A 95,675-nucleotide genomic window follows, 5' to 3' on the forward strand; every position below is an offset into this window, starting at 1 on the left:
CACCGCATCACTGGGCACACCCCAGCGATCGGGATTGAACAGATTGGTCGAGAGTGAAGTAGCGTCATTCTCTAATCAATGCCACAACTCGCTACAATTGTCCAATTTAGAACGCTTGTCTAATCTGACATTGTCAAAGTAGTTACAATGGAATTTGCTCTGGTTTCGCGGAGGATTTGATGACTGTTCTTGGTCTCCACCATATTACATTGGTTTCGTCCAACGCTCAACGCACAGTTGATTTTTACACGCGTGTGTTGGGACAACGCTTGGTCAAAAGGACCGTCAACTTTGACGATCCCGCCAGTTATCATCTGTACTTTGGCGATGAACTGGGTCGTCCTGGGAGCGCCATTACATTTTTCGAATGGCGCGACGCGCCGCGCGGCTATCCAGGCATCGGCGGCACGCATCACTTGGCGCTCCAGGTCGCGGACAACGCGGGCTTGCTCAAATGGAAACGCCGCCTTACCGATCTCGGCATCGCGGTCGAAGGTCCGCTCGACCGGCACTATTTCCACTCGATCTATTTTCGCGATCCCGACGGCGTGATTCTCGAAATCGCGACGCGCGGTCCGGGCTGGACGATTGACGAAGCGCCGGCTCGGATCGGCGAGGCATATCGCGAGCCGCCGCGCGCGATGATCGTTCGCAATCGCGATGAAGCGCGCATTCGCGCGGAAACGTGGCACGCACCGGTCCCACACATCACACCAGAGATGGCGCTCGCGGCGGGAATGCACCACATCACCGCGATTGGTTCGGACATTCACCGGACACACGCGTTCTATGGCGACTTGCTCGGCATGCGGCGTGTCAAGATGACGTCTAACTTCGACGACCCGACATCGGCGCACTGGTACTGGGGCGCTGGCGATGGCAAACCCGGCACACTCATCACGTACTTTGAACGCGACCCACGCAGCGAACCACATGCGCGACTGGGGACTGGTCAAACGCATCATTTTGCGCTCGCGGTGTCGGACGACAACAGCCAACTCGAATGGCGCGAGAAACTCGTACGCGCGGGACTGGGTGTGTCACCCGTGATGGATCGCGTTTACTTCAAAAGCATTTACACGCGCGATCCCGACGGGCACATCGTCGAATTAGCGACGGCCGGTCCGGGTTTTGCGGTGGATGAGGACGCGAGCGAACTGGGTACGCATCTCCGGCTCCCTCCCTGGCTTGAGGAACATCGCGCCGACATCGAAGCGAATCTGCAACCGCTCGCCGCCGACGCGTTGGAACCGGCATGAGTCCCTCGCTTCATCGAGACGAACCGGTTTTCATCACCGGCGCACCGCTCGACCGCGCGCGCATCGCGATGATTCTCATGCACGGGCGCGGCGCGTCGGCGCAAGACATTCTCACGCTTGGAGACGAATTCGCGCGTGCTGATGTTGCCTATCTCGCGCCGCAAGCGGCAAACCAGACCTGGTATCCGTTTCGCTTTTTCGAACCCATCGAAAAAAACGAACCGTGGCTATCGTCGGCGCTCGCGGTGATCGGAGACCTGTTGGCGCGCATCGCCGCGTCCGGCATTCCCGCCGAACGAACCGTACTCGCCGGATTTTCTCAAGGCGCGTGCCTCGTGGCTGAATTTGCGGCGCGTCACGCGCGGCGATACGGCGGCGTCGTCGCACTTTCCGGTGCGCTGATCGGACCGGATGGCGTCACGCGCCCTACCACCGGCACGCTCGACCAGACCCAGGTTTTCCTGGGATGCGGCGAGGACGATATTCACATTCCTAAAGAACGCGTCCTCGCAACCGAACGCACTTTGCGCGCGCGCGGCGGGAATGTGACCACGCGGTTTTACTCCGACGTGAGACACACGATATACGCCGACGAGATCGAATTCGTCCGTGCAATGTTAGAACAAATCGAGTGACGATTTGACACAGCAGGACTCGAAGTCTAACAACTTTCTTACGGCGATCCAAAACGAATTTGCTATAATCCTGGATGTTCTTACGACACCCAGTTTTTTCGAGACCTTCTGACATCATCTGCCATCGAGCTTTTCAGGCGCAATTGATGCGCACCAAAATAAAACCCAGGAGAGAAGGAGGACAAGAATGAGTAGCCAGACGCCCCCCATTCCCCCCAGTCCCACGACCGGCGGCGACGATAGTTTGCGTAACTATCTCGTGACCGAATTCGTCGAGGACTATCAAGAAGGGCACATCACGCGCCGCGACGCGATTAAAAAACTCGCCGCGATTTTTGGCAGCGCCGCGTTCGCGACGAATTTCCTTGCCGCGTGCGCGCCTGCACCGACTGCGGTGCCACCGACCGCGATGCCGCCGACCGCGATGCCGCCCCCCACGACGGCACCTACCGCGATGCCGCCCACCGCGATGCCACCTCCCACGACAGCACCTACGGCGATGCCACCCACCGCGATGCCGCCTACCGCGACGGCGACTCGCGCCGCGACAAGCGCGGCAACGCCTGCGCCAACCGGAAATCCGGTAACCATCAATCCGAACGACCCAGACATCGAAGCCAGGATGGTCGAGTACGACAGCAAGACGTTCAAGATTGCGGCGTACCTCGCCAAGCCAAAGGGCAACGGACCTTTCCCCATCGTTCTCGTGTGCCACGAAAATCGCGGCTTGCTCGAGCACATCAAAGACGTCGCGCGCCGCTTTGCCAAAGCCGGTTATGCTGCGCTCGCGGTGGATTTGCTTTCGCGTGATGGCGGCACGGAAAAAGTCGGTGCGAATGTGCCAGGCGTGTTGGGCAATGCGCCACCAACCCAGTTCGTCGAAGACTTCCAAGCGGGTCTCAAGTACATGCAAGCGCAAACCTTCGTCGCAAAAGATAAAGTGGGAATGACCGGCTTTTGCTTCGGCGGCGGCATCACATGGCGCTGTGCGACCCAGATGCCGGAATTGCGCGCGGCGGTTCCATACTATGGACCGAACCCGCCGCTCGAAGACATCCCCAACATCAAAGCCGCGGTTCTCGCCATGTATGGCGGCACGGATACGCGCATCAATGCGGGCATCCCAGCCGTCGAGGACGCGTTGAAGAAGGCAAACAAGACGTTCGAGAAGATCATTTACGACGGGGCGGGGCACGCGTTCAACAACGATACCGGCGCAAGTTACAACGCGAACGCCGCTAAAGATGCGTGGGCAAAGATGCTCGCGTGGTTCGACAAGTACGTGAAAGCGTAATCGCGTATGAGAACGCTCCGGCGAGCGTTCCCTACCCAGTCAGTGATCCTACGTAGGGCGCGGACGCCGTTCCGCGCCAATCAAAAGGGGCGACCTGCTCGGTCGCCCCAAATTTTTCAATTCAGACTGAGGAACGGTTTCAATTTCTCCAGGATCGCCGGCTCGTCTCCCGCGCGATAGATGGCGCGTTCTCCGTTGCCACAACTCAGCGCGATCAATTTCGCCAGCTCCCGAAAGCACGAACATGGTTCGAAGCGGCGCGCTTGCGCTTCGGTTTCCCACAGCGTAAATACGCGCACCTCATCCGCCGCGTGATTCACTGCGAACGACGCATCCTTCCAGCCCGGTTGCTCCTGCAATTCCGGTAAAACCGATTCGCGCCACACACGCGTTGCTTCGCCGATCCGATGACTGGACAATCGCAAGTGAATCATACTTACGTACATTCTCGCCTCCCTCGAACGCGGTATCTGAGATCGTGTCGGTCTCTTGCGCATAGTTTACACTCAAACGCGTCGCTTTGCCAGTCCGGAAACTGCTCACTTTTTGTTCACGCGTAGCGACTCGACAGGCGCGTGGCAATCCGCTATAATTCGATCATGCCCATTACGCGATTGTATTTTCTTGGAACGCCGAAACTCGAACTCGATGACGTACCCGCCGACATCACGTCGGTCAAATCCATCGCGCTGCTCGCCTTGCTCGCGATGCAACGCGAGCCGCTCGCGCGCGAGCGCATCCTGGGAATGTTGTGGGCGGAAAGCGCAGACGACGCCGCGCGCAAAAATCTACGTAACGCGTTGTGGAGCATTCGCAAAGCACTCGGCGAGGACGTTATCCGCGCTGACGACGATCACCTCTCGCTCGGTGAATCCGTGTGGGTGGACGCGCGCGAGATGGAGCGGATAGCGGATAGCGAATGGCAAATCGCAGATGGCAAATCGCAGATAGCAGATGTGTCATCTACCATTCGCCTTTCGCCATCCGCTATTGCGCTTTATCGCGGCGAATTTCTCGACGGCATCGCGTTGAGCGACGCGCCGGAATTTGAATTGTGGTTGACTGGCATCCGTGAACGTTTGGCGCAAGCACATTTGCGTTTGCTCGCCGCGCTCGTCGAACAACAACGCGCACGCGCGGATTGGCGCGAGGTCATCACGACTGCGCGCCGCGCGCTCGCCCACGATAATTTACAAGAGCCGATGTATCGCGCGTTGATGCACGCGCACGCGCAACTCGGCGAGCGCGCGGAGGCGCTGCGCGAGTATGACGCGTTGCGAGCCGCGCTCGAACGCGAACTGGGCGTCGCGCCGTTGCCAGAAACCGACGCGCTGCGCGACGCGATTGTTGCCGGGACTATTCGCGCGAGCGAGCCGCCTCAGCCCAGCCCCCGCGCGCGCATATCGCGCGCCGCGCCGTTGCACACTCCACTCGTCGGTCGGCGCGTTGAGATGGACACACTCTCCGATGAATGGAATCTTGTTCAAAGCGGACACACACGCGTCGCAATCATTGTCGGCGAGTTGGGCATTGGCAAATCGCGCTTGTGGCAAGAATGGTCGAGCACCTCCGCGGGCAACGCGCTCGTTCTCGAAACGCGCTGTCTCGATTCGACCCAGTCGCTGCCGTTTGCGCCATTGACGCGCCTGTTTGATCGCGCCGATCTCGCGCGCAGATTGTTCACACCCGCATCGCCCGTCGCGCCGACCTGGCTTGCCGAAGCCGCGCGCTTGTTGCCCGGCATTCGCGCGAACTTGCCATCATTGCCTACGTCCACTCCGCTTTCACCCGAAGAAGAGTGCCTCCGATTGTTCGAAGCACTAGCGCAACTGTTGCTCGCGCTCAAGCAACCGCTCGTGATGTTTGTGGACGACGCGCATTGGGCAGACCGCGCCTCGCTCGACTGGCTTGGCTTTCTCACGCATCGTCTTGCCGATCAACCGCTGTTGCTCGTCATCGCGTATCGTCCCGAGGACGCGCCCGCCGCGCTCTCGCACGTCGTCGCGCGTTGGGCGCGCGAAGGCATTGCGCGCCGGCTCGCGCTCGCGCGTTTGACGCCCGCGGAATGCGCCGCGCTCACCGCGCTGCTCGGCGGCGATCCTGGGTCGATAGAACGCGCGCAAACCCAGAGCGCGGGCAATCCGTACTTTTTGATCGAGCTCTTGCGCGCCGCGCCGAACGATATTCCACCGGCGCTCGGCGAACTGGTGCGCGCGCGGCTCGCCGCATTGCCGGACGCGGCGCAACAAATCGCGCAAGCCGCCGCCGTGCTCGAATCGGATTTCGATCTCGCAATGTTGCGCCGCACGAGCGGTCGCGATGAAGAAGAAACGCTTCAAGCGTTGGATGTGTTGTTGAATGCGAACATTCTCGTCGAGCGACAGAATCAGTACGAGTTCGCGCATCCGCTCGTCGCCGCGATCACACGCGAGGGCATCCACCGCGCGCGCCGTGCGTTTCTACATCGCCGCGCGGCAGAAACGCTCGCCAGTGTGTACGGCGCGCGCGTGCAACCGGTCGCGGGACGCCTCGCCGCGCATTACACCGAAGCGAACGATCCGCCGCGCGCCGCGCGCTTTGCCGAAATCGCGGCGGAGCACGCGCTCGCGCTCGGCGCGCCGGACCAAGCCGCGCAATTTTATCGGCAGGCGCTTGCGAACGAACCGACCCCCGAACGACAGCTAGGACTGGGACGCGTGTTGCAACGCCAGGGCGAACTCGCGGCGGCGCGCGCGTCGTTCGAGGTGGCGAAACGCGAGTACGAACGCGCGGGCAATCTGCGCGGCGCGGCGCGCGCGCAAGTCAATATCGCAGAAACGTATTTTCCAGCCGGACAATTCGCCGAAGGGCAACAGGCGCTCGAACGCGCGCTCAAGTACATGGACACGGACGATGATCCGCTCGCGCACGCGATGGCGCACTTGATGCTCGGCACGGGTCCAACCGGGAATACCTTGCAGACTAACGAAATAGAAAATCATTTGCTCGAAGCCACGCGCCACGCGCAAGAGCACAACCTGCCAGAGATCGCCGCGCGCGGTCAATTTGCCTTGGGTAACCAGCGCGCGGAACGCGGCAACTTGCGCGGCGCGCTCGACGCGTACACGCAATCCATCACGTTTGCGCGCGCGGCGGGAAACGATTATCAAGAAATCCTGGGACACAACAACCTGGCGTACCACGCATTGCTCTTGGGTGAACTCGATACCGCGCGCGAGCACGTCGCGCAAGGATTCGCGCCCGCCGAGGCGCGCGCGTTGCGCGTGGCGTTGCAGTACTTGCACAGCACGCGCGGCGAGATCGCACTCGCGGAAAAAAGATGGCAGGACGCCGAAGATGATTTTCGACGCGGGCTGGTCATCACGGAATCGCTCGGCAATCACGAGCAAGCCGCCAGTTATCGCGCGAATCTCGCGCTCGTCGCGCGCGGGCGCGGCGATTTGGACGCCGCACTGATCGCACTCGAAGAAGCGCGCGATGCGGCAGCGCGGCTCAACGCGCCGCACCTCCAAGCGAAAATCGAACTGTGGCTTGCGGAAGTGTACGCGGAACGCGGCGAACGCGCCGCGTTCGAAGAAGCGCTTGCCCGCGCGGAGGCGCGCCTGAAAGACAGCGGACGCGGCGCGTTGCAGGATTGGGCGCGGCGATTGCGCGAAGACAAAGAGGTTTGGACGCGGACAAACGCAGACAAACGCAGATGAAATATAACTACTCAGCCATCGTGCCATTATCCGCGAATCACGCGAATCTTCGCTAATTTTTTCTTTTCAATCGCGTTATTCGCGTTATTCGCGGATAAATTTGCTCGCTCGTGCGTGCAAGCGATGATGGGCTGAGCAGTACCCATGAAATTCTCATCCGCATGCATCCGCGTTTATCCGCGTCCCAAATTGATTTGTTCGGTTTCAGCACGCGCGATTTAGGATAGAAACCAGACTGAAATTGGACTCGATTTAGACCTGATTCTGATAGGCTTGGTCATGCCGGTTCGATGCCGCGTTGGGCATCCGCCATGACAGTCCCGCTGACGAGTGCCTCCAAAGTGTGTATCGCGCCTTTGGAGGCATTCACGCGTAAAGGACGCTTGATGAAACGATTCAATTTTACGTTCACGCTGATGGCGCGTGTCATCCTGCTCGTTTCGATTGGCTTGCTCTTGATGTTCGGCGGATTTGCGTTTCTGAGTTTGGAAGCCGTGCGCGAAAGTACTGATCGCGCGTTGCAAGAACGGATGCTTCTCGCGCAGATCACCGCCAGCCGCGTGGACGATTTGCTGCAACAAAAAATCACCTCGCTCCAAACCGTGCGGGATGAATCCCCGTTCGACCCCAATCGCGACAATCCAGAAACGCTCGCGCCAATTCTCCATACCTTCGCGCAACACCTCGGCGATTTCGTACAGTACGTCGCGGTAACCGATCGCGAAGGGAATGTGATTCTATCCGAACCGTTGATGCCGGAACTGGTCGGCGCGAATGTGGCTTCGAATCGCTACGCCCAAAAAGTGCTCAAGACCGGTCAGCCGGTCGTGTCCGGTTATTTCGCGCCGGAAAAGGTAGAATCCACCGCGGCGATTTTGGTTTCCACTTCAAAAAACAATGGCACAACGAATGGCGTCATCATCGCCGCGGTCAATCTCAAGCATCCCAGCATCAGTCATCTCCTCGGACCGTTAGGGCTGGGCAAACAGGGCTACGCCGAGATCGTAGATGAAGAAGGTTTTCCGCTCGCCAGCACATCGGAGGAACAATCGTGGCAGAACTGCCGCTATGGTGATCGCTTTGCCAGTTTGATTCGTGATCGCGGCACGGTGGTCGGGCAATGCCACGATTGTCACACCACATCGGCAACTCAGAAAAGACAAAACGGCGTGATGGCGTTTGCCGCGCTCACCACCGCGCCGTGGGGTATCGTCGTCCAACAAGATGAACGCGAGGCGTTCGCGTACACCAAAGAGTTGGAGCATAATCTGTCCTTGTTCGGCGGCGTCGCGTTTTTCATCACCCTCATCGTCGCGTGGCTCTTGACGCGCAGCGTGGTCAAGCCGGTCCAAACGTTGATCGCCGCCTCGCAACACATCGCGGCGGATGACTTGGCGCGACCGATTCCGCGCGTCGGCGGCGGCGAGGTGAGCATCCTGGGAGCGTCGCTGGACACTATGCGCGAGCGGCTGAAAAAATCCCTGGACGAGATCCAGGGATGGAATTCGGAACTCGAACAACGCGTGGAATCGCGCACGCAAGAGTTGGAACAAGCCGAGCAAAGTCGCCGCGAGTTGTTACGCAAACTGGTCGTCGCGCAAGAAGAAGAGCGCCGCGGGTTGGCGCGCGAACTGCATGACGAAACGAGCCAGGCGTTGACCGCGCTCGTCGTCGGATTGGAGACCGCCACGACCGCGCCGGCGGAGTCGGTGGACGTGATGAAAGCGCGGCTGAATCCGATCAAGGCGATGGCGACCGCGATGCTGCGCGAAATTCAGCGCATCATCCACGACTTGCGCCCCGCGATCCTGGACGACCTGGGATTGGTGCAAGCGATAGATTGGTACGCGGAAACGCGCCTCAAAGTGCATGGCATTCAGGTCGGCTTTGAGACCGCGGGCGTCGAAAAACGCTTGCCGTCCGAAGTCGAGACCGTCGTCTTTCGACTCGCGCAAGAAGCCATCAACAATATCGTGCGCCACGCTGGCGCAGAAGCGGTTAGCATCAGTCTGGAATTTGCGGACGATGCCGTTACGCTCGAAGTGGAAGACGACGGTTGTGGTTTCGATCCGGCAACCGCGCTATCCCCCGGAAAAGGGAATGCCACCTTTGGTCTCCTGGGAATGAAAGAACGCGCCGCTCTCTTTGGCGGAATCGTTAGCATCGAATCCAAGATTGAAGAGGGCACGAAAGTGACCGCCAAGATTCCGCTGAAAGGAACGAATGGGAATGGCAAAGATCCGAGTGTTGTTGGTGGACGATCACGCGATGTTGCGAGAAGGACTGAAGGCACTGCTCAGTCTGTGTGAAGATGTTCAGGTGGTCGCCGAAGCATCCGACGGACGCCAGGCGCTCACGGCGGTGCGCGAACATTTACCCGATGTGGTGATCATGGATATGGCAATGCCGGGTATGGACGGCTTGGAAGCGACACGGCGCATCATCAGGGATCGTCCGGAAACCAAGATTCTCGTGTTGAGCCAACACGATAACGAGCGGTACGTGTTGCCAATTCTCCAAGCCGGCGCGATGGGTTATGTGCTCAAGCGTTCGTTCGCCGGTGAGTTGGTCACCGCGATTCGGACGGTTTACCGGGGCGAGTCGTTCGTGCCGCCTTCCATTACCAAGATGTTGTTGGACAATTATCGCCAACACGCCGACAACGGTTCGGAAACGAGCGACGACGTACTGACCGAGCGAGAGAAGGAAGTCCTCAAACTCGTCGCCGAGGGACGCTCTAGTCAGGACATTGCCGAACTACTTGGTCTGAGCAAAAAAACCGTCATGTGCCACCGCGCGAATATCATGACCAAGCTAGGCATTCACAATCGCGCCAGTCTGGTCAAGTACGCCATCAGTCGCGGATTGATCGAGTTGGACGCGTGAAACCCCAGGGAACGCTCGCCGAAGCGTTCCCCATCCACCCCGCGCTACCGACCTCGCACGCAGGGAAAATCTAGGTACTGCCATCTCGAAAACTAGATACTTGTGCCGATTGATGCCACCGCCAGATTGAGTTAAATTAACGGCAGGGAACTTACGTGGCGAAATTGTTGCTGATTGAGCACAACAAGTCGTTAACCGCTTTGATCCAGCACGTATTGCGCGCAGATCAAGGGTTGCAGTTAGTCGGGTGCGCGTCGAATGTTCACCAAGCGTTACAACTCCTCGCGACAACAACTCCGGACTTGATCCTGATAGATGCGCCGCTCCCCGACATTGGTTTTGCCGAGGTGATTCTGCTCGCGCTGGAAAGAGCGCCGACGAGTAAAATCATTCTGCTAGCGGACGATTGGGGCACGCGCTACTTGCGCGCCGCCATACGCTACGGCGTCAGTGGTTGCGTCAGAAAAGACCGGCTCGCCACCGACCTGATCCCGGTTGCCAAACGACTGCTCCACATCTCACTCGCGGAACACCAATACGCTCCCTTCGTCCGCGCCAAAAATAATTGATGCACGTTAACCAACAACCTAAGTTAGTCCAATCTCACTGAGGAGATTTTAACCGCCCAATGTACCAACGAAATCTGCTGAATCCAATATCCTTGATGTTCGTTCTACTGTTCGTGTCATTTGGTGTGATGGCTTGTCAACCCCAGCCCGTTGCCACACCACTCCCGCCGCTCCCCACCGTCCTCGCGACAGAAACCAAACCGGCGCCAGCCCCTACCGTCGCGCCTAAAGTTGAGGCGACCAAACCCGTTGCCAAGCCCGGCGCGATCAAGACAGTCGAAGATATTATGAAGACTGCGCCCGTTTCTCAGTTCATGGATGGCAAACACGTCACGAAAGGGCTGCAGTGCACCGCTTGCCACACAGCGATGCCACCCAAAGGCGCGCCTGAAACCAAGACATGCTTGAGTTGCCACAAGAACACGTACACCGCGATGGCGGAGGTCACGGCGAAGGTAAGCCCAAACCCCCACTCCTCGCACGAAGGTGAAATTCCGTGCGTGGACTGTCACAAAGGGCACGAGCCATTCGTGTATGGATGTGGCAAAGCCGGATGTCACTCCGAGTACTCATCAAACCGTTTCAAGTAACTCTACCCTCGGATCGAAAGGAGTGGTCACAGCACAAGAACCGAACGCAAAACAATCGCCCACCACGCAATGGGCAACATGGCAATCAGGAAATTGAAAAACCAATGGAGGTTATGATGCGGAAATTGATTCTACTCGTTGCAGTTCTAGTTGTGACGATGCTGGTCGTCGCATGCGGCAGTTCCAAGCCTGCCGTGGTCATGGATGAACCAGTCCCTGCCGGCGCTGACGGCGCGCAAATTGTCAATCTGTCTTTCAATACAACCGACATTTCCCCGGCGACCGTGACCGTCAAAGCTGGACAAAAGGTACTCTTTGTCGTCAAGAACACTGATCCAAAAGAGGATCACAACGTCGTCAGCCAAGATTTAGGCATCAAGGAAATTCTCGTCGTTCCCGGACAAACCGCGCGCCGCTTGTGGACGCCGACCGCCAAGCCAGGTGAGTACCCGACCGGTTGCACGATTCACCCCGACATTCGGATGAAGATCGTCGTTCAGTGAACCAGACAGCAGGCGGAGACGGTTCTGGCAAGCCGATTCCCCTAATTGTGGATCATGCGACTTGCCAGCAAATCTCTTCAAAAACCAATGGAGGTTGACATGGCATCGAATTTAACCCGCCGAGAATTTTTGAAAGACCTCGGTTTGCTCGGCGCTGGTGTTACGCTCGCCCCAGCCGCAATTAGCGGCGCCAACATTTTCGATTGGGACAACGAAAAGACGCCCCAGTTGCATCGCCCTAGCTGGGTGAACACATCCAGCTCACCCACGATGGAAATTGACTGGGACAAGATGCAACGCTTTCGCGAGTGGCGCACGACGCGCGGCAGTTTCGCCGAATATGTGGGAAAGGAACGCGACGAGCGGTTGACCAAACTGCAAACCGAAAACTTGGATCGGTTCCTCAGGCAAAACAAACCGGGCTATACGCTCAAGGATCGCGCGCTCGGCGTGGCAACAGGACAAGGCGCGGGCGCACAAGGGTTTCTGCCACCCAAAGACGCGACCACGCCAGACAAACTCGGCGTCGCAAAATGGACCGGCTCGCCGGAAGATGCGGCGATCATGGTGACGGCGGCAATGCGCCACCTGGGCGCGGGCACCGTTGGCTTTGTGGAATTGGATTCGCGCACGACCGAGAAACTAATCTACGCCGAAGACCCGGACAAGAAAGTAATGGAAATCGCGGATGTGGCTCAACCGTCCGAGGACGACAAGAAACGCGTTATTCCGAAAAAAGCGCGCTGGGTGATTGTGTGGACCGTGCCGATGTCGCAAGAGACGATGAAAGCCGCGCCCACCGTGTTGTGCCAGCTCACCACCGGGTTGACCTACACGTTAAATCGCAGCATCCAATTGCGCTTGCAGTACTTTCTCGCCGGGTTGGGTTATCTGGGTCTGGGCGAAGCCAGCACGAACGCGCTCGGCATCTCGCCCGCGCTCGGCACGATGGCGGGCTTGGGTGAAATGTCGCGCTTGAATCGCTTGATCACACCCGAATGGGGTCCCATCACGCGCGTGTTCAAGATGGTCACCGACCTGCCGCTCGCGCCGACCAAACCGATCAACGCCGGCATCATGCAGTTCTGCAAAGTCTGCAAAAAGTGCGCGGATTTTTGCCCGTCCAAGGCGTTGAGTTTCGACACCGAACCGACCTGGCAAACGCGTGGCGGGTGGAACAACCCAGGACACAAGGCGTTCTTTGAAGATTCGACCAAGTGCCGCGCGTATTGGCGGCAGGTCGGCACGAACTGCGGTCTCTGCTTCACCGCGTGTCCGTTCGGCACCAAGAACCAAGCATTCTTCCACGAATTCCGCAACGCACTCGTCTCCGCGACGCCGGTCTTTGACAGCGCGCTCAAGGCGGTGGACGACTGGCTCAACCCAGGTCCCGCGAATCCGGAACTGGGCGATCCCTTCAAGAACCCGGAAGCGTGGTGGAAACGCACCGACTTGCCGATTTACGGCATCAACACGTCTTCGGGTCTCAGTGACATCTAGAGGAGTTACACAATGATGTGGCTTGTTACAGGTGTGATCATTGGCGTCGTGGGTTGGTGGCTCGTCTCCTGGACGCGCGCACACAAAATCGGCGTCACGTGGTACGAATGGTTGCTCGCCGTGCTCGCGCTCGGGCTAGGATTGCTCGCGCTCCAAAACTATTACGCGTTCCTGAGAGAAATGGAACCGAATGCCGCTGTGGTGATGCTGGCGTTGTTGGGAGTGCCGGCGCTGATTCTAGCCGGGCTTGCCGTTTTTCTGGTGTGGTGGCAAGGACGCACAACCAAACCGACCAAAGCATGATCTAACCGATGAAGAAGAAGGTGCGGGCGTAACAACCCGCACCTTCGACTGATTGTACCACACTGGCACTTGATTTTGACTGTTCTTGGACTGCTCACAGACTTCCTCCTCTTATCCTACATCCGAGATATTGAGCGAGGTTGCTTGATAGGACACAACGAGGTGATGCCGCCATGAAGATAAAGCACTGGATCATTGCAATCAGCATTCTGATTCTCATCCTTCTCCCCGCCCCTGCCGTCTCGGTCGCCAAATCAAATTCCAATCGCGTTTTCAATATCCGCGCGCGTTCATTCGAATACACGCCTTCGGTCATTCACGTTCAGCAAGGCGATCGCGTCAAGTTGACGATGACGGCGGATGACGTGACGCACGGATTGATTCTCGATTATTACGATGTCGAACTCGTCGCCGCGCCGCGCCCAGAAAAAGAATCGAGCGTCGAATTTATCGCGGATCGCGCGGGCAAGTTTCGTTTTCGCTGCACCCAGGTGTGCGGTCCGCTCCATCCCTTCATGGTCGGCGAACTCATCGTCGAACCGAACGCGCTGGGCACGCTCTCATTCCCGCTGCTCCTGATTGTCGCCGGTGGCACGCTCGGTTTGTTGTGGGTCGGCAAAAGTCGTCCCGGCATGTTGCCCGAACAACCGTGGCGCTTTGAACTGACCAAGTTTCGCATCGTTCGCTGGTTTGTGGATCAACGCTGGTTTCAGTACTCGTTGATGTTACCGAATTTATTTTTCTTCGTCATCATCATGCTGGCGGCGTTCTTTGGCACGCCGGTCGGCAACGCAAATTTCGCCATCATCTTTGTGTGGATCGTGTGGTGGGCGGCGCTCAAATTGATCCTGATTCCATTGGGCGGTCGCTCGTGGTGCTCAATGTGTCCGATCCCCGCGCCCGGCGAATGGATTGATCACCGCGCGTTCATCAAAAAAGGAAACGAGAAACCGCTCGCCATCGCGCGCAAGAATTGGCCCAAGCAACTCCGCAATCTCTGGACGCAGAACGCGACGTTTCTCGCCGTCGCATTGTTCAGCGCGATCATCCTGACGCGACCCTGGGCAACCGGCGTCGTCTTGCTCGCGTTTTTTATCGGGGCGATCATTCTCTCGTACGTGTACGGTCGGCGCATCTTTTGCCGGTACGTTTGCCCGGTCAGCGGATTCATCGCGCTCTACTCGATGGCAGCGCCGGTCGAAGTCCGCGTCAAAGACCCGGACCTTTGCCGCAAGCACGTCGAAAAAGATTGCGTGTGCGGAAACGAAAGCGGTTATGGTTGTCCGTGGATGGAATATCCCGGCAATCTAAAACGCAATGCGTACTGCGGTCTGTGCACCGAGTGTCTCAAGACCTGCCCGAAAAATAATGTCGGCTTGAACTTGCGTCCCTTTGGCAGCGACTTGTTTATCGCGCAAGGACGCGGCGTGGACGAAGTGTACAACGTCTTTATCATGCTCACCTGCGCGATGGTTTACTCGGCAGTTTATCTCGGCTCGTGGGGCGTGCTCAAGGACTGGGCGAACATCGCGACGATTCCTGGGTTCTTGTTCTACACCGTACTCTTCCTCGCGGCGAACCTCGTCGTCGTGCCGGGCTTGTTCTATCTCGCGGTCTGGCTCGGCAAAGCGTGGGCAGACCAGCGCCTCCCCTCGCGCCAAGAGTCGCTAGCGATTTTGGAACCGCTCGCCCCGGTGCCGGGTCAAATCGCGCAATTCGTGCGCGGATTCGCGCGTCGCAGCAGACCGGCAATCGCTTCGCGCGCGATGGCAATCCAAGCGATGGACGCGCCCGTCCAACGCCCTGTTGCACTGACCCAGGTCGCGGTGGCATCACCGACGGTCGCGACGAAACCCGTCCAACCCAAGCCGGCTCCTGCCAGCGCGTTGCCGCCGCTCAAACAACTCTTTGTGGATTACGGTTATGCGCTCGCGCCGCTCGGCTTGACCGGTTGGATCGCGTTCACAGTGTCGTTCGCGCTGATTGATATTTCGTACGCCATCCCGCTCTTGTCCGATCCGTTCGGCTGGGGGTGGAATTTGTTCGGCACGGCGGGCACACCCTGGATTCGTTTTATTCCGGAATGGGTGCCGTACATCCAAACGCCGATATTGTTGATCGGGATGGCGCTGTCCATCGTGACCGCGTACAAGATCATCGAGCAACGCGTCGCGGATAAAAAGCTCGCGTTCCAGAGCGTTTTGCCGGTCGTCGTCTTTATGGTCGTCGTCATGTTCGTGTTCTTCCAACTGTACGTGTAACATCTGTTCAGCCACACGCTTCGCGTCACGCAGAACCACACGAAAATATTCTGCGTGATTCTGTGCGGTTCTGTGGCGAATAATAGTGCCAGCAAAGCAATCACAATGAAACAAATTTTGTTGATCCTGGGATTCATTTTGCTCGCGTTGGCGGCGTGTGCGCCGGGCAAATTCGCGGTGAGCGAACCCTGGGCGCGTCCCGCATTGGCGAACGGCACCGGCGCGGCGTACTTTGTCATCGAAAATCCGGCGGCACAGCCCGACGCGTTGATCAACGCGACAAGTGATGTCGCCGGGATCGTCGAACTGCACAAGACGGTGATGGCGCAAGGCGACGTGATGCAAATGATGAAAATGGAACGCATCGTCATTCCCGCCAATAGCAAAACCGAATTCAAGCCCGGCGGTTCGCACATCATGCTCATCAACCTCAAACGGGAGCTCAAGACCGGCGATACCTTTGCGCTCACACTTCGATTTGAAAACGCGGGCGAAGTAGTTTTGCAAGTCAAGGTACAAGAAAGATAGTGTATTGCCGAACCCCACCCAGCCCTCCCCTTACCAAGGGGAGGGTAGGGAGGGGTGATTGCTTCGTCGCTGCGCTCCTCCAATAACATCAAGTCCGTGAACAAATGAAACGATTGAGTCTCCCGTATCTCGTCATCCAAAATATCAAACGCCGACCGTATCGCACCGCCGCCATTGTTTTGTCGGTCGCCATCGCGATTGGCACGCTCTTTGCGATCACGCTGACGATGCGCGGCGTGCAGAACAGTTTGCAAGTTGGCTTGGCGCGCCTGGGCGCTGATCTGATCGTCGTGCCGCGCGGGCAACACGTCTCCGCGCAAGAAGCGTTCGTCGTTGGGCAACCCACGACGTTTTACATGAACCAAAGCGTACAAGACCAGGTTGCCAAACTGCCAGGCGTGGAACGCGTCTCGTCCCAGGTTTTCGTCAAGACGTTGACGAACGCGAGTTGTTGCGTCGGCGAATTTTTTCTCGTCAGTTTCGACCCGCGCACTGATTTTACGATCTATCCGTGGCTCACGTCGCATCTCGAAGGACACACTCTGCGTTCCGACGAAATTCTCGTGGGCGACCGCATCCTGTTGTTTCCCGGTGAGACCGCGCTCTTTTACGGCTCTGCTTTCAAAATCGTCGCCGTGTTGGAAGCAACCGGGATGGGCTTGGATCGCACTGTTTTCGTTCCGCTCGACGGCTTGCGCGAGATGATCGCGGCGTCACCCGAACGCGCCGAGCAAGCATTAACCATCGCGCCGAATCAAATCTCGACTGTCTTGGTGCGCGTGGAGCCGGGAACGGATCAGAACAACGTCGCCGAACTGATCGAAAGTAAAATTCCAGATGTCCAAGCGATCACCACATCGCGAATGACCTTCGCCGTCAATCAACAATTTTCCGGTTTACTCCAAATCATCTTCGTCGTCACCGCCAGTTTGTGGATCATGGCGCTCATCGTCATCGCGTTGATTTTCACTCTTAGCGTCAACGAACGCCAACGCGAACTGGGTCTCTTGCGCGCGATGGGCGCGCACAAGCGCTTCGTGCTTCGCCTCATCATCGGCGAAGCGATGCTACTGACCGGACTCGGCGGAGTCATCGGATTGTGTGTGAGCGGCGCGCTCTTGTTAAGTTATCAAGGATTGCTCGAACAGCGTTTGCATATTCCATTTTTGCTTCCTTCCTGGTTCGATGCAACGATGTTGATTAGCGGATTGCTGGGGTTAGCCATCGTGTCGGGCGCAATCGCGTCGTTCCAGCCGGCGTTTCGCATCAGTCGCTTGGAGCCGTATGAAGCAGTTCGCCAGGGCAGTTAAGTGAACAACGTGATTTCACAATCGCAAATCAGTCTACATTCCGTCAGCAAACGTTACCGGCAAGGTGGCGTCATCGTCACCGCGCTCGACAACGTGAATTTGGAAATCCAGTCCGGCGATTTTCTCGTCATTACGGGACGCTCAGGCGTTGGCAAAACAACTCTGCTCAGTGTCATCGGCGGACTGACGTTGCCGACCCAGGGCACGATCATGTTCAACGGCACAAACCTGGGAACGCTCGACGATGTTGCCTTGTCCGCATTCCGCGCGCGCAAGATGGGATTCGTTTTCCAATTCGCCAGTATGTTGCCCACATTGACCGCGCAAGAAAATATCAGCGTTCCACTTTTATTTGCGAATGGAACCGGTAAACCTCAACGCGTTCCAGAACTATTGCGCCTCGTCGGGTTGGAGGATCGCGCGCATCACTATGCGGCGCAATTATCCGGCGGGCAACAGCGGCGCGTCGCGATTGCGCGCGCGTTGATCAATCAGCCGGCGGTCTTGCTCGCCGATGAACCGACCGGCGATTTGGATACGGATACGGAAAAGGAAATTCTTGAGATGTTGCGCGCCTTCAACCAACAAGGGATGACGATCATTCTCGTCACGCACAACCCAGAGTTGAGCGCGTACGGTAATCGGACTGTCCGCATGGAACGCGGTAAACTCATCGAGGCGTCTCAATAATGTGTCGTTCAATTCTCGCAGCTGTTCTGATGTCATTGCGAGGAACGAAGCGACGAAGCAATCTACCTCTCCCAACCCTCCCCTTGCTAAGGGGAGGGCTAGGGTGGGGTTGGGGATTGCTTCAGGCACACCTGCCCTGGCGGGCGGTGCCAGGGAAAACCGCCCTCGCAATGACAGACAGGGTAGAGCGGTTACTAATTCTCATCACGCTTGGTTCGCTCGCCTGGTTCAGCGCGGGTTGCGCGTCCCAGGGACCGGTGTTGTGGACGTTCAAAACCGGACGCGATATTGCCGCCAGTCCTGCGATTGGCGCAAACGGCGCGATTTACTTTGGCTCGCACGATAATTTCTTTTACGCGCTAAATCCGAACGGCACACTCAAATGGAAATTCGCGACGGGCGCATGGGTTCATGGTTCGCCGGCAATCGGCGAGGACGGCACGGTTTACTTTTCATCTTACGACGATTATCTTTACGCGATGACCGGCGACGGTCAACTCAAGTGGCGCGTGCGCTTGGAACGACAAATCGAATCCTCGCCCGCGCTCGGCGCGGATGGCACGATCTACATCGGTGACGACGACAAGCAACTCTACGCGATTACACCGGACGGCAAGATCAAGTGGACATTCAAGACCGGCGATCTCGTCGTCGGATGTCCGTCCATCGGCAAAGATGGCACGATTTATTTTGGCTCCGGCGATAACTGGGTCTATGCGCTCAATCCAGATGGCAGCGTGAAATGGAAATTGGAAACGCGCGGACCGATTTACTCGTCGCCCGCGATTGGAGCGGATGGAGTGATGTACATCGGGTCGAGTGATCGCGGGGTGTACGCGATCAACCCGAACGGGCAAACGCGTTGGCGTTACGAAACCGACGACAAGGTGTACGCGTCACCCGCGCTCGGCGCGGACGGCACGGTCTACGTCGGTTCGCTCGATGGGCATCTGTACGCGCTCAACCCTGATGGGACTCTGCAGTGGAAAACAAATTTCCGCGAATGGATTATCTCGTCGCCCGCGGTCGGGGCGGATGGCACGATTTATTTCGGCGCGTACACGCGCGCGTTGTACGCGGTGAATCCGAAAGGTCAGATGGTTTGGAAGTACGAAGCGGAGCGTTACATTTTTTCTTCACCCACACTTGCCGCCGACGGCACGTTGTACGTTGGCGCGGATGATGGAAAACTGTACGCGCTCAAGACAACGAGTACGGGCTTGGCAGCATCATCGTGGTCCAAGTTTCGCGGTGATGCGCGGAATTCCGGACGGCATTATTAAACCCAGGTCGTCCCAGCAGGAGAATCCTCATGAAAAAAGCAGAACTCATTGGCGCGGTCTTAATCTGGCTCGTTCTTCTTGGAACTCCCGCCGGCGTCTTTGCGTATCAGGCATATCGCGCCAACACGGCGGAATGCCAAACGATCAACATGCGAACGTACGAGAACGGGAATCCCTATCCCAGCCCCATCCGCGTGAAAAAAGGGGAACCGGCGTGCATCAAATTGACAAGCGAGGATGTGACGCACGGGTTTATCATCAGCGATTTCAACGTCAACGCGGGAGAGATTCACGCCGGCAAATGGACGACGATTGTATTCACGCCGACGGAATCGGGCACCTTCAACTATGTCTGCACGATTGTGTGCAGTCCGATGCACTCGCGGGTGCGCGGGCAGATCATCGTGGAGGATTGACTTTGCCTTGCGAAAGTTTGAAGGCGCCAACCCGCGTGAATCGAATTTTGCAACCTTCGCAGGATGGATCGAGTATGTGGAGGACTAATGCTCGCGACGTACGAATATCAATGTGATAAATGCAAATCGCCGTTTCAGGTGCGGCGTGATTGGAATGCCGCCGCGACCGGCGTTCGCTGTCCGGCGTGTCAGAGCGACGCGGCGCATCGCGTTTTCTCGGTGGTAACGACGCTCAGTCGCGGATCGGATGGGGCAATCCGAACGATTGGCGCGAGTCCGTGCAGTACTTGTACCGCATCGCAATGCCGCGGTTGCCAATCGAAATGAGGCAATTGAAATTGTCGCGCGTGCACGTAGGGGCGAAGCATTCGCAGAATGTTGATGCTTGGATAATCGTCCATCGAATGCGATGCGCCTGATTGATGAATCACCGTATGGCGAATGCTTCGCCCCTACACGCCCCTCTCACTGGAGATTGTGTTGTCAAATCATAATCAGCCGCTCAAAATGTCGCGGCGCGATTTTCTCAAATTAGCCGGCGGCGTTGCCGCATTCGGCTTTTCCGCGTTCGTCCTGGTTCCGCAACCGACCTTTCCGCGCGTGTTGCTTCCCGGCGCACTCCTACCCGCCGCGCGCTTTCAAGCCGCGTGTAATCGCTGCGGCAAATGCGCCGCCGTGTGTCCGCACGACGCGATTCGGCAAAGCGCGGATGGACTGCCGTACATTGATGGATTATCCGGTTGGTGCGATTTGTGTATGGATTGCGTCGAGGCGTGCCCGACCGGCGCGTTATTACCCGCCGATCCGCAACAGATCAAACTGGGTGTGGCAGAGATAGACCGCAACCGGTGTATCGCGTGGCTGACGGCTGGATGTCGCCTCTGCTACGAAAAATGTACGAACCTCAAGCAAGCGATTACGATAGACCAAGATTTACGCACGTACGTTGACGAGTCGCGTTGCAATGGATGCGGCGCGTGCGTCAACGTTTGTCCCCAGCCCGACCGCTCAGGCGGAAACATCCGGGCGGGACGCGCCGTCGCCTTGAAAGTGAATCCGAATGATCCCCGAACTTGAGCAACCGATTCAAGCCATCGCGCGTCCAGCAATCAAAAAACGCGCGCAACATGATACCTGGTCGAGATTTCGATTTGTCACAACCGTCAGCGCGATCGTACTCATCGCGCTCGGCGCGGCGACGAATGTTAACATTGGCACGTTCTCGTCATTCAGTCTGGGTCCAGTCACGATTGCGTGTCCGCTCGGCGTCGCGCAAATAATGGCGGCGACGCAATCGTTCATCCCCGCGCTCGCACTCGCCGGACTTGCCGGTGTCTTGCTGACGATTTTGTTCGGGCGCGCGTTTTGCGGTTGGCTGTGTCCGGGACGGTGGCTGTTCAATCACTCGCCGCGCATGGCGAAACAAGGTTGGAAACATCGCGCGTGGGTGCAGAGCGGCGTCATCACCGGCGTGGTCGGTTTGGCATGGGTATTTCACAACCCGGTTTTTTGCATCATCTGCCCGGTCGGTTCGATTTGTCGCGGCGCGGTGGCGCTCGGTGGAGGTGGCAGTATCTTGCCCGCGCTGGGTTGGCTCAGCGCGCTACTCAGCGTCGAGTGGTTCAGCGGACGTTCGTGGTGTCGCGACCTGTGCCCGGTCGGCGCGACACTCAGTCGCATCAGCGCGCTGAATCCGTTCGTCAAAGTAAAAGCGGATTCGGAGAAATGTCGTCCGTGCTTGGCGTGTATGAAGAAATGCCCGGAGAGCGTCAACCTCAGTCAAGCAACCGAGATGTCCACCTGCACAAAATGTTTCGCGTGCCAAGGCGTGTGCCCGCGCGATGCGGTTGAGATCAAACTCATCAACAAGTGAATAATTCACTGCGAAAATCACCCGGTAGAGTGGTGACACATAATTGGTTGCCGCGTATAATTCGCACAGAACAAGGTGCGGGCAATTCCGCCCGCATCTCTTTTATTTTGTAAAGGTCCAGTCGTTGAATGAACTCTAACGGATTTACCCGGCGTGAATTTCTCACGCTCGTCGGCGGCGCAACCGCGTTGAGTATTTCAGGTTTTATCCTGAACACCCAAACCGCGTCCGCCGATGTCCGACCACCCGGCGCACTCGCGCCCTACGAACTTTTTCGCGCGGCATGTGTGCGGTGCGGCAAATGTGTTTCCGCGTGTCCGCATCAATCCATTCGCCAAAACAGCGAACGGCTACCGTATATTGATGGCATAACCGGTTGGTGCGTTTTCTGTATGGACTGTGGCGTCGCGTGTCCGACCGGCGCGTTGCATCCGGTGGACCCGCATACGAGCAAACTAGGAACTGCCGTCATTGATCGGAATCGCTGTCTACCCTGGACTCTATCCGAGTGCCATCAATGTTACGACAAGTGTGTTGGATTGCAGCAAGCGATCAAATTGGATTCGCAAAAACGTCCGTCAGTGGATGCGGCGCGTTGCAATGGCTGCGGCGCATGCGTGACCGCGTGTCCGCAATCGAATCGTGAAGGCAGGGGCAAGGAATTTGGAAAAGCAATTACACTCATCGCCGGTTGATCTCGCGCCTGCCGAACTTGTACGCTCCGTGCCTGCTCAAAAAACAGAGGCGCGAACGCGTTGGAGTTATTGGCGCGCGGGAATGACGATCTTGGCGCTAGCCGTCATCGCGTTCAGCGCGCATTGGAACCTGGGCTTGGGTACATTTTCGGTTTTTGGTTGGGGACCGCTTCGCATTGCTTGTCCACTTGGCGTGGCACAAATCATCGCGGCAACCCAGACTATCGTTCCAACCCTGGCAATCGCCGGACTTGCCACAGTCATTTTGACGATGATCTTTGGTCGCGTGTTTTGTGGGTGGTTTTGTCCGGGACGCTGGCTTTTCAATCACGGACCGCGCACCGCGCAACAACCTTGGGCGGCGCGTGAATGGATTCAGGGCGGCATCATCGCAAGCGTGATCGGTTTATCGTACGTATTTCACAACCCGCTTTTTTGTATCATCTGTCCGGTCGGCTCGATTTGTCGCGGTGCGCTCGCAGTCAGCACAGGCGAAAGTCTGTTGCCTGCCTTCGGATGGCTCAGCGCGTTGGTCAGCGTCGAGTGGTTGAGCGGGCGCGCGTGGTGTCGCGATTTGTGTCCGGTCGGTGCGATGTACAGTCGCATCAGCGCGTTGAATCCGTTTATCAAAGCCAAAGCCAATCCGGAAAAATGTCGTCCCTGTTTGGCGTGTATGAAAAAATGTCCAGAGGGGATGAACCTCAGCCAAACCAGCAACCTGTCCACGTGCACAAAATGTTTCGCGTGCGAATCCGCGTGTCCACGCGACGCCGTAGAAATCAAATTCTAAATCGAACGATGCGACGCCCCCCAGCGTCGCATTTTTTATTGGACGTGACAGAAAGCCGCGCACCGAGTATAATCCAGCTGTCCTCTCTAACTTTGCTTCGACTATTTCGATCAACCAAGGAGTCAGCGATGTCTACCTTTAAGATTGACGAGAACACCCCGATTCTGATCGAGTTCAAGCCCGCGCCGGGCGTAGTGCGAACGGCGGCACCCAGTTCTCCCGGCGACCTCGTCGAGAAATCCGAAAAGGCACTGAACAACGCGATGAACACGATCTACGCGATGGCGCGGCGCATCAACGCGACCATCGGCGAAATCAAATTGTCCGAGCGCCCCTCCAGAGTACAAGTGGATTTCGGATTGGTCCTCACCGCCGAGGCGAACGCGCTGGTTGCGCAAGCCAGCACTGAAGCGAGTTTCATCGTGAAACTAACCTGGGAAAGCCAAGAGCCGCGCAAACCATTGCCGGAGATGGATTGATCCACGACGGAACAAAAATCCAGGTTCCCCTCCGTGGAGAAACCTGGTTTTTTGCACTTGACGACTGTCCACTAGCGACTGGCAACCGGCAACCACACCGTAAACGTACTCCCCTTGCCAACTTCGCTCTGCACCTCGATGCGCCCGCCGTGTACTTCCGCGATCCACTTGCAAATCGCGAGACCTAGGCCGGTGCCGCCGCCTGAGCGCGCCGAAGGATCGCGCGAGCGCGCCTTGTCCACGCGATAGAACCGATCAAAGATGCGCGACACGTCTTGCGCGGGAATGCCCACGCCGGTATCCGCAATCGCGACGCGCACCCAGTCTGAATCGCGTTCGAGCGACAATTTCACTTCGCCCCCGCTCGGCGTGTACTTGATCGCGTTATCCACCAAGTTGAGCAACAACTGCTTGAGCCGGTCTGCATCGCCCAGTACCTGCGCCTGGTCTTCATTGCCGAGCGAGACCTTGACGCCCGATTGCGTCAATCGCGCCTGACCGTACACGTCGAGCAAGAGTGTATCGAGTTCGACGACATCCTTGCGAACCTTGACACCCGCATCCGCTTGCGCGAGCAAAAGCAAATCCTGCACCAACCGTTGCATCCGCGCCGATTCGGACTCCATCGCGTCGAGCGCGGTCTGGCGTTCGTCCGGATCTTCCATCGCGCCGCGCTTGAGCAAATCGAGGTTGCCGCGAATCGCAGTCAGCGGCGAACGCAATTCGTGCGACACATCCGCGACGAAACGTTGTTGCACACGAAACAATTCTTCGATGCGCGTGAGCATCTCGTTGAACGTCGCGGCGAGACGACCCAGCTCGTCGCCGGTCGCCTTGTGTTCGATGCGCTGGGTCAGGTCGCCCTTGCGCGCAATATCGCGCGCGGCTTGGGTCATGCGATCAATCGGCGCGAGCGCGCTGTACGCCAGCAATGCGCCGATGACAAACGCGAGGAGCAACGCCCCGCCGATCCCAGCGACAATTACCACGGCGAGCCGGCGCAGCGTCGCGTATGTATCTTGCAACGATTGCGCGACCTCGATCGCGCCAATATTCTGACTGCGGACGGTCAACGGGCGCACGTACACGCGCAAGAGCGCGCCGCCGCTCGTCAACTGCACGTAGACCGACTCGCCTTCCTTGACGCGATCCAACACCGCTTGCGAAACCTGGATCACCTTGTCACCCAGGTTTTCCGACCGACTCACCACGGTGCCGTCAAAGGAGACGACTTGGACGAATACGCCGGGCGTCGCGAACACATCCGCGCCGGGCAACACAAAACGCGTGCGCAACAAACGCAAATCGCTTTGCACTTGCAACGCCGCGTCCGCCGCGGTTTGCACTTCGCCGGCGCGCCGTTCGAGCGTGCGGTCTACTTCGCCGAGCAAACTGAAGGAAAGGATCGCGTACAGCGCGCCGCTAAACGCCACGAGGATCACGGCAAGCACGAGGACGTACCAAAGCGTCAAACGCAATCGAATAGACATGCTCAATCAGATAACCACACGCGGCGCGCGTTCGCGGATTTCGCCGGCGGCTCGACGCGCAAAGGCAAGCGCACCGTAAAGACCGACCCGTGCCCTAACTCGCTCGCGACCTCTAACGCGCCGCCCATCATCGCGCAATAACGTTGGCTCAACGCGAGACTCAAACCGGTCGTGCCCGGTTCGCGCGCCGCCGTTGTATCCGCTTGCGCGAATGGCTCGAACAATTGGCGCAGATGTGCGGGCGCGATGCCGACCCCGGTGTCGCTCACACAAATCGTCACCCACTCCATATCGTTCATGGCTTCGTGTGACAGTTGAACGCAGATACTACCATGGCGCGTAAACTTGCACGCGTTTTCCACGAGCGTGAACAAGACCTGCTGAATCTTGTCCCTGTCGGAATTCATGCCCATCACGCCGTCGGTGCGTAGTTCGAGCGTGTTGCCTTTCTCCTCCGCCAACGGCTGACTCGTCGCGACCACTTCGCGCACCAGACTCGCCAGGTCGAAAATCCTGGGTGTCAGCGGCATCGCGCCCATTTCGATTTTGGTCAATTCGAGCAGATTGTTGACGAGCAACAGCAGTTGCCGGCTCGCCGAGTTGATTTTGTCGAGATAGCCGACGAAACTCGTCAGATCGCGCGCGCGCGCTTCATTCAGCAAGGTCCGACTATACCCGGTAATCATCGCGAGCGGGGTCCGAAGTTCATAGCCCGCCGTGGCGAGAAACGCGCTCTTGGCGCGACCGGCGGCTTCGGCTTGCTCTTTGGCGTGCTCCAATTCTTGTTTGACCGTTTTGTAATCGGTGATGTTACGCAGAATCGCGACGTGACCATTGAGGCGGCGTTGATGATCGAACAAGGGCGTAATCCGCATATCGTACGCGCGCGCTTGTTCGCCAGCGGCGATCACAATTTCAGTCGAGAACGAACCGGGGCGACGCGTCGCGTCGATCAAGCCGCCCCAGGTCGGCAACACGCGCTCCGCCAAATGCCCGACGATTTGCCGCGGCGATAGACCCAGGATGTCTTGCACGGCGGGGTTGATATCCACGATGCGCGCGTGCGCGTCTACGACGATCAACCCATCGCTCATATTTTCGATCGCGAGATCGCGCGCGACCGGGACAATTTCGAGCAGGCGCAATCGAAAGAACGCCCAACCAAACGCGACGCCGCTGACGCCGAACGCGATGGGCGTCAAGTCCAACAACGGAAACGGGCTGAGTCGAAAAACCGAAATGATGTTGCTGATCCACGGCACGAACGCGGCGACGAGCACCGTCCACGCTTGCGATTGAAAAAAGGGCGGCAGGCGAATGATCGCCCAGATAAGCAGGAGCGTTCCCGCCAAGACCAGCGCGTACGAATAAAGCGTATGCACCCACGCCCATACGCCGAACGTGGCTTCGACCATCGGTTGATCGTTGACCATCACTAAACGCGTGCTCGTGTAAATCAAACCATGCGCTTCGTTCGTCCACGCGAGTGCGACCGTGACGAGCGGCTCTAATCCCAAGAGCACGATCACGCGACGCGTGAGCCAACGCGCCTGCCCGGTGTACTCGGCGCTGAGAATCAACCACAAGAGCGGAACTGCCGCGATGCCGATGAACACAAATTTTGCCCACAGCATCTTGGTTGCCAAGTCCGGACTCGCCAAGCCGAGACTGACCCCCAGCGACCACTGCGCGGTGGCAAGCATCAACAACGCGAACGTCCCCGCGCCGAGCGCGGGACGCCGCGACCATCCAAACACGGCGAGCAAGACGGACACGATCACGGCAGAATTGATGAGGGCAAAGACCAGGGTCATGGTGACAACTCGCTCGATGATGATTCGGACTGTGGTGCCCTTCGGCGGCGCGTCCGCGCGGGTGGGCAGACTACCCGCCTCCACATTAGCGCAGATTCCTCATGCGCGTATAGCAGACCTGACAGGTCTAGCGCGGAACGCACACCGTAAACCAAAATGGAAATCGCGCTAGTGGTTATTCCTCGCGCATCGCGTAGCCGACGCCGCGCACGGTTTGCAACAGACGCGGCTCGTTGCCGGCTTCGAGTTTTGTTCTTAGGTAACGAATGTACACTTCGAGAATGTTCGACTCGCCGCCGAAATCGTACCCCCACACGCGGTCGTAGATGATTTCGCGCGTGATGACCTGGCGCGGATGCCGCATGAAAAAGTGCAACAGGTCGAACTCTTTCGTCGTCAAGTCCACCTTGCGCGAGCTGCGCGTCACTTCACGCGTGCTGACGTTGAGCGTGAGATCGGCGAAATGCAAAACTGTTTCGTCCGTCGCGCGCACGCGGCGAAGCAACGCGCGCACGCGCGCGAGCAATTCTTCGAACGCGAACGGCTTGACCAGATAATCGTCCGCGCCGGTGCTCAACCCTTTCACGCGATCCGCGACTGAGTCCTTGGCGGTAAGCATCAAGATCGGCACCGCGCCACCGGCGCGCAAACGCCGGCACACCTCCAAGCCGTCCAGCCCTGGCAACATCCAATCGAGCACGACGAGATCAGGCGGATTGTCGCGCGCGGCTTTGAGACCGGCTTCGCCGTCGGCGCACACCTCGACGCGAAATCCTTCGTACGTCAAACCGCGGCGAAGCAAGTCGCCGATTTTTTGTTCGTCTTCGATGACCAGAATTCGTTCAGACATAGTGGGAACCTAATGCCATACGAATTTCCAGGTCGCGCTGGGCGGCGATAGTGCGAGATCGCCCGGTTCGCGCTTGACCTGGACAAACCATTGAAAGGTATCTTCTTTGGCTTTATGATAAAGCTCAAATCCACCGCCATCATACACGCGCTTCAACGGTAGGAAATTGTCGCGCGTTTTTCCGGCATACGTTTGCGACATCCCAGTTTTGTCCACAAACGAAATGACGACGACGTACCAATCATTCGGACCCAGCTTGCACAGTTCGCAATTCCAACGAAACGTAATCGCCGCGTTGGCTTGCCCTTCGCCGCTGTACACGTTGCCGTTGGGCGGGGCAGTGATTGTCGGCGCGGGCATGAGCGGCGTCGGCGTCACCGTTGGCGCGGGAGTCGGCACGATGATTGGGCGCGTGGTCGTACGCGTCGCGGTCGCGCTCACCGGCGTGCCGGCGAACGGCGGCGGATCGCTGGGTTTCGGCGTGAAGAAGAAAGTTGCCGTAGGAATGGGCGACGGCGTACTCGACGGAAAAAACAACGGCGCGAGCGTCGCGGTTGGTGCGCGCGCGATCGGCGATTCCGGAGTCGGTGCGGCAAGCATACCGACGAGCGCGGTCAAGGTCAAGATGACGACCGCCGCCGCGATCATCAACAAGGCGCGCACCGTTTGATCGCCCGCGCGCTCTTGCTCCAACGAAAACAACGTCGTGCGGGACAAGCGCCGCGCGTCCACCAACAACTTGACGCCGACGATGACGCCGATCAGGCACAACAGAAAAATCCAAAGCCCATAAGTTCGAACAAAGATGACGAACGCAGCCAACGAAGCAACTCCGAACTATTTCCGCTTTTTCTCCGACTTGGCTTGGCACAGTACGCACAGCGTCGCATGGGGCATCGCCTCAAGTCGTTCCGGCGCGATGGGATTGCCGCACGAATCGCAAACGCCGTACTTGCCCGCCGCGAGACGCGCGAGCGCCACATCAATTTGCGCGAGGCGTTGCTTTTGATCGTTCTTGAGCCACAACGATTGCACTTTGGCTTGTGTCATCGCCGCCATATCGGCTTCGTCACCTTTGCCTGGCTCGGGCGCTGGAATCGGACGCGCCAATAATTGGGTGCGTTCTTCTTCCAATTGTTTTCGCACGGCATCAATATCCACAAACACTTCGCTCGGGCGCAAGACAAATCCAGAATTCGTCCTACCGCCAACTAGAAAACGAGCGGAGCAAGGTCGCGCGAAAACGACCGCGCGACAATGGCTCCGCTCCACAGCCGGTTACACGTTAGCTCAATCCGTAGCGCTGCGCCGCCGCTTCGAGGATGCCGTTGATGAGCGCGATATAACTCACGCCGTCGGCTTCGGCTTGCATGACGATATCGCTGATCCCCTCCTGCAAACCGGCGAGCGGATTGATTTCGAGGATGTACGGAACGTTCGTTGCGCGATGAATCCGAAAATCCACGCGCGCAAAGTCAAAACATTCGAGCGCGGCGAACGCGCCCATCGCGAGATTTTGCATCTTGGCGCGCATCGTTTTCGAAATGGGCGCGGGGCACAGGTACGTCGGCACCTCGTACAACTTGCCTTTGATGACCGACGTGTACAACCCGGCTTCCTCCGGCGGACACGGCGACAAGTCCACTTCGAGCGGTGGAAAGACGCGCAAGGTGTTCGATGTCCACTTGCCTTTGCGCGGCGTCAACTCGTCACACGCGAAATTACCGAGCATGCCCAACGTAAACTCGCGTCCTTCGATGAATTCTTCGACGAGCGCCGGTTGCGCGTACGCGGTGATGACGTACCGGATTTGCTCGCGCAGTTCGCGCGCGTTACGCACGACCGATTGCGCGCGCACGCCGATGCCCGACCCTTCGCGGCTGGGTTTCACGAACAAGGGAAACGTGAGCCGCTTGTCCAGCGGCTCGTCGCCGGTGACGAATGTTTGAAACGCCGGCGTCGGCAAGCCATGATACGCGAGGATGCGTTTGGTCATCGGCTTGTCGAGCGCAAGCGCCAGCGTCATCACGCCAGAGCCGGTGTACGGCATCCGCATCGCGTCGAGCAACGCCGGTACCTGGGCTTCGCGCGAGCCGCCGAAAAATCCCTCACACGTATTGAAGGCGATGTCCACGTTGCGTCGCTCGAGTTTCTGCGGCAACGTGACATCGCCCTCCATCGGAATGACCTCATGCCCACCCGCGCGCAACGCGCGCTCGATGCCGGCAACGGTGCGCTCGCTATCGAGTTCGTTCCACTTGTCCCAGGGTTCATCGTTCGACTCGACGTGCGGCGCGTTTTGTTTGAGATTGTACAGCAAAGCAACGGTTAGTTTCTTCATGGGTCTCTGTGATGAAAACTGGAAGTTGGATGTTGGACGTTAGATGTTGGATGTTAGATGTTGGACATTCGATATTGGAGGTTTTGATCCCTAGTTTCAATCTCCAACTTCCAACCTCCAACCTCCAATTTCTAATTTCTACCTTGCCTTACCGTTGCTGTTCCCGTTGCCATTCGCCCGCGGTTTGCGCGGCATGGTCGCTTCGAGCGCCATCAGCGGAAGCAACTCGCTGACGGGCTGAACCGATTTAACCGGCAGTGGGATCGTGGTCTTACGACGAACCTTTTTCTCCGTGTCCATTTTCTTGACGCGGCGCTGTTTACGCCGCAAGCCGTCCGGTTCCAACACCACCGCGTCGCCGGCGAGCAATTTCGCCACGCCTTCCTTCGGCGCGGCGCGACGGCAGTACTCACAATTGTCCGCCGAGTGATGTTCGTAACGATCGGGTTCGCTGTACGTCGCGATCACGCCTTCAAAGTTGCGGACGATGATTTTGCGATCACTCTGCGAGATCAAGTAGTTAGGCATGATCGGAACTTTGCCGCCGCCGCCCGGCGCATCCACGCAGAACGTTGGAATGGCAAACCCGGTCGTATGTCCCCGCAACGCTTCGATGATCCCAAGTCCCACACTGACCGGTGTGCGAAAATGTCCGATACCCTGCGACAGGTCGCATTGATACAGGTAGTACGGGCGAATACGATTCTTGACCAAGTCTTGCACCAACGCCTTCATCGTGCTGGCGCAATCGTTGATCCCTGCCATCAACACGGTTTGCGCGCCGAGCGGAATGCCGGCATCCGCCAGTTTGCCTACCGCTTCGCACACGTCGGGCGTCAACTCTTTCGGATGGTTGATGTGAATGTTCATCCACAAGGGATGATACCGACGCAGAGTTGCCACCATCTTGTCGGTGACGCGTTGCGGCAAGAAAATCGGCACGCGCGTCCCGATTCGCAGAATCTCAACTGACTTGACCGCGCGAAAGCGACCCAGGGTATAGTCCAACAAATCGTCGGAGAGGAACAAGCCGTCTCCGCCGGAGATGAGGACATCGCGCACTTCGGGGTGCGCTTCGAAATACTGCGCAATCGCTTCGATGCGCGTCTTGTGCGCGGGCATCACGCCGGTGCCGACCATACGGCGGCGCGTGCAATGGCGACAATACGCAACGCATTGATCGGTAATTTCAACCAAGACGCGATCGGGATAGCGATGCACGAGACCGGGCACGGGCATGTGCGCGTCTTCGCCAAGCGGGTCCTCGAGATCGGGATCATCGAGCGCAAATTCCGCCATCGTCGGGATGACTTGGCGACGAATCGGACACATGGGATCGCGCGGATCCATCAACGCCGCGAAATGCGGCGTGATTGCCACCCGCAACTCGGGCTTGAGCCGCACCGCCTGCTCTTCATCGGGCGTAAGGCGGACGAGTTGCTGGAGTTGCTCTAGCGTGGTGATGCGATTTTGCATTTGCCAACGCCAGTCGTTCCACTGTTCTGCCGTGACATTTGCCCACAGAGGACTGCGGGCACGAATGCTCTCGACCGCTGAAGGTTCGGCTAGTTCGAATAATGCCAGCGGTGAGAGCACACTACTTGGGGGCTTACCGGGTGGCTCCTTTTCGCTGTATTCAGTTGTTGATTGTTCCATTTTGAATAGGTACCTTCCTTGTGAGTTGAATTTGCGCCAGTCCTGGGCGCGGGTTGGAAATGCCGGTTGAAAATGTGTACGGCTTGAACCTCGTGGTTCGCTTCCCCCTGCGCGGTCACTCGTACGCGTCATTGCGCCAACCTCGACCGCGGGTGATCACACTCCTTTCAGAGAGGCAAATTATTTTTTGCGCGGCGGCAATCCTTCAAAAATCCGCCCGAGCGCGCCTTCGTTCTCAAGCGTCGCGACCGCAATCACTTCGTCACCCTCCGCGAGTTTCGTTTCGCCATACGGCACAATCGCTTTGCCATTCCGAATAACCAGCGGAATGACGCAATCTTCCGGGATCTTCAAGTCGCGCAAGGGTTTGCCAATCACCGGCGAGTCCGCCGGCACTTTGGCTTCGAGGAAGGTCGCGCCGGCTTCGCGCAGTGTGAGCAAGTGGACGAGCGAATGCGCCGGGATTTCGCGTTCGATTTGCGCGAGAATCAAATCCGTGACCGACACGGTCGTATCAATGCCGAGCAGTTTGAAGATTTGCTCGTTCTTGGGATTGTTGATGCGCGAGATGGTTCGATTGACGTTGAACTTGCGTTTTGCCATTTGGCAAATCATCAAATTATCTTCGTCATCGCCGGTGACCGCGACGACCAAGTCTGCGCGCGCCATGCCGGCTTCTTCCATCACCAACGCGTCCGAGCCGTCGCCGCGCATCACAATGCCGCCAAATTCAATTGTGAGCGTATCGTACTTGCGCTTGTCTTTTTCGACAATGAGAATTTCGTGTTCTTGATTGAGGAGCGTCTTGGCAAGATAATAACCGACCTTGCCGCCGCCCACGATAATGATATACATCGCCGCCTCTTACTTTTTCGCGTCGGGTTGCGCGATCAAATCGGCAATCTTGTCCGACGCGAGAATCGTCGGTGAGATCGTTTCCATCAGACCGATCGCGTGATACGTGCCTTCGCGTACGGGATCGTTAAAGCGCGCGATGACGCGCGGCACGTTGAAAACCAGTTTCGCGACTTCGGCTGCCATCGCGTTCGTGTTGTCGCCCGCCGTGACGGCGATGAACACATCCGCGAGTTCGATGCCGGCGCGGCGTAGGATATCGCTATCAATCCCGGTGCCCAGGATTTTTTCGCCGCCGAAATCGGCGCCGAGGCGCGCGAACGCTTCGGTGCTTCGATCTATGATCGTGACGCGTTGTCCCTCGTGATCAAATCGTCGCGCGAGGTGCGCGCCTAATCTCCCGCATCCGACGATGATGATTCTCATTGCATCCTCCCGCAGACTATACCACGAAATTTTTTCGACGTAAAGGGGTTGGCGCAAATTTTAAGCACGACTTGACCGTCCAACCATGCGCCGGTTTGGTTGCCTTGACAAGGTTGAGCCGTCGCGCCGCAATCATTTTTGGTTTGCATTCGCGGCGCCGTTGTCGTCGCGCGCTCGTTCACGGCACAACCACACCGGACATGGCGCGTTCTTGAACACATAATTCGCCGTCGCGCCGAGGTAGAACTCGCCGAGCAATTTGCGGAATGGAATCCCCATCACAATCAAGTCCACCCCGCGATCGGTCGCTTCATTCACCAACGCCGACCCAGCCACCCGCGCCTGCAACAACTCGGATTCGACGTGACTATAATGTGCGCGCGCGATGCGTTCCGCCTCAATGAGCGCCTGTTCGCCGCGCTCTTGCGCTGGCAAATTCTCCGCGTCCACTGGCAAGGTGCGTTGCATCTCGATAACGTGGATGAGCAACACCTTGGCTTTGTCTGGCTTGGCGGTTTGGCAGGCGAGATGAATCGCGGCTTCGTCCGCCGGGATGCCTTCGATTGGCACCAGAATCTTGAATAGTTTTCCCATAACTTTCACCGTTCCAAATGATAAGGCACATCGAGCACCACGGTGTTGCGACGAAACAACAACGCCGCCTTGAGACGCAAGGCGGTCTGATTGTGCAACAAGTGCTGCCACCAATGCGCCGGGATAGACTCGGGCAAGACTAGAATCAAAAACGCTTCGGGGTCTTGAAGATGTAACGCGTCAATATACGCAATCAACGGCTCGGTAAATGAGCGGAACGGCGATTCGAGCAAAACCAGTTGCGTACCGTTGCCCCAGCGCGTCCACTGCTCGCGAAAATTCTCGGCTTCTTCCGTCTCATACGTAATGTGCACGGCAACCGGATCTTTGGCAAGCGAACGCGCAAACGCCAGCGCGCGCAACGTCACGATGTTAATGTCGCCAATCGGCACGACCACAATTTGACGCGGCGTCGCAATCGCGTGGGTGAGGCGCGTTACGCTCACCTGCTCGGCGACGAGATGATAGTGCCGGTAAATCACGTTAAAAATCAAAACGAGGATGGGCGTCAACACGACGACGATCCACGCGCCCAGTTGAAACTTCACTGAGCCGACGATCAACAACACGATGCCAGTCAACACACCACCCGTGGCGTTGATGACGAGACTGCGTTGCCAACCCGCCGCGCGCAGCCGCCACCAATGTCGCACCATCCCGAATTGCGACAAGGTGAACGACAGAAAAACACCGACCGCGTACAACGGGATGAGCGCGTGCGTACTCCCGCCGAAGGCGACGATCAACAGCGCGGCAACCGCGCCTAACACGATGATGCCATACGAAAATGCTAACCGATCTCCGCGAAACAGGAATTGACGCGGCGCAAAGCCATCGCGCGCCAGCACCGAGAACAAACGCGGAAAGCCGTTGAAACTGGTATTCGCCGCGAGCACCAAAATCATCATCGTCGCGGCTTGAAACACGCCGTACATCACGCCATTGCCCAGCACCGCGCGACCCAGTTGCGAGATCACCGTCTCTGTCTCCGTCGGCGCTAGCCCGTACTGGTGCGCGAGAAACGTCACGCCGACAAAAAACACGCCGAGAATCCCTGCCATCCAGGTCAGCGTCGTCGCGGCATTATGTGTCTCTGGCGATTTGAACGCCGGCACACCGTTCGCAATCGCTTCCGTGCCGCTCATCGCGACACTGCCCGCGGCGAACGCGTGTAGAATCAAAAACAATCCCAGCGGCTCGAACTCGGTATGTTCGAAATGCGGCTCGGCGGCGACGACTTCGCCCATCAACACGCGCGCCGCGCCAAGCAGGATAAGACCGGCGAGACTGAAAATAAACAGGTACGTCGGCAACGCAAAAATCGTACCCGATTCGCGAATGCCGCGCAGGTTGATGAGCGTGATAATGCCGATAAACACCACGGAAATTTCGACGCGGTACGGATACAGCGGTTGCGCCGCCGACGTTATCGCGGCAGTGCCCGCGGCAATCGAGACCGCGACCGTGAGTACGTAATCAATGAGCAACGCCGCCGCCGCGACCAAACCCGCTTGTGTTCCCAGGTTCTCGCGCGAGACCGTGTACGAACCACCGCCGTGCGGGTACGCGTGCACCGTTTGCCGGTACGAGAACGACACAATTGCGAGCAAGATAGCAATGCCCAGCGCGATGGGCAAGGCGTACGGCAAACCGAGCGTGCCCGCCGCGACCAGCACCAGCAAAATTTCTTCCGTCGCGTACGCGGACGATGAAATCGCGTCGGATGAAAAAACTGCCAACGCCTTGAGCTTGGTGAGCCGCTCGTCTTTTTCCGCGATGGTTGGCAACGGCTTGCCGACCAGCCATACCTTGACGCGGCGATAAAGCAAGCCAAGCCCTTTGGTTGGGCGCGATACTTGCTCGGATGCGCGTAGATAGCCCGGAGCGACCCGGCGCAATGTATCTGAACGCACCACGCGCACGTACGTATCACCCTGGCGTTTGCCGCGATGCAGTTCGCGCGTCATCAAATCCGGGTGAATCGTGTGATTCGCATCGTCGTGTTCCGACGACGCACTTTGGTTTTCCGACTCAGGTCGAGCCGAATGTTCCACGTCCACTCCAAAATGGCGCAAAGGAAAACGGCTCATCCCGCCGTGCCTCTGGATTCGGATGAGCCGTCTGGTTGGCTTGGAATCGGATGCCCCAGTGAATCAACTTTGCCAAAAAAGATTGGCGCAATAATAGCGCGATGCCGATAACGTGTCAAGTCACATTCGGGCGAGCACGCCCTTGACCAGCGCTCCTAGTTTCGGCACGGCAACCTTACCCGCGGCCAGCACTTCGGCATGGCTGACCTCGTGGTGCGCGTGCGCGAGCGAATTCGAGATGAGACTAACGCCAAGCACGCGCATGCCACTGTGGCGCGCGACGATCACTTCGGACACGGTGGACATGCCAACCGCGTCCGCGCCGATCAGCCGAATAAATCGCACGTCCGCCGGCGATTCAAACGACGGACCCGCGAGCATCAGGTAAACTCCCTCGCACAACGCGAGACCCAGTTCGCCCGCGACATGACGCGCGAGCTCGCACAACACAGGATCGTACGCATTTGTCATGTCCGGAAAACGCGGACCCAGCGTCGCATCGTTCGGACCGCGCAATGGACTGTTGCCCGCCATGCCGACCATGTTGATGTGATCCGTAATCAACATCAAATCGCCGGCGTGAAAGTTCGCGTTGACGCCGCCCGCCGCATTCGTCACGATGAGCGTGTCCGCGCCGAGCGCGCGCATCACGCGAATCGGCAAGGTCACTTGCCCCATCGTGTATCCTTCGTAGTAATGCGCGCGACCGCGCATCGCGATGACCGTTTTACCACCCAACTCGCCGATCACGAGCGCGCCGCTGTGACCCTCCACGGTCGAAACCGGAAACCCAGGCACCTCGTTGAACAGAATTACATCCGCGCGCGTGATTTCGTCCGCCAGCGTGTTCAAGCCCGAACCCAAAACCAGTCCGATCTGCGGTTTGTGTTGTGTGCGCGTCGCGATATAGTGAGCCGCCTGTTCAATATCCGCGCGTGTGATGAAATGCTCCACTCTTCAAAATCCTCTGGTGAGATTATGTTTGCAAAAGAAATGCGTCATGCTCGGCTGACGTGATACCCGTGTGCAATTCACTCAAGACGGCTGCCATGTCGCCTTGGAGCAACGCGTTCACCGCGAGCCATAGACCCGGCAATACGCGACTAGGAATGACACCGCTGTCGTCCGGCGTCAACGCGACGTATTCTTCATCGCGCAGTTCGAACCAGTCCACGCGTACTTCGTGCGTTTGCCAAACGATATATTCTGGCACGCCATTGCGGCGATAGATATTTTTCTTGGCGTGCAAATCTAGTGCCGCACTCGTCGTCGCGATCTCGACAATCAACTCTTGAACGCCCTCGATGTAACCATCCACACCGACACGCGATCGTCCGCTACGTTCCAATCGCAACAACGCATCTGGTTGTACTTCATTATCCGTATCGAGCCGAACCGTCGCGTTGTCCATAACAACGATACCGGGAGTTGCCGCGCTATAAGCAATCAACCACCCGATCACGAACGCATGTGCCTTAGCATGAATCGAACTTACCGGTGACGGCATGTAGACGACTCCTTCGACAAGTTCGGCTTTTTTGATATGAGACATTGCGTTGTAGCGCCGTTCGAATTCCGCGCGCGTCAAGCGGTCGCCGTTTTCGAGTAGCGGCAAACGCATCGCTTGAGATTGCGCCACCATGCGAACAGGCGCTTGGGTCATCGCCATCGGTCCACCTTCACAAGACAAGTTGAAAACTTGCCTACATCTTTGTCAACAGTTCCGCTTTTTTCTGCTGGAACTCGGCGTCGCTCAAAATGCCGCGCCGTCGCAAATCATCCAACTGCGCGATGAGCAGAGGAATCGCCTCAGGTCCATCCAGCGCGGGTAGTGCGGGGGACGCGGGACGACTCAATGCTTCTTTCTGATTTAACATTTCGGTCTTGAACACAATCGGCTCGGCGATATGCACCAACTTGTTGATGCCGGACTCGCTTGCCGTCAAGATTTCGATGTTGCCGTAATTGAAAATGCGTCCGAGCGCGGATTGATCGAGCACCACGTCGTTCACCTTTTCGAGCGACGAATCAATCACGTGCTTGTTGATGACACCCGCCATTTGAATGACGCGCTGATTCGTCACGAGGTACTCTTCGTTCGACCACGCGAGGTAATCGCGCAGAAACAACGCGCCGGGGACAAATAAAAACATCAGCGCCAGAATTCCAATTCCAACAGTCGCCGCAAGCAGCGCAATCGTCACGGCAACGATCACAATTGTAAAAACCAGGTTGCCCACAAAGGATTGCGCCAACACCATCCAATGTTTGCGCGTGCGGACGACGATTTGTTCGTTCTTGCCAAGTAATTCTTCGACGTAACCCATTCATTCCTCCGCTGGTTCAGTCGCGCGCACCGGCACGAGCGCGAGCGCGCGTTGTTCGATGAGTCGTTGATAAACCTGGGTGGTCGCGATACTTGTGTGACCTAACAAGCGTTGCACATTTTGCAAATTGGTTCCGCCGCTCAACAAATGCACCGCGAACGAGTGGCGCAACATGTGCGGCGAAACGGGCGTCGTGATCTGCGCGGTCTTGACGTACTCTTTGATGATGAGCCACAAGCCCTGCCGTGTTAAACGCTCGCCGTGCGGATTCACAAAGAGGGCGCGCTCGTCCAGGTTCGTGGTGAACACCGGGCGCGCACGGCGCAAATACTCGGCGACCGCTTCGAGCGCGCGCGCTTCAACGGGGATGACCCGGCGCTTGACGCCGCTGCCGACGCAGCGCACCACGCCGCCTTCCAAATTCACATCCTCCACGTCGAGCGAAACCAACTCGGTAACGCGCAAGCCGCTCGCGCTCAACAATTCCAAAATCGCGCGATCGCGCAAACCTTTGGGCGTGTTGTTTTGCAATGGCGCGGCGAGTAAGCGTTCGACTTCATCCGGCGCGAGGACATGCGGAATTCGTTTGACTACTTTGGGCGAGTCGAGCGTGGCGGTGGGATTGTCGGCGACCAGATTTTTTTCCTCGAGAAAGTGGAAAAACGTTTTGATGACCGCAACTTTGCGCGAGACGGATGAGGCGGTGTACTGCCGGTCTTTGAGATGAATCAAAAAACTCAACAGCAACGGTTTGTCTACCCGACTCCACTGCGTCAGGTATTGCCGCTCGTTGAGCGCGAAATTCAACAATTGTTGGAGGTCGTTGCGATACGCTTCGATGGTATTGGGCGAGTACCCTTTATCATTTCGCAAGGCAGCTAGAAATTCTTGAATCTGTTCTTCCATTTCGATGTCTCATTCAACTCAGTGCAATGATATTGTAGCACAAAGTACCACGAGTGTCGAATAGGTTCAGGAACAAATCGGGTTTCCCAAAATTCTGAGCATGGCGACTTGATTCGTTCCAAAAAAGCGCGCGGCATTCAACCGCGCGCTTTGCCTATTCACCGTCCCACTACTCCACCGTCACACTCTTCGCCAGATTGCGCGGCTGGTCTACATCGCAGCCGCGCTTGAGCGCAACATAGTACGCGAGCAATTGCAGCGGCGCTGCCGCGACCAGCGGCGTCAACTCTTCCGCCGCATGCGGCAAATACACCACATCGTCCGCGTACCGCGCGATACCGGCGTCGCCTTCGGTCGCAAGCGCGATCACCGGCGCGCGACGCGCGCGCACCTCCAGGATATTGCTCACCACCTTGTCAAACGTCGCGCTCTGCGTTGCGATCGCGACGACCGTGATGTCTGGGTCGAGCATCGCGATCGGACCATGCTTGAGTTCGCCGGCAGGATACCCTTCGGCATGTAGATAACTGATCTCTTTGAGTTTCAACGCGCCTTCGAGCGCGGTCGGATAGCCAAAGCCGCGTCCGAAGAAAAAGCAACTCTTGCGCGTCCAGATTTTTTCCGCGAGCCGTTGCATCGCTTGATCCATGCCGAGCGCGGCTTGGACAAGATCGGGCACGCGCGCGAATTGTTGCGCGAGTTCCGCCACGCGCGTCGCATCGAGCGCGCCGCGTCGTTGCGCCAGGTCGAGCGCAATGAGTTCGAGCAAGAGCACCTGCGCGCTGAACGTCTTGGACGCGACGACGCCGATTTCCGGACCGACGTGCAAGTGCACCGTCGCCGTGACACCACGCGTGATCGAACTACCGACGACGTTCGTCAGCGCGAGCGTTTGCGCGCCCGCCGATTTTGCGAGCCGCATACTCGCAATCGTATCCGCGGTCTCGCCCGATTGAGTGATGAGAATCGCGAGCGTCGTCTCGTCGAGCACCGGCGCGGCGTACCGAAACTCGGACGCGATCAGCGTCTCCGCCGGCACGCGCGCCCATTCTTCGAACACGCGCTTGCCGACCAAGCCCGCGTGGTACGACGATCCGCACGCGAGCAAGACGACGCGTCGGACGCGCGCAAGGTCGAGCGAATCCAATTCATCAAGATGCGCGCCGCGCGCATCCACGCGCCCGCGCAACGCGTTCGCGAGCGCGGACGGTTGCTCGTTGATCTCCTTCAAAAAGAAATGCGGATACCCTTGCTTCTCCGCCGCTTGCGCGTCCCAGGTCACATCGAGCGGCGCGCGTTCGACCGGCGCGCCGTCGAGCGTACATAGACGAACCGCGTCCGGCGTAAGCGCGGCAATCTCGCCATCTTCGATCAGCATCACGCGCCGCGTGTACGGCAACAATGCCGGAATATCAGACGCGATGAAATTTTCGCCCGCGCCCATCCCGATCACGAGCGGCGAAAAGTGTCGCGCGCCGATCAACAATTCGGGATTCTCCAAATCCATCACGCCAATGCCAAACGTCCCGCGCACGCGCTTTAACGCGCGCCGCACCGCATCAACCAACGCGTACCCGCGTGTTCCTTCATTTCCTTTATTTCCCTCCTCTCCCTCCAATTCCTGTTCTACCAGATGCGCGATCACCTCCGTGTCCGTCTCGCTCGCAAACTGGTGTCCGCGCGCGCGTAATTCATCGCGCAGTTCGGCGAAATTTTCGATGATGCCGTTGTGCACGACGGCGATGCGTCTGGCGCAATCGGTGTGCGGATGCGCGTTCGTATCGTTCGGAATGCCGTGCGTCGCCCAACGCGTATGCCCCAAGCCGAGCCGACCGCGCGGCGCGCCGCCATCGAGCGCATCGCGCAATTTCTTGAGTTTACCTTCACTCTTGCGAATATCAATCACATGGTCGGGCGTGAGAATCGCCACACCCGCCGAGTCGTACCCGCGATATTCGAGCCGTTGCAAACCATCGAGCAAAATAGGCGCGGCGTCACGCGCGCCAACGTATCCGACGATGCCACACATGGGAACCCTCCTCTGGGGATTTTGAATTTTTGATTTTCGATTTTCGATTGATGAGTGGCAATCCAAAATCGAAAATCGAAAATCGAAAATAAATTTGCCCTCGCGCGGTTTTTGTCGCGCCGATCGCTCGGCGGCATTGGGCGCGCGTTTGGATTGGCTGGGAGGGGAAGCCGCGCGTCATCGTGGAATGTGACGACGCGCGTGTAAGGACGTGGCTGTCCTTGGAGGCATCCGCTGATCTTTCGATTTTCCCCGACGCGAACACGCCGAGTTAGTTTCGCCGCGCGGCGAAAAACCTCCACCTCGTCATCCCGCGAATTGCGCGGGACCATGCGCTGGGCTTCCCAGGTTCGTTTATGGATTCATCCGGTCGCCTCCTTTCCCATCGGCGCGCGATACAACTCGAGATGATGAATCGGATGAGCGAGCGCGCCGGTATAATAGCCGTGCAATTCCGGCGGCATCAGTTCGGCAATCTTGACCATCAACTCATCCGACATTTTACCCATGCCTTCGCGCGTCGGCTTCGCGCCGGTCACGACGGGCAGAACCGGTTTGCCGATGCGACAGTGCAACGGCGCGCGGCGCAAACGCGACAGACTTGACCAAAACGCTTTGCCGCCCCACACTGCCACCGGCAAAATCGGCGCGCCCGTGCGGAGCGATAACATGATCGCGCCTTCGCGTCCTTTTTGCAAGGCGCCGGTTTCGCTCCGATGACCTTCCGGCGCGATGACGACGACCGCGCCGCCATTCAACACGCGCAACGCCATCTTGAACGCCGCCATATCCGCTTCGCCGCGGCGCACCGCGAACGCGCCGTACCATCGAAGCAACGCACCCAGGATCGGATAATCAAACGCTTCGACCTTTGCCATCGGCACAACATCTTTGCGCGGCGTGAATGCCGCCAACAAAACTGGGTCGAGAAAACTACTGTGGCTGATCGCGACGACGAGTCCGCCTTTTGGCGGCACATTCTCAAATCCATGAATATCCACACGCGTCAACATACGCAACAAGGTTCGCAACAGTGGATTTGCCACGTAATAGAACCATGGGCGCGGTGGCAAACCAGGAGGCATACTCATACTTTAATTATCTCCGCTTGACCGTGAATCAACGCGAGAACTCGCGCGAGCACGTCAGAAATTTCCAAACCGGTTGAATCGAGATAAACCGCGTCGTCCGCGCGTTTGAGCGGCGCGACCGAACGCGACGAATCAATTTGATCGCGACGTTGAATCTCGCGCAACACCGCGTCGAACTCGACTTGCTCGCCGCGTGCAATGCGCTCGCGATAACGCCGTTGCGCGCGTTCGCCTTCGGTCGCATCGAGGTAGATTTTGAGGTCGGCTTCCGGCAAAACGACCGTGCCAATATCGCGTCCGACCATCACCACTTTGCCTTGCAAGCCGATGCGTCGTTGTTGCGCCGACATCGCGGCGCGCACGCCAGGGTATGCCGACACCGGCGACACGTTCGCATCCACCGCGCGCGCACGAATATCCCACGTGATATCTTGACCGTCGGCGAGAACGGTGAATTGTCGTCCGTCCTGAATCGTCGGTGGTTGAAATTCGATCTTGACCTGCTCGGCGAGACGCGTGATCGCGGTATCATCCTCAATCGGTACGCCGCGCGCGAGCGCGACGCTCGTAATCACACGATACATCACGCCGGAATCAAAATAGAGGTAACCCAGTTTTTCCGCGAGCAACGCGCCAATCGTACTCTTGCCCGATGCCGCGGGTCCGTCAATCGCGATGACGGAGATCACCTTGGGGATGGATGGAATCAATTCGCTTCCTCGTGTGATACCTTCGCCAGAATCCAGGTTTCTCGAAGAAACCTGGATTCTATCTCCGCTTGCCGATTGTATTTGGCGAAGGTGTTATCGTAGCTTGCCTTTTCAATTGGCGGATTTCGTGCGCGGTCAACGCGCGCGACTGCCCGACACGCAACGCGCCCAGTTTGACCGGACCGATCCGCACGCGAATCAATCGTTTGACCGGATGCCCGACCGCGCCGCAGAGATGCCGAATCTCGCGTTTTTTACCCTCATGCAAAATGATGCGAAGCCAGTATTCGTTGCGCGCGGTCGCGTGCCAACCATGTTCCCGCGCGTTGGCATCGAGTTCCTTGACGCGCGTGACTGAATCGGCGCGCAATCGCTCGCCTTGATAAAGAACGCCGCTCTGCACACGCGCAAGTGTCTCGTCGGTCGGCGCGCCTTCGACGAGCGCCAGGTATTCTTTCTCGTGCTGAAAACGCGGATGCGTGATGCGATGCGCGAGTTCACCATCGTTCGTCAGCAGAAGCAACCCTTCGCTGTTCGCATCCAAGCGTCCCGCCGGATACAATCTCTCGCGCGATGACACGAGATCCACCGCGAGCGGCTTGCCGCGCGCTTCGTCAATGTCGCTGAGATAACCGCGTGGCTTGTGCAAAACGATGTACGTTTTCGTTTCGACGCGAATCGCTTTGCCGTTGATTTCAACGCGGTCGTGTTCGGGATCCACCTTGGTGCCGAGTTCCGACACGACCGTACCGTTCACGCGCACGCGTCCGGCGACGATCAACTCTTCGCATTTGCGACGCGACGCGATGCCCGCGTGCGCGAGAATTTTTTGCAGGCGTTCCATGTCATTTTATTCTCTCCGACACGTGTTGCGCGGCTGCATTTGCATGTTCGACCGCATCGGCGAGCACTTGCTCGGCGGCTTGTTCGAGCGGCGGCAAATCGTCCACGCCGCGCAAGCCAAAGTTCTGCAAGAACTCGAACGTCGTCGTATAGAGAATCGGACGCCCGGCGGTTTCCTGCCGCCCCGCTTCTTCGATCAAGCCACGCGCAAGCAACGAGTGCAACACGCCGTCGCAATTCACGCCGCGCACCGCTTCGATGGCGGGACGCGTGACCGGCTGGCGATACGCAATGATCGCGAGTGTTTCGAGCGCGGCGGCGGAGAGATGCCCCGACACACTCACACCCAGGAATTTTTCGATGACTGCCGCGCAGTCCGGCGATGTGACCAACTGCACACGCTCGCGCACGCGTTGCAAACGAATTCCGCGCCCCGCGTACAACTCTTTCAGTTGCGTCAGCGCCTCTTCGACTTGGACTGACTCGACGCTCAACGCATTCGCGAGCGAATCAATCGTCACCGGTCCCTCGGCGACAAACAACAAACTTTCGAGCAGAACAGGCAATGGTTTGGCTTGCTCTACCGCGTCCGTCATACTGGCTTCTTTTTCGCGCGAGGTTGTTCGAGCCGTACTTGAATCGCGCCGACGGTCAGACCCAGTTGTTGTTCCAGCACTTGCTTCGCCGCCGTGATTACCTGTTGCGTTTTTTCCGGCACGATCATCTCTGGCGCGGTTTCGAGCTCGAGCAGCACATCCACTCTATTTTTCTGGCGCGGCGTCACGCGTGGTTTGACCTGGGTCACATCCGCGATTTGCAGGATCGCGCGTTCCAAACGTTCCGCAATCAGGTCGCTCGATAATTCGACCTGACCCTCCGCGACCTGGATTCGGAATTGGCGACGGTGACCGCGTTGCAGTTCAAAATACAACAACCCGACGGACACGATAAAGACGAACACCGCGCCACTCACGCACGCGACTTGGGTATACAGCGCGCTCGCGCCGGTGAACAACATACGCGCGGTATTCGTGAGCGTGTCGCCGAGCGGCGCGCGATAGAACAGCACCAGCACCAATGCAATCGGCATCAATGCAATCGCGATGAGTAATTCCGCAATCACCAAAAGACGATTGAATAGATTCATCTTCGCCCCGCCATATTGGCGCGCATTATACACTAAATCGCCGCGACCCAACAAACGCGCCAATCACGATCAATAATGCGATCGCGCTGATTCCCGCGCCCAAGTACAGCGACGATGGACGATACTCAAATTCGATGCGATGCTCGCCGGGCGCAAGACGCACCGCGCGGAAAATGTAATCGGCGCGCTGAATCGGCGTAGGAAATCCATCCACGCGCGCGATCCAACCTGGATACCACGAATCGGTGAGCAAGAGATACGCATCGGTTTCGACGCGCGCGGTGACAACGACGCGCTCAGGTTTATTTTCGACAATTCGCGCCGACTCGTTCGCCGTTTGCGCGCCACCCGCGTCGAGCGGCGCGCCATCGCTTAGGATGAGCGTCTCCCGCGGCTGGAACGTCGCGCGCGACATTTCTTTCAGCGCGGTTTTGTCGTCGGCAACGCGCGCGTGGTGAACGAGAAACGCGCGCGGCAATGCATCGTAATTTTCGTAGATCGCGACATAGTTCGAACGATAAATGAGCGCGTAATCGCTCTGCCCTTGTAAATGGGCGAGCGAAATTTCTCTGCCTTCAGACGTCACCAACAACACGCGCTCGATGCGAATCAACCCGTACGGAATCAAAGGAAACGCATAGATACTCGTCGCATCGCACGCGTTGCCCTCGCGCGTCAAATCGAACTCGGCGAGGAACGTGTGCCCATCATGCGACTCGGTTGGAAACGCGGAACGCGCGGGATAGGTCGTCGCAATCGCCGGGCGCGCGTGCTTGATCACTTTGAGAACGTCGGTACGGTCGTAAGCCCATTCGGCGGTGTGATCGCCGGCGCGCAGCGTAAACGTACGCATCCCGTCCTGGCACATCACTTGCACGCGTGCGACCGGCGTGCCAGTCGGATAGTCCACCGATTGCGCGATGGACGACATCAGTTTGATTTTCGTCGTCGGCACGGCGGGAAACGTCGCGTCGTTCAATACAACCTGGACGCCGAAATCATTGTTGAGATCGTTGCCCTCGGTCTTTGGATCCGTCGGCAACAGTTGCGGCAAAATGTAATAGCGCACGTTCAACAGATTCACCATCGGCGCGCTGATGGATTCGAGATACTCGCCGGTGCGTTGCGGAATCAGCGGCGTGTACGAAATCGCGTTCGGCACATCGTACGTCATCGAAATGTTCGGATACAAACTTTCGCGCATCGTCGAGAACACCGGATAAATCCACAAACTCGTCAGCACGCGACCGTCTTGCCCCAAACCATTCTTGACGATGGACGCCGCCGGCGGCGCGGCGGAAAAATCTTGTACCGATGTCGTCGCGTCGTACGTTTTCGAGTACACCGACGCGAACAAGCCGAGGTCTATCGCGGTGATGCCTAGGGTCAACGCGACGAGCGTCGTGCGCGTGAATAACCCGCGTCGCGCGCCAAGTAGAACCCACACACTGATGAGCGCGAAAATTACCGGCAACCACACCCATGCGCCCAGCCAAGCATCGAGCGGTAATGCCGGCATCAACCCCGCGACAAGCGCGATGCCGAGCGCGGCAATCGTCAGCGCGATCACCTGCCCGCGCGTCACGCGCGCGGTGATTTTCGCGCGGACGAGCAGCGCATCGAACGCGAACGCCGCGAGCATCGCGGCGGCGAAACTGTACCAGAAGAAAAAGCGCGAAGGCACGCGGAAATAATTGAACAACGGCAGATAACGCAAGGCGCGATAAAAAATGTTCTGGTCGCCCAGACCCAGGAACAGCGCGGTCAACGCGATGAGCGCGAAGAAAATCACGCGGCGTTCGCGTCGCAAAACGGGCGCAAGCATCGCGAGTACGACGGGCAGCAACCCGATGTAGCCGATCACTTCGACCGACACGTTGGGGTACGGATTGCCCTGGATGAACGGATGAAACAGCATCGCGTAATGAATCGGACGCAGCGAGAACGCGTTGAAAAACTTCGGGAGCAAGCCGGCAGCGCGGTCGCTAAAGCCGCCCAGCTCGAACGTTGGCATCAACTGCACTGCTGCCATGCCCGCGCCAAGCGAAAACGCGATCACCGCCGGAATCGCGCGCAGCGGATCGAAATAACGCAGGACAGCCCCCACCCCAGCTCTCCCACGCTTTGCGGGGGAGGGAGAGTTATCGCGTTGCCAATTGATGAGCGCGTACAGTCCGACGAGAATCGCGCTGAGAAATGCGAACTGAGGATGTCCGCCGAAAAGTTGAAACCCGCTGAACAATGTCATCAATGCGAGCCACCGCACACGCGCGCCCAGGTTCGGCGCGTGTTCCGCGCGTTCCCAGGTCCACAACAACCACGGCAACCACGATGCGGTCGCGAGCACGCTCATGTGTTGCATCCGCGCGACGAAAAATCCGCCCAGCCCAAACGCCAGTCCGCCGAGAAACGCACTCGGACGTTGCAGGTTCAGCGCGCGCGCGAATAGGTACGTCCCAATCGCGACCCAGCCCAGGTGCAGCAGAATGTCGTAATTCGTCGCGATATCAATCGGCAACAGTCCGTACAAAAGCGGGTGCGTGGGATAGAGCGCGGCGATTTGTCCTTCGGCGAACAGTGGAAACCCCGCGAACATGCGCGGATCCCACAACGGCAAACGTAATTGCTTGAGCGCGTCGGCATACGCCAGGTGCGTAGGTAGAAAAAAAAGCGAAATGTCGCCGAAGAAGAAAACGGCTTGACGCAAAGCGGCGGGCGCAAAAATCGCGAGCGGTAAACCGGCAAGTAGCAAAAATGCCAGCCAATCAGATTTGATTTGGCGAATCATTGGCGCGGTGAAACCACAGTCGGTGTTGTCGTCGTCGTCACGGTCGCAGAGACATTGGGTATCGTCGTGATCACGGTTGGGGGAACACTCGGTGTTGTCATCGTCACGGTTGCGGTGACACTCGGCGGCGTTGTCACGGTTGCGGGAACAGTCAGTGTTGTCGTCGTCGTCACGGCGGCAGCAGCGCGCGGCGTCGAAGTGATCGCCGGCGCGATCAAGGTCATTGTACGCGTCGCGGTAATCGCCGGCGTTTGCGCTGGCAGAGTCAGCGTCGGTGTCACAATCGGAAGAGTCAACGTTGGCGTAATCGTCGGCGTGGCTGGGTCGGTGATCACAACCTGGATCATATCCGGCACGATGCTTTGCACGCGTAACACGTTCGGCAGCGTCGGCACGCGCGGCTTGACCGCGTGCGTGCCCGCCGCGAGTCCCGCCACATCGAGCGCGACTTGGATGTCGTTCGGCGTGAGACTTTGCAAGGTCGTCACCGGTCCCGCCAAGATCACATCCACCGCGTCCGGCGAAATCACCGCGTTCAAGCCGCTGCGTAATCCCTGCAACGACACGCGACGCCGCACGGTTTGTCCGCCAATGATCGGCGTAACCGAAACTTGAACATTAATCCCATCGCTATTCAAGACCGACACCCCGTCGGGCAAAGACAACACCGCGCGCTTGGTCACCTCGGCGGTCGCGCCCTCCACATCAATCGGCAACGTCTCGACGAATCCTTGAATCTTCGCCATCACCTCCGCGTTGCCAACAATCGTCGCCGTCGAAGGAAGGACGAGGATATTGCTGACCCAGTATCCGGGCGCGACATTGCCCTTGAGCACCGTCTTGATCGAAACATCTTTGTAACCGACGCGTTGCTCGACCTGGACTTTGACCTGCACCGACGCGGGCGCCACATTCAACCCCGATACGGTTTTGCCTTGCGCGTCGCGCAACACGACAACGGCATCGCGCTCGATGGGCGCTTTGGAACCGCGCAGAAAAATATCCACAACGCCCTCGGCGATCTGATCTACCAACACCGCGGGTCCATTCACCGTCACCGTCACGGGGTCCATCACCGGCGTGCGAAATGTATAGCCGAGTGGCGGCGCGTCAAGCACATCGGCGTGGACTTCGACCTCGCGCGATTTCAAACTCTCCAAGCGCACGCCCATCTGCGCCGGTTCGACGACGAGCACCGCGACGCGTGGATCCGTTACTTGAATCACGACGGGAACTTGATGCAATCCCGCGGCGAGTCCTTTCAAATCTGCGGACACGCGAAACGAGGCGGGACGCAATTGATCCCAGGATGCCTGGGGCGCGCGCACTTTGACGCGCACCGTTTCCGCGGTGCGTTGATACACCACCAGACCTTCCGCACGATTGACGACCTCGACCGGAAGCGCATCCTGGAAAAATGCGTCGCGGCTAGGATTTTGTTCGCTCGTCGCGACGATCCAAATGACCGCGGCGAACAATAATGCCATGCCAAGCGAAATGACTTGACTAAAAACCGAGCGCATCGTTTATTTTTTCTCCGCGTCGTTGCGTTTGAGCCACCGATGATTGTTCGGCGTTGGATGATACAGGCGGCGCAAAAGTCGTCCCAGCTCGCCTTCGTCGAGCCGGCGCACCAGGCGACCGTTATGCGCGACCGAAATTGCGCCGGTTTCTTCGGACACGACCACCGCAATCGCGTCCGTGCCTTCGGTCACACCCAACGCGGCGCGATGCCGCGTGCCCAATTCGCGGCTGAGTGAATTATTTTCCGACAAGGGTAACATGCACGTCGCCGCGACGATGCGATCATCGCGCACGATCACCGCGCCGTCGTGCAGCGCGGCGTTCTTGAAAAAAATCGAAAGAAGCAAATCGGCGGAAAGTTGCGCGTCGAGCATCACCCCGGTATCCACGAAATCCTGCAAGCCCGTCGTCCCTTCGAGCACGATCAGCGCGCCGCAGCGTTGTTCGGCGAGTTCGCTCGCCGCGCGGGTGATCGTCGTTATCACGTGCGACACGGAAAAATTACGCCGCGTCAGCAACATCCCTGGTCGTCCCAGGCGTTCCAACGCGCGGCGCAATTCCGGTTGAAACACGACCGGAATCGCGACGAGCAACGCGGGAATCGAATTGCGAATGAGCCAATTGAACGCGGTGAGCTGAAAGATGGTGCTCGCGAGCACGGCGAGAAAGACGACGAACAAAATGCCGCGCAAAAGTTGCACCGCGCGCGTGCCTTGAATGAGATAGAACAAACCGTAGATGACTAGCGCGACGAGGAGAATATCGAGCAGACTGGAGAGAGTGAAACGCGAGATCAGTTCGCCGAGCGCGCTCAACACGATGTTTTACTCACTGATTTCTTGCAAGAGATTCCGATAGTCTTCCACACGCGGCGGATTCAGCGCGATGATTTGGCGAATCGTTTCGGCGGCGGCTTGACGTTGCCCGCCGCGCATTTGCGCTTCGCCGAGCGCGTCGAGCGCGGCGACCGCTTGTTCCACCGCCCCCGCCGCGGCATAGTCCTGCGCCAAGCGATGGATCAACTCGGCATCGTTGGCATACGCTTGCGTCAATGCCTCGAGCACGCCGAGCACCTTGGACGACTCGCCGCGCGCCCGGTACCGCTTGAGCAAGTCATCCAAATCGCGCAACGCCGCTTCGGTTTGCCCCTGGCGCAACTGGAGATCAATCACGTAAAAGTGCGCGCGCTCATCGTCGGGCGATTGTTGACGAATTTCCTGGTATGCCGCGAACGCGCCCTTGAAGTCGCCTTGGCGCGCGCGCGTTTCCGCCAACCGATGCCGCAGATTCAACGCGAACGGCGAATTGGTCGCGCCCGCGCGGGCGGCGTAGCGAATTCCTTCGCTGTACCGTTCCAACGCCTTTGCCAATTGTCCATTCCGCGCGTTGACCTCGCCCAAACTTAGGTATTGTTCCAATGCCTCGCCGGTTTTATTTTGTTGCGTCAACAAGTCAATCAAGCGCGTACGATTGCTGACATCGTTCGGTTCGATATTTAACGCGTGACGATAAAACAATTCCGCGCGGACGAGATCGTTGCGGACCATGGACAAATCGGCGAGCGCTTCATACTTGGCGCGCGCGTCTTGGTAACGATCTTGCTTGATGAGAATTTCGGCGACGCGCACGTGCGAGGGCAAATACCCGGGCGCAATTTGAATCGCGCGATAACATTCTTCCATCGCCGCGAACAACTTGCCGCGCCGCAGGTACTCTTGCGACACCGCGAGCGCTTCGAGCATCTTGTCCGAATCGGATAACTGGATGATTTCGGCAAGACTGGCATGACTGCCCTCGGTGCGGAGCGCGTCGAGGTGCGTGCGCGCTTCGCGCAGTTTGTCTTCCCAGCCCTTGTTCGTCAGGAATTGTTCGAGCGCGCCGGCGAACGATTCCATCTTTTCGTGATCGCCCTTTGCCGCGTAACTCTCGGCGATGCCTTCGTAAACCGCGATAAGTTCGTCGGCTTGGTCGCGTCGCACACTGCCCAAGTCCACGATCTTGAGCACTTGCAGATAATGCTCGACCGCTTCGTCCATGCGCCCCTCGGCGCGATAGCATTGTCCCAGCGCATAGTGACTCGCCAGCGCGAGGTTCTTGTCGCTCACCGTATCGCTCAACAACGCGATTGCGTCGTCGTACCGCATCGTCTCAAAGTACAGAAGACCCAGGTTGAACTTGACTTCCGGTCGCGCGACGCCGGCGTTGATCAGCGTACGATACGCCTCCATCGCCTCGCCGACGCGCCGTTGGGTTTGCGCGTCTACTGCGCGCGCGATCAACGCGTCAATGTCCGATTGACTCAATGCCGGGCGGTCATCCGCGCGGCGTTCTTCCGTAATTTCCTTGGGGACGGCGTGTTCTTCGAGCAAGGTCTCCGCCAAACGCGTGAGCGCGGCTTTTTCTGCTTCGCCGACCGGAGAGGTGGCGCTCACCGAAGTGGTCTGCTCGCGCGGTTGCAAGTCATCTAACAGTGCGCGCGCGCGTGTGTTGCGCGGATCGAATTCAAGCGCACGCTGCGCGAGCGCGAGCGCTTTCGTGGTATCGCCGCGGCGTTGGTGGATCCCGGCGAGTGTCACATACTCGTTCGCGGCTTGCGCGCGTCTGCCATCGCGCTCGAACGCGTCGGCGAGATTTTGGTGCACATCCGAGCGATCCGGTTCGAGCCGCGCCGCGTTCTGCCACGCTTCGACCGCGCGGCGCGATTGTTTTTGCGTAAGGTACACTTCGGCAATCGTGACATACATCCCCGCGGCTTCGGCGGAACGCTTGAGTTTTTCCAACATCCCGGCGATACTCGTCAGCGGCGCCGGATCGCTGGGCTGCCGCTGCGCGACCATTTGATACGCGCGCAGTGCGTCCTCCAGTTTGCCCGCCCCTTCGAGCGCGTGAGCCAGACTCAACCGCACCGTGATGTCGTCAGGAAACTCATTGAGCGCGCGCTGATACTCGGTCACGGCTTTTTGCCATTGACCGTCCCACGCGGCATTGTGTCCTTTTTTGATCGCGTCCTGAAAAATCGCCTTGTCGTTTGGCATGGTTTGCGAATGGCGGATGGCGATTGGCGAATGGCTAATCACGCATCACGCATCACGAATTACGAATTACGAATCGCGTTTCACTTTTTACTTTTAGCTTTCGGCTTTTTACTTGCCCCGCCCATCAACAACGCGAGAATCGCTTTTTGCGCGTGCATCCGGTTCTCAGCTTGATCGAACACGACCGAATGCGCGCCGTCCATCACTGCGTCGGTGATTTCGAGACCGCGATGCGCCGGCAAACAGTGCAGCACAATCGCGTGGGGCTTGGCGAGCGCGACCAGTTCTTCGTTGACCTGGAACGGCGGAAAAATTTTTGCGCGCTCCGCGGCTTCGGCTTCTTGCCCCATGCTCGCCCACACATCCGCGTACAACACGTCCGCGCCTTGCGCGGCTTGCCTAGGATCCTGGGTCAACGAAACTTTGCCGCCCAGCGCGCGCGCCTGGTTCACCGAGGCATCGTCGAGCGAGTACCCTTGCGGCGAGGCGCACACAAATTCCGCGCCCCCGAGCGCGCACGCAAACATCAGCGACCGCGCGACGTTGTTGCCGTCGCCAAAGAACACGACCTTCAACCCTTTGAGTGTGCCGAGATGCTCGACGATGGTGAGCGCGTCGGCGAGCGCCTGACACGGATGTTCCCAGTCGCTCAAGCCGTTGATGACCGGCACACTCGCAAACTGCGCCAGTTCGGTGACGTGCGCGTGCGCGAACACACGCGCCATGATTCCGTCCACATAGCGCGACAGGACGCGCGATACGTCCGCAATGCTTTCGCGTTGTCCCAAGCCGATTTCGTTCGGCGAGAGGTACAACGCTTGCCCGCCCAGGTGCAACATGCCCATATCGAACGAGACGCGCGTGCGAAGCGAAGGTTTTTGGAAAACCATCCCCAGCGTTTTGTTTTTGAGAATCGGTTTGTTGCCAGATTTGCGCCACTCGGCTTTGAGTTTTTTAGCCGTGGACAAGTACTGCGCCAGTTCCGCCGACGAGAGATCGGCAATCGCGAGAAAGTGTTTCATGAGTCTCCGTTTTACATCAGACGATTATTATTGATCATCAACGCGAACTGGCAACCCAGGAATTGCGCGGCGCGGCGACACATCAACATGCGGTTGAGAAAAATCTCAAAGTATTCCGACACCGCCGAAATCGTAGTGTCAATTTCCAGTTCGAGTGTGATCGTCTTGGCGTCGCGATCCACGCGCACAAACGAACGTTGCACCGCGTAATTGACGCGGTCGTGAATGTCGAACGTCTTGGGATCGGGATTTTGCACGCGGCTCACATGTACGTCCGCCTTGTCCGCGATGATGACTGCCGCTACAACAGGACTTGCCACCACACCAATCGGCTCTTCGTGATTGCCAATCGCGCCCATCACCAACGCGATTTCGTCGAATGGCATTTTCAAGCGCAGGAGAATTTCACGCGCCAGCAACGCGCCGGCAAGCGTGTGCCCATCGCGGTGAATCAAGTTGCCGGCGTCGTGCAACAACCCCGCCATCGCGGCGAGTTCGGCTTGACGCGGCGGATAGTCGAGGCGCGTGAGAATGTTCTGCGCGATGTGCGCGACCAATCCGGCGTGACGTTCGCCGTGCTCGGTGTACCCGAACGCGTTCATCATCGCGTTCGCCGCGCGCAGGTACGTGACGACTTCGTCGTCGCGGCGCAAATCATTGACGGTGATAGGCAGATCGGACATACGCAACCGTCACAGAGGAACGATGCGCCCTTTGATGGCGAAGGGCGTGATCTCCAAAATGCCAACCGTGCCACGACTGTTGGCGTTCGTGGGACGCGCGACGGAACCGGGATTGAACAACAACACGCCGCCGTGCATTTTGATGTACGGTTCGTGCGTGTGCCCAAAAATAATCGCGTCCACGTTGTCAAACTCGCGCAGCACTCCCGCATAGAGGTCTTGACGTTGCTTTTCGCGATTAAAGCGATAGACCATCCGCCGCACGAAACCGCCGTCGGTCAGCGCGCGATGTCCATGCACGAGACCGACCGCGCGTTCGGAAAACTCCAGGCGTTGTTTTTCTTGGAGATATTTTTTGACTTCGGGGCTATCCTGGTCGCCGGAAACCGCAAACGTCTGCGCGATCGGTTCGAGTTGCTGCAGCACCGTCAAATCGCACACGTCGCCCACGTGCAAAATGATGTCAATGCCGTTGAACAATTCGAGAATTCGCGGCGGCAACGCCGGAAGAATCGTTGGAATATGTGTGTCTGCCAAGACGCCGATTTTCATAGCGCACCCGATTAGAACCAGAGCGAGAATGCCATCACCAACATGGCGACGAGGATATACGACTGCACGTGCTGGACGTAGGCGCGTCCATCCCGGTCCATGCGATAACGAACTTGCCACAATAATTGCGCGATCAAACCTAACGCGACGATGCCCGCGCCGAGCGGCGTGTTGCTCCACACCAACATCAAGATCGCGCCGACCTGCAAAAGATTACTCCACCGCGTCCACTGCCCCTGCCCCAACGCCAGACCGATCATCGCGCGATAGACCAGAGTAAAGAGCAACGCCGCCGCCAGCGCCCAAAACGAAAACGACGCGAACGCGCTTTGCGCGATCAACCACGGAATCGCGACCTCGGTGATCGCGCGCAATCCCGCGCCGCGCGCCGAACCGAGACGTCCTTCGAGCAAGGCAAGCACCATCGCGACAACAGTGAGCGCGAACGGCGCGACGCCCAGCACCGCCGCGAGACTCAAACCGAGCACGCCGGCGAAAAACATCCCAATCGTTTCGGAGTCAATCAGGGGCCAAATCACGCGCCGCAGAAAATCAATCCGCCGTTTGATTTGCCAACGCAGACGCGCCCACCGTCCGCTCGGCGCATCATAGTCTTGCCAGGTTTGCGTGCGCGTCGAGGCGCGCGTCAACGCGGCGCGCAATTCGGAGCCGAACCACAACGCGCGCCACGCGCCGAGCAACGCATCGCACAGCAAGAATGACAAGATGAAAAAGAGCACGGATTGCCCTCGCCAACTCAACCCGCCAGACGCGATCGCGCCGCACAATGCCGCCCACGCGGGACCGAGAATCGTCAACGGGCGAGTGGGTCGAAAGTCGAGAGCCATCCACCGCCCGGCAACGGGGCGGGTGGAAAACGATTCGTCCATACAAACTCATAATAACACAAGGAAAAGAAATTTACAAACGGAGCGCATGTCGCGCGCAAAAAAATCCCCTCGCGCTTGTCGCACGAGGGGAAAACACGTTCAGCGATAGTACCACGGGTACGGTGATCGCCATGTCGAACGTGGGTACCAATTCGGCTGTGTCGGTACACCAGGATTGTTCCAATTCGTCTGCGGAGAAATAGTTGGGCTTGTTGGAACCAAATTCGTGGTTGGCGCACTTGGAGTTTTCGGGCGAGTGCGCTCATCATCTTCACGCTTGCGCTCGTCCTTGGTTTCGTGCGGACCCGCGCCATCGGGAGATTTGTTGCCATGACACACACTACATTTTTTCAGCGTGCCGGCTTCACCTTGCAACGCGATGTTTTGAATATTGTCATTCGGTTGAATCGTCGGCAAGATCGCATGCGGACTGCCATGGCACGCTTCGCAGTACATGCCGCCGTGTCCTTTTGAGTTGCGATAGAGCGTGTTCGGATTCTCCGCGAATTTGCTGCCATGACACGTTTCGCAACGCGGCAGATCAATCCACGGACGCCGCGTCGGACTCGCCACCTGCATCATTCCGCCATGGCACTTGACGCACGTTACGCCTTCTTTGTACATCACATCGCGCAAACACTGGGTCTGCTTGCCGGGGTGACACAAGTAGCAATCCTGGGTCGCGCTTGCGTGTTGGTTGTGCATCGCACGCGAGAGATTGGGCAGCGCGGGATTGCCGGGCATACCGAGCGCGTTCGAGCCGTGACACTTGGCGCAGAGCACCGGACGTTGCGACATCAAATTCGTGCGCTCGTTCAAATCGTGCAACGCGAGAATGTTCGTCTCGACGTTTCCGGTCGCAACTCCTTTCAGCCGGCGATCACCATGACATGTGTCGCAACTCATCTCGGTCGAAACCGGCGCGACCGTCGTCGTTTCCGCAAGCACGCGTCCGGTCGCGTTGTCCTTCGCGACCATCTTGACTTGTTGGTACGGGTACCAGTACTGCGGCGTGAACGCGGGTGCGCTATCGCGATACGGCGTCACCGGCACACCTTCGATCACAAAGTGATCGCCGCTCGGCGCCATCACGCCGGAGAGCCGCGCGCCGGTAAGCCCAACTTCGGGTTGCGATGCCGAAGGACTGCCGGGAAATAATTGTGCGGCGTATTGCCAAAAGTTACTTTTGCACCGTCCGTTCTTGCACGCAGAAAACGTATTGTCCACGATGCTGTACTCGACGCGATAGCCGGTCGTCACGATTTGCGGCTTGGTGTCTTGACGAATCAATTGCGCCCACAAGGTGTTGAATGGCGGCAACACCGCGAGGTTGGCAAAGTTCTCGTTTAAGCAGTGCATACCGAGATCGTTCCAACCGATCAGTTTGAATACGCCATTCGCGATTTGCGCGGGCGCGCCCGCCGCGCGCGACGCATCTGCCGCGCGCGCTTGTTCCGGCTCGGGCGCGATGAACACACACCGCGCGCGTTCAACTTCTGGCGCAAGCACTGCGACCGATGTCGGTGCGAACACAAACCAGACCGCGCCCACGATCAGCGCGACCGACACGAGAGCCATCGCGAATGCGCGCGAGTGCAATCTGCGCTTGGGAATTTTTTCCATTCTGCCTCCCTGGAACGTGTAGAACAAGTTTCTAACTTGTCCCGTTTTGTATGTACAGCAGACCCATGAGACAAGTTAGAAACTTGCCTTACGAATCTCCGCGCGAATGGTTGCATCCACTACGCTCGAATATTAAGGGAATATGAGAGAGCCAAGATTAAATCGGTCTCAAACCCACCTTAAATTTGTGTTAAACAAAAACCAACTTGACCGGCGTATTCGGATTGAGTAGAATGAACGCGATGAAAATCTTCCCACTTGCGCTTGTGCTCACGTCGCTGCTCGTCGCGTGTGCGAATGCAACTCCATCGCCTACGCCGTTCACCGCGCCGACGAACACACTCGCGATTCCCAGCGCGACGCCGCTGGCTACTATCGCGCCGCGCGCGTTCACCGCGTACCAACAATTCGCGTTGCGCGATGTGCCCGGCGCAGGTCGTCATCCCGTCGCGTTGGCAATGGCGAATGGGACGCTCTACGCGCTCAACTGGGTTAGCCGCAACATCGCCGTTTTGCAAAATGATCGCGTCGCGCGATTTATTCCGCTCGACGCCGCACCGAACGCGTTCGTCGCCGACCCCGCGCAAAATCGTTTGTTCATCGCAACCGACGACAAAATGCTGCGCGTGTTCGTCAACGAGCAACCGACCCAGGCACTAAACATCGGGGATACGGCGCGCGCGTTGTTGCTTATAGAAAATCGCTTGTTCGTTGGGTTGGATGCGCGCGGCGAGATTCTCGTCCTCGACCCCGCGACACTCAAAATCGAAACGCGGCTCACCGTTCCAAACTCGTTTACGATCATCCGTCTTGCCGGCGATGCGACGCGCCATCGCGTTTTCGCGAACGCGTACGAAAAAACCGCGGTGATAGACTCGACCAACGTGCGCGTTATCTCGACCATCACCGCCAAAGGCAGTTATCAAACTCTGCTCGCGGATCCGCCGAACGATCAGGCGCTCATTGGTATTTACGATTCGCAAACACAAACGTCGTTTCTGACCGCGTTCGATCCGCAGACCGGCAAATCGTCCGCGCGCGTGCGGCTCGGCGGCGACCCGCGCGAGGCAATTGCGAATCGCGATGGCTCGCGCGTCTACGTCGCCAATTCGTTCACGAACGACGTGAGCGTCATTGATCCGCGCGCCATGTCCAACCTCGCGACGATTGCGGTCGGACTACAACCCTGGTCGCTCGCGCTCGACGAAAACGCGCGTCGGCTTTACGTCGGCAACTATGAGAGCGACAGCATCAGCGTTATCAACACCGATAATAACCAGGTGCTTGCGACGATTCCGCTCGCGATGATGCCGACCGCGCTCGCGGCAAATGAAAGCGCGGGACGCGTTTATCTCGCGAACGCGTCCACCGATTCGGTGTTCGTCATTGAAGTTTCGCGCGTCGCACGTGAAATCGCCGTCGGGCGACATCCCAGCGCGCTCGTGCGCGACGCATCATCGAATCGCATCCTCGTCGCGAACCAAGCCGACCGTACGCTTTCGATCATTGACGAGACGACCTTCGCCGTGCGCGCGACCCAGCCCATCACGCGGTACGTCACGAGCGTCGAAGTGGACGCGCCGCGCGGGCGCGTGTTCGTCAACGATGTGATTCTCGATTACAATTCGCTATCACCCGTCGGCGCGTTGACGGCGCGCGGGTTTACGCTCAATTCGATCATCACGCCAACCGGTGTGCGCGTGAATCCAAATACAGGACACATTTACGCCACCGGCAGCAACGGTGTGCCTGGTTCAAATTCGCGCGTCGTCACGTACAGCATGGACCGCGCGACGCTCGCGCAACGCGGCACGCTGAGTTATTCCGGCAACACCGCGTTTCTCGACCTGGATCCTCTGACAAATCGCGTGTTTCTCGCCGGCACGCATCCGCTCGCGCAAACACACGAACTCGGAGTGTACGACATCAACGATACGAAAATCTTTTCGTTGCCGTTGCCCGCGCGCACAACCGGCATGGTATTCAACCCGCAAACGCGTCATCTCTTTCTCGCGCACGCCGGTTCGACAACCTTCACTTCCACGCGCCAACCGACCGCGGATAACACGATCCAGGTGCTCGACACCGATTCGTTCGGCGAGGTTGCGCGCATCGCGCTCGATGCGCCGGGCATGATGACGCGTCTCGGCAACACGATTTACGTCGCGACGAATCAAGGCACGGTCGCGCTGATTCAAGACACACACGCGCCGATGCCGCCTTCGCCCACACCGACGTTCACCTCCACACCGTACCCAACGCTCCCGCCGCTCACGCCGCGCGCATTAGCGACGCCCAGCATCACGCGCGCACCGGCTGTCACCACGCCCACCTGCGCGCTCGCGCTTGGCACTATCGCGTCGCAGAAATGGTCGCCGCAACTTGCGACCCGGCTCGGCTGCGCGACCGAACTCGAACGCGCGACGAATTTTGCGACCCAGGTTTTCGAACAAGGCGCGATGCTGTGGCGCGAAGATGAAAAACGCATCTATGTTTTGTTCGCGGATAAAACCTGGGCGCAGTTCGACGATGCCTGGAACGCGACGCTCCCGGAAGATTCGTGTCCCAATATCGTCGCGCCAGCGAGCGGCAAGCCCAAGCGCGGTTTCGGAAAAGTGTGGTGCGAGAAAACGAACGCACGCGCGAAACTCGGACTCGCGATCAGCGCCGAGATTGGGTATGCCGTACCGGCGCAACGATTCGAACGCGGTGTCATCTTTGCAAGCAATCCAGCCAATCGCGTTTGGGTTTTGTACGCGAATGGAACCTGGGAATAGAATCGAATGCAAATTGTGGGGCAATTTTCAAAATTGCCTGTTGCAGATATTCTCTAGAGGAGTGTCATGGCGATTCAAGCTGTCATTTTCGATTTAGGTGGAGTGATCTTACGAACCGAGGACCAAACCGCGCGACGCAAGTGGGAAGCGCGGCTCGGTTTGCGGGAAGGCGAACTCGAGCGCGCGGTGTTTGGGTGCGATGCATCTGTCCGCGCCTCCATCGGCAAGGCAGATGACGATGACGTGTGGAATTCGGTCGCCGCGCGGTTTGGATTCAAAGACGGCGACGCGAAACAGTTCCGTCACGATTTCTTCGCGGGCGATCACATAGATGTGACACTCGTGCAATTCATCCGCGATTTGCGTCCGCAGTACAAAACCGGCATTCTCAGCAACGCCTGGCTCAGTGCGCGGCGCACCATCATGGAACGCTTTGGGCTTGACCAGGTCGTAGATACCATCGTGATTTCGGCGGAGGAAGGCATCGCCAAACCGGACGCGCGCATTTATCAACTTGCCGCACAACGGCTAAGCGTCGCGCCGACCGACGCGATTTTTGTTGACGATATGCCGGAGAACGCGGAAGGCGCGCGGCGCGTGGGAATGCGCGGTGTGCAATTCAAAAATACCGCGCAAGCCATCTCAGAGGTAAAGCAGTACCTGGGCGAATGAAATGAAACGCGTCAACGTGATCGGCACGAGTGGTTCGGGCAAGACGACCTTCGCGCGCGACCTCGCGCGACAGCTCGGCTGTCCGCACATCGAACTCGACGCGCTACACTGGGAGCCGAACTGGGTCGAGGCATCGCGCGAAGTGTTTCGCGCGCGCGTCGAATTGGCGACGCGCGGCGAGACGTGGACGCTCGACGGCAACTATAGCAAGGCGCGTGATATCGTGTGGGGGCGCGCCGACACGGTCGTCTGGCTCGATTACACGCTATCAGTCGTCTTGTGGCGCGTGTGGTGGCGGACGATCCACCGCGGAATCAAACGCGAAGAATTGTGGAACGGCAATCGCGAAAATCTACGTATGGCATTTCTCAGCCGCGATTCGATTTTGCTGTGGTCGCTCACGACGTACCATCGCCGCCGCAAAGAATATCCCGCACTCTTCGCGCGACCTGAGCACGCGCATTTGACGATTGTGCGATTACCGTCACCGCGCGAGGCGATGGCGTGGATGGCGCGCGTGAAACGTGAAACGTAAAACGAGAGGAGCCGATTGATAAAATCACTTTGGAGCACCGCGCGGCTCATCATGTTTGCGCGCGTCTATTTTGTTTTTCTTTTCGGTTGGGCGATCCTGCACGCGATTTTTGGAGATCGCTGGTCGTGGTTGTTCTTACTCAACTCGTTCGCGCCGTATCTGTTCGCGCCGGCGCCGCTTGTGTTTGTTATCGCACTTACTGTGCGGCAACGTCACGTGTGGATTGGATTCGGCGCGGCAGTCACACTTGCCATGTGGATGTTCGGCGGATTTTTTCTGCCCAAACTAACTCCTTCGAACTCAAATGGTGCGACACTCGACATGATGACGTACAACATGCTCTACGTGAGCGAGAATACCAGCTCAGTGACTACGATCATTCGCAATGCAAACCCCGATGTTGTCGCAATCCAGGAACTTACTCCGCCTGCCGCGGAGGCGATACGACGCGATTTAGGAAACGCGTATCCATTTCAAATTCTTGACTTGCAAGACGGCAAAAGCGGGATGGGCGTAATCAGTCGTTATCCTCTGCATGATACGGGCGAGTCGCTCCCTGGCGAATGGAGTAATGCTCCACAGGTTCTAACCTTGGAGTGGAACGGAACAAACGTGACGCTTCTCCACATTCATGCCATCTCGCCGAATTTTTTACCGAACAAAATGTGGGCGACGATTCGCGAACGCGAACGACAAGCAAGGACAATCGTTGAATTCAAGGATGTCCGACCGGTTCCCATCGTCGTCCTGGGTGATTTCAATGCCGGCGAGCAAAGTGAAGCATATCACATCCTCTCACAAGGGTTGACGGATTCGTGGCGAGAAGCCGGCTGGGGATTGGGTCATACGTTTCCGGGAATTCTGATTGATTCTTTGCCGCGAGCAATTCACGATGGATTGGCTGTTGCCGGTTGGGAATCGCCAACACTTGCGCGCGTAAACACCGGCATTACAGTACCGCTGTGGCTCATCCGCATTGACTATATTTTTCACTCACATCACTGGCAAGCTGTGTCCGCGCGAATTGGTTCATGGGACGGCTACTCCGATCATCGTCCCGTAATCGCAAAATTAGTTTTGACCCAGGATGCTAAATGATTTCTCTCAATGGCGAACACTTTACGCTCGACGATGTTGTTGCGATTGCACGCGATAACGCACCCGTCGCACTTGCCGATACCGCGCGACCCAGGATTGACGCGAGCCGCGCCTGGGTGGACGACTTGCTCGCGCGCGGCGCGCCGACGGTCTACGGTATCAACACCGGCTTTGGCGTTTTCGCCAACGTGCCGATTCACGCCGATCAATCCGCGCGGCTAATGCGAAACCTGATTCTCAGTCACAGCGCGGGCGTCGGCGATCCGCTCCCCGAACAAGTCGTCCGCGCGACGATGGCGATACGCGCGAACACACTCGCCAAGGGATTCTCCGGCGTGCGCGCAGTTGTGATTGAAACACTAATCGCAATGTTGAATCGCGGCGTCCACCCGATCATTCCGTCGAAAGGGTCCGTCGGCGCGAGCGGCGACCTCGCGCCACTCTCACATCTCGTCCTCGTTCTCTCGCGCGATGCGGACGATCGCGACGAAGAATCGGGCGAAGCGATTTATCGCGGCGAACGCGTGAGTGGCAAACGCGCGATGGAACTCGCCGGGATTCCGCGCATCGAACTGCAAGCGAAAGAGGGACTCGCGCTCAACAATGGCGCGACTGTTTCGGCGGCAATCGCATCGTTCGCGATTGCGGACGCGGAGAATCTCGCGCGGCACGCGGACATCGCGGTAGCGTTGTCGCTCGAAGCGATGGTCGGTCGGTCGTCGCCGTTCGACGAGCGGATTCACCGCGCGGCGGGGCACGCCGGACAAATCGAGACGGCGCGCAACATTCGCGCGTTGATCGAGCAGAGTCAACTGCTCGATTCAACGCGCAAGGTGCAGGACGCGTACTCGTTTCGCTGCGCGCCCCAGGTCATCGGCGCGGCGCGCGATGCCATTGCGTACGCGCACAAAATCATCACCGAAGAAATCAACGCGGCGACGGACAATCCGTTGATCTTTCTCGACATCGCCGACGAGAACAAATCGCGTTCGGGCGGCAACTTTCACGGCGAGGGGATTGCGTTCACGATGAACTTGCTCGCCATGGCAGTTGCGGAGATCGGCAGCATTTCCGAGCGACGCGTGTTTCGCTTGACGAGCGCGCATCTCAGCGATGGCTTGCCGATGATGCTCGTCGAAGGCGGCGGCGCGAACAGCGGCTTGATGATGGCGCAAGTCACTGCCGCCGCACTCGTTTCGGACAACAAAACGCTCGCGCATCCCGACAGCGTGGACTCGATTCCGACGAGCGCGGATCAAGAGGATCACGTTTCGATGTCCACGAACGCGGCGCGTCACGCGCGCGAGATCGTGTGGAACACAACGCGCGTCCTTGCGATTGAATTGATCGCGGCGGCGCAAGGCATTGATCTGCGTTTGAAAAACCTGGGACGCGGGGTCGAGATGCTGGGACGCGGGACGCGCGCGCTTCACGCGCAGATTCGCGCGGCGATTCCGTTCCTGGATCGCGATCGCGTGCTCGCGCCAGATATTGAACGCGTAGTGGAGTTGATCCAAGGCAAAGAATTGATCACTGCTGATCCGCGCGCTCCCACCACATAAACGTCGCGAGCATTCCGGCGAGACTCGTGAGCGCGACGATCACAAAACTGATCGCGCCGAGATTCGCGGTTTGCACGCCAGCCGTTCCGGCGAACAACGCAGGCACCGACCACGGAAAGTACTCGCCCCACCCCATCACCGCGAGGACTTGAGCGAAAAGAATCGCGAGAATCGTGATGCCCATCGGCGGCAAATAGCCGCGTCCCGCGCTCGCGGAAAACACAATCGGTGTCACAAGCGCGATTGTGAGAACCGACGTGATCGCGAGCGTGGCGCCGCCTTGCACCAAGATTTCGATTGGCGCTGGCGCGAGGGCAACCGCGTTGCCCACACCGAGACCGATGATAAAACTCAGCGCGGACAAGGCGAATGTCCACACTGCGACGACGATCAGCTTGCTCATCACAATCACAGAACGCGCGGTCGGCAGCGCGAGCCAATCCTTCACCGTGCGGTCGGCAAACTCGCGCCCGAACACCCAGGTCGCGACAAGTCCGAACAGAACGATGCCCCCAATCGCCTCCGCCTGCGCGAGGAAACCCAGGTACGTTTGCCAATCCGCCGAGCCAGCCGCGATTTGCGCTTTAGCGCTGATGAGTCCGGCGCGTCGCGCGAATTCAGGATCGCGGAGAATAACCATGAACAAGCCGCCCACGAGCGGCGCAATCGAAAATCCGAGCGCGGTCAACAGCGGCATTTTGGAACGACGCACTTTGAGAAACTCAACCCAGAGTGCCTGCGATAAATTGTTCATCCCGTTTCTTTCATAAATTGGACGCGGAGCGGTCCGCGTCCAAATCATCTGTCATCCCGACAAGCCGCAAAAAATAATGTTCGAGATCTTCTTGCTCGACGTTGAGCATCGTCGGCGCATGACCCGCATTCACGAGCCGCGTCGCAATGTCGTCCGGGCATTCGACCGCACGCGCGTCCTTCACTTCGATGAAATCGTCTTGGGTAACTATCGTTGCAAAGCCGGACGCGACGAGCGCGGCGCGCGCGGCGCGATTATCGCGCGTACGAATGACGAGGCGACGGTAACGATTGCGTTCGAGTTCATCCACGTTCAACTCTTGGAGCAAGCGTCCGCGATGAATGATGCCGATGCGTTGCGCGAGCCGCGCCACTTCGCCGAGAATGTGGCTCGACATGAACACGGTGACGCCCTGCTCTTGCGCAAGTTCGCGCAAGAGGTTGCGAATCTCGACAATGCCGGCGGGATCGAGTCCGTTCGCCGGTTCGTCGAGAAGAAGCAACTTGGGCGCGTGCATCAACGCTTTGGCGAGTCCCAGTCGTTGCGCGTTGCCGAGCGATAGCGTGCCGGCGCGGCGATCCGCGTACGCGCTCAACCCCAAACGTTCGATGATGCGCTCGACCGCGCGCGCGTCCGTGCCGGGACGCAGACGCCGGATCGCGTCGAGATTTTCGCGGACGGTGAGTTCGGGGTACGCGTTCGGTGTTTCGACGAGATAGCCAACCGCGTCCCAGGGTGGCTCGTCCCGAGCGCGAAGACGCGTACCGAGCAAAACCGCTTCACCGGCAGTTGGCTTGATCATGCCAAGCAACATGCGGATCGTCGTCGTCTTGCCTGCGCCGTTGAGACCCAGGAATGCGTAGATTTCGCCGGTTGCGACGCGCAGATCCAAGTTATCCACCGCGGTCACATTGCCATAGCGCTTGCCGAGATGATGTGTTTCGATAGCTGGGTTCATTGCTGTTTAGCGTCCAAAATACAACGCGGCAAAATTCACCAATCCAAAAATCAATGCCGCGAGTGAAATGAGCACGAACATTGAACGCAAGCTACTCGTGCCGCGCACTACGGACGACCACGCCACCATCGCCAGCCCTACCGCAAAAATCAACACGACGAATTGATAACGATCGGCTCTCTCGCCGGCTTGCTGTCCTTCTTCAAATTTGGCGACCGCTTTGGAGTACAATTCGTCCGCTTCCTTGTTCATCTCATCGTAATACTTGTCGTCGAACGGACCCTCTGGACGTTTGACGCTCGCTTTGAGCTCGTCTGAAAAATTATCTTGATAGTACTCGGTGAGATCGGCGTTGCTTTTTTGATGGGTAAAATATCCATCATACATCGCGTAATCTTGCAAAATATGTTGGTTCGTGCGCAAGAATTCCGTGTTGGACAACGACAGGACTTTTTGTCCTTCGACGTTCGCGTCCGCCTGCGCCGAACCCGCAAGCGTTCCCTGGTATGCCGACCACGCGGTCATCACGCTGAGAAGCGTGATCAACGTACCCATCACAAACTCGGAAACGAGTATGGCTACCAAACCGTGTGGCTTAGATGATTCACTCATCAAATCCTCCCAGATCAAATATGGACGCAAGCATATCACCAGTCGCGGGGCACGTCAACCGATTTGCTCGGAAAGAGTGTGCGTCAAGTTTTTGGGTGATGAAAAAACCTTGCGAAGGTTGAAGGGCAATCATATTTGATTTGTCGTCAAAACCTTCGCATTTATCGAATTCGTTGAATCACAAAAACCTTGAGCGACAATCGTTCGGTCCTTTCCCGCCTTCTTGGCGACGTAGAGCGCCTTGTCCACCCGTATCAAGAGATCATCCAGATTGGAAATACATGAACAAAATGTAATCACGCCAACGCTCACGGTAACTCCAAATTCGATTTGGTTGAAATCAAAGCGCGCTTGCGCCAAACTTGTACGAATACGTTCGGCAAAGAGCCATGCCTGTGCTTTGTCCGATTGTGGAAGCAAAAAGACGAATTCTTCGCCGCCGTAACGCGCAAACGCGTCAATTCTGCGTGATTGAGACATGCAAATACTACTCAACTGGCAGAGCACTAGATCACCCGCCACATGTCCATATGTATCATTGATGTGCTTGAAATTATCCACATCAAACATGATGACGGAAAAAACTCCAGCATAGCGCCTAGCCCGCGCCAATTCGCATTCCGCAAGTTCGATCCAATGTCGCCGATTGAATGCGCCGGTCAATCCATCGCGAATGGCAATCTCGCGTAACTGGGCTTGGAGGTATTCAAGTTGAAACACCATCCGCAGAAAGAGGTAATTGAAAATTGGAGCGATAATCACCGGGGCGGCAATCGCGAAAAAGATGACCTGATTTGAATTCTCGCCATACCAAAGATGGTTGATGCCGATGGAGATGACGACGGAACAGAGGACTGCCACAATCGTCGTTACCACCGACGCCTTGATGATCCCTAATCGCAGGATGAGTCTTCGTAACACCGATTCCTACCTCATCTGTCATTCGCTGGAAAAATTACTAGTTTTTCTCGGTTCGGTTGTCCGATGCGCGTCAACCAGGAAAATCATTCAACAATGTTGGTTTCTTGAAACACCGCGCGCTGATCTAGCCGTTCGAGGTCAACATAGAGTTTGTTCGCGGATTCGATTTGATCGAGCAACCACCGCGCTGTCGTCGGCTTGCCAACCCGGCGCATGCCGGTAATGACAATCACACGATGATCCGGCAAGGCATCTTTTAGCGCAGGAAAAACTGATTGAGGCAGTGTTTTCATAGTCAGACTGTACGTTTTTTCTAATTTTCTGTTAATCCCAATACCTTCGCCAAATCGTTATCGCCCGTTTTTTTGGCGAAGGTGCTGAATCCATAACTAACATTTTATCGCATAACGCTTCTAAAAGTGCTCTGGCTTCCACCTTCTTCCATCCCTTCATCCCCTCGTGTACCAAATGAGTATCGCGAGCAAGATGAGTAAACCCAGGGCAAGTATCGCGCCAATTTCCGCGAGGATGACCTTGCTCCAGTTGAGCGGTTTCTCGCCAGATACGTTGCCGGTCTGCCCATTGACCAACACCTGGTACCGCTTGCCTTGATAATCATACGTGCCAACCCAGACCGGCAACAGAATCAACTTGAACGTTCGCTGCGCCACGACAATATCGTCATTCAAAAAATTGCTGTAATCTTGAACGACGCCATGCAAGTCGAATGATTGGATCGCTTGGTCGCGCATCTGCTTGTATGCCTGCTGCGCGGCATCGGCTAACGATAACTGATAGACCTCAGCTTGCCAACCAGCGAGAAACCCAGGTTCGTACTCGACGACTTGTTTGAGATCAAAAGGTAAAAGCGCTTGGAGCGATTTCAAAACCGCACTCCGTCCGGCGTACACGAGCACATCGTCGAAATCTTTTTCGTACCACAGTTGACGCGACAAGGAATCGCCATAATTCACCAATCGCTCAGTCGCAGAATAGGTCGTCGGCTCGACGCGATAATGAACCAGGCACCGAATTTGCGTTTGCCCATCGAACGTCCAGAACGGCAAGTAGACACCACGCAATTCGCGCGAACGCGCCAGCCGAACAAGATCATCCGCCATAAACCAACCACCCGCCAACCACCGGTGAATGTGCTGGCGCGCTTTATCATTTTCGAATGCAAAGGGGATGATCGCGTGAGGAAGAACAAGGTCAGGCGTCGGTGGACGCACGAGAACCCTGGCTGAAGCGCAAAACGGACAGATCGTACTACTTTGATTTGCTGGGAGGAGGATGGTCGCGCCGCACGCTTCACAGACAAGTTGTCCTGAAACGAGCGCCCAATTTCCAGATGCCGATTGGCGCAATGCCGTGCCCAGGTCTTGCTCGGTGTCCGCCGCGTTCGGCGCGGCTAATTGTTCAACCCGACCGCAATCAGTACACGTCAGACTGGCGCAATCCGGATCGAAGCGTTGTTGACCCGCACATGTGGGACACTGAAACGCGTATGCCTGGGCAAGCGCGCTCGGCGACGCGAGGTCAACGCGACTCGCGCGTTCGAGGAGAATTTTTGCCGGGAGTGAGGCAGGATCGAGTTCGAGAACCTTCCGCAAGCAATCCCGTCGCTGGTCGGGTGCGTCGCACACCGCCGCGAGCCAAAGCCAGGCACGCGCATTCTTGGGGTAAAAGCGCGCGGCAATATTCAAATAGCGCAACGCGTCCGCCGTATTGCCGGCGCGCGCCGCGATGATGCCTCGCCCCAAGAACTCGTGAATGTCAATCATGATTCCAAATCCTGTCAGCGAATCTGGGACGCGTCAACGTTCAACGCTTCAAGCAACGCGCTTGCCGCCGTACCCTTGCTGACCCTCAGGTCGTACGCGCGCGCGATCAACTCGTTGTGCAGTTCAAACCATCGCTTGCTGAATCTAATGCTTGGAGAAACGTCAATAGACGAGGTTCAGCCCAGCCAGAATGCAAGCGCGATAACAAGACCAATCACACCACCAATCGCCATTACCACCAGTAAACAACCCTTGCTGCCATACTTGTCGTACACATCGGTCAAACTCAGGATCGTGTCAATCAGATCGCTCATGCTTTGCTCCTGTGAATCTTGATGCTTTGGTTATATCCAGAGTTCTACACCGCTACCCGATCAATTCTCACATTGAAGATACAAGCGCGCCGATAGGGCGATACTCGAGATCAAATCCAAAATGCCTGGGTCCCAGTGTCGCGATACCGATCGGGGTACGGAACGCCGGATCGCCCGGCGCGCCGATAACCGCGACGTTCATTCCCTCCGCGAGGTACGTGTTGGTGATCGGCTCGCCCGTGTCCGATGCGACAACGGCGATGAGATCGGGACTCGTCACGAACGGCTGACCATCACGCCAAGTGATGTGATGTTCGTTCTTGAACCAGATGCGAAATAGGTGTCCCGCGAATTCTCCCACGCCGGCAATGTCCGTCGTCCCAATTTGATAACCGCCTTTACTTTCCCATTCGCGTTTGGTGATGCTGCCTTTGAACAATACGACACCCTCCAAGAATTTTGCGGCGGCGCGCACGGGGTCTTGCCGGCGTTCGCGCGCCTCGCGGATGATTTTGCCCACGGCGAACGCGCGACTGAGCGTGCCCTGGATGACCGCGCGTTTCATCTCGGCGACCGGCATCAGGTACGCGGCAACCGCGCAGATCGCGTACGGGTCGGGCATTTTGGTGATGATCGAAATGCCTTTCGCGATTGCCTCTGCCACGTCGAGACTCGTCGCGTGTTTTAGCAGGAGAACATTTCCCCATTCGTCCGCGATTGCCGCGGGCGCGAAGGATTGCTGCTGCATTGCCGGCGTGACCTGACTTGCCTCCGGCACGGCGCGCCCGCTTGCATCGCCATCAATCAGTTTCAGTTCGAGTTCGGCGGCGGCATACAGCGGCGTCGCCGTGTTGTTCGCGCCTAACTCGATTGGGAAAATCGTCGTGATGCGTTTGCCGGTGTACGTTTCCAATTCGCGCACCGCGCGCGGCATCGCCGTGCCGAGCGCGCGCGTGCCGTAACCCGGATACGTCTGACCTTCTTTGAAATCGGCGGGACGCGGCGCGGTCGAGCCGACGGAAAATACCGCGCACGCGAATCCTTCGTCCGGCAATTCGCGCGCATCAATCCATTCGATTGGTCTGCCGCGATCGAGAATACGCTGGAGTGATTCGCGTCCAGCTTCGGGACGACCGCCGCCGCCGGTGCCAAGCAAGGTCAAACCGCGAATCAAATCCTCGGCTTGGCTTCGATCATTCAATTTACACGTAGGCATGATTTCAGCTCCCTGCTCAAAATGGGATACTCGAAGCGAAACGCGCGTCGCCCCATCGGTGAAGACGAATCCGGATCGCGCACGTTGTACTACAAACACATCCAAGTGTCAACGCGATGAATACCGGGTGTGCGTCAAGTTTTTGGGTGGTGAAAAAAACCTTGCGCAGGTTGAGTGTTCCAAAATTTTGACGGACACCCATAAATACCGCCGTGATTGACAAGAACTTGAAATGCGCTAGAATGGATAAAACTTCGAGCGACATTTTTTCTTCCACGGGATTGGTTGGTCCTCAAAACTTGACACACTCACTCGAATATTTTTCGCACCTACCCAGCCCATCCTTGCGAATGGTACGAACCACGATGCCGAGACATCGCGCCTGCCAACCATCTCACGGTTGAGTAGTCACTATTTTTTCTCTCTAACGACGCGCCGTTCCTCGCGTGAGGAATCGGAGAAACAAATTCATAGAGGAGGAGAAGTATGTCTCAATTTTTTAGCCGCGCCTTGATCGCAGCAATGTTTGTGCTCGTGATCGTTGCCGTCGCCTGCGCCCCAGCACCCGCGCCGACCACGGCACCAACTGCCGCGCCCAAACCCACCGACGCGCCCAAGCCCGCGGCAACGACTGCGCCGGCAACCGCCGCTCCGGTCGCCAAGCCGACCGATGTGCCCAAGCCAACCGTCGCCGCTCAGCCAGCGACGCCCAAGGTCTTGATCGTCGCGAGCGGTCAAGACATCGCCAACCTCGACCCACACACCGGCGATGGGTACTCGAACCGCGCGATGCACCGCAATGTCTACGATCCACTCGTGCGCTACGAAGGCAACCCAGCCAAGATCGTACCCCAGCTCGCCGAATCGTGGACGATTTCGTCAGACGGTTTGGAGTACACGTTCAAACTGGTCAAAGACGCCAAGTTCCACGATGGGTCGTCCGTCACTGCCGAAGCCGTCCAGTACTCGTTCAACCGTTCGCTCAAGTTGAAAAAGGGTGGCAACTGGATGTTTGCCTCGGCGATGGACGACAAGAGTGCGACCGTCGTTGATGCCACGACCATCAAGATCAAATTGACCAAACCGTTCGCGCCCTTCATGTCGGTGCTTCCCTGGATGTTCATCGTCAATCCCAAAGTCGTCGAAGCGAACAAGGGCGCGGACGATGGGCAGACCTGGCTCAAGGATCACGAAGCCGGTTCCGGTCCGTTCGTCATCAAGCGCTGGGAACCTGGGAACCTCTACGAACTCGAACGCGCGAAAGAGTACTGGAAGAAAGACGGCGCGGGCAATTTGACCGGCGCGATCTGGAAGATCACGCGCGAAACATCATCGCAACGCCTCGCGGTGCAAAAGGGTGACGCGCACATCGCGGTAGACCTGACCTACGATGACATGGTCGCGCTAAAAGGTTCGTCCGGCGTCGTGCTCGCGATGGAACCGGAATTCCGCACCTTCTCGCTCAAGTTCAACACGCAGAATGGTCCGCTCACCGACGTGAATCTGCGTAAAGCGATTTCGTACGCGTTCGATTATCAAGCGATGCTCGACGCAGAAGGAACGGATCACGCGGTCCTGATGACCGGTCCCTTGCCGCCCGGCATCCTGGGCGCGGATCCGAAACTCGACGTCTATCGCACCGATTTGACCAAGGCGAAAGAATTTCTCGCCAAATCCAAATCTCCGACCGGCGGCATCAAATTATCGTACATCTACGTGTCGGGTCTCGAAATCGAGCGTAAGTTCGGTTTGATCCTGCTCGATAGTCTCAAGAAACTGAACATTGATCTCGACGTCAAGCAACTCGTCTGGACGGACATGGTCGCGTTGACCAAGGAACCCAAGACGACGCCCGATTTCTTCCCAGTGTTCCAGACCGCGAACTATGCCGACCCGGACAACATCGCGTTCCCAACGTATCACGGTTCGCAAAATGGCAACTGGACGAATCCGACGTACAACAGCACCAAGGTGAACGAGCTGATTGACAAGGCGCGCACCGCGACGACTGAGGCTGAACGCGTCAAGCTGTACAGCGATCTGCAAAAGCAACTCGTCGAAGACGCGCCGGACATTTTCGGCGTGCTCGAAAAGCGCAAGCTCGCGATGCGCGATTCCGTGCTCGGCTGGAAGTTCGTCCCCATTGCGTCGAACGCGATCGAGTTCTTCCCGTTGTCGTTGAAGTAAGTCACACACTGTCATTGCGAGCGGAGCGAAGCAATCTCCAAGCGGCTTGGAGATTGCTTCGTCGCTCCGCTTCTCGCAATGATAAATTTGCTATCGCATGGCATCCTACCTGATTCGTCGCATCCTGTTCATGATTCCCGTCTTGATCGGACTGTCAATCCTGACATTCACGATCTCGCATCTCATTCCCGGCGACCCGGTCATGCTCGTCGCCGGTCCGCAAGCAACGAAAGAAGAAATCGCCGCGCTCGCCAAAGAGTACGGCGTGGACGAACCCCTGCCGACGCAGTACGTGCGCTACGTTTCCGGCTTGGTGTGCGGCGATCTCGGTCGCTCGATCATGACGCGTCGCCAAGTCGCCGACGACCTCCGTCTATTTTTCCCGGCGACGATTGAATTGATCCTCGCGGCGATGTTCGTCGCGATCGCGCTCGGCATTCCGTTCGGCATCATCTCCGCCGTCGCGCGCGACCGCGCGCCCGATAACTTGATCCGCGTTTTTTCGCTCGCCTTTATTTCCTCGCCGCGATTTTTCCTGGCGCTCCTTTTGCAAATTCTGTTTGGCATCATCATCGGCGTTCTGCCGCTTGGCTCGCGCTTTCCCACGCTCGAAGCGCCGCCGCCCACCGTCACCGGCTTTCTCACGCTGGATTCGATCCTCGCGCAAAACTGGGACGCACTCGGCACTGCGCTCAAACACATGATCCTGCCGGCGTTCGCGCTTTCGCTCTCACCGCTCGCGACGATCACGCGGATGATGCGCGCGAGCGTGCTCGAAATTCTGCAACAGGATTACGTGCTGACCGAACGCGCGCTCGGCTTGCCGATGAATTTGATTTTGTTCAAGTACGTGCTCAAGAACGCGTTCATCTCGACGCTCACCGTGATCGGTCTGTACTTTGGCTGGCTGTTAGGCGGCTCGGTGCTCGTCGAGACCGTCTTCGATTGGCCCGGCATCGGCTTGTACGCGACGACCTCGATCATCTCGCTCGACTTTCAACCGATCATGGGCGTGACGCTTATCATCGGCGTGACGTTCGTCATTATGAACGTGATCATTGATTTGATGTACGGTCTGTTCGATCCACGGATTCGGTACACATGACCATTTCACTCACTCGCTGGCGCGAACAAAATGCAAGCCGCATCGAAAATTGGCAGCGCGGCTTTTATCGCTTTCGGCAGAGCAAGCTGTCACTCGTCGGGTTGGCGCTCATCGTGTTCATTTTTCTCGTCGCGATCCTGGGTCCGTATTTCGTGCCGTACCCCCAAGACGCCGAAGGCGCGATTCGCGTCAAGGAACGCTTTCAACCGCCGAGCGCGGCGCACTGGTTCGGCACGGATGAGCTGGGACACGATGTGTTCACACTCGTCGTCATCGGCTCGCGCGTGTCGCTGTCGGTCGGCGTCATCGTGCTCATCATCGCGACGACGATTGGCATTGTGCTGGGCGCGCTCGCCGGCTATTTCGGCGGACTCGTCAACGAAATCATCATGCGATTCACCGATATTTTCCTGACCGTGCCCAGTTTGATTCTTGCGATTGCGATTGCCGCCGCGCTCGGCGCAAGCATTCAAAATATGATGCTGGCGATTTCGCTCGTGTGGTGGCCCGGTTATGCGCGCTTGGTGCAAGCCGAAGTATCGTCGCGCAAACAGGATTTGTACGTGCAAGCCGCACGCGCGTCCGGCGCAAGTCATTGGCGCATCATCTTTACGCACATCCTACCGAACATCACCTCGCCCATCATCGTGAAAATGTCGCTCGACATGGGCTTTGCGATTTTGACGGCGGCGGCGCTCGGTTTCGTCGGCGTGGGCGCGAAGCCGCCGACGCCGGAGTGGGGCGCGATGTTCAGCGCGGCGCGCAGTTACGTGCCGCAGTACTGGTGGTATCCGATTTTTCCCGGCTTGGCATTGTTCATTACCGTGTTCGGCTTCAACCTGCTCGGCGATGGCTTGCGCGATGTGCTCGACCCGCGCGCAAAACGATAACGCGAATCCATGTCCAACCCTGCTTCCAACAACTCGAACCTGACGCGCGGCTATGTCATCGCGCTTGCGAGCGCGGCGGTCTTGTCACTGACCGCGATCTTTATCCGCCATCTCACCCAGACCTATCAGATTCCGGCGCTCGTGCTTGCCTTCTGGCGCGATAGTTTCGTCGCGCTCACCTTGTTGCCGGTGCTCGCGTTGAATCGCGCAATCACATTGCGAATCAACCGCCAGGATTTGATCTATCTCATCGCCTATGGATTTGTGCTGGCGATGTTCAATTCGCTGTGGACGCTCGCCGTTGCGCTGAACGGCGCGGCGGTTGCGACCGTGTTGGTCTATTGCTCGGCGGGGTTTACCGCGTTGCTGGGTTGGTGGTTGCTGAAGGAACGATTGGACTGGACGAAAGTCCTGGTCGTCATCATCAGTCTGATCGGTTGCGCGCTCGTCTCAGGTGCGTTAGACCCGGCGACGTGGCGCGCAAACGTGCTCGGTATTTTCACTGGCATCTTTTCCGGTCTGGGTTATGCCGGTTACAGTTTGCTGGGACGTTCGGCATCGCAACGCGGCTTGAATCCATGGACGACCTTGTTCTACACGTTTGGTTTTGCCGCACTGTTTTTGTTGTTGTTCAATTTGATCCCCGGACAAATCATTCCTGGCACTGCATCCACTCTGCGCGATTTTTTCTGGCTGGGCAACGCGCTTGCCGGTTGGATAATCTTGTTCTTGCTCGCGGCAGGTCCGACGGTTTTTGGTTTTGGACTGTACAACGTCAGTCTGAGTTATCTACCGTCGAGCGTCGCAAATTTGGTTGTGACGTTGGAGCCGGCATTTACCGCCGTGATCGCGTACGCGTTGTTGGGTGAGCGATTGACCGGCATACAGCTTGGCGGAAGTTTGATGATTCTTGGTGGTGTCGTGTTGCTGAGAATTTCGGAAGGGTGGGCGGCAAGCCAGACCCAACGCGAATTACAAGCGACGAACGGAAGCGTGCCAATGGATTGAGCAAAGACAAATGTTATCCAAGATGCGTGATCTTCTCTATCTCAACATCAAAACGTTCGATGGCACGTCGCACATACACAAAGAAATCACCGAGGATGGGAGTTCCTCGTAGATGAAACAAACGGCTAAAGAGTTATACGCTCAACTTTATGATGTCAGGGTACCAGATTGGCAAGGGGCAGTGAATTTCTATCGTGAGTTAGTCGCCAATGTCAACTCCAAATACATTGACGTGCTTGAAATTGCCTGCGGGACGGGTCGGATTGCCATACGCCTTGCACAGGATGGAGCCACCATTACTGGTCTTGATCTCTCACCAGAGTTGTTGGAAATCGCGCGCGGAAAAAGTATCGGGGTCTCAAACATTTCCTGGGTACAGGGTGACATGCGGACATTTGAGATCGACAAGAAATTCGGGCTTGTAATAATACCTGGGCACTCGTTCCAATTTATGCTTACACCCGATGACCAGGTAAAGTGTCTTGAAAATATCAAGCGGCATCTTCTAGCAGACGGAACTCTGGTGGTACACCTTGATCATCAGGATGTAAGTTGGCTTGGGGAACTGGTCACGAAGAAAGAACCCGCCTTTGAAACTGGTCGTGAACTAATCCATCCAATCACCGGGCAGAAAATCCGCACTTTTTACTTGTGGACCTTTGAGCCATCCACACAAACTGCGGCTGTGACGTTAAGGTGGGAAGAGACAAGCGCAGATGGAAGTGTGATTGAGCGATGGGAGATGAACCCCATGCCATTGCATTGTGTGTTTCGATTTGAGATGGAGCATCTGCTAAAACGAGTTGGTTTTTCCATCGAGGCAGTCTATGGCGATTTTTTTAAGAGCGCACTAACCAAAGAGTCTGGGCAAATGATCTGGGTTGTAAGGAACAAGGCGGGCTAACCATGCGCGCAACGGAGCCGCTAACGCAAACCGTAGAAAACACCTAGCGACTGGGCACGCTCGAAAGAACGAATGACCACCCAACCACTTCTCGACATTCGCGATCTCTATCTCGACATCAAAACGTTCGACGGCACATCACATGTGCTCAACGGCGTCAACCTCACGCTGCGGCGCGGCGTCGTCATGGGCTTGGTCGGCGAGACCGGGTGCGGCAAGACGCTCACCGGCTTGTCTATCTCGCGCCTTGTCGCCACGCCACCGGGCAATTATCCACGCGGGGAAATCTGGTTCGATGGGCAAAACGTGATGCGTCTCCCCGAATCGGAAATGCGGAAATTGCGCGGACGCCGCATCGCGATGATTTTCCAAGACCCGGCGACGAACCTCAACCCGGTTTTCAAAATCAGCGAGCAGATGATTGACGTCGCGCTGCACATCGTCGAGCAATCCGGCGACACGAGTTTGCTCGGCAAGTACGCTTCGGCAGGCGGACGCCGGCAAGCGGCGCGTACACGCGCGATTGAATTGCTCGAACACGTTGGCATTGAAGACGCCGCGCGGCGCATTGATGGTTATCCGCACGAGTTCAGCGGAGGGATGCGGCAACGCGTGTTGATCGCGATGGCGCTCCTGGGTCAGCCGCAACTGCTCATCGCGGACGAGCCGACGACCGCGCTCGACGTGTCGGTGCAAGCGCAAATTCTGCGACTGTTCTACGGGCTGGTCAAAGAGTTTCACCTGAGCGTTTTGCTCATCACGCACAACCTGGGTGTTGTCGCGCAGTTGTGCGACGAGGTCGCGGTGATGTACGCCGGCAATATTGTCGAGAGCGGCACGGCGCGGCGCGTGTTCAAGCATCCGAGCCATCCGTACACGCAAGGACTGTTGCGCTCAATTCCAACGCCCCAGACTATGCGCGGTGAACTCCTGGGTGTGCCGGGCAATATCCCAAATCTAATTCATCCGCCGCCGGGTTGTCGCTTTGAACCGCGCTGTCCGCACGCGATGCCCGTGTGCCGCACCGCGTTCCCGGCAACAACATCGCTTGAAACCGCTCATCAAGTCGCGTGCTATTTATATCCAAAAAAATAGTTTTATCCGCGAACAACGCGAATCTTCGCGAATCTTTTCTTGTTTTTTATTCGCGTTATTCGCGTTATTCGCGGACAAAAGAAAAACATGACCGTGTTACTTCAAGTTGAAAATCTCGGTAAACATTATCCTTTGCGCGGTGGAATGTTCACCCGCACCATCGGCACGATTAGAGCGGTGGACGGCGTGAATTTTTCGATTGCGGCAGGGAGCAGTTTCGGTCTCGTCGGCGAATCGGGGTCGGGCAAGAGCACGATTGCGCGCTGCCTCTTGCGTCTCGAAGAACCGTCGTTCGGTCAGGTGCGCTTTAACGGCGTGGACATTTTGCGCTTGCCGCCGGAAGAAATGCGCCGCCGCCGCGCCGAAATGCAAATCGTCTTTCAAGACCCGTACGCGTCGCTCAACCCGCGCCTCACCGTGCGCGACATTATCGCCGAGCCGCTCGTCATCCACACGAAACTGCGCGGCGAAGCCCTAACCACGCGCGTCGTCGAACTGCTCGAACTCGTAAACCTGAGCCGCCAGTACTTGTATCGCTTTCCGCACGAATTTTCCGGCGGGCAGCGCCAACGCATCGGCATTGCGCGCGCGCTCGCGTTGCACCCGCGCCTCGTCATTCTCGACGAGCCAACCTCCGCGCTCGACGTATCGGTGCAAGCGCAGATTTTGAATTTGCTCGACGATTTGCAAAAGCGATTAAAATTGACATACCTCTTTATATCGCACGACCTCGGGGTCATTCGTTACATTTGCGACCGCGTCGCGCTGATCTATCATGGCAAGATTGTCGAAGAGGGCGACACGGAGCGGATTTTCACCGCGCCGCGCGAACCGTACACGCGAAATCTCCTCGCCGCGATGCCGATCCCCGACCCAGACGTGTCGCCATTTCGGAATTGATTATCCGCGAATCTCGCGAATCTTCGCGAATAAAAAATATGGGATTCGCGAATGAATGAGGTTGAATGTGGCATTGAAACAAGTTTTGGAAATTTACGAACTGCTCGACAGCGCGCACGTGACCGGAACCCAGGTCGCTGATATATTGAAAGCGCGCGGCGCGGATGACGTCGTCGTCGAGCGCGTGACCGGCGAACAAGGTCACACCGATTTTATTTCGTGCGCGATTCGTGGCAACGGCAATGGTCCAACGCTCGGCATCCTGGGTCAGTTGGGCGGCATCGGCGCGCGCCCGGCGCAAATCGGTCTCGTGTCCGATGCGGATGGCGCGATTGTCGCACTGAGCGCTGCGCTCAAACTTGCGGACCTGCGCCGAAATGGCGATGTTCTGCCCGGCGATGTACGCATCACAACACACATTTGTCCGCACGCACCAACACAGCCGCACGCGCCGACGCCGTTCATGGGTTCGCCGGTCGGCATCCACACGATGATCGTGCGCCAAGTGCAGCCGGAAATGCAAGCGGTTCTTTCGGTGGACACGACGCGCGGCAATCGTATCATCAATCAGCGCGGCTTTGCAATTTCGCCGACGGTGAAAGAGGGATACATCTTGCGCGTGAGCGAGGATTTGCTCAACGTGATATCCTGGGTCACCGGCAAAATGCCGGTCGTCTTTCCGATCACGACCCAGGACATAACTCCGTACGGCAACGATATTTATCATCTCAACAGCATCCTGCAACCCTCGACGGCGACGAGCGCGCCGGTCGTCGGAGTTGCGCTCACATCCGAGGTTCCCGTCCCAGGTCCCGCAACCGGCGCAAATCACGTGTACGATGACGAAATGGCGACGCGGTTTTGCGTCGAGGTCGCCAAGCTGTTCACCGCGGGACGTTGCCAGTTTTACGATGCGGACGAGTGGCAGAAAATCCAATCGCGCTACGGCTCGTTGATTTTTTTGCAAACTCTGCAACGGTAGACAAGAATTATCCGCGAATAACGCGAATCTTCGCGAATTTTTGATTTTTTATTCGCGTTATTCGCGTTATTCGCGGATAAATAATTCAGAGGATTACAGAGAATGTCTAATGATAGCACACGACGTTATCGGCTAGGATTTGACATCGGTGGAACGTTCACCGATTTTGCTTTGCTCGATCAAGCGACCGGCGAACTCAAAGTGTGGAAGGAATTGACGACGCCGCACGACCCCGCGCAAGGCGTGATGACTGGCTTACGCGGTTTGTTCGAGTACGCCGGGGTAAACGCCTCCCAGGTCGAAACTGCGATTCACGGCACGACGCTCGTCGCGAATACACTCATCGAACGCACCGGTGCGAAGGTCGCGCTGCTGACGACGAAAGGATTTCGTGACATTCTCGAGATTCGCAACGAGCAACGCTATGACATTTACGATTTGTTCCTGCAATTCCCCGAACCACTCGTGCCGCGCTATTTGCGCTTTGGCGTCGCCGAACGCAGCGATCGCGATGGCAATGTCATGATCGAGCCAGACGAAAATGAACTGCGCGCGATTGGCGAGCGATTACGCGCCGAGCACGTACAAGCGATTGCGATTTCGTTCTTGCATGCCTTTCGCAATTCGCAAAACGAAGAGCGCGTTGCGCGATTCATCGCGAGCGCGTTGCCCGGCGTGCCGCTGTCGTTGTCGTCCCAGGTTGCGCCGGAGATTCGCGAATACGAACGCACCTCGACGACGGTTGCGAACGCGTACGTCCAGCCGCGCTTGCGCGATTATTTGAATCGGCTCGAAAAATTGTTACAGGACCAAGGTTATACCGGGCGACTGTATTTGATGCTCTCGTCGGGCGGAAGCACTTCAACGCGCACCGCATCCGATTTTCCGATTCGCCTCGTCGAGTCAGGTCCAGCCGCCGGCGCGATTGCCGCGTCACACTTTGGCCTGACCGCGAATCGCCCGAACGTGATTTCGTTTGACATGGGCGGCACGACCGCAAAATTGTGTTTGATTCAAAACGGTCAGCCCGCGCTCGCGCGCGGCTTGGAAGTCGCGCGCGTGTCGCGTTTTCGCAAAGGCAGCGGCTTGCCGTTGCAATTTCCTTCGATTGACATGATCGAAATTGGCGCGGGCGGCGGCAGCATCGCGCACCTGGATCGGCTGGGCTTGCTCAAGGTCGGTCCGCAAAGCGCGTCCGCCGACCCAGGTCCCGCGTGTTATGATCTCGGCGGCGACGCGCCAACGGTGACCGATGCGAATTTGCTCCTGGGTTATCTCAATCCCGATTATTTTCTCGGCGGCAGAATGAAGTTGAACGTCGCCGCGGCAGAGCGCGCGATGGAACGCATCGCCAAGGCGCTAAACCTTTCGCCGGTCGAAGCCGCGTGGGGCATTCATTCGCTCGTCAACGAAAACATGGCGGCGGCGGCAAAGATTCACGTCATCGAGCAGGCGCAAGACCCGCGCAAGTTTGCCGTGCTCGCGTACGGCGGCGGCGGTCCGATCCACGGCGCGGGCGTCGCGCGCATTTTGAACGCACCCGAAGTGATTTGTCCGCCTTCTGCCGGTGTTGTATCTGCCGTCGGTCTGCTCATCGCACCGCTGTCGTTCGAATTGGTGCAATCGTTCCCGACGCGGTGGGATCGCGTTGATCTGGCGCAAGTCGAACACATCCTCGGCGATTTGCAAAACAAGGGCGAAGCACTGCTCGCCGAAGCCGGCGTGCGCGAAGGCGTCACGGTCGAACGTAGTGCAGATGGGCGATTCGTCGGACAATTGCACGAGTTGACGGTGCCGCTCCCGCACGAATCACTAGGCGATGAACACAGGACCCAGGTCAGCGAAAGATTCATGCGCCTGTACGAACAACGGTACGGTCACTTGCCGCAAATCCGGTCGCTCGAATTTTTGAGTTGGCGCATCACCGTATCCGGTCCACGTCCGCCGATGCAAACCTGGGTCGCGTCGCGTGCTGGCGATGCGACGGCGGCACAACGCGGCGAACGGCGCGCGTACTTTGGCAAAGCTGGGTTCGTCGCGACGCCAGTGTACGATCGTTACAAAATGATCCCAGGAATGCAATTCACGGGTCCCGCGATCGTCGAAGAGCGCGAGTCCACGGCGATTGTTCCGCCGGACATGGAGTTGACCGTGGATGAAAAACTGAACTTGATCATCAAGGCGAAATAATTTATCCGCGAATCTCGCGAATAAACGCGAATAAACGAACAAAAAGATTCGCGAAGATTCGCGTTATTCGCGGATTAACTGAGGATAGTAATGAGTTCTTTCGATTCACTCACACTTGAAATTTTATGGAGTCGCCTCATCTCGCTCGTAGACGAGATGGCGGTGACAATGTTGCGCACGTCGTTCTCGACAGTGATCGGCGCGGCAAATGATTTCGGTTGCGAATTGCTCGATAGTCGGGGGCGCGGTTTGGCGCACGCGACGCGCAGTATGCCGGTGTTCAATCAGACCTTGCCGCACGTCACAAAACATTTCATCGAAAAGTATGGCGAAGACGGCATTCGTCCCGGCGACATTTACATCACGAACGATCCGTGGCTGTGCGCCGGACATCAACCGGACATCGCCGTGATTTTGCCGTTTTTCCGCAACGGCAAGCGCGTCGGTTTTGCCGGCAGCATTGGGCACATGGCAGACATTGGCGGCGCGCTCGATTCGAACGCGGTGCATGAAGTGTACGAAGAAGGATTGTTCATTCCGCCGACACGTTTGTATGCCGAGGGCAAACTCGTTGATGCGGTACTCGATTTTGTGCGCGCGAATGTGCGCGTGCCGGATATGGTGATCGGCGACATTCACGCGCAAGTCAGCGCGGCGCAAGTTGGCGCGGCAAGAGCGTTGGCGCTGCTCGACGAATACAACCTGGATGGACTCGATGGCATCGCGGATGAAATTCACGCGCGTTCCGAAGCGGCGATGCGCGACGCGATTCGCGCGGTGCCGGATGGGACGTACACGTGCGCGCTCACGTTCGACGAACTCGATGGTCCTCTGCCGTTGCAGGTCGCGGTTAAAGTTAACGGCGATGAAATCACAGTGGATTACACCGGCTCTGCGCCGCAACATCCGCGCGGTGGAATCAATTGCACGCTGACGTATACGCTCGCGCACACGGCGTACTCGCTCAAGTGCGCGCTGTTGCCGGAGGTGCCGAGCAACTCGGGATGCTACCAGCCGATCCGCGTCATCGCGCCGGCAGGCAGCGTGCTCAACTGCAAGCCGCCGTCGTCAGTGACGAATCGCACGCGCACCGGTTGGTACATCGCGCCGCTGATTTTTGGCGCGCTGTCACGCGTGATCCCTGATCGCGTGATGGCATCGGGTGGATTGATGACCGGCTACAAAGTGTACGGCATCGCGCAAGACGACTCGACGTTCAACGCGTGGTTGTTCAACTCGGGTGGGCTGGGCGGCAACGCGCACGGCGATGGCGCGTCGGCGACGATCTTTCCGAGCAGTGCATCGAATGTCCCGGTCGAATTGTTCGAGGTCGCCGTGCCGGTGCTGGTGCACGAAAAAGAACTCGTGCCGGATTCCGGCGGCGCAGGGAAACATCGCGGCGGATTGGGACAACGCGTCACGATTTCGCGTCTGGTAAATTACGTCGGAAAACTTTTTGTGATGTTGTGGCCCCATCGCCAAGTCGTGCCGCCCGAAGGATTGGTGGGCGGCGCGCCGGGGAAACGGACACGCATCGTGTGGAACCGCAAAGAATTGTCACGCGAAGAAATCACGTCGAACACCGGTGTGATTGCTCTCGACGATGCGCACGAAATGGTCAGCATCGAAACAGCGGGCGGCGGTGGGTTTGGTTCGCCCGGCGAACGCGCACGCGAATTAATCGAACGCGATGCGCGCGATGAGTTGGTCACGCGCGTGTTGGCAAACGAAGAGTACGGCGCTTAGACTATTCCCATTTTCTTTCGTCCACCATCGTCCTAGCGTCTGCCGACAGACTGCCGGCAGGAATAAATTCGACCTGGTCTACGCCGACGCGACAGAGATCGCGTACCACGTCCGCGAAACTCTTGCTCAACACGTCGGGTTCGCCAATGGGTTGCGCCAGTTCGACCTTGATCGTGAAATGATCGCGCACATTGTCCGGGCGCGTGACGACACCCTGGACGCGCGCAATCGCCGGGAATTTACTCATCGCCAACTTGAGTTGATTCGGATGGACGAACATGCCGCGCACTTTGACCGCTTCGCCCACGCGACCGACGAGCATCATTTTTTGGAACGAATCATCCGCGTAGATCGCCATATCGCCGGTGCCAAGCCGGATGATCGGATACGTTTCGTTGAACGTTGTCACGACGACTTCGCCCGGCTCGCGCACGCCCACACGCTTGCCGGTCTGCGGATCAACGATTTCGACGACGACGCCTTCGACAAAGCGTAAGCAAGTCTTGGTCTCGTCATCATACGCGAGGAATCCCAGTTCGGCGGTCGCGTACGCGTTGAGTGTTTGTAATCCGTACACTCCTTCGAACTGCTGGCGCAGCGACGGCGGATAGGGTTCGGCGGTGAAGAGTGCGTGGCGCAGAACGAATTTCTCTTTGAAATTCAAACCCATCTCTTCCGCTTTCTTGATGATCGTCATCAAGAAACTGGGTGTGCCGGCATAACCGGTCACGCGCAAATCGAGCATCATCTTGACCTGCAACTCGGTGTTGCCGACGCCGCTCGGCACGACCGTCGCGCCGGCGGCATGCAAACCGGCATCGAGCAACAACCCGGCGGGGACGAGGTGATACGACAGCGTGTTCAGCGCGATATCGCCGCGCTGAAAGCCAGCCAGTTTGAAAACCTGACCGGCGGTTTTGACCAACGCTTTCTCCGCGCCGTGCGGTTCATACAAGGGACCGGGCGAGAGAAAAATGTGCTTGAGCCGATTCGGCTTGACGGCAAGGAATCCGCCAAAGGGCGGATTTTCTTGTTGCATCCGCGCGAGTTTGTCCTTGCTCGTGACTGGGACGCGCTCCAAATCGGCGACGCGTTTGATTTCGCCGGGTTTGATCTGGGCGTCGTCAAAAATCTTTTTGATCGCAGGCGCGTTGGTGTACGCGTGTTTAACCAAGCGCGCGAGCTCGCGATCCAATAACACGGATTTTGCTCGTGGCATGTGCTCCTCCTTGTGTTACTATCTTCGCCAAAATCCAGGTTTCTCGAAGAAACCTGGATTCTAATGAGCCGGATTCTATTCTTTCTCCTCCGCATCTTCGCTTGGCGCGAGCGATTCGAGCCGGTGTTCGAGCTGAAAAAAACGCGATTGGAACGCGGCTTGAGCATCCCACAACGCGTGCCAGAATCGCCGCGCGAGCGACATGGGTTTGCGCGCCACCGGTTGCGACCAGTGCCACACCATGCCGGCGTACGTCAGTCCGCCGCCAAACACGGTGATGAGCACGCGCGAACCGGGCTTGATGCGACCTTGCTCGATCGCGTCGCACAACGCAATCGGAATCGAGGCGGACGAGGTGTTGGCATAGCGCGCGACGTTGACGAAGGTTTTTTCCGGCGGGATGCGTAATTTTTGCGCGGTCTGATGAATCAGCGTTTGATTCGTTTGATGCGGAATGAATAAATCAATATCGTCAACGTTCAACTTTGCCGAGCGCAAAACCTCGCGCGCGGTGTGAATCATCGCGCGCAAGCCAAAGCGATAGATCGCGCGTCCGTCCGTGCGCCCGAATTGCAAACCCTGGTCGAGCGCCTCCTGGCTCATCGGATTGCGACTGCCGCCGCCGGGCAAAATAAGCAACTTGCCGCCGGAGCCATCCGCTTTGAGCATGAACGAGAGCAAACCGCCGGGTTGTTCGTTTGCGGCAAGCACGACCGCGCCCGCGCCGTCGCCGAAGAACGCACAGAGCGAATCGTGCCAGGGCAAAATGCGCGAGGCGGTCTCTGTGCCGATGACGAGAATATGCCGATACGCGCCGCTGCGAATGAACCGGTCGGCGACGGTGAGCGCGTACACAAAGCCAGAACAACCGGCGGCGAGATCGAACGCCCCGGCATTCGTCGCGCCGAGCGCGTCTTGGACGAGGCACGCGGTCGCTGGAAATAAATAGTCCGGGGTGTTGGTCGCGCAAATGATCAAATCCACTTGCGCCGGCGCAAGATCGGCGACCGTCAACGCGGTGCGCGCGGCGCGCGTCGCCATGTCCGCGCTCGCCTGTTTTGGTTCGGCAAGGTGGCGCGACTCGATCCCCGTGCGCGTCTTGACCCATTCGGGATCAACCGGCGACGTTTTGGCGAGTTCCTCGTTCGTTACGACTTTGCCAGGGAGATATTTGCCCCAGCCGATGATGTGTGCGTTGTACATGATTAGTATTCAGTATTCAGTGTTCAGTATTCAGTATCAATTCGGTGGACAGTGGACACTGAACACTGAATACTGAACACTAGCGCTACCCCAGCCAGCGTTTTCGCCGCTTGTAGTGTTTGACCTCGCGATAACTCTTGCGCGCGCCAACCTGGGTCAAGCCGAGATAGAATTCCTTGATGTCTTCGTTCTCGCGCAGTTTATCCGCCGGCGCATCCAGCACGATGCGTCCGTTCTCCATCACGTACCCGTGATGCGCCACATTGAGCGCGACGACCGCGTTTTGTTCGACGAGCAGGATCGCCATCTGTTCGGCGCGATTGATGGTCGCGATGTTGTCGAAAATTTCCTGGACGATGAGCGGCGCAAGTCCCAGCGATGGTTCGTCGAGCAACATCAATTTCGGATGCCCCATCAACGCGCGACCGATCACGACCATTTGTTGCTCGCCGCCGGACAGATAGCCGCTGACGCGTCCGCGCAGATCGCGCAGGCGCGGGAAATAGTGATAGACCATTTCGAGATCGCGCTTGAGGTCCGATCCGTTCTGCCGACCGATGCCACCAACCTGCAAGTTTTCTTCGACGGTCAGATGCGAAAAGAGCCGGCGACCTTCGAGCACTTGAATGATGCCCTGTTGCACAATCGCTTCCGGCTTTTTCCGATCCAGGCGCGCGCCATTCCACTCGATCGAGCCGCGCGTCACCTCGCCGAGTTCGGTGTGCAACAAACCGGAGATCGCTTTGAGTGTGGTGGTCTTGCCCGCGCCGTTCGCGCCCAGCAGCGCGACGATCTGCCCAGGTTCTACTTGCAGGGTCACGCCGCGTAGAACCAGGATCACATCGGAATAGACCACTTCGATGTTGTTGAGTTTGAGCATCTGCGTCTAAACACAGCAGGGAAGCAGGGAGAGGGGGAGCAGGGGAGAACGTCCTTGTCTCCTCTGCTCCCGTGCTCCTCTGCACCTCTGCAGTTATTTGGGTTTGAGATCCGGCGTCGTCATCCAGTCGGTCACATAGACGAACTTGCCACCTTTGACTTGCGCGATGCGCGCCTTGGTCGTCGCGCGCCGATCTTTGTTGAAATCAAAAGTGGTGACGCCATCAGTCGGTTTGATTTCGCCGCTAATCATCGTTTCGTACACCGCTTGACCGGTCAAGCCCTCAAAGCCCACGCGGTCAATCGTCTTTTCGATGTACTGCTTCATCGCATCCGTGAACGCGAATGCCAGGAGATAGCCCACGCTGCGTTCCGCCGGCTTGCGCTGATTCGCCGTGAACTGTTCGGTGATCAGTTTGACGCCGGGTTGATCGGCATCGTCCCACCACTGGTTGGGCAAAACGCCGTAGAATCCCTCGGACGCTTCTTTCGCCAGACCCAGCATGGACGTATCCATCGTCCAGTTGCAACCGCCGATCAGGAATTCATCGCGCACGCCGAGCGAGACGGCGTCCTTGAGAATTTGCGCGGGACCGTGCGCGAGCGTATTCGTGAAAATCACGTTCGCGCCGGCTTTTTTCGCCGCGAGAATTTGCGTGGTCACATCCGGCGCGCCCACGGCAAAGAATTCCTGGGTGATGATTTTGATGCCCAGCTTTTCGGCGTATGCCTTGCTCTCATCCGTCAACGCGCCGCGTCCAAACGCCGAGTCCCAGGTTAGCACTGCGACCTTGGGCGAATCCAGGGCTTGACCTTTAGCGGGTTTGACCTTGTCCCAGTTTGCCTTGACCCAATCCAGGAACAAGCCGAATTGATCCGAGTAAATGGGCACGATGGCAAAGACATAGCTCGGCGGATACGAACCTTTGGCGCTCACACCCGCGGTCATCACCGGTACTTTGTCTTCGGCAAAGCGATCGCGCAATCCTTCCGTCTCGGTCGAGCCGTACAACTGCATGATGAGCGGTTTCTTTTCGCGGAAACGATTGTACGCCGAGATTGCCAGGTCGAGTTTGTTCGCGGTATCCGACCATTCGACGAGGACTTCCGCGCCGCGAATGCCGCCCTTGCTGTTGATGTACTTGACGCCATCGCTAAAGCCGCTGACGAGCGGCGTCGTGATCGAAGCATAGGGACCGGTCACGTCGCCCAAATGGTACAGCGTCATTTTTTCGCCGGGATTCGCTTTCGTGCGAAGCGCGGGCTTGGGCGCGTCCGTCGGTTTCGGCGCGGCGGTGGCTTGCGGTGCAGTCGTCGCCGGAGCGGTCGTTGGTTTCGGCGCGTCCGTAGGTTTGGGTGCATCCGTTGGCTTGGGTGCGGCAGTCGGCGGGACGGGTGTCGGCGACGGCGCCGCACACGCGGTCAGCGCGATGATCGCGAGGACGATCAACGCAAGCAAAACAACATTGTTTCTCATCTCTCCTCCTTTGGAAAATTCAGATTTCAGATTTTTGATTTTTGATTTTCGATTCTGACGTGATCATCACCTCCTTTTGGGATTTTCGATTTTCAATTTGCGATTTGCGATTTGGAATCTCGAGCGAATTTTCGACAGGGTAGCATCGAGACCGATGATTCGAAAAACTTTCCGCAGGGACGCAGAGGACACTGAGAACGCCGAGTTTTTCATCATGAATTTCTCCGCGTTCTCCGCGTTCTCCGCGCTCTCCGCGACTCTGCGGTGAATTCAATATTTGCGGGTGCCATACCACTGTCTCGAATTTTCAATCGAAAATCAATGTGCGAAGGGTCGCAAGCGCCACGCGGCTTTGAGCATTTCCCAGCGATGCGCGAGTCCGTGCGGCTCAAAGATCAAAAACAACATCAACGATCCGCCGAACAGAATCGGACCGAGCGCGGCGAGCAAGCCCGTTTCGACTTGCGGAAACACCTTGCTCAACATCGGCGCGATTTGCACGGTCAATTCGTCGAGTAAGCGCAAAAAGGTCGTGCCCAGAATTGGACCCAGCCCGTGTCCCATGCCGCCGACGATGACCATGCCCAAATACCACACCGATTGTCCCAACGAAAATTGTTCGGGATTGATCGAGCGCGCATACATCGCCCACAACGACCCCGCCAATCCCGCGTACAGCGCCGACAGGAAGAACGCGCGGAGTTTGTACGCAAACACGGCGATGCCCAGCACTTCGGCGGAGAGATCGTTATCGCGAATCGCGATCAACGCGCGTCCCAGGCGCGTGCGTACAATATTTTTCGCGATGAACGTCGTGACGATGACGGTGCCGATGATCGGAAAGAACAAGGTTTGCTGTGAATTGAACACGATGCCGAAAAGTTCCGGCGGCGTCAACTTCATGCCCGGCATTCCGCCAAAAATATCCACGCGCACGTTGCGGAAAAACCAGGGGATGATGAATTGCGCGGCGAGCGTTGCCATCGCCAAATAAAATCCTTTGATACGCAACGCCGGCAAGCCAAACAGCAGACCGACCATGCCCGCGCTCAAACCGGAGAGCGGCAACGCTAGCCAGAACGATACGCCATACTTGACTAACACCGCCGACGTGTACGCGCCGACCGCCATAAACGCGGCTTGCCCCAACGAAATTTGTCCGGTGTACCCGACCAGGATATTCAGTCCTTGCGCGGCGATGAGACTGATGCCGATCAGATTGATGATGCCGACCACGTGCGCGTCCGCGAAAAAAGGCAAGGCAAACAAAACGAGGATGAACGCGCCAAACATCGCCCACTGTCCGCGATTGCGGACCGTCGCCATGTCGTGCGCGTAGGATGTATCGAAATCGCCGGCAAGTCGAAGCGCCATGTTACTCCAGTGTTCAGTGGACAGTTGGTCAGTGAACGGTCAACAGTCAACAGTCAACAGTACCCCTATCGCACTGTTCACGGTTTATTGTTCACTGCGATTTAGATTCTCTCAATTCGCTTTAGCCCAAACAATCCGTCTGGGCGAACGAACAACACGAGCAACAATAAAATATACGGCGCGATTTCGCCGAGGTTGAGCGCGCGAATCGCTGGGTCGGCGGGCAGACCAGCCGCGAGACTTTCGATCACGCCCACGGTCAGTCCGCCGATAATCGCGCCGGGGACGGATTCGAGTCCGCCGAACAACACCGCCGCAAATGCTTTGAGGGCGATGAGCGACACTACGAGCGACAAGCCGCTGATGCTCGCGAGCAACACACCGCCAATCGCCGCGACCAAACCGGCGATCATCCACGCGAGTCCGAAAATGCGCGGCACACTCAAGCCGACGCTCTGCGCCAGTTGATGGTCTTCTGCCGCCGCGCGCATCGCGAGACCGGCTTTGGTGAATCGAAAGAACACGACGAACGAGAGATAGCCCAGCATTGCCACCAAGAATGCCATCACGAGATTCAGTTTGAGGCGCAAGTCGCCGATGATGACCGGTTGCAACGGGAACAGGTTCGGCAGCGCGCGATCCGACGCGCCAAACAACAAAATCGTCGCGCCTTGCAAAACCTGGGAGAGTGCGAGCGTCATCATAATCGTCGCGAGAATCGGCTGACCGATGAGCGGACGCAGCGCGACGCGCTCGACGCCCAAACCTAACAGCGCAGTCGCGGCGATTGCCGCGCCGAACGCGACCCACACGTCCAAACCCAGGTTTTCGACGAACCACCACGCGATAAACGCGCCGACCATCATCAAGTGCCCTTGCGCGAAATTGAAAATGCGCGACGACTTGTAAACCAACACGAGTCCCAGGGCGACGAGCGCGTACACGCCGCCCGTCAACAACCCGGTCGCGAAAAATTGCGGAAAGAGTTCCCAGTTCATGTGGTCTGCTCCAACGAACACACGCGCACCGCCGTCTCAATCGTGCCGGTGCGTCCGTCGCGATATTTCACCGCCGCGCTCACGCGCACTTCTGCGCCGCCGCCGTACATCGTCTCGATCATATCGCGATAACGATCCTCGATCACATTGCGGCGCAGTTTGCGGGTGCGCGTCATTTCCGCGTCGTCGGGATCAAATTCCTTGTGCAACAGCACGAACTTGCGAACGCGCGCCGGCGGGGGCAAGGTCGCGTTCACGCGTTCGACATCCGCGCGAATCAAATCGTACGTCTCTGGTTTTTGCGACAAATCCACGAACGTCGTGTAACCCAGCCCGCGCCGCTCCGCCCAGCGTCCAACATTCTCAAAATCAATCGTGATAATACCGGCGACGAACGGACGCTCCTTACCGATTGCCATCATGTCTTTGATGTACGGACTGAACTTGAGACGCCCTTCGATGTACTGCGGTGAGAATTTATCGCCGGTCGCGAGTTCGAGCAAATCTTTCATGCGGTCGAGATAAATCAGGTGCTTGTCCTCGCGCAGATAGCCCGCGTCGCCGGTGTGATACCAACCATCCACCAATGCCTTCGCGGTCGCATCCGGATTTTTGTAATAGCCCTGGAAAACCGTGGGACCTTTGACGAGCACTTGTCCATCGTGCGCGATTTTTATTTCGATGCCCGGCGGCGGCACGCCGACCGTCTCAAACTTGACGTCATTGCCAACGTGCAACGTGTGCGTAATCGCCTCGGTCGAGCCGAACAAATTTTTGATGCTGACGCCAATCGCGCGAAAAAAGCGCACGACATCCGGGCTGAGCGCCGCGCCCGCCGAGTACGCTGAGCGCACGCGAATCAAGCCGAGTTTGTCGCGCAGCGGCGCGAATACGGCGACATCGCCAAGCCAGTTCAGCCATCGCCAGAGTAGCGGCGTACTGCCTTGATTGAAGCGCATGTCGGCATAGCGATAACCGATCGGCATGAACAGGCGATAGAGCGCGCGATTGATCCACGATGAATCGTTGATCCGCATCTGCACCGTCGAGCAGAGATTTTCCCAGAGCCGCGAACTGAACAGTAACGCGTGCGGCGAAATCTCGCGCAAGTTTTCTTGCACGGTTTCCGGCTCTTCGGGAAAATTGATGATCATGCCGTCCACCACGTGCACCGCCAAGCCCAAAACATTTTCGGTGATCCACGCGGGCGGCAGAAAGGAGAGGTACTCGTCGTGCGCCGACCTGGGATCAATCTTGCCATAACTGAGCGCGCCCGCGAGAAGATTGGCGTGCGTGATCATTGCGCCCTTGGGTTGTCCGGTCGTGCCGGAGGTGTAGCAAAAAATCGCCAGATCGTCCGCGCGTCCTTGCGCGAGGCGTTCGTCAAAGCAGCGCGGTTCGCGTGCGTCCGACTCGCGTCCGAGCGCGATGACTTGCTCGAAACTCATCAGCCAATCATCGCGATAATTCCACAGCCCGCGTTCTTCCCAATAAATCACACGGCGCACCGCGGATACCTGGTCTCGAATCGCGACAAGTTTGTCGCACTGCTCTTGGTCTTTGGCGAAGACCAGCGTCGCATCAGAATGTTGAACGATGTACTGAATCTCGGCGGATGCGCTATCGGTAAAGATGCCAACGGCGACGCCGCCCGCGGCTTGGACGGCGAGTTGCGCCCAAAAGTATTCGGGGTCGTTATCGCCGATGATGCAAACCTTGTCGCCGCGCGTGACACCGAGCTGGATCAATCCGAGCGCGAGGTATTTGACGCGCGCGTACGATTCTTGCCAGGTGAACTCGCGCCAAATGCCCAGCATCTTTTTCCGCATCGCGGTTTTACGCGCGGGAAATCGCGCCGCCGAGTGTTTCAAATACTGGGGGAGAGTCTGGAGGTTGGAAGTTAGAAATTGGAAGTTGGAGGTTGGAGGTTGGAGATTGGAGGTTGGATGACTGAGATCACTTCCACGTATGGTCAACTGTTCACTGTTCACTGTTCACTACCCCACTGTTCCCAGTCCCACTACTCTTGCGTTCCGCTTCGCCCAAATACGCTTTAATCACCGCGGAGTGATGTCGAATCTCGTCCGGGGTACCTTCGGCAATCTCGACGCCGAAATCGAGGACGACGATGCGATGCGCGATGTCCATCACGAGACCCATATCGTGTTCGACGAGCATGATCGTCATTTTGCGTCGTTCGTGAATGTCGAGGATGAAACGCGCCATGTCCTCTTTTTCTTCGACGTTCATGCCTGCCATCGGCTCGTCGAGCAAGAGAAGTTTCGGTTCGAGCGCGAGCGCGCGTCCCAGTTCGACGCGTTTGCGGAGTCCGTACGGCAATGCGCCGACGACGGCTTTGCGGATGTGTTCCATTTCGAGGAAATCAATGATCTCTTCGATCACGCGGCGATGTTCGATTTCTTCGCGCTGCGCGGGACCAAAATAGAGCATACTCGCGAGCATAGTCTGTTTCATCTGAATATGCCGCGCCGCCATCAAATTATCGAGCGCGGTCATCCCGGTGTAGAGAGCGATGTTCTGAAACGTGCGCGCAATACCGAGGTGGGGGATTTGGTGCGTGGGCGTCCGCACGAGATCGCGACCTTGAAAATGAATCTTGCCGCGTTGCGGACGATAGAATCCATTGAGGCAGTTGAGCGCGCTAGTTTTGCCAGCGCCATTGGGACCAATTAGCGCGAGGATTTCGCCGGGGTAGATGTCAAAACTGACCCCCGCCAGCGCGGCAAGCCCGCCAAAGTGCAGATGCAGGTTTTCGGCTCGCAACAGTGGAGAACGTGCGAGAGGAGCATTGGGCAACGTCGTCATTACCCCCCATTCATCACGCGTTTGGTTGGAAGATTACGGTGAACGGACTATAAAAACAACATCGTCATTCCCGCCGTTCGTATTACGTCGCGCGGTAGAATGACGATGACCTTGCCTTGCGAATGGCGCCCCTAGGAGTGCACTTGTCCGACCGCTATATCGTTCGACAGTCATCGTCTTTCGGAAACGAATGCTCGTTGTTTCTCAAGAACTCGAGGTCGGTTTCGATGACCGCATTATAAAGAGAATGGCATAAAAGTCAATTGCCCTGGCGATTTGTTTTCGTTACCGACGAATCAAAACACGTACCCTCGCTTGACCCAGTAATGCCAATCCGCGACAGCTTCGCGCGTCTCCTTATCGGTCTGCGTAATCGGCTCGACTTGGCTCAGGGGAATTGCAAGGTTGCGTTTTTCCCACCGCGTCTCGACAAACATTTCGTGTTCACACTCACTCGTCGGCGCCATGCCCAGAATTTCCATCGCATCACCTTTGCGGAGGACCGAGATGGCGCGCTCCTCGATGCAACGCGCGGTAAATGGAAACTGGATCGTGTCCTGCAAATAATAATACCAGCCCATTGCTTGCTCTTCGGGTCCATTCGCGTCCACGATGATTTCATCATAGATGCGTTGTTCGCGCTTGGGATCTTTTTCTACCGGTCGCATTTGATTATCACCCCCTGACCAAACCATCCACAAAATCTTTTGACAGGCGCAAGCCCGCGCCAGTCAGTTGCGTTACACGCTTGACTGCTAGCACGTTGTTACCTTGTCGCACAAGCGTCCGTAGTTCAAGCACAATCTCATCGGGTAGTTTGATCGCCTGGGTTTTGGGGTCGTATGGAAAAGGGGGAACGGTTTTCTTACGGGCGCGTTCAAATTCCGCTTCGAGCATTTGCAGAATCAAAGGTTCAGCGCGGCGTTTCTTAGCCATTCGCTTCCATCCATTTCTCTAGTCCATTTTCCAACGCGCACAATGCGTGGTCGAGCGACGGATAACTGAATGTGCCCTCCCACACCATTCCCCCGGCATCTAGCGCGCGGACGAATGCTCCGCTGAAATCATCTTGTTGTCCGATCTCAATCCAGCCACGTTCATTGATCCATTCGGCAATCGTCGGGAATGATTGCTCAAAGTTGAATGGAGTCTGCGGTACGGCTTTCGCTGTGGCTGGCTTTTGTGTTAAAGATTTGTTGAGCGAATTCTTCTTCGGCATCGTACTATCTCTTCTCCAACTCTTTCGCTTGTTGCTCTGCGGGCGCAATGACCTTGTCGCTGAGCGAAGGGAGGAAATCCGCGATATTGATTGTGTGGGTTAGGTTTCTTTTCCTTGATGAAGCGCAACGTAAATGGCGGCGGCGATCCCTAGGCGACGGTCAAGGAGATGCGCGGCATCCATGCTGAAATCAATCACCAACTCGTAACTCATCATCTTGACCTTTTGGCGCAATTCCGCCACGAGCGTATCCCCGACCGTGATATTCATTTGTTGCGGCAGATCGTTGCCCAGCATCTGGCGTAAGATGGACTGCCCCATGCTTTTTTCAAACACCTTGCCGATTGGTTTGTCCTCCGCATCCGTGATGTGCCAGGCATCTTTGACAATCTCAGAGACGGTATCCGCCGCCATACCTAGCCCGCCAATCTTTTGTCCAGTTTCGGCGTCAATCACCTCAGTGTGAAATAACTTGTTATCGCTTTGCTTGAGCGTTAGAATTTCTTGTTTCTTTTGTTCGTCCGTCCACGCGTGCGTCGTCACATCGGGCGGAATCCACTGGGATTTTTCTTCGATGAAGAGCAAGGGAGTGTCGTTTTGCGAACCATAGAGGCGATACTTGGCACTGATCGCCAGTCCCTGTCGTTTGAGAACGTACCCCGATTGCGAAAATACAGCGTGCATAATGGTCATCTCCTTGTTAAAGCGGGTTCAAGTTTTTGCGATTCAGGTCGGCGACTCGTCGCACAATGGAACCAGAATCAGCGATATATAATTGGGCGAGTAAATTTTGTGCGGATCGTCTTTTATCGTTTTGCAACCATGGGCTTGATCGTATCCCAGGCGACGCCTCCGACACAAAAAAGCCCGAACAGAATACCAACGATTCCATTGAACGTCATTTCCCCTCGTGAAGTAATCGTGCTACCGGGCGAACTGGGGTCATAATACACGGTGATTTCTTGTCCCGGTTCATATTTGTCCGTCCCGTTAAAGGAATCGGAATAGCGGGTGTTGCCTACCTGGTACTCGTACATCCCGCTGTAGTAGATTCCATCCTTCGCTGACACCGGCGCCAAGATTTTTGCCGGCACGCTGAGCCAACTCGAAGTATTTGTTCGCAGTGCGTCAAGCCCCCAAACAATGATTGCCACGCCAAACACCACTACAAAAATTTTGATTACAAGACTCGTTGTTGTGTTTTTCACTTTGGTCTCCCTTAAATTTGTTATTCTGATTCTCACTGTTGCGCGCGCAGACCGACCTCTCCCCAACCCTCTCCTAAAAGGAGAGGGAGTAATTCTCCCCTTCCCTCGAAGGGAAGGGGACGGGGGTTAGGTCGCAAACGCCCTGTGCAACAACGTTTGAAACAAATGCTCCGCCTGCCGTTCCGCTTCCCGTTGTTGCGCGCGCAGACCG

90 protein-coding genes are annotated in these 95,675 nt (G+C 57.5%); 38 read left to right on the forward strand and 52 right to left on the reverse strand.

The genetic code is table 11. The annotated features are described in order from the left end of the window. Positions 1-179: 179 nt before the first annotated feature. The 3 genes from HY868_01575 (at position 180) to HY868_01585 (ending at position 3,188) form a co-directional block, all read left to right on the forward strand. Complete coding sequence (locus HY868_01575; protein ID MBI5300797.1) at positions 180-1,259, forward strand: VOC family protein; 1,080 nt, start codon at positions 180-182, stop codon at positions 1,257-1,259. After that, complete coding sequence (locus HY868_01580; GenBank protein MBI5300798.1) at positions 1,256-1,894, forward strand: alpha/beta fold hydrolase; 639 nt, start codon at positions 1,256-1,258, stop codon at positions 1,892-1,894. Before HY868_01575 ends, HY868_01580 begins: the two co-directional genes overlap by 4 nt. 187 nt (positions 1,895-2,081) lie before the next feature. Next, positions 2,082-3,188, forward strand: coding sequence for a dienelactone hydrolase family protein (locus tag HY868_01585; protein MBI5300799.1), 1,107 nt, complete (start codon positions 2,082-2,084; stop codon positions 3,186-3,188). 116 nt (positions 3,189-3,304) lie between these two features. On the opposite strand, the gene HY868_01590 is transcribed toward HY868_01585, so the two are convergent. Continuing rightward, on the reverse strand, positions 3,305-3,634 hold the full coding sequence (locus HY868_01590; protein MBI5300800.1) for a hypothetical protein: 330 nt from the start codon (positions 3,632-3,634) through the stop codon (positions 3,305-3,307). A 129-nt stretch (positions 3,635-3,763) separates the two neighbouring features. On the opposite strand from HY868_01590, the gene HY868_01595 reads away from it, so the two are divergent. From HY868_01595 to HY868_01690, 20 genes are all read left to right on the forward strand, one after another. Further along, positions 3,764-6,889, forward strand: coding sequence for an AAA family ATPase (locus HY868_01595; GenBank protein MBI5300801.1), 3,126 nt, complete (start codon positions 3,764-3,766; stop codon positions 6,887-6,889). Between the two features lie 386 nt (positions 6,890-7,275). After that, entirely contained in the window at positions 7,276-9,198 is a 1,923-nt protein-coding gene (locus tag HY868_01600; protein ID MBI5300802.1) for a HAMP domain-containing protein, read from the forward strand. Next, entirely contained in the window at positions 9,119-9,775 is a 657-nt protein-coding gene (locus HY868_01605) for a response regulator transcription factor (GenBank protein ID MBI5300803.1), read from the forward strand. The genes HY868_01600 and HY868_01605 overlap by 80 nt, the downstream gene beginning before the upstream one ends. A 155-nt stretch (positions 9,776-9,930) precedes the next feature. Continuing rightward, entirely contained in the window at positions 9,931-10,344 is a 414-nt protein-coding gene (locus HY868_01610) for a response regulator transcription factor (GenBank protein ID MBI5300804.1), read from the forward strand. Positions 10,345-10,631: 287 nt separating this feature from the next. Beyond that, entirely contained in the window at positions 10,632-10,934 is a 303-nt protein-coding gene (locus HY868_01615) for a cytochrome c3 family protein (protein MBI5300805.1), read from the forward strand. Between the two features lie 116 nt (positions 10,935-11,050). Further along, positions 11,051-11,437 carry a cupredoxin domain-containing protein gene (locus HY868_01620; protein ID MBI5300806.1) on the forward strand — a complete coding sequence of 129 codons (387 nt, stop codon included), beginning with the start codon at positions 11,051-11,053 and terminating at the stop codon, positions 11,435-11,437. Between the two features lie 99 nt (positions 11,438-11,536). After that, on the forward strand, positions 11,537-12,937 hold the full coding sequence (locus HY868_01625; protein MBI5300807.1) for a reductive dehalogenase: 1,401 nt from the start codon (positions 11,537-11,539) through the stop codon (positions 12,935-12,937). A 12-nt stretch (positions 12,938-12,949) separates the two neighbouring features. Then, positions 12,950-13,240: a dehalogenase gene (locus HY868_01630; protein MBI5300808.1), complete on the forward strand. Its 291-nt coding sequence runs from the start codon at positions 12,950-12,952 to the stop codon at positions 13,238-13,240. A 173-nt stretch (positions 13,241-13,413) separates the two neighbouring features. Then, positions 13,414-15,501 (forward strand): 4Fe-4S binding protein, encoded by a 2,088-nt coding sequence (locus HY868_01635; GenBank protein ID MBI5300809.1) that lies wholly within the window; start codon positions 13,414-13,416, stop codon positions 15,499-15,501. A gap of 105 nt (positions 15,502-15,606) precedes the next feature. Beyond that, positions 15,607-16,029, forward strand: coding sequence for a copper chaperone PCu(A)C (locus HY868_01640; GenBank protein ID MBI5300810.1), 423 nt, complete (start codon positions 15,607-15,609; stop codon positions 16,027-16,029). Positions 16,030-16,133: 104 nt separating this feature from the next. Then, complete coding sequence (locus HY868_01645) at positions 16,134-17,339, forward strand: ABC transporter permease (protein MBI5300811.1); 1,206 nt, start codon at positions 16,134-16,136, stop codon at positions 17,337-17,339. 12 nt (positions 17,340-17,351) lie between these two features. Beyond that, on the forward strand, positions 17,352-18,029 hold the full coding sequence (locus HY868_01650) for an ABC transporter ATP-binding protein (GenBank protein ID MBI5300812.1): 678 nt from the start codon (positions 17,352-17,354) through the stop codon (positions 18,027-18,029). A gap of 170 nt (positions 18,030-18,199) precedes the next feature. After that, entirely contained in the window at positions 18,200-19,312 is a 1,113-nt protein-coding gene (locus HY868_01655; GenBank protein MBI5300813.1) for a PQQ-like beta-propeller repeat protein, read from the forward strand. 29 nt (positions 19,313-19,341) lie between these two features. Then, on the forward strand, positions 19,342-19,728 hold the full coding sequence (locus HY868_01660) for a cupredoxin domain-containing protein (GenBank protein MBI5300814.1): 387 nt from the start codon (positions 19,342-19,344) through the stop codon (positions 19,726-19,728). An 87-nt stretch (positions 19,729-19,815) separates the two neighbouring features. After that, complete coding sequence (locus tag HY868_01665) at positions 19,816-20,055, forward strand: zinc ribbon domain-containing protein (protein MBI5300815.1); 240 nt, start codon at positions 19,816-19,818, stop codon at positions 20,053-20,055. A 153-nt stretch (positions 20,056-20,208) separates the two neighbouring features. Next, a complete protein-coding gene (locus tag HY868_01670; protein ID MBI5300816.1) occupies positions 20,209-20,805 on the forward strand; it encodes a 4Fe-4S dicluster domain-containing protein in 597 nt (198 codons plus the stop codon). Continuing rightward, positions 20,789-21,601: a 4Fe-4S binding protein gene (locus HY868_01675; protein ID MBI5300817.1), complete on the forward strand. Its 813-nt coding sequence runs from the start codon at positions 20,789-20,791 to the stop codon at positions 21,599-21,601. The genes HY868_01670 and HY868_01675 overlap by 17 nt, the downstream gene beginning before the upstream one ends. Positions 21,602-21,729: 128 nt before the next feature. Further along, positions 21,730-22,296, forward strand: coding sequence for a 4Fe-4S dicluster domain-containing protein (locus HY868_01680; protein MBI5300818.1), 567 nt, complete (start codon positions 21,730-21,732; stop codon positions 22,294-22,296). A gap of 82 nt (positions 22,297-22,378) precedes the next feature. Then, on the forward strand, positions 22,379-23,086 hold the full coding sequence (locus HY868_01685) for a 4Fe-4S binding protein (GenBank protein ID MBI5300819.1): 708 nt from the start codon (positions 22,379-22,381) through the stop codon (positions 23,084-23,086). A 128-nt stretch (positions 23,087-23,214) separates the two neighbouring features. Next, complete coding sequence (locus HY868_01690; GenBank protein MBI5300820.1) at positions 23,215-23,565, forward strand: hypothetical protein; 351 nt, start codon at positions 23,215-23,217, stop codon at positions 23,563-23,565. A gap of 71 nt (positions 23,566-23,636) precedes the next feature. On the opposite strand, the gene HY868_01695 is transcribed toward HY868_01690, so the two are convergent. The 30 genes from HY868_01695 to HY868_01840 all read right to left on the reverse strand — a co-directional run bounded on the left by HY868_01695 (position 23,637) and on the right by HY868_01840 (position 56,851). Beyond that, on the reverse strand, positions 23,637-25,055 hold the full coding sequence (locus HY868_01695) for a HAMP domain-containing protein (GenBank protein MBI5300821.1): 1,419 nt from the start codon (positions 25,053-25,055) through the stop codon (positions 23,637-23,639). A 2-nt stretch (positions 25,056-25,057) separates the two neighbouring features. Beyond that, the gene (locus tag HY868_01700) at positions 25,058-26,953 is read right to left on the reverse strand and encodes a PAS domain-containing protein (protein ID MBI5300822.1); all 1,896 of its coding nucleotides are present in this window, start codon (positions 26,951-26,953) and stop codon (positions 25,058-25,060) included. A 91-nt stretch (positions 26,954-27,044) separates the two neighbouring features. Further along, positions 27,045-27,719 (reverse strand): response regulator transcription factor, encoded by a 675-nt coding sequence (locus HY868_01705; GenBank protein ID MBI5300823.1) that lies wholly within the window; start codon positions 27,717-27,719, stop codon positions 27,045-27,047. Positions 27,720-27,728: 9 nt separating this feature from the next. Beyond that, entirely contained in the window at positions 27,729-28,541 is an 813-nt protein-coding gene (locus HY868_01710; protein MBI5300824.1) for a hypothetical protein, read from the reverse strand. A 15-nt stretch (positions 28,542-28,556) separates the two neighbouring features. Next, the gene (locus HY868_01715) at positions 28,557-28,865 is read right to left on the reverse strand and encodes a TraR/DksA family transcriptional regulator (GenBank protein MBI5300825.1); all 309 of its coding nucleotides are present in this window, start codon (positions 28,863-28,865) and stop codon (positions 28,557-28,559) included. 139 nt (positions 28,866-29,004) lie between these two features. Next, positions 29,005-30,060 (reverse strand): ATP-grasp domain-containing protein, encoded by a 1,056-nt coding sequence (locus HY868_01720; protein MBI5300826.1) that lies wholly within the window; start codon positions 30,058-30,060, stop codon positions 29,005-29,007. A 138-nt stretch (positions 30,061-30,198) separates the two neighbouring features. Beyond that, entirely contained in the window at positions 30,199-31,716 is a 1,518-nt protein-coding gene (gene ablA, locus HY868_01725) for a lysine 2,3-aminomutase (GenBank protein MBI5300827.1), read from the reverse strand. 180 nt (positions 31,717-31,896) lie between these two features. Beyond that, positions 31,897-32,571, reverse strand: coding sequence for an NAD-binding protein (locus HY868_01730; GenBank protein ID MBI5300828.1), 675 nt, complete (start codon positions 32,569-32,571; stop codon positions 31,897-31,899). 9 nt (positions 32,572-32,580) lie between these two features. Further along, the gene (locus HY868_01735; protein ID MBI5300829.1) at positions 32,581-32,997 is read right to left on the reverse strand and encodes a TrkA family potassium uptake protein; all 417 of its coding nucleotides are present in this window, start codon (positions 32,995-32,997) and stop codon (positions 32,581-32,583) included. A gap of 132 nt (positions 32,998-33,129) precedes the next feature. Next, on the reverse strand, positions 33,130-33,591 hold the full coding sequence (locus HY868_01740) for a universal stress protein (GenBank protein ID MBI5300830.1): 462 nt from the start codon (positions 33,589-33,591) through the stop codon (positions 33,130-33,132). Positions 33,592-33,596: 5 nt separating this feature from the next. Continuing rightward, positions 33,597-35,558, reverse strand: a complete 1,962-nt coding sequence (locus tag HY868_01745) for an APC family permease (protein MBI5300831.1) — start codon at positions 35,556-35,558, stop codon at positions 33,597-33,599. A 243-nt stretch (positions 35,559-35,801) separates the two neighbouring features. Then, entirely contained in the window at positions 35,802-36,623 is an 822-nt protein-coding gene (locus tag HY868_01750) for a purine-nucleoside phosphorylase (protein ID MBI5300832.1), read from the reverse strand. Positions 36,624-36,657: 34 nt separating this feature from the next. Further along, positions 36,658-37,323 carry a Uma2 family endonuclease gene (locus HY868_01755; GenBank protein MBI5300833.1) on the reverse strand — a complete coding sequence of 222 codons (666 nt, stop codon included), beginning with the start codon at positions 37,321-37,323 and terminating at the stop codon, positions 36,658-36,660. A gap of 61 nt (positions 37,324-37,384) precedes the next feature. Continuing rightward, complete coding sequence (locus HY868_01760) at positions 37,385-38,008, reverse strand: PH domain-containing protein (GenBank protein MBI5300834.1); 624 nt, start codon at positions 38,006-38,008, stop codon at positions 37,385-37,387. Then, complete coding sequence (locus HY868_01765) at positions 38,009-38,914, reverse strand: tyrosine recombinase (GenBank protein MBI5300835.1); 906 nt, start codon at positions 38,912-38,914, stop codon at positions 38,009-38,011. A gap of 169 nt (positions 38,915-39,083) precedes the next feature. After that, a complete protein-coding gene (gene glmS / locus HY868_01770; protein ID MBI5300836.1) occupies positions 39,084-40,943 on the reverse strand; it encodes a glutamine--fructose-6-phosphate transaminase (isomerizing) in 1,860 nt (619 codons plus the stop codon). Between the two features lie 362 nt (positions 40,944-41,305). Beyond that, positions 41,306-42,034: a 1-acyl-sn-glycerol-3-phosphate acyltransferase gene (locus HY868_01775; GenBank protein ID MBI5300837.1), complete on the reverse strand. Its 729-nt coding sequence runs from the start codon at positions 42,032-42,034 to the stop codon at positions 41,306-41,308. Further along, on the reverse strand, positions 42,031-42,723 hold the full coding sequence (locus tag HY868_01780; protein MBI5300838.1) for a (d)CMP kinase: 693 nt from the start codon (positions 42,721-42,723) through the stop codon (positions 42,031-42,033). Before HY868_01780 ends, HY868_01775 begins: the two co-directional genes overlap by 4 nt. Positions 42,724-42,802: 79 nt before the next feature. Beyond that, positions 42,803-43,588: an rRNA pseudouridine synthase gene (locus tag HY868_01785; protein ID MBI5300839.1), complete on the reverse strand. Its 786-nt coding sequence runs from the start codon at positions 43,586-43,588 to the stop codon at positions 42,803-42,805. A 1-nt stretch (position 43,589) separates the two neighbouring features. Next, positions 43,590-44,183 carry an SMC-Scp complex subunit ScpB gene (gene scpB / locus HY868_01790; GenBank protein MBI5300840.1) on the reverse strand — a complete coding sequence of 198 codons (594 nt, stop codon included), beginning with the start codon at positions 44,181-44,183 and terminating at the stop codon, positions 43,590-43,592. After that, a complete protein-coding gene (locus HY868_01795) occupies positions 44,180-44,734 on the reverse strand; it encodes a hypothetical protein (protein MBI5300841.1) in 555 nt (184 codons plus the stop codon). Before HY868_01795 ends, scpB begins: the two co-directional genes overlap by 4 nt. A 25-nt stretch (positions 44,735-44,759) precedes the next feature. After that, a complete protein-coding gene (locus HY868_01800) occupies positions 44,760-47,522 on the reverse strand; it encodes a YfhO family protein (protein ID MBI5300842.1) in 2,763 nt (920 codons plus the stop codon). After that, a complete protein-coding gene (locus HY868_01805; GenBank protein MBI5300843.1) occupies positions 47,519-49,045 on the reverse strand; it encodes a hypothetical protein in 1,527 nt (508 codons plus the stop codon). Before HY868_01805 ends, HY868_01800 begins: the two co-directional genes overlap by 4 nt. Positions 49,046-49,048: 3 nt before the next feature. Beyond that, a complete protein-coding gene (locus HY868_01810) occupies positions 49,049-49,861 on the reverse strand; it encodes a TIGR00159 family protein (protein MBI5300844.1) in 813 nt (270 codons plus the stop codon). A 9-nt stretch (positions 49,862-49,870) separates the two neighbouring features. Beyond that, positions 49,871-52,081, reverse strand: coding sequence for a tetratricopeptide repeat protein (locus HY868_01815; protein ID MBI5300845.1), 2,211 nt, complete (start codon positions 52,079-52,081; stop codon positions 49,871-49,873). Positions 52,082-52,161: 80 nt separating this feature from the next. Then, on the reverse strand, positions 52,162-53,103 hold the full coding sequence (argF, locus tag HY868_01820; protein MBI5300846.1) for an ornithine carbamoyltransferase: 942 nt from the start codon (positions 53,101-53,103) through the stop codon (positions 52,162-52,164). A gap of 11 nt (positions 53,104-53,114) precedes the next feature. Then, a complete protein-coding gene (locus HY868_01825; GenBank protein MBI5300847.1) occupies positions 53,115-53,786 on the reverse strand; it encodes an HD domain-containing protein in 672 nt (223 codons plus the stop codon). A gap of 9 nt (positions 53,787-53,795) precedes the next feature. Further along, on the reverse strand, positions 53,796-54,338 hold the full coding sequence (locus HY868_01830; GenBank protein MBI5300848.1) for a metallophosphoesterase family protein: 543 nt from the start codon (positions 54,336-54,338) through the stop codon (positions 53,796-53,798). 11 nt (positions 54,339-54,349) lie between these two features. Further along, on the reverse strand, positions 54,350-55,228 hold the full coding sequence (locus HY868_01835; GenBank protein ID MBI5300849.1) for a hypothetical protein: 879 nt from the start codon (positions 55,226-55,228) through the stop codon (positions 54,350-54,352). Between the two features lie 99 nt (positions 55,229-55,327). Next, a complete protein-coding gene (locus HY868_01840) occupies positions 55,328-56,851 on the reverse strand; it encodes a hypothetical protein (protein ID MBI5300850.1) in 1,524 nt (507 codons plus the stop codon). Positions 56,852-57,084: 233 nt separating this feature from the next. Between HY868_01840 and HY868_01845 the strand changes: the two genes are divergently transcribed. The 5 genes from HY868_01845 to hutH all read left to right on the forward strand — a co-directional run bounded on the left by HY868_01845 (position 57,085) and on the right by hutH (position 63,495). Beyond that, positions 57,085-59,628 carry a YncE family protein gene (locus tag HY868_01845; protein MBI5300851.1) on the forward strand — a complete coding sequence of 848 codons (2,544 nt, stop codon included), beginning with the start codon at positions 57,085-57,087 and terminating at the stop codon, positions 59,626-59,628. Between the two features lie 66 nt (positions 59,629-59,694). Then, complete coding sequence (locus HY868_01850) at positions 59,695-60,300, forward strand: HAD family phosphatase (GenBank protein ID MBI5300852.1); 606 nt, start codon at positions 59,695-59,697, stop codon at positions 60,298-60,300. Position 60,301: 1 nt separating this feature from the next. Next, entirely contained in the window at positions 60,302-60,835 is a 534-nt protein-coding gene (locus HY868_01855) for an AAA family ATPase (GenBank protein MBI5300853.1), read from the forward strand. A gap of 15 nt (positions 60,836-60,850) precedes the next feature. Further along, positions 60,851-61,933: an endonuclease/exonuclease/phosphatase family protein gene (locus tag HY868_01860; GenBank protein ID MBI5300854.1), complete on the forward strand. Its 1,083-nt coding sequence runs from the start codon at positions 60,851-60,853 to the stop codon at positions 61,931-61,933. Then, the gene (hutH, locus tag HY868_01865) at positions 61,933-63,495 is read left to right on the forward strand and encodes a histidine ammonia-lyase (protein MBI5300855.1); all 1,563 of its coding nucleotides are present in this window, start codon (positions 61,933-61,935) and stop codon (positions 63,493-63,495) included. Before HY868_01860 ends, hutH begins: the two co-directional genes overlap by 1 nt. On the opposite strand, the gene HY868_01870 is transcribed toward hutH, so the two are convergent. The 8 genes from HY868_01870 to HY868_01905 form a co-directional block, all read right to left on the reverse strand. Further along, positions 63,464-64,249 carry an ABC transporter permease gene (locus HY868_01870; protein MBI5300856.1) on the reverse strand — a complete coding sequence of 262 codons (786 nt, stop codon included), beginning with the start codon at positions 64,247-64,249 and terminating at the stop codon, positions 63,464-63,466. The two genes, hutH and HY868_01870, sit on opposite strands and share 32 nt — an antisense overlap. Before the next feature lie 10 nt (positions 64,250-64,259). After that, on the reverse strand, positions 64,260-65,207 hold the full coding sequence (locus HY868_01875) for an ABC transporter ATP-binding protein (protein MBI5300857.1): 948 nt from the start codon (positions 65,205-65,207) through the stop codon (positions 64,260-64,262). 6 nt (positions 65,208-65,213) lie between these two features. Continuing rightward, positions 65,214-65,819 (reverse strand): hypothetical protein, encoded by a 606-nt coding sequence (locus HY868_01880; protein MBI5300858.1) that lies wholly within the window; start codon positions 65,817-65,819, stop codon positions 65,214-65,216. A 129-nt stretch (positions 65,820-65,948) separates the two neighbouring features. Further along, entirely contained in the window at positions 65,949-66,740 is a 792-nt protein-coding gene (locus HY868_01885) for a diguanylate cyclase (protein ID MBI5300859.1), read from the reverse strand. Positions 66,741-66,823: 83 nt separating this feature from the next. Further along, positions 66,824-67,033 (reverse strand): hypothetical protein, encoded by a 210-nt coding sequence (locus HY868_01890; GenBank protein MBI5300860.1) that lies wholly within the window; start codon positions 67,031-67,033, stop codon positions 66,824-66,826. Between the two features lie 156 nt (positions 67,034-67,189). Then, entirely contained in the window at positions 67,190-68,524 is a 1,335-nt protein-coding gene (locus HY868_01895) for a hypothetical protein (GenBank protein MBI5300861.1), read from the reverse strand. Between the two features lie 176 nt (positions 68,525-68,700). Further along, positions 68,701-68,838: a hypothetical protein gene (locus HY868_01900; GenBank protein ID MBI5300862.1), complete on the reverse strand. Its 138-nt coding sequence runs from the start codon at positions 68,836-68,838 to the stop codon at positions 68,701-68,703. A gap of 67 nt (positions 68,839-68,905) precedes the next feature. Beyond that, positions 68,906-70,054: a DUF917 domain-containing protein gene (locus HY868_01905; GenBank protein ID MBI5300863.1), complete on the reverse strand. Its 1,149-nt coding sequence runs from the start codon at positions 70,052-70,054 to the stop codon at positions 68,906-68,908. Positions 70,055-70,843: 789 nt separating this feature from the next. On the opposite strand from HY868_01905, the gene HY868_01910 reads away from it, so the two are divergent. The 10 genes from HY868_01910 to HY868_01955 all read left to right on the forward strand — a co-directional run bounded on the left by HY868_01910 (position 70,844) and on the right by HY868_01955 (position 83,061). Beyond that, the gene (locus tag HY868_01910; GenBank protein ID MBI5300864.1) at positions 70,844-72,241 is read left to right on the forward strand and encodes an ABC transporter substrate-binding protein; all 1,398 of its coding nucleotides are present in this window, start codon (positions 70,844-70,846) and stop codon (positions 72,239-72,241) included. Between the two features lie 97 nt (positions 72,242-72,338). Next, positions 72,339-73,346 (forward strand): ABC transporter permease, encoded by a 1,008-nt coding sequence (locus tag HY868_01915; protein ID MBI5300865.1) that lies wholly within the window; start codon positions 72,339-72,341, stop codon positions 73,344-73,346. Next, entirely contained in the window at positions 73,343-74,236 is an 894-nt protein-coding gene (locus HY868_01920) for an ABC transporter permease (GenBank protein ID MBI5300866.1), read from the forward strand. Before HY868_01915 ends, HY868_01920 begins: the two co-directional genes overlap by 4 nt. Positions 74,237-74,245: 9 nt before the next feature. Further along, positions 74,246-75,244: a DMT family transporter gene (locus HY868_01925; protein MBI5300867.1), complete on the forward strand. Its 999-nt coding sequence runs from the start codon at positions 74,246-74,248 to the stop codon at positions 75,242-75,244. A 112-nt stretch (positions 75,245-75,356) separates the two neighbouring features. Then, positions 75,357-76,148 carry a class I SAM-dependent methyltransferase gene (locus HY868_01930; GenBank protein MBI5300868.1) on the forward strand — a complete coding sequence of 264 codons (792 nt, stop codon included), beginning with the start codon at positions 75,357-75,359 and terminating at the stop codon, positions 76,146-76,148. Positions 76,149-76,220: 72 nt separating this feature from the next. Next, entirely contained in the window at positions 76,221-77,243 is a 1,023-nt protein-coding gene (locus HY868_01935; protein ID MBI5300869.1) for an ABC transporter ATP-binding protein, read from the forward strand. A gap of 87 nt (positions 77,244-77,330) precedes the next feature. Then, on the forward strand, positions 77,331-78,143 hold the full coding sequence (locus HY868_01940) for an ABC transporter ATP-binding protein (GenBank protein ID MBI5300870.1): 813 nt from the start codon (positions 77,331-77,333) through the stop codon (positions 78,141-78,143). Between the two features lie 67 nt (positions 78,144-78,210). Beyond that, on the forward strand, positions 78,211-79,125 hold the full coding sequence (locus HY868_01945; GenBank protein MBI5300871.1) for a DUF1177 domain-containing protein: 915 nt from the start codon (positions 78,211-78,213) through the stop codon (positions 79,123-79,125). A 102-nt stretch (positions 79,126-79,227) separates the two neighbouring features. Continuing rightward, positions 79,228-81,315: a hydantoinase/oxoprolinase family protein gene (locus HY868_01950; GenBank protein MBI5300872.1), complete on the forward strand. Its 2,088-nt coding sequence runs from the start codon at positions 79,228-79,230 to the stop codon at positions 81,313-81,315. Between the two features lie 90 nt (positions 81,316-81,405). After that, positions 81,406-83,061, forward strand: coding sequence for a hydantoinase B/oxoprolinase family protein (locus HY868_01955; protein ID MBI5300873.1), 1,656 nt, complete (start codon positions 81,406-81,408; stop codon positions 83,059-83,061). A gap of 1 nt (position 83,062) precedes the next feature. On the opposite strand, the gene HY868_01960 is transcribed toward HY868_01955, so the two are convergent. The 13 genes from HY868_01960 to HY868_02020 all read right to left on the reverse strand — a co-directional run bounded on the left by HY868_01960 (position 83,063) and on the right by HY868_02020 (position 95,464). Then, positions 83,063-84,280 carry an AMP-binding protein gene (locus tag HY868_01960; protein ID MBI5300874.1) on the reverse strand — a complete coding sequence of 406 codons (1,218 nt, stop codon included), beginning with the start codon at positions 84,278-84,280 and terminating at the stop codon, positions 83,063-83,065. A gap of 75 nt (positions 84,281-84,355) precedes the next feature. Beyond that, positions 84,356-85,483, reverse strand: a complete 1,128-nt coding sequence (locus tag HY868_01965) for a ketoacyl-ACP synthase III (GenBank protein MBI5300875.1) — start codon at positions 85,481-85,483, stop codon at positions 84,356-84,358. Positions 85,484-85,568: 85 nt separating this feature from the next. Beyond that, the gene (locus HY868_01970) at positions 85,569-86,363 is read right to left on the reverse strand and encodes an ABC transporter ATP-binding protein (protein ID MBI5300876.1); all 795 of its coding nucleotides are present in this window, start codon (positions 86,361-86,363) and stop codon (positions 85,569-85,571) included. Between the two features lie 93 nt (positions 86,364-86,456). After that, positions 86,457-87,839 carry an ABC transporter substrate-binding protein gene (locus tag HY868_01975; protein ID MBI5300877.1) on the reverse strand — a complete coding sequence of 461 codons (1,383 nt, stop codon included), beginning with the start codon at positions 87,837-87,839 and terminating at the stop codon, positions 86,457-86,459. Positions 87,840-88,157: 318 nt separating this feature from the next. Further along, on the reverse strand, positions 88,158-89,213 hold the full coding sequence (locus HY868_01980) for a branched-chain amino acid ABC transporter permease (protein ID MBI5300878.1): 1,056 nt from the start codon (positions 89,211-89,213) through the stop codon (positions 88,158-88,160). A 101-nt stretch (positions 89,214-89,314) separates the two neighbouring features. Then, the gene (locus tag HY868_01985) at positions 89,315-90,211 is read right to left on the reverse strand and encodes a branched-chain amino acid ABC transporter permease (protein ID MBI5300879.1); all 897 of its coding nucleotides are present in this window, start codon (positions 90,209-90,211) and stop codon (positions 89,315-89,317) included. After that, a complete protein-coding gene (locus tag HY868_01990) occupies positions 90,208-92,040 on the reverse strand; it encodes an AMP-binding protein (protein ID MBI5300880.1) in 1,833 nt (610 codons plus the stop codon). The genes HY868_01985 and HY868_01990 overlap by 4 nt, the downstream gene beginning before the upstream one ends. Positions 92,041-92,191: 151 nt before the next feature. Further along, on the reverse strand, positions 92,192-93,037 hold the full coding sequence (locus HY868_01995; protein MBI5300881.1) for an ABC transporter ATP-binding protein: 846 nt from the start codon (positions 93,035-93,037) through the stop codon (positions 92,192-92,194). Positions 93,038-93,333: 296 nt separating this feature from the next. Then, entirely contained in the window at positions 93,334-93,705 is a 372-nt protein-coding gene (locus tag HY868_02000) for a calcium-binding protein (GenBank protein ID MBI5300882.1), read from the reverse strand. 7 nt (positions 93,706-93,712) lie between these two features. Continuing rightward, complete coding sequence (locus tag HY868_02005) at positions 93,713-93,973, reverse strand: hypothetical protein (GenBank protein MBI5300883.1); 261 nt, start codon at positions 93,971-93,973, stop codon at positions 93,713-93,715. Further along, entirely contained in the window at positions 93,966-94,154 is a 189-nt protein-coding gene (locus HY868_02010; protein MBI5300884.1) for a hypothetical protein, read from the reverse strand. Before HY868_02010 ends, HY868_02005 begins: the two co-directional genes overlap by 8 nt. A gap of 201 nt (positions 94,155-94,355) precedes the next feature. Then, positions 94,356-94,940 carry a hypothetical protein gene (locus HY868_02015; GenBank protein MBI5300885.1) on the reverse strand — a complete coding sequence of 195 codons (585 nt, stop codon included), beginning with the start codon at positions 94,938-94,940 and terminating at the stop codon, positions 94,356-94,358. Between the two features lie 122 nt (positions 94,941-95,062). After that, positions 95,063-95,464 (reverse strand): DUF3592 domain-containing protein, encoded by a 402-nt coding sequence (locus HY868_02020; GenBank protein ID MBI5300886.1) that lies wholly within the window; start codon positions 95,462-95,464, stop codon positions 95,063-95,065. Between the last annotated feature and the right edge of the window lie 211 nt (positions 95,465-95,675).

This window comes from Chloroflexota bacterium, assembly GCA_016219275.1.
In the GTDB taxonomy this organism is placed as follows: domain Bacteria; phylum Chloroflexota; class Anaerolineae; order UBA4142; family UBA4142; genus JACRBM01.

What these genes read in the sequence shown, in the direction of transcription:
- HY868_01575 (MBI5300797.1), top strand. Translation starts at nt 180, where the DNA reads ATGACTGTTCTTGGTCTCCACCATATTACATTGGTTTCGTCCAACGCT.
- HY868_01580 (MBI5300798.1), top strand. Translation starts at nt 1,256, where the DNA reads ATGAGTCCCTCGCTTCATCGAGACGAACCGGTTTTCATCACCGGCGCA.
- HY868_01585 (MBI5300799.1), top strand. Translation starts at nt 2,082, where the DNA reads ATGAGTAGCCAGACGCCCCCCATTCCCCCCAGTCCCACGACCGGCGGC.
- HY868_01590 (MBI5300800.1), bottom strand. Translation starts at nt 3,634, where the DNA reads ATGTACGTAAGTATGATTCACTTGCGATTGTCCAGTCATCGGATCGGC.
- HY868_01600 (MBI5300802.1), top strand. Translation starts at nt 7,276, where the DNA reads ATGAAACGATTCAATTTTACGTTCACGCTGATGGCGCGTGTCATCCTG.
- HY868_01605 (MBI5300803.1), top strand. Translation starts at nt 9,119, where the DNA reads ATGGCAAAGATCCGAGTGTTGTTGGTGGACGATCACGCGATGTTGCGA.
- HY868_01615 (MBI5300805.1), top strand. Translation starts at nt 10,632, where the DNA reads ATGAAGACTGCGCCCGTTTCTCAGTTCATGGATGGCAAACACGTCACG.
- HY868_01620 (MBI5300806.1), top strand. Translation starts at nt 11,051, where the DNA reads ATGCGGAAATTGATTCTACTCGTTGCAGTTCTAGTTGTGACGATGCTG.
- HY868_01625 (MBI5300807.1), top strand. Translation starts at nt 11,537, where the DNA reads ATGGCATCGAATTTAACCCGCCGAGAATTTTTGAAAGACCTCGGTTTG.
- HY868_01630 (MBI5300808.1), top strand. Translation starts at nt 12,950, where the DNA reads ATGATGTGGCTTGTTACAGGTGTGATCATTGGCGTCGTGGGTTGGTGG.
- HY868_01635 (MBI5300809.1), top strand. Translation starts at nt 13,414, where the DNA reads ATGAAGATAAAGCACTGGATCATTGCAATCAGCATTCTGATTCTCATC.
- HY868_01640 (MBI5300810.1), top strand. Translation starts at nt 15,607, where the DNA reads ATGAAACAAATTTTGTTGATCCTGGGATTCATTTTGCTCGCGTTGGCG.
- HY868_01645 (MBI5300811.1), top strand. Translation starts at nt 16,134, where the DNA reads ATGAAACGATTGAGTCTCCCGTATCTCGTCATCCAAAATATCAAACGC.
- HY868_01655 (MBI5300813.1), top strand. Translation starts at nt 18,200, where the DNA reads ATGACAGACAGGGTAGAGCGGTTACTAATTCTCATCACGCTTGGTTCG.
- HY868_01660 (MBI5300814.1), top strand. Translation starts at nt 19,342, where the DNA reads ATGAAAAAAGCAGAACTCATTGGCGCGGTCTTAATCTGGCTCGTTCTT.
- HY868_01665 (MBI5300815.1), top strand. Translation starts at nt 19,816, where the DNA reads ATGCTCGCGACGTACGAATATCAATGTGATAAATGCAAATCGCCGTTT.
- HY868_01675 (MBI5300817.1), top strand. Translation starts at nt 20,789, where the DNA reads ATGATCCCCGAACTTGAGCAACCGATTCAAGCCATCGCGCGTCCAGCA.
- HY868_01680 (MBI5300818.1), top strand. Translation starts at nt 21,730, where the DNA reads ATGAACTCTAACGGATTTACCCGGCGTGAATTTCTCACGCTCGTCGGC.
- HY868_01685 (MBI5300819.1), top strand. Translation starts at nt 22,379, where the DNA reads ATGACGATCTTGGCGCTAGCCGTCATCGCGTTCAGCGCGCATTGGAAC.
- HY868_01690 (MBI5300820.1), top strand. Translation starts at nt 23,215, where the DNA reads ATGTCTACCTTTAAGATTGACGAGAACACCCCGATTCTGATCGAGTTC.
- HY868_01695 (MBI5300821.1), bottom strand. Translation starts at nt 25,055, where the DNA reads ATGTCTATTCGATTGCGTTTGACGCTTTGGTACGTCCTCGTGCTTGCC.
- HY868_01705 (MBI5300823.1), bottom strand. Translation starts at nt 27,719, where the DNA reads ATGTCTGAACGAATTCTGGTCATCGAAGACGAACAAAAAATCGGCGAC.
- HY868_01720 (MBI5300826.1), bottom strand. Translation starts at nt 30,060, where the DNA reads ATGAAGAAACTAACCGTTGCTTTGCTGTACAATCTCAAACAAAACGCG.
- ablA (MBI5300827.1), bottom strand. Translation starts at nt 31,716, where the DNA reads ATGGAACAATCAACAACTGAATACAGCGAAAAGGAGCCACCCGGTAAG.
- HY868_01730 (MBI5300828.1), bottom strand. Translation starts at nt 32,571, where the DNA reads ATGTATATCATTATCGTGGGCGGCGGCAAGGTCGGTTATTATCTTGCC.
- HY868_01735 (MBI5300829.1), bottom strand. Translation starts at nt 32,997, where the DNA reads ATGAGAATCATCATCGTCGGATGCGGGAGATTAGGCGCGCACCTCGCG.
- HY868_01740 (MBI5300830.1), bottom strand. Translation starts at nt 33,591, where the DNA reads ATGGGAAAACTATTCAAGATTCTGGTGCCAATCGAAGGCATCCCGGCG.
- HY868_01745 (MBI5300831.1), bottom strand. Translation starts at nt 35,558, where the DNA reads ATGACGCGCGAACTGCATCGCGGCAAACGCCAGGGTGATACGTACGTG.
- HY868_01755 (MBI5300833.1), bottom strand. Translation starts at nt 37,323, where the DNA reads ATGGTGGCGCAATCTCAAGCGATGCGTTTGCCGCTACTCGAAAACGGC.
- HY868_01760 (MBI5300834.1), bottom strand. Translation starts at nt 38,008, where the DNA reads ATGGGTTACGTCGAAGAATTACTTGGCAAGAACGAACAAATCGTCGTC.
- HY868_01765 (MBI5300835.1), bottom strand. Translation starts at nt 38,914, where the DNA reads ATGGAAGAACAGATTCAAGAATTTCTAGCTGCCTTGCGAAATGATAAA.
- glmS (MBI5300836.1), bottom strand. Translation starts at nt 40,943, where the DNA reads ATGTGTGGCATCGTCGGATACGTTGGCGCGCGTGACGCCGCGCCTATT.
- HY868_01775 (MBI5300837.1), bottom strand. Translation starts at nt 42,034, where the DNA reads ATGAGTATGCCTCCTGGTTTGCCACCGCGCCCATGGTTCTATTACGTG.
- HY868_01785 (MBI5300839.1), bottom strand. Translation starts at nt 43,588, where the DNA reads ATGGAACGCCTGCAAAAAATTCTCGCGCACGCGGGCATCGCGTCGCGT.
- scpB (MBI5300840.1), bottom strand. Translation starts at nt 44,183, where the DNA reads ATGACGGACGCGGTAGAGCAAGCCAAACCATTGCCTGTTCTGCTCGAA.
- HY868_01795 (MBI5300841.1), bottom strand. Translation starts at nt 44,734, where the DNA reads ATGAATCTATTCAATCGTCTTTTGGTGATTGCGGAATTACTCATCGCG.
- HY868_01800 (MBI5300842.1), bottom strand. Translation starts at nt 47,522, where the DNA reads ATGATTCGCCAAATCAAATCTGATTGGCTGGCATTTTTGCTACTTGCC.
- HY868_01805 (MBI5300843.1), bottom strand. Translation starts at nt 49,045, where the DNA reads ATGCGCTCGGTTTTTAGTCAAGTCATTTCGCTTGGCATGGCATTATTG.
- HY868_01815 (MBI5300845.1), bottom strand. Translation starts at nt 52,081, where the DNA reads ATGCCAAACGACAAGGCGATTTTTCAGGACGCGATCAAAAAAGGACAC.
- argF (MBI5300846.1), bottom strand. Translation starts at nt 53,103, where the DNA reads ATGAAACACTTTCTCGCGATTGCCGATCTCTCGTCGGCGGAACTGGCG.
- HY868_01825 (MBI5300847.1), bottom strand. Translation starts at nt 53,786, where the DNA reads ATGTCCGATCTGCCTATCACCGTCAATGATTTGCGCCGCGACGACGAA.
- HY868_01830 (MBI5300848.1), bottom strand. Translation starts at nt 54,338, where the DNA reads ATGAAAATCGGCGTCTTGGCAGACACACATATTCCAACGATTCTTCCG.
- HY868_01835 (MBI5300849.1), bottom strand. Translation starts at nt 55,228, where the DNA reads ATGGACGAATCGTTTTCCACCCGCCCCGTTGCCGGGCGGTGGATGGCT.
- HY868_01840 (MBI5300850.1), bottom strand. Translation starts at nt 56,851, where the DNA reads ATGGAAAAAATTCCCAAGCGCAGATTGCACTCGCGCGCATTCGCGATG.
- HY868_01845 (MBI5300851.1), top strand. Translation starts at nt 57,085, where the DNA reads ATGAACGCGATGAAAATCTTCCCACTTGCGCTTGTGCTCACGTCGCTG.
- HY868_01850 (MBI5300852.1), top strand. Translation starts at nt 59,695, where the DNA reads ATGGCGATTCAAGCTGTCATTTTCGATTTAGGTGGAGTGATCTTACGA.
- HY868_01855 (MBI5300853.1), top strand. Translation starts at nt 60,302, where the DNA reads ATGAAACGCGTCAACGTGATCGGCACGAGTGGTTCGGGCAAGACGACC.
- HY868_01870 (MBI5300856.1), bottom strand. Translation starts at nt 64,249, where the DNA reads ATGAACAATTTATCGCAGGCACTCTGGGTTGAGTTTCTCAAAGTGCGT.
- HY868_01875 (MBI5300857.1), bottom strand. Translation starts at nt 65,207, where the DNA reads ATGAACCCAGCTATCGAAACACATCATCTCGGCAAGCGCTATGGCAAT.
- HY868_01880 (MBI5300858.1), bottom strand. Translation starts at nt 65,819, where the DNA reads ATGAGTGAATCATCTAAGCCACACGGTTTGGTAGCCATACTCGTTTCC.
- HY868_01890 (MBI5300860.1), bottom strand. Translation starts at nt 67,033, where the DNA reads ATGAAAACACTGCCTCAATCAGTTTTTCCTGCGCTAAAAGATGCCTTG.
- HY868_01895 (MBI5300861.1), bottom strand. Translation starts at nt 68,524, where the DNA reads ATGATTGACATTCACGAGTTCTTGGGGCGAGGCATCATCGCGGCGCGC.
- HY868_01900 (MBI5300862.1), bottom strand. Translation starts at nt 68,838, where the DNA reads ATGAGCGATCTGATTGACACGATCCTGAGTTTGACCGATGTGTACGAC.
- HY868_01905 (MBI5300863.1), bottom strand. Translation starts at nt 70,054, where the DNA reads ATGCCTACGTGTAAATTGAATGATCGAAGCCAAGCCGAGGATTTGATT.
- HY868_01910 (MBI5300864.1), top strand. Translation starts at nt 70,844, where the DNA reads ATGCACCGCAATGTCTACGATCCACTCGTGCGCTACGAAGGCAACCCA.
- HY868_01915 (MBI5300865.1), top strand. Translation starts at nt 72,339, where the DNA reads ATGGCATCCTACCTGATTCGTCGCATCCTGTTCATGATTCCCGTCTTG.
- HY868_01920 (MBI5300866.1), top strand. Translation starts at nt 73,343, where the DNA reads ATGACCATTTCACTCACTCGCTGGCGCGAACAAAATGCAAGCCGCATC.
- HY868_01925 (MBI5300867.1), top strand. Translation starts at nt 74,246, where the DNA reads ATGTCCAACCCTGCTTCCAACAACTCGAACCTGACGCGCGGCTATGTC.
- HY868_01930 (MBI5300868.1), top strand. Translation starts at nt 75,357, where the DNA reads ATGAAACAAACGGCTAAAGAGTTATACGCTCAACTTTATGATGTCAGG.
- HY868_01935 (MBI5300869.1), top strand. Translation starts at nt 76,221, where the DNA reads ATGACCACCCAACCACTTCTCGACATTCGCGATCTCTATCTCGACATC.
- HY868_01940 (MBI5300870.1), top strand. Translation starts at nt 77,331, where the DNA reads ATGACCGTGTTACTTCAAGTTGAAAATCTCGGTAAACATTATCCTTTG.
- HY868_01950 (MBI5300872.1), top strand. Translation starts at nt 79,228, where the DNA reads ATGTCTAATGATAGCACACGACGTTATCGGCTAGGATTTGACATCGGT.
- HY868_01955 (MBI5300873.1), top strand. Translation starts at nt 81,406, where the DNA reads ATGAGTTCTTTCGATTCACTCACACTTGAAATTTTATGGAGTCGCCTC.
- HY868_01960 (MBI5300874.1), bottom strand. Translation starts at nt 84,280, where the DNA reads ATGCCACGAGCAAAATCCGTGTTATTGGATCGCGAGCTCGCGCGCTTG.
- HY868_01965 (MBI5300875.1), bottom strand. Translation starts at nt 85,483, where the DNA reads ATGTACAACGCACACATCATCGGCTGGGGCAAATATCTCCCTGGCAAA.
- HY868_01970 (MBI5300876.1), bottom strand. Translation starts at nt 86,363, where the DNA reads ATGCTCAAACTCAACAACATCGAAGTGGTCTATTCCGATGTGATCCTG.
- HY868_01975 (MBI5300877.1), bottom strand. Translation starts at nt 87,839, where the DNA reads ATGAGAAACAATGTTGTTTTGCTTGCGTTGATCGTCCTCGCGATCATC.
- HY868_01980 (MBI5300878.1), bottom strand. Translation starts at nt 89,213, where the DNA reads ATGGCGCTTCGACTTGCCGGCGATTTCGATACATCCTACGCGCACGAC.
- HY868_01985 (MBI5300879.1), bottom strand. Translation starts at nt 90,211, where the DNA reads ATGAACTGGGAACTCTTTCCGCAATTTTTCGCGACCGGGTTGTTGACG.
- HY868_01990 (MBI5300880.1), bottom strand. Translation starts at nt 92,040, where the DNA reads ATGCGGAAAAAGATGCTGGGCATTTGGCGCGAGTTCACCTGGCAAGAA.
- HY868_01995 (MBI5300881.1), bottom strand. Translation starts at nt 93,037, where the DNA reads ATGACGACGTTGCCCAATGCTCCTCTCGCACGTTCTCCACTGTTGCGA.
- HY868_02000 (MBI5300882.1), bottom strand. Translation starts at nt 93,705, where the DNA reads ATGCGACCGGTAGAAAAAGATCCCAAGCGCGAACAACGCATCTATGAT.
- HY868_02005 (MBI5300883.1), bottom strand. Translation starts at nt 93,973, where the DNA reads ATGGCTAAGAAACGCCGCGCTGAACCTTTGATTCTGCAAATGCTCGAA.
- HY868_02015 (MBI5300885.1), bottom strand. Translation starts at nt 94,940, where the DNA reads ATGCACGCTGTATTTTCGCAATCGGGGTACGTTCTCAAACGACAGGGA.